The sequence below is a fragment of the Streptomyces sp. NPDC037288 genome, assembly GCF_055603265.1.
In genome coordinates this window covers 1-100,256 of sequence record NZ_JBVJVY010000016.1, presented here as the reverse complement: position 1 = coordinate 100,256, position 100,256 = coordinate 1, and the positions used below count along the sequence as shown (strand labels likewise).

The window sequence follows — 100,256 nt, the reverse complement described above, 5'->3', positions numbered from 1 at the left end:
ATCTGTGGGGGGGCTGGTGGGTGCTCGGGACGGGGTTGACCGCGACCACCTCCCCCCCCCCCCCCCCCCCCCCCCCCCCGGCCGGTGGGGTCAGCTCACGTTGACTGCGGACCAGGCTGCCTCGACCGTCTTGTACTCGGTGCTCGAGGCACCGTAGAGGTCGGATGCCGCCTTGAGGGTGCCGGCGCGGGCGCCCTTGTAGTCGGTCGTCGAGGTGAAGTACGTGGTCAGCGCCTTGTACCAGATCTGCAGCGCCTTGTCCCGGCCGATGCCGGTGACCGTGGAGCCGTTCTGTGTGGGCGAGTCGTAGCTCACGCCGTTGATCGTCTTCGCGCCGCTGCCCTCGGACAGCAGGTAGAAGAAGTGGTTGGCGACGCCGGACGAGTAGTGCACGTCCAGGCCGCCCACGCTGGAGGACCAGTAGTCGGCGGAGCCGCCGTCCTTGCTGGGCTTGTCCATGTAGCGCAGCGGCTTGCCGTCGCCGTTGATGTTGATCTTCTCGCCGATGAGGTAGTCGCCCGGGTCGGACGCGTTGCCGGCGTAGAACTCCACGCCGGTGCCCATGATGTCGCTGGTCGCCTCGTTCAGGCCGCCGGACTCACCCGTGTACTCCAGCCCCGCGGTGTTGGAGGTGACGCCGTGGCTCATCTCGTGCCCGGCGACGTCGAGCGCGGTCAGCGGGTCGTTGTTGCCCTCCCCGTCGCCGTAGGTCATGCAGAAGCAGCTGTCGTCCCAGAAGGCGTTGACGTACGAGTTGCCGTAGTGCACGCGGGAGTACGCGCCCACGCCGTCGTTCTTGATGCCGCTGCGACCGAAGGCCTTCTTGTAGAAGTCCCAGGTCTCCTGCGCCCCGTAGGCGGCGTCCGCGGCGGCGGTCGCCGCGTTCGACACCGCTCCGTCGCCCCAGGTGTCGCTGGACTGGGAGAACAGCGTCCCGGTGCCGGAGGTTCCGTGGTTGAGGTTGTACGTCTTGTGACCACCGCGCGAGGCGTCGGTGAGGGTGTAGGACGAGCCCGACTGCGCCGTCGACAGGTCCACCTTGCCGCTGTAGTGCGTGTTGCCGACGCCGGTCTCGATGCCCTGGTACTGGAAGAGCTTCTTGCCGGTGGCGGCGTCGGTGATGACGTGCAGCTGGTTCGGGGTGCCGTCGTCCTGCAGGCCGCCGACGACCGTCTCGTAGGCGAGGACGGGCTTGCCGCTCACCGCCCATATGACCTTGCGCGGGGCCTGGTCCGCGGCAGTCTTCGCCGACCCCGCCGCCTTGGCCAGGGCCAGAGCCTGCTTCTCGGCCTTGGCTGCGGCGATCTGCGGCTTGAGCGACGCGAGCGTCAGCTTCTCCGTCGTCGCTCTGGTCACGCCCTCGGTCCTGCCGGACTCGGCGGTGTGGACGACGAGGTCGCCGCCGAGCACCGGCAGGCCCGCGTAGGTGCGCTCGTAGCGGGTGTGGACGGTGCCGTCCACATCCTTCACCACGTCCTTGACGACCAGCTTCTCCTTGGCGCCGAGACCTATGTGCTGCGCGGTCTGGGCCGCGTCGGCCTGCGCCTTCTGTATCAGACCCGTACGCGCGGCCGCCGACAGCGTGACCGGAGCCGCGGCGATGCGGGCGGCGCCGGTGGTGGGCTGTGCGGTGGCAGTGCTGATGAGCGTGGTGCTCAGAAGTGCCGTGGTGGCGGCGACGGCTGTGGCCGCGGCCAGAACGGTACGCCGATGGCGTGTGTCGCGGGAGGTCACACAAGCTCCTTTTGTGGGGGGAACGTCCGGCCGGTGTGGGGCCGACCGGGACGGTTGTGGATGTCGTCGTGCTCGTGCGGCGGCTGGAGAGAGGGTGGCATAGATGACATGCACATGTCATCGCCCTGAAGATGATGTTGATGACAAAGCGCCAATCCGCGAACGAGGTCCGAGGCGGGGCTCACGGCATGCCGACTGCGGCCCTGGCGGACGCTGCATCCGCGCGGGCCGACTCCTCCTGGCCGGCGGCCGTCAGCTTGCAGACACACGTGACGAGCGCGTCACGTACGGCGAACGCGCACGGGAAGACATGGCCGCCGGGCCTCCCATCGGCCGACGCGTTCTCCGGCTTCGATAGGTCCGAGGACTCCGGCAAGCCGTCGGCACCGGACGCCAGGGGGCGCGGCGGGAGGCTCAGTCAGGGCCCGCGGCGGCACCTGTTGCGCTCAGGGTCAGGACAGAGGGGGGCAGGCCGAACACGGCGCGGTGCATGAAGTCTCCATAGAGCGTGGGGGGTTGGAGATACACACACGAGACAACCTCAGTCCCGGCAGAATCCGCTACGCGCGTGGACCAGATACGACAACTCCCCCACCCGGCCTTCACCAGCAGCGCACAGAGACAGACCACGCCGCCTCACACGCGGCGAGGAGGGGATCGGCACAGTATGGCTGGAACGGCCCGGTCCGCGTCATCACCGTGGACGGGGCCCGCTTCCCGGCCAGCGTCCGCGCGGGCACCGGCACCGGCACCGGCACCGGCACCGGCACCGGCAGGAAGCAGACCGGTCAGATGCCCTCCGGCACCAGCCGTTCAACTTCCCTGGCACGTGAGCATCGAACCGCGTCCACGGATCGGCTCAGCCCCGCGCGGTCGGCCGCCGACTTCGACGGGCCGGACCACTGAGGCCAGGCCGTCCCTTCGGATCACTGACCGGCCTCACAGCCAAGCGTGGAGGCGGGGTCGCGTCCCGGCACCCTCAGCGGTCACGCCAGTTCCAGGACGAGCTTGCCGACGTTCTGCCCGTGGAAGAGCATCTGCAACGTCTCGGGGAAGTCGTCCACGCTCCCCCGCACCACATGTTCCTTGACCTTGATGCGGCCGGCGCCGATCCAGGCGGAGATGTCCTGCGCCGCCTGCGCGTAGCGCTGGGCATAGTCGAAGACCACGAAGCCCTCCATGCGGGCGCGGCGCACCAGCAGCGAGAGGTAGTTGGAGGGGCCTTTGACCGGCGTGGCGTTGTTGTACTGGCTGATCGCACCGCAGACCACGACGCGCGCGTGCATCGCCAGCCGGGTCAGGGCGGCGTCGAGGATGTCTCCCCCCACGTTGTCGAAGTAGACGTCGATACCGTCAGGGGCCTGGTGGCGCAGCGCCTTCCTGACGTCTTCGGCGCGGTAGTCGATCGCCGCGTCGAATCCCAGTTCACCGGTGAGCAGCGCACACTTCTCCGGCCCTCCGGCGATACCCACCACCCGGCAGCCCTTGGCCTTCGCGATCTGACCCGCGATGGTGCCGACCGCACCGGCCGCCCCTGACACCACGACGGTCTCGCCGTCCTTCAGTGCCCCGACGTCCAGCAGACCGAAGTAGGCGGTCATGCCGGGCATGCCCAGCGCACCCAGATACGTGGAGGGCGGAGCGAGGGAGGTGTCGATCTTCATGGCGCCCCTGCCGTCGGAGACCACGTACTCCTGGACGCCGAACGTGCCGACCACGTGATCACCCGGCTGGAAGTCGGGGTGGCGGGATGCGGTGACCTCGATGACCGATCCCGCGCGCATCACCTCACCGATACCCACCGGCGGCAGGTAGGAGGGGCGGTCGTCCAGCCAGCCCCGCATGGCCGGGTCCAGGGAGATGACGCGCGTCTGGCCCGCGAACCGGCCGGGGCCCGGCTCGTCGACCGGCCCGGAGAAGTGCTCCCAGTCCTCGGGCTTCACCGCGCCCACGGGACGTGCTGCCAGACGGATCTGGCGGTTGGTCACGGACATCACGCCTCCTGTCGTTCAGGTTTCGCCGCAGGGTACCGACCAGTGGGTATGTGGAGGGTGTGACGCTTGACACACACCGCGGCCTGGTACTGCACAGATCAGTCGCGGGGGCCGGACCCGTCAGCGAGTCGAGGTCTGCCGCTCGCCCCGGCCCTTGCGGTTTCGCTCGTGGAGCAGTCGTGCGGTCTGTTCGGACACCGGCGCGGCCAGCAGCGCGGTGACCAGGTCGACCAGTCGGCTGGTGAACAACCGGTCGTCCCTGCGCGGGCGGCCGGCGGCCCGGGCGGCGAGTTCGGCATGGCAGAACCGCATGGCGGTGAAGCGGGTGTGGAACACCTCGGTCGACTCGGGAGCCAGCAGCGGTTCCACCAGGCGCCGCCAGGGATAGATGCTCGACCCCTTCGTCACGACGACCTCGACCAGGGGTTCGGGGCGGTTGAGCAGTTCGGCCACGATCTGCAGGAACTCGCGGCCCCCGTCGGGCTCGGCGAGTTTCGCGGCGGCCGGCAGCACCAGTGCGGCGGCCAGGGATCGAAGGTCGGCGGCGCCGACGTCCTCGTACTGCTGCAGCAGCACCTCCCGCCGGGCGTCCACCGCGGGCAGGTGCTTGTCGAGTACGGCCCGCAGCAGACCCGCCCGGTCGCCGAAGTGGTACTGCAGGGCCATGGCGTTGCGCTGGCCGGCGGCCCGCTTGATCTCGTTGAGCGACGCACCGTCGACGCCCTTCGCCGCGAACAACTGCTCGGCGGCCCGGATGAGTGTGGCGCGGGTGTCACCGGCCTTCCGGCTTCGAGGTGACGTGGCCCGCGTCTCATGTGCTGTCACGGATGCCCATGCTAGCGTCGCCCCGCCGAAGTAATACGCGTGCATTAATAACTGATAGAGGCGCCTTGGTGCGCCGCGGGAGTCAATCCAGTGAAGGCACTGACCTACCACGGCCCCTACGACATCCGCTACGAAGATGTCCCCGACCCGGCCGTCACCAGCCCCACCGACGCACTGGTCCAGGTCACCACGGCCGGCATCTGCGGAAGCGACCTGCACATCTACGGTGGCAACGGGTTCAGCCCGCAGACCGGTTACACCCCGGGACACGAGTGCGTCGGTGTGGTCGTCGACACCGGCGACCGGGTCACCCGCTTCAAGCCCGGCGACCGCGTCCTGGTTCCCGCATCGGTCGGCTGCACCTTGTGCGGGACCTGCGCGAAGGGACTCACCGCCAGGTGCGAACGAGCCCATGCCCCGACGGACCTCTGCTACGGAGTGAGCCCGCACCTTCCCGGCAGTCAGGCCCAGGCCCTGGCCGTGCCCCATGCCGATGCCAACCTGGTGCACCTGCCCGAAGGCATCTCCGACGAAGCCGCCATCGTCCTGACCGACAACGCGCCCACGGCCTGGTACGGCTGCCGCCGCGCCCGCATCCAGCCCGGCGAGACGGTTCTCGTCATCGGCCTGGGCCCGGTCGGCCTCATGGCCGCGCAATCCGCCTTCACGATGGGTGCCGCCCGCGTGCTGGGCGTGGATCTGGTCGCGGAGCGCCGGGCCTTCGCCGCCACCCTGGGCGTCGAACCGGTCGAGGGCGACGACGCGCGAACGGCCGTGCGGGAGATGACCGCAGGGCGCGGACCGGACGCCGTGGTGGAGGCGGTCGGCTCGGACGCCACCATCGGGCTGGCCCTCAAATCCGTCCGGCAGGCAGGACGGGTCAGCGTGATCGGCGTCAGCCAGAGCAAGGCCTTCCCCTTCCACATGGGGCTGGCCCAGATCAAGGAGCTGGAGTTCGCCATCGGACTGTGCTCGATCCACTACGAACTCCCCGCCCTGATCCCCCTCGCCCAGGCCGGCCGGATCACCCCGGAGGTCGTGGTCTCCCACCACTTCGCCCTCTCCGAAGGCCCCGCAGCGTACGAACTGTTCAGCAGCCGCGCCGCCGGTGTCCGAAAGATCCTCCTCGACCCCACCCGTTGATCCGCCGCCGGAGGCCGAGCTCCGCCGCAGGCCGTGACATCGACCCCGAAACGTAACCCACAGAGGACTTACATACATTCCAACCAGTCGGTATGGTCCGCCGCCTGAAGCATTTCCCACCCGTTCACCTCCACGGTTCGATGCGTAGTGGAAGGCCAGGCGATGACATACGCCGACGAGAACCAGTACCCGCCCCCCAGACCGACGGGGTGGCCGCCGCCCCGTACCGCGCCCCGGTCGTACGGACACGACACCCCCCGACACGACTGGTACGGGCAGGCGGCACCCTGGGACGAGCTGTATGCGCACCAGGCTCCCCAGCACCCGGCTCCCGCGCACCATGCCGACCTCGCCGCACTCCGGTCGGCCTACCGCCTCCTCCGCCGGGTCTCCACACTGACCGCGCTCGGCTCCTTCGTGGTGTACGTCGTGCTGTCCTGCTGTGCGCCGGGGCTGATGGGATCCAGGCTCACCGGGGAGCTGAGCCTGGGCATGGCCCTGGGGGTCCTCCAGCTCGTCGTCACCTTCGCAGCGGTCTTCTGGTACGGACGCAGCGCACAGCGCTCGGTGGATCCGCTGGCCCACGCCGTCAGGGAGCGGGCGGTCCCCACGGGCCGGGACGCGGGAGTGGCGAGATGAACGACTTCAGCACCGGGACGCAGGCCAGCGTCCTCGTTCTGTTCACCGCCCTGGTCACCGTCACCCTGCTGATGTGCGTGATGGCGGGGCCGGACCGCGACGACCTGACGAACTTCTACACCGGCTATCTCTCGCTCACCCCGTTCAAGAACGGCCTGGCCATCGCGGGTGACTACATCTCCGCGGCCACGGTGCTGAGCACCACCGGCATCGTCGCGCTCGCCGGATACGACGGCTATGTCCTTGCGGTCAGCACGGCCTTGTCCCTGGTGCTGCTGATGTTCCTGCTGGCCGAACCGCTGCGCAACGCCGGCAGGTTCACGATGGGCGACGTCCTGGCCCGCACCGTGCCCGGGCGGGCCGCGCGTGTCGCCGCGTGCCTGGTGACGCTCGCGGCGACCCTGCCCTTCCTCGTCGTCCAGCTCTCCGGAGCCGGGTCGCTGCTCACCTTCATCCTGAACCTGCCGCACGTGACCGGCGCCCGGACGGCGTGCATCGTCATCGTCGGCAGCCTGATGATCATTTACGCGGCGCTCGGTGGCATGAGGGGCACCGCACTCATTCAGATGATCAAGATCGTGATCCTGCTCGGCACCACTGCCGTCGTCGCGGCGCTGGTCCTGAACCGCTTCGACTGGAGCCCGGGCGAGCTGCTCCGAGCCGCCCAGCACGGCAGCGGTGCCGGCCCCGCCTTCCTCCAGCAGGGCCTTCAACTGGGCACCTCGGCCACTGAGCGGCTGGACTTCATCGGTCTGCAGATCACCGTGGTCCTCGGCGTGGCCTGCCTGCCCCACATCACGATGCGTCTGTACTCCGCACAGGACGTGCCGGCCGTGCGTCGCTCCATGTCGTGGGCGGTCGGCACGGTCACCACCTTCTGCCTGCTCGTGATCGTCATGGGTACGGGCGCGGCGGCGCTGGTCGGATCGCGGTACATCACCGCGGCCGACCCGCAGGGCCGGACGTCGGTGCTCATGCTGTCGCAGGTGCTCGGCGGGGCACCCGGCTCCGCGGGCACGACGATCCTCTACTCGGCGGTGGCGGGCATGGTCTTCATCACCTTGCTGTCGTCGGTCGCGGGGATGACCCTGGCCGCGGCCTCGTCGCTCGCCCACGACCTGTTCGCCCATGCGGTGCGGCGGGGACAGGCCGAAGCGCGTACGGAGATGACGGTGGCGGTGTGGACGAGCGTGGCCGTGGGAAGCATCGCCATCGGACTCGCCATCCTGGTCCAGAACTGGAACGTCGGCGTGCTGACCACGCTGGCCATCTGCATCGGGGCATCAGCGGTGGCACCCGCGCTGACCTACTCCCTGTTCTGGCGCGGATTCACGCGCACCGGCCTGCTCGCCGCCCTCTACGGCGGGGCGGCCTGCGCACTGCTGCTGATGGTCTTCTCCAAGGCCGTCTCGGGCACGCCGTCCGCCGTCTTCCCGAACGCCGACTTCGACCTGTTCCCCCTGCAGTCGACCGGACTGGTCTCCGTCCCGTTCGGCTATCTGGCGGGCTGGCTGGGCAGCCGTCTGGACCACCGACGCCGCGCCGCCGACAGCCGCGAGAACCGTCGGCTGTACGAGGAGAGCGAGGCGCGACTGCTCGCCGCAGCCGAATGACACGGCCTCGGGGCGGGCCGCGCAAGCGGTCTCGAGGACGGTCAGGCGAGCGTGCCGGCCAGTGGTTGTTCGGTCCACACGGTCTTGCCCTCGCGGGTGTAGCGGGTGCCCCAGCGTTCGGTCATCTGGGCCACCAGGAACAGACCGCGTCCGCCCTCGTCGGTGGTACGGGCGCGGCGCAGGTGGGGTGAGGTGTGGCTGGTGTCGCTGACCTCGCACACCAGACACCGTTCACGGATCAGCCGCAGGGTCGCGGGGCCACTGGCGTACCGGTAGACGTTGGTGACCAGTTCGCTGACGATCAACTCGGTCGTGAACGCCAGGTGCTCCAGACCCCATTCGCTCAGCTTGGCCGAGGTCAGGGCCCTGGCCCGGGCGGCGCTGGCAGGCTCTGGCGGCAGACGCCAGGAGGCGACGCTGTCGGGTGGCAGCATGCGGGTGCGGGCGATCAGCAACGCGACGTCGTCGGCGGGCCGCGCCGGCACGAGTGAGTCGACCACCGCTTGGCATGTCCGTTCCAGCGCCTCCGTGGGCCGGGTGAGCGCCGCGCACAGTTTGGTCAGGCCGAAGTCGGCATCGATGTGGCGTTCGCCGATGAGTCCGTTGGTGTACAGGCACAGCAGACTTCCCTCGGCCAGTTCGACGTCGCGGGCCTCGAACGGCAGCCCGCCCAGGCCGAGTGGCGGGCCGGCGGGCAGGTCGAGCAGAGCCGCCTCTCCGCCCGGAGCGGTCACCACCGGCGGCGGGTGGCCGGCCCGGGCTACGGAGCACCGCCCGGCGACCGGGTCGTACACCGCGTACATGCAGGTGGCACCGACGACCTGGTCCCCCACGGGCCGTTCGCCGGCCGCTTCCTGTTCGGCCGCCAGGAGGTTGACCAGGTCGTCGAGGCGGGAGAGGACCTCGTCCGGTTCAAGGTCGAGGCTGGCGAGCGTGTGCACGGCGGTACGCAGCCGGCCCATGGTGGCGGCGGCGTGGATGCCGCGGCCCACCACGTCACCGACGACGAGGGCGACCCGGGCCCCCGACAGGGGAATCACGTCGAACCAGTCGCCGCCCAGGCCCGGGGCCGCGCTGGCCGGCAGGTACCGCAGGGCCACCTCGACTGCCGACTGGTCCGGTACCGCCCGCAGCAGAAGGCTGCTCTGCAAGGTGAACGCGGCCTGTTGCTGCTGGGTGAAGCGCCGGGCGTTGTCGACGGCGACGGCGGCGCGGGAGGCGAGCTCCTGGGCGAGGGTGAGATCGTCGGCCTCGAAGGGATCGGGGCGACGCGAACGCCACAGGGTCATCACTCCCAGCACCAGGCCACGTGCGGCGAGAGGTACCACGATCAGGGAGTGGACGCCCAGGTCCGGAGTGTGGGCCCCCTGACGGCCTTCCGCCGAGAACCAGTCGGGCGCGAGAACCGGTTCCAGGACGGGCCGCCCTTCGGCCAGGCACCTGGCCTGGGGCGTGTCAGGCGCGAACTCCACCGGCTCGCCCTGGGGGTGGGGCGGGCCGGCCTGCTGGGCACCGACGCTGCAGGCTCCCAGGCGTACCATGGGCCCTGCCAGGGCCCGCGTCACTTCCTCACCGCGGGTCACCGGCTGAAGCAGGTCCACGGACGCGTGGTCGGCGAGGTGAGGGACCATCACCTCGGCGAGTTCCCGGGCGGTCTCTGCCACGTCAAGCGTGGTTCCGATACGGCTGCCGGCCTGGTCGAGGAGCGCGAGCCGACGCTGGGCCCGATGGCGTTCGGTGATGTCCTCGATCATCTCGGCCACACCCAGGATGCGGCCGGAGGCATCCTCCATCGGGAAGGACGAGACCATCGCGACCCGCTCTCGTCCCGGGTCCCACTCCAGGCGAACGAACTGCTCGGAGTAGACCATCGGCCTTCCGGTCTCCATCACCTGGCGCACCCGGTCCACGGCCCTGCGTGCGTCGTCGGGGACGAGGAAGCAGCCGGTGGGCAGCCCCCGGAACTCCGCTGCCGGAACGCCGGCGAAGCGCTCGATGGCTCGGTTGACCCGCAGGAGCTTCAGATCGGGGCCGTGGACGACCAGGCCGATCGGACAGCGGCGGTACAACCCGTGGAGCACGGCGCGGTCCCTTCGCCACTCCAGGACGTCAGCGGCAAGTGCCCCGGCGAGAAACCACTCACGGATCCGGTCATCGCGCGAGAGCGCGTGGGCCCTGAGCCCCATCTCCACGAGCCGCCCGTCCCGGTGCCGCACGTTGAGCATCCCCGACCAGCCGCCGGATCTCCTGCAGCTCGCCGCGGCCTCCATCGCAGCCGTCAGGTCCCGGGGATCGACGAGGACCTCGAATGCCGGACGACCGATCACGGCTGTGTCCGGATGGCCGAGCAGTTCCTGGGCCCGCCGGGACCATCCGACCACGACTCCCCGGTCGTCGAGCACCGCCAAGGCGGCGAGGTGCGGGGTGAACGGATCGTCGTGGCTTTCGCTGAGCTCCGTCATCCGCTTCTCCACTGCTGGACACCACCTTGTAGTCGGTCAGCGATGTTCTGCCGCGGCCGGTGACCGGCGTGACGGCGCCCCGCGATGTGACTCGGCCCTCCCCCATGCGCCCGGCCTGCCGATGCACTGCAAGCCCATTGAACCCGGTGCGGCAGCGGCGGCCTCGCCTGCCGCGTGGTACGGCGTGGCGGGGCACGAGGGCCGGTTCACCGAGCAGGTCCTGCCGGCCCTCGTGGAGCTGTCCCCAGCTGACGCGCCGCCAGGGCCCAGCTGAGCTCCACCGCGGTGTCCGGGGCGTCCAGGCTGGTTCCGGTCAGCTCCTCGAAACGACGCAGCCGGTAGCGGACGGTGTTGACATGGACGTGTGAACTGCGGGCGACTTCACGGATGCGGCGTCCCGTGTCGAGGTATTTCCGCACCGACTCCTCGATGAGCGCACCGAACTCCCCCTCCGCCTCCAGTGGGCGCAGATAGCGGTCGAGCAGCAACGCGCAGAGTTCCGGTTCGGCGACGACGGCCACCCGCCAGGACAGGTCGCTCAGGTCGTACACGCCGCGCAGACCGTATGCGCGGGCGGCTTCCAGCAGCCTGCCGGCGGCACGGAAGGAACGGTGCACCGCGGTCAGGTCCGTCGGCGGGCCGAGCCCCGCCGTCACCTCCGGGTCACCGGTCTGCGGCAGTTCCTCGACGACTCCTACGACAGCCTCGTCCAGCACGGTGAGCAGCGCGCCGCGGCCGTTCCTGCGGCCGTGGGACTCCAGGGAGCGTTCCAGCGAGTCCGGGCCGGCACTGCCGTACGGGACGGCTCTGACGGCCCGGTACGCACGCGCCGGGTCCAGTCCGTAGATCGCCGCACCGCTGTGGATCTCCACCGCGCTCAACGTCCCGTGCAGCAGTCCCCGCAGGAAGTCGGCGCGGCGGCGGGCGTCGAGCAGGGCGGAGGCGACCTCCGCCTGCCGGTGGACGGCGGCGATCCGCAGGCTGGCGACGTCCGCCAGTTCCCACAGGCACTTGGTGCGGTCGACGATGAGGCCGGGGTCGAGCCCGCGTTCGGTCGCCTCCGCGAGGAACAGATCCCGTATCGCGCTCAGCGCCCGGCGGAAGGCACGGAGTCCGTCGCCGAGCGGCACACCCCGGGCGACCCGGTCCCGGGCCACATCGGCTTCGTCGAAGTCCTCCGGCGTGGGCACCGTCCCCTCTCGCACCACCGAGAGGGCCCGCTGGAAGTGCCGATGCCAGATCTGGTCCAGGAGTTCCCGCGGGACCGCCCGGTAGGACGGGACGTGGTCCACCAGATCCGCGTGCAACCGTCCACCCACGTGCCGCTGCTGCGCGGCCATCGCGGCGACGACCCCTTCGAGAGGCGCCACCGCGCCCTGCTGTCCGGGCATGCACCTCACCTCCGCCCCTTGGGTACCGGCCGTTGTGCAACTGAACAATATGCCGACCTCCGCCCTTGGCCGGGCAACCGTCGACAACCCCCCGCTCCCCCCAGCACAGTGGCACGGCGGCGGAAGGCGTGGATCGGCGCAGCGGCAACGCGCCGCCGACCGACCGTGCTCAGACCCGCCCCGCTGGTACCGACGCTCCCTGACGAACCGTACGGAGACCGCCATGACCGACGAACACCGTCACCGACCCCACCGCCCCGCCGCCGACCCCGGCCCCGGCCCACGCCTCGCGCCCCTGCCCGAGGACGGCTGGGACCCGCGCACCCGGGAGCTGCTCGCCCCGATCCCCCGGGACGCCGACGGCCACCTCGCCAACGTCTTCACCACCTTGGTGCGGCACCCCGGCCTGTTCCGGCACTTCCTGCCGTTCGGCAGCCATCTCCTGCGCGACGGCCGTCTTCCGGACCGGACCCGGGAACTGCTGATCCTGCGCACCGCGTGCAACACCCGGGCCGGCTACGAATGGGGGCGGCATGTACCGCTGGCCAGGGCCGCTGGAATCACCGACGAGGAGATCCGGCGGGTCGGCGCGGGCCCGGACGCCGAAGGGTGGACGCCGGCCGACGCCCGTCTGCTGCGTGCCGCAGACGAACTGCACGGCAAGGCGCGCCTGTCCGCGGCCACCTGGTCCGCGCTCGCCGCCGACCACGACGAGGCACAGCTGATCGAAATCACCATGCTCGTCGGTCAGTACCACATGGTCGCGTTCTTCCTGAACTCCGCCGGTACCCGGCTCGAGCCCGGCTTCGAAACGGTAACCCTGCCCCCGTCCACCGGGGCCGGCGCGGACACGGCGGAAGGGGAACACGGCGATGCCTGAGCCCCGGCACCACGCAACCCACCCGGTCGGCCTCCTGACCGGCCGGAGCGTACTGGTCATCGGCGCGGGCACCCGCCCCAGCGACGATCCGACGGCCCCGGTGGGCAACGGGCGGGCGGTGGCCGTGCTCGCCGCCCGCGAGGGTGCGTCCGTGGCCTGCGCCGACGTCTCCCCCTCCGCCGCGGCGACCACCGCCGCGCTGGTCGGTGAGGAGGGCGTCCATGGCCTCCCCGTGGTCGGTGACGCCACCGATCCCGGCCAGTCCTCGGCCATGGTCACCGAGGCCCTCCGCGGACTCGGCGCACTCGACGCGATCGTGGTCAACGTCGGCATCGGTCTCGGCGCGGGCCTGGCGGACACCTCGCCGCAGCAGTGGGAACGCGTGCTCTCACTCAACCTGAGCGCCCCCTTCCTCGCCGCCAAGTACGGACTGCCCGCGATCGCCGACGGAGGTTCGGTCGTCTTCGTCGGTTCCGTTGCCGGGCTGCGCGCGGCCACCGACTCGCCCGCCTACGACAGTTCCAAGGCAGGCCTGCTCGGTCTCACCCGCCATGTCGCCAAGGAGGGCGCGCCGCGCGGGATCCGCGCCAACCTGGTCGTCCCGGGCCTGATCGACACCCCGATGGGCCGCCAGGCCTCGGCCCGGCGGGCGTCGCGTTCCGCCTCGTTCACCCGCATACCGCTCGGACGCCAGGGCACCGCCTGGGAGGTGGCCGAAGCCGTCACCTTCCTGCTGTCCGACCGCGCCTCGTACATCACCGGGCAGAGCCTGGTGGTGGATGGCGGGCTGACCGCCGTATGACATCCGGTCTCCGGTGACGGGGCCGGGGGCGGCCCTCCGGTGTCAGGACACCGACCGGGACCGCCCCCGCCGCTCACTTCCCCAGTGGGCCGAACTCCTTGCGGGTGTCCACCGGCTTGCCGAACAGCTGCCACCGCTCGCCCTTGAACCGCATCAGCTGCATCGTCTCGAGCGGGAAGGCGTCGCCGGGGCCCGTGGACATGGTGACCCCGGGCAGCAGGAGGCCCACCTTCACGTTCTTCAGGTTGCGGACCGCGTCCCGCAGCCCTTCCCGAGTCGGGCACTTCATCGCGTCCAGGGCCTTGTGCAGGCTGGCGGCGACGGCCCAGCCGTAGGCGTTGAACTGGTTGGCCGGGTCGGCATCAGGGGCGTACCTGTGCAGGGCGCTTGTGTACGTCTTGACCTCGGGGTCGTTCGCCCACTGCGGGTCGGCGGGGTCCTTGAAGTAGGTCGCCGAGACCACGCCCTGGACGTTCTTGAACCCGACCGGCTGGAGCACGGCGGCGGACGAGGCCACGTTGTTCACGATGTGCAGCGGGTTCCACCCGGGGTTCCTGGCGTCGGCGGCCAGCGCCTGGCTGGCGAACTTGGGGGTGGTGACGTCCAGCAGCACGTCCGCCCTGGAACGGGCGAGGCTCGCCATCTGTGCCGACACGGAAGGGTCGGTGACCTCGTAGCTCTCCTCGGCGACCACCTTGATGCCGCTGCCGGCGACGGCCTTCCTGAACCCGCCGAGCAGGTCCTTGCCGAAGTCGTCGTTCTGGTAGAGGACCGCGACCCTGGCCTTGGGCTTCGTGTCCTTGAGGTACTTGGCGTACACCCGCGCCTCGGCCACGTAGTTGGGCTGCCACCCGATGGTCCAGGGGTGCTTGTCGTCCGTGCCCCAGACGGAGGCACCCGTGGCGACGAAGGGCTGTGGCACCTTCTGCTTGTTGAGGTAGTCCCACACGGCGGCGGTGGACGGGGTGCCCAGGGTCTGGAACACGGCGAAGACCTTCTCCTGCTCGACCAGTCTGCGGGCCTCCTCGACCGCCTTGGGCGGCTGGTAGCCGTCGTCGCGGACGACGAACTGCACCTTGCGGCCGTCTATGCCGCCCTTGTCGTTGACGTACTTGAAGTAGGCGGCCACACCCTCGCTGATCGTGCCGTAGGCGGAGGCCGGTCCCGACAGCGGATAGATGCCGCCCAGTTTGATGGTCTTGTCCGTGATGCCGGTGGTCTGCTGACCCCTGCAGGCGCCGCCGGCGGCGGTGCCCTGGTCGTCCTGCCCTCGCTGGCTTCCGCAGGCGGTCGCGGTGAGCAGGGCGGCGGCAGCGGCAGCCGCCGCCCGCAGAGCGGTGGTCTTGCGCATGTGATTCATTCCTTTTCCGTGCGGGGCGGTGCGCCCACGGGTTCGGCGTCGGCAACGGCGGGGCCGAGGGGCGCGGAGGGTCCGGCTTCGGCCTGGGAATCCGCCCTGGCATCGGGCGCGGGTTCGGGCTCGTTCGTACGGTCGAAGGCGGCGGCCGTGCGGGGCAGGCGGCGGGCGACAGCGCCCCGGACACGGCCCGGCAGTCCGGCCAGTCCCGTCGGGGCCACGAACATCACCGCGATGACCAGCAGGCCGAACACCACTCCCGGTGCCGCCTCGCTGAGGTCCTGGGACACGCTCGGCACGTACATCACGAACGCCGCCCCCAGCAGGGGCCCGTACAGCGAGGCGAGCCCGCCGACCACCAGGCCGGCCAGCAGCGTGACGGACAGCACGAAGCTGAAGGAGTCGGGCGACACGAAGCCGATCACCCAGGTGTACAGGCATCCGCCCACGCCCGCGAACATCGCGCTCCATGCGAAGGCGAGGGTCTTGTGCAGCGACAGCCGTACGCCCATGACCTCGGCGGCGCTCTCGTTGTCCCGCACGGCGAGCAGTGCCCGGCCGATCCGGGACCGCAGCAGGTTGCGGGCGAGCAGCAGGGCCGCCGCCGTGACGGAGAGGACGACGAAGTACGTCCACTGGTCCTCGGCCAGCCCGCTCCATGCGGGCGGCTGCAGCTTGTCCACGGTCAGGCCCATGGAGCCGCCCGTCACCGGTTCGAGCCGCTTGAGCAAGGGCGGCAGGAACACGGCGAACGAGAGGGTGACCAGGGCCAGGTACAGTCCGCGGAGCCGCAGCGCCGGCACTCCGAACGCCAGGCCCAGCAGGAAGCATCCGGCGGCTGCGACCGGCAGCGTGGCCAGGTGGCCGGTGTGGTACCGGTCGAGCATGACCGCCGCCGTGTAGGCCCCCGCCGCGAAGAACGCGCCGTGCCCCAGCGAGATCTGCCCACCGAAGCCGACCAGCAGGTTCAGGCCGGCCAGCGCCACGGCATAAAGGAGCACCATGGTCAGCTGGAAGACCTGGAAGGGGGCGAAGTAGAACGGTGCGCCGACGGCGGCTGCCGCCGCGAGGAGCACGGTGAGCGCGGCCCGCAGGCGCCGGGCGCGGTCCGTGCCGGGTGTGGCGACGATCGTGCTCATGCGCGCACCACCGCCGCCCGTCCGAACAGGCCCTGGGGCCGCACCAGCAGGACTGCCGGGATGATCACCAGGGGGACGCCCACCTTCAGGTCGGCACCGATGACATCGACGTACGCTCCGGTCAGCGTCTCGGCGACGCCTACGAACAGGCCGCCGACGACCGCGCCGACCGGGCTGTCGAAGCCCCCGAGGGTGGCCGCGGCGAACGCGTAGATCAGCACTCCGCCCATCATGTTGGGCTCCAGGAACAGCAGCGGGGCGACGAGCACGCCCGACACCGCGCCGACCGTGGCGGCCAGTCCCCAGCCGAGCATCAGCACCCGGCCCACCCGGATACCCGAAAGCCGCGCGGAGGCGGGATTGCCGGCGACCGCCCGCATCACCAGGCCGATGGAGGTGTGCTGGAACAGCAGATACAGCAGCCCCATCACGACGGCCACCACCCCGATGATCCCGAGAGTCGACCAGTCCACGCGTACCCCGGCCAGGTCCAGCCCGCCGTCGGGGAACGGCTGCGGGAAGTCCTTCACGGTGAACGACCAGACCAGGCCGGCCACCGCGTTGACGAAGATGAACAGGCCGACCGTGACGATGACGACCGTCAGCTCGGGCGCACCCTGTACGGGGCGGATGACGATCCGCTCGACCAGCATGCCGCCGGCGAAGGACACCCCGAGGGTGACCGGCAGCGCCAGCCAGAACGGCATCCCGGACGCCGTCAGTTGCCAGGCGACGTACGTCGAGAGCATGGCCAGCTCGCCCTGCGCGAAGTTGACGATCCCCGTGAACCGGTGGATCAGCACCAGGGCCAGCGCCAGGCTGGCGTACACCGCGCCGGAGCCCAGCCCTTCCACCACTTGCTGGAGGAAATCGGTCACCGCACTCACCCGGCCTTCCCGGAGCCGAGGGAGACACCGAGGTACACCTCGGCGACCTGCCCGTCCTCGCGGATCTGTGCGGCCGGTCCGGACATGACCAGACGGCCGGCCTCCAGCACGTGCGCGCGATGCGCGATGTCCAGCGCGAGCTGGGCGTTCTGCTCGACGACGACCACGGTGGTGTGTTCCTCCTCGTTGACGGCTCGGACGATCTCGAACAGCTCGCGGGTGACGAGTGGCGCGAGCCCGAGCGACGGCTCGTCCAGGAGCAGCAGCGAGGGCCGCAGCATCAGCGCCCTGCCGATGGCGAGCATCTGCTGCTCCCCACCGCTGAGGCTGCCGGCGGCCTGACGCGACCGCTGGCGCAGTCTGGGGAAGTGGTCGTAGACGCGTTCCAGGTCGCCCGCCACGGCCGCGCGTGCGGCGCGGCCCCGCCGCCGGAGGCCGGTGCGCAGGTGGGCCCCGATGCGCAGGTTCTCCTCGACGGTCAGGTCGTTGAAGGTGCCCCGGCCCTCGGGCACATGCGCCACCCCGAGCCTGGCAGCCTGCTCGGGCGAGCGGCCCAGCACTTCCCTGCCGTCCAGAGTCACCGAACCGCGGCCGCGGACCATGCCGCTCAGCGCCCGCAGCGTCGTGGTCTTGCCCGCGCCGTTCGGTCCGAGGATCGCGCACACCTCGCCGCGGGCGACGGAGAAGTCGAGGCCCTGCAGCACGCGGGCCTGGCCGTATCCGGCGTGCAGGCCGCAGACACGCAGGAAGTTCGCGTCCGCCGTCGCCTCGATCCCGGCGCGCTCGCTCATGCGGCCACCCCCAGGTACGCCTCGACGACGGCAGGGTCGCGCTGGATGTGCTCCGGCGAGCCCTCGGCGATCTTGCGTCCGAAGTCGAGGCACACCACCTTGTCGCACAGGCCCATCACGAACCCCATGTGGTGTTCGACCACCACGAGGGTGAGGTCGAAGTCCTGGCGCACCGACCGGACCAGATCCGCGAATTGGCCGACCTCGCCGTGGCTGAGCCCGTTGACGGGTTCGTCGAGCAGCAGCAGCCGGGGCCGTACCGCGAGCGCCCGCGCGAGTTCGACGCGTTTGAGCGTGCCGAAAGGCAGCCCTGAGGCGGGGTGGCCGGCGACGTCCGCCAGGCCGAGCCGCCGTAGCAAGTCGTCCGCCTGGTCACGCAGCTCCTTCTCCTCCCGCCGGACGCGGGGCAGCCGGAGCGCCGCGGCGAGGTGTCGGGTGCGCCCCCGGCTGTGGGCGCCGACCATGACGTTCTCCCGGACCGTGAGCCGCGGGAACAGGCCCAGGTTCTGGAAGGTACGGGCGATGCCGCGCTCGGCCACGGCGTGCGGCGCAAGGGCGAGCAGGTCCTCGCCCTCGAACCGCACCGTTCCGGCATCGGGGGTGCAGCGCCTGGTGAGGCAGTTGAACAAGGTGGTCTTGCCGGCTCCGTTGGGTCCGATGAGCCCCACGGCGGTACCCGGCTCGACGGTGAACGTGACACCGTCCAGTGCCGTGATCCCGCCGAAGCGCACGGTGATACCGTCGACCGCGAGCATGAGTGACGCCCCTTCCGACGTGCTGGGGGGTGGGCGAGCGTCACAGTAGGTGGGGGCCTTCCGCGCGCACATTGGGTGTGAGCACCCAACTTCCCGGTCGCCGGACTGTGCGCCGCGCACAGGTGCCGGGAGATGTCTCACGCCGGGCCTGTTGACGGAACACGAGACGGACGGCGACGATCGGCGCCATGCCTCGCAGTCCTGCCCTGGACACCCACCGGCTCCCCGAACCGCTCCGGCAGGAGCGGTGGCGGATCCTGCACGCCGTCCAGGACCGGGTCGAGGAGGTGGCGGAGACCGCCGTCGAGGTGATGCGCACGCAGATCCCGTCGTACGCGCTGCAGGGCGAGCGTTTCTTCGACGAGGTACGGGAGCAGGTGCTCGAGCACTACCGGATGCAGTTGGCAGCACTCGCCGGCGACCGCGACATACGTCCTGAAGACCTCGTCTTCAGCCGCGCAGCGGCCATGCGCCGAGCACGCGCGGGGTTCGCCCTGGAGGACTGGATCAGTGCCTTCCGGGTCGGCCGCCAGGTGATGTGGGACGCGCTGCTGGACTGCGCGGGCACGTCCGCCGAGGCGCAGCAGGCCGCGCTGTCCCTCGTCACGCCGCTGATGCGGTACGTCGACTACGCCAGCACCCATGCCGCGCAGGCATACGTCGAGTACCAGCAGCACGTGGTGGCGGACGCGGACCGCGAACGCCGGGATCTCCTGGACCAGCTCCTGGCGGGCGTGGCGCCGGCACGCGGTCCGCTGTGCGCCGCGGCGCAGGCGTACGGCATCGGGCCGCGCTCGTCGATGATGGCGGTCGTGGCGGTGTGCGTCGGCGACACCCGCACCGGGGACGTCACCTCGGCCGAGCACGGGTATGCCACCAGCGCGTCGATCAGTGTCGCCGGTCCCTGGGCCGGCAGGACCCTGGTCGTGGTGCGCCACGGCGAGGTGGTGGCCGTGCCCGTGGTCCGGGCCGGCATGGACGCAGAGGACATATGTGCCCACTTCGAGGCCGTGCAGCGGCGCCTTGCCGGAGAGGGAACCCTGCTCTCCATGGGGATCAGCACGGTCGCACAGGGCGCGTCCGAGCTGCCGCGCGCCTACGAGGAGGCCCGGGCCGCCCTCGACCTGGTGCCGAGCGGGGGCGGAGTGGCGGCGCTGCCGCGGCTGTCCCCGTTCGACTACCTGGCGCTACGCGCCGACGACCTCGCCCGCCAGCTGGTCGATCCCCGCGTGCGTGTGCTTCTGGAGGAGGACCGCAGACGCGGCGACATGCTGGCCGCCACCATACGGGCCTTCGCCGAGGCGGACCTGAATCTGCGGCTGGCCGCCGACCGGCTGCGGGTGCACCACAACACGGCGCACTACCGCTTGCGCCGGATCGAGGAACGCACCGGCCGCAACCCACGCCGGATCGCCGACCTCCTGGAGCTGCTGGTCGCCCTCGCAATCCGCGACGGGGCCGGGGAAAGTGAGGGCTGCCCGTGAGCGGCACCGTGGAATCTGCCGGAACCGACGCGAGGCTGCAACTGCCGGGCGGTCAGGGGGACATGGGTCTTCCGGAGGGGCCCGCCGGACAGGACCGAACGGTCCGGCGCGCGCTGCTGGACGCCGCGCTGGAGGTGTTCACCGAGCGCGGTTACACCGACGCCGGCCTCACCGAGATCGCTGCGCGTTCCGGCGTCCCGGCAGGCACCCTCTTCCAGCACTACGGTGGCAAGCGGGGCCTTTACCTGGCCCTGTGGGAGGAGTTCCGGGAGGAGCAGGAGCACCGGACCGCGGCCACGCTGACCGCCGAGCGCAACCGTGGCGTGGACGACCCCAGAGCCCTCTTCGTGGCGGGGGCCAGGGCGTACCTGGAGGGCGCCTGGGACAACCGGCGGCTCGCCAGGCTCCTCGCAGAGGACGACGGCCCGGCGGGCTTCGACGCGCTGCGCCGCCAGTGGGACCGCGCGTGGGTACGGCGCAACGCCCGGCTCCTGGAGGTGGACGAGCGTCGGCGTGCCGGCCGGGTCCGGGTGAGCGTGCTGACCACCGTCATCGGAGGGGCGGCGCGAGAGCTGGGCGACTGCGGGGACGAGACGGAGGCCCGGGAGATCGTGGGCGAGGTCTGCGGGATCCTGATCCATCTGTCGGCACCGCCCGGCTGAAACGCCTGGCGCACGCCTGTGGGGCGGGGCGCCGCACGGGCCGGCGGCAGCCTCGCCGCCGGCGGCGTGCGCAGGGGCGGCACCCGATGTCGTCCCACCGCGCTGCCGCACCCTCGACGGCGGGATCAGCGACTCCGCGATCTCCGACCACCCGTCGGGAACAGTCCAAGGCCATGTACCCGCCCTGTACCGAGGCCGACGGCGCCGCAGGGCCCGGTCTAAGACTCCGGGGCGGCCGTCATCAGTGTGTCGAGCACCGAGTCCAGGTAGCGCCTGCCGTCCTCGCCGGCCGGCAGCGTCTCCGGCACCGCGTGCGTCAGCTGTGTGTGCCCGAGGTAGCCGGTGTACGCCAGCAGTGCGCGGCGGCGTGCCTCGTCCGGGGGGAAGCCCAGTTCGACGAAGAGCTGCGCCAGGTATCCGACTCGACGCTCCGTCACCCGGCGCAGTACGGCGGCGACCCGCGGGTGACTGACCGAGGCCGGCAGGGAAACCTCCAGCGGGTCGTGGGCGGCGAGTTCGGACGCCTCGGCGAAGAGCCTGCGCAGCCGCATCGCCGGATCCGGCTCGGACGCCAGCCCGTCGATGATCGCCTCGGTGGACTTCTCTTCCCAGCGGTCGAGCGCGGCCTCGATCAGCGACTCACGGTTGGCGAAATGCCAGTAGAAGCTGCCTTTGGTGGTGCCCAGGCGAGCGGCGAGCGGCTCGATGGCGACCGCGGTGAGGCCGCCTTCGCCCATGGCCGACAGGGCCGCGTCCGCCCAGTCCCGCGCCGTCAGCCGCTTCCGGCCACCCTCGTCAGCGACCTCGTCACGCCGTTGCACCATGGCCATACGCTACCGTATGGTCCGCAACATACGGCAGCGTATGGAGGAGCGCTATGCGCAGGTTCAGCATGATCCGCAATGTCCACCAGCGCACCATCGAGGCACCCGCCCAAGCCGTCGGGGCCTTGCTCGACCGCCTGTCCTCGGCCGACGACCCGATGTGGCCCACCCCGGCCTGGCCCCCGATGCGCTTCGACCGGCCCCTGGGGGTCGGCGCGGACGGCGGCCACGGCTTCGTCCGCTACCGCGTCGCCTCGTACGAGCCCGGCCGCCGCGTCCGCTTCGACTTCAATCCACCCATGAACGGGCACCATGAGTTCGTCATCGAACCGCTGGGGCGAGAGCGCTGCCGCCTGCGGCACACCCTGGAGCTGAAACGCCGCGGTCCGATGGCGCTGGGCTGGGCTCTGGCGGTGCGCTGGATGCACGACACGGTCGTCGAGGAGGTCTTCGACAACGCCGAACGGGCCGCCACCGGGACGGCGAGCGCCCCCGTTCGCTGGTCGCCCTGGGTCCGGCTGCTCCACTGGCTCATGTGGGAGAGAGCCGCCGCCGGCGACCTCCCGACGGGAGCGCGCCTGGCCCGTGCCGCCTTCGAGCGGATCGACTACAGCGACGCATGGCGGATGACGATGCGTCCCGGGATGCCCCGGGACCCCGAGTCCTGGCGTGGTGTCCTGCGCGGGGCCTCCTTCCCGGTCGTGGGCCGCGAGGGCGGCGAGGTACTGCTGGGCGAGGACGCCGGCCACCTCGACGTCCGCGCCTCGATCCTCGTCGACGACTGTCAGGTCACGCTCGGTACGGTCGTACGCATCCACAACTGGCGCGGCCGGTTGTACTGGGCCGGGGTCAAGCGCGTCCACCCCTTCATGGCCCGCGTCATGCTCCGCCGCATCCACCGGCGACTCGCCCTGACAGCTCCCAGCGCCGCCGAGCGCGCACAGTCGGCACTCGTTCCTGCCGCGCCGGAAGGAAGTTGAACGGGATCGACACAGAACCGCCGCATGGACTCGCGCCCGCGGACGTGCCGATGCATGCTTCAGCTCGGCAACCGCTTCACCACGGCGTCACCACACTCCGCCGTCTGTGCGTAGAACGCCCTCAGGCCGTTGTGGGTGGCGGCGAAGGCGGCCCGTGTCTCGGGCTCCGTAGTCGCGCCGCCGTAGCGCGGCAGCAGTGCCCCGCGGGCGAAGACCCACAGCGTGTCGAAGTCGGCGGTGCTCAGGAACCCGGCCACCCGGCGGGCCTGGGCAGCCGTCAGCACCAGGAGCTGCGGCTCGTGCCGGCCGGGACGGAACACCGGCCGGCCGCCGAGCACCACCTGGGCTTGGGGCCGGTCCTCGGCGCGATGCGGGAGAGCGCCGGCGTAGATGCGCTCCTGGTCCAGACGGCACTCGTCCAGCAGTTCCCCACGGTGCCGGTCGCCCGGGTGCCAGGCGGCCTCCAAGTCCTCTTCGAACTGTCGATCCAGCCAGGTTGCGCTGTTGCGTAGCGCCGGGGGCGGCACCGCTCGCAGACGGAGGTACGCACTCATGCCTGAAGGAGCGCACGGCGGCGCCGAAGCATCACGCGGCTGCGGGATCCTCCTCGACAAGGCCGCTCACCGCTGCCCCCGGGACGGTGCGGCGACCTGGACGTCCGCTGCCCCGGCCCGGGGCCCCGACGACCCGGTGGCGACCTTCGCCCAGCCCCGGGTGACCGTCTTCCTCGCCTTCTCCAGTTGCGCGTCCGTCGGGAACTGCGGCGTTCCCTCAACCGTCGGCAGCCGTGCGGCGGCGGCCTTGTCGAGGGTGCCGTCCTGCTTCATGACGTCCATGAGCACCGGGCGGGCGTAGCCGCGCAGCCGGAGGTTCTGGCCCTGGGGACTGAAGAGGTACTCCTGCCACAGGCGGGCAGCCGCCGGGTGCGGGGCGCTCTTGTTGATCGCCAGGGCGAAGTACTGGGCGAAGCTGCCGTCGAAGGGGATCGCCACCTGCCAGTTCACGCCGTGGCGGCGGAGCTGGTCGGCGTAGTGCAGGTTGATGTAGTCCCAGTTGATGCTGATGGGTGTCCGGCCGTCCTCGACCGTCGCCAGGTTGGACCTGAGCGGGTTGAGGTTGCCGTTCTCGTGGAGCTTGGCGAAGAAGTCGAGACCGGGCTGGACGTCGGCGAACGACCCGTTGTTCGCCAGGGCGGCCGCGTAGACGCTGGCGAAGGCGGTAGCAGACCGGGGCGGGTCGCCTTCGAGTGCGACCTTGCCTTTGTAGACGGGCTTCAGCAGGTCGGCGAAGGTCTCCGGACAGGGCTTGACCCGGCTGGCGTCGCAGCCGATGGAGATGTAGCCCCCGTAGTTGTTGGCCCAGCGGGCCTTGGGGTCCTTCTGATTGACGGGGATCGAGTCGTAGGCGGCGACCTTGTACGGCGCGAGCAGATTCCGCGCCGCCGCGCTCCGCGCGAACGTGTCGCCCACGTCGATCACGTCGGGGGCCGTCGGCCGGTTCCCCCTCTTGCGAAGGGTGTCGATCTCGTCCTCGCTGTGGCCCAGCGGATTCTCGACCGTGACCTTGATGCCGTACTTCTTCTGGAAGCCGTCGATCAGGCCGCCGTAGTTGGCCCAGTCGCGCGGCAGCGCGATCGCTCTGAGCGTGCCCTCCTGTCTGGCCGCGGCGATCAGCGCGCGCATGCCGCCCACGCTCTCGGCGGAGGTGGCTGCCGACGGCTTCACGAGCCTGGCGGCCGGTGTCTTCTCGCAAGCGCTCACTCCCAGTGCCACGAGAGCGAAGCAGCCGAGGACGGCCGCTGCTCGGGCACGGGGTGTGGTCACGACTGCTCCAGGCGTGGTGATGAGGTTGTCACCGGGGGACGTGTACTGGTCACAGGGCACGTCGGCCACCGGAGGAACGCCCGATGCCGCCGTGGCCGGTCTGCAGTTCCGGTCGCTCTCGCAGGCGGAGGGTCCGCACGTCGGCGAAATCGTCGTCGACGCCAGGGTACCCGTCCGCCTCGACGGCCGGATCCCGCCCGGGAAGCCCGCGACCACGGCCTTTCCCCGCGGAATGCGAACCCCCTGAGCCTTGGGCCCCGGTCAGGCCATGCCGGCACACGGCGTGTACGGCCGTGGCGGAAGGCGACGTACACGTGTCCCTCACAGGGCCGTGTCGTCCCATTGGCCGAGCAGGATCCCGCCGACTCCTTCCGCCTCCGGCGCGGCACCGTGGTGGAGGGACTGTTCCGCCCAGATGACCTTGCCGGCGGGGGTGTAGCGGGTCCCCCAGCGTTCCGCCAACCGGGCGACCAGGAAGAGTCCGCGGCCACCCTCGTCGGTGACCTTCGCCCGGCGCAGGCGGGGCGAGGTGCTGCTGCCGTCGGAGACCTCGAAGATCAGGCTGCCTGCCGCAGGGCCGCTGATCGGCACCGTGCGGAGCAGCCGGACGGCGATGGGTTCGGCGCCGTAGCGGATGGCGTTGGTGATCAGTTCGCTGAGGATGAGTTCGGCGGTGAAGGCCGCCTGCTCCAGGCCCCACTCCGTCAGCCGGCGGGCACAGGCGGTGCGCACCGGGGCCACCGCCGCCGGGTCACGGGGCACGTCCCACTCGGCCATCTGCGCCGGTCCGAGTCGGCACGTTCGGGCCACCAGCAGCGCGATGTCATCCCTGGGCCGGTCGGACAGCATGGCCTCCATCACCGCCGCACAGATGGCTTCCGGCGTTCGCGCGGGTCCTGTCAGAGCCTCACGCAGGGCCTCCAGACCGGCGTCCAGGTCTCGGGTGCGGTCCTCGATCAGCCCGTCGGTGTAGAGCACCAGCCGGGAATCCGCGGGCACGGTGAGCTCGGCGGTCTCGACCGGCAGGCCGGCGCCGAGCCCCAGTGGCGGGGACACCGGCAGCTGAGGGAAGTCGACGGTCCCGTCGGGCCGGACCACCGCCGGTCCCGGATGACCGGCGGTGGCGAGAGCCAGCTGTCCGGAGGTGGGGTCGTAGACGGCGTACTGACAGGTCGCCCCGGTGATCATGCCCTGCCCGTCCTCCGCGACGGCAGCCTCCTCGGCGTCGATCTGGGCCACCAGCTCGTCCAGCCGGCTCAGCAGTTCCTCCACGGGCATGTCCAGGCTGGCGAAGTTGTGTACGGCGGTGCGCAGCCGGCCCATGGTCGCCGCGGCGTGCAGACCGTGGCCGACGACGTCGCCCACCACCAGCGCCACCCGGGTGCCGGACAGCGGGATCACGTCGAACCAGTCCCCACCCACCCCCGCCTGGGCCGGCAGGTAGCGGTAGGCCACCTCGAGGGCGTGCTGCTCGGGTAGCGCGCGCGGCAGCAGACTGTGCTGCAGCGTGACGGCCATGGCGTGCTCGCGCGTGTAGCGGCGGGCGTTGTCGACGCACACCGCTGCCCGGGCGGCCAGCTCCTCGGCGAAGGACGCATCCTCTTCCTCGAACGGCGGGGACCCCTGTGCACGCCAGAAGTCCACCACTCCCAGCACCACGCCGCGGGCTCGCAACGGAACCACGAGCAGGGAGTGGATACCGTGAGAGAGGATCCATCCCGTGTGTTCGGGGTGCTGGGCCCGCCAGTCGTCAGAGGCGTTCAGGTCCCCGATCAGGACCGGCCGGCCCTCGGCCATCGCCACGGCAACGGGGTCGGCCGGGCCGAACCGGATCAGCTCGCCGACGGGATGGGGAAGGTCGTCCGCGTCCAGGCCGGCGACGGCGCTGCGGCGCAACTCGGTGATCACGGCGGCCGCAGCCGGGGCCTCCTCGCCGCGCAGGACCGGCTCCGGCAGCTCGACGGTGACGATGTCGGCGAACCGGGGCACCGCCACCTCGGCCAGTTCCTCGGCTGTGCGCTTCACATCCAGCGTGGTGCCGATCCGCAGTCCGGCGTCGTAGAGCAGCTTCAACCGCTCACGCGCCACCTCGGCCCGGCCGGAGAGGGCCCGGAGCTCGGTGGTGTCCCGGAGCGTCACCACGCTGCCGACCGGCCCGTGAGGTGCGGTGAGCCGCTTGTTGACCGCGAGCAGCCGGTCGCCCGCCAGGTACACCTCGTCGGTGGCCGGGCGGTCGGATGCCAGCAGCCCGGCGAGGTCCTCCTCCAGCCCCAGCTCGGTGATATGCCGCCGATCCGCGTCCGCCGGCAGGTCCAGCAGCCGCCGTGCCTCGTCGTTGGCCAGCAGCAGCCGACCGTCACCGCCGACGATCAGCACTCCTTCCCGCACCGCGTGCAGCACCGCGTCGTGGTGTTCGTACATACGGGTCATCTCGGTCGCCCCCAGGCCATGGGTCTGGCGGCGCAACCGCCGGCTGACCATCCCCGACCCGCCTGCCGCGACGACCAGGGCCGCGGCGGCGCCGCCGAAGAGGACCGGCAGTTGCCGGTTCACCCTGTTCTGCACCGTCTCGACCGTGACGGGCACGGAGACGATGGCGATGACCGAGCCGTCAGGAGCCCTGACGGGAACCGCCGAGATCACGGAGAGCCCCAGGGACCCCTTGAAGGTACTCGTGAACGGCTTGCCGGTCGCCGCCTTCGCGTAGGGCCCGATGACGTGTTTGCCGATCTGGTGCGGGTCGCTGTGGGTGAGGGTGATCCCGTTCAGTCCGTACACGATGATGGCGTCGACGCCCGCGGCCTTCCGGGCCGCCTCGGCGTGCGGCTGCAGCACCGCGGTCGGGTTCGCGCTCTTCAGCGCCGCCACGGTCCCCGGGGAGTTCGCGAACGTCTGGGCCGTGGTGAGCGTCCGCTGCCGGGCGTCCGCCATGACATCGCTTCGCGCCTGCGCGACGAGCGCCACCAGGGTGGCCGCGACGAGCAGCATCACGACCGCCAGCTGCAGAAGGAAGACCTGGCCGGCGAGGCTGTGCACGCTCAGCAGCGAACCCGGCCGCCGCTCCTCTCCTCCCTGACGGGGCCGACCGGGCCGATGAGTCCTCCTGGACGCATGAGGCACATCGCGTCCGACTTGACCCGAAACTCCGCGCATACTCCTTTTTATCGTTTGTGGGCGGCCGACCACTATCTGACCGGCACCGGCCGGTCCGCACAGCTGTCCGTCACGCAGCGCGTAGGAGTGGCCGTGGGCACCCCTGCCCGCCGCCTACACTCGTCAGCTGCGATGCGGAGTGACATCACCGATGGAAAGGTCCCGTGCCACGTGTTCCAAGACGCCCCGATCTACCACAAGCTCGTCGCCGAGCGTGGTGACGTGCCCGCGCGAGTTCGTGACGCCGCCGAGGGCATACGCCGCCAACTCGAAGGGGTGATGCGGACAGGGCAGCCCCTCGGGACCTACCGGCCTGACGCGTCCTCCGCGGGAATGCCGACGCGGCACACGGCGCCTCCGGCCGACTCGCAAACGCTATGACGCCGCGGGCGATGGCACCCGGACAAGACCGATCAGGGTGCCCGACGGCCGACACCCAGGATGGTGGTGGACACTCACCGTAGTGTGCATCTGCGGTACCGGGGCGTGGCCGGTGGGTCGGCACCGATCCACCGGACGCGCCAGCCGGAAGCTCGACCTCCGGGACTGCCGGCGGCGGACCTCCAACCCGCCACCGGAACGCAGACCTGTGGGTCGGCGGGCGGGAGTTCTCGATGGTCGCCTACCGCGACCTGCTGAGCCGCACCGCACCCGGTCGCCCTGCCGTCGAGCCGTCAGCTGAGTGTCCTTCATGTCGGGCTCTGTTCCGGTCTCCGCGGCGTTCTCCACCCGGCACGCCGGTGGCCGCCGCCCCGTTGGTCCGTCGTCGGCTCCGCGATCGCCGGGTCGACTGGCTGCTGTACCTCACCCTCCAGTCCCAGGACGACAGCCTTCACACCGCCGTGCCCCGGTATTCCGTGCAGGCGTCGAGCAGCCAGGTGGCCAGGTAGGACGCGAACGATGCGCGGACCAGCAGCCACACACCGGATGCTCCCTCCCCTCGCACCACGAGGGTGACCGGGGCCTGCGCCAGCAGCGTGGTCGGGCAGGAGCCGACGGGTGTCACCCGCGGATCGAGATCGATGGCACACCCTTGGGCCAGTACCTTGCGGACGAGGTGCCCGGACAGGGCCAGCGTGGTGCGCTGCGCGGAGACGTCGGTGACGGTGGCGAAGTCGTCGTCACCGATGGCCGACCGCAGCTGCGCGAGCAGGTCCTGCTGCCGGCCGTCGGGAGCCACCAGCAGCCATTCGTCCGGGCCCATCCACAGCGCCTTGACGTCGCCCGACATCTCGGCGCGCACGGGGCCCGGCAGCGTGATGTCCAGGCAGGCTTCGACGGCCTGTGCCGCAGCACTTCCGGGCTCCACCCGCAGGCTGAGCTGCGTCAGGAAGGGCAGTTCCCGCACCTGCAGTCCGGTGGGCAGCTGCGCGAAGCCGTCCTGCCACTCGGACAGGGCGCTGAAGCGAGTGGGGGTCTCAACCGTCACGGCGGGTTCCCTCCTTGTCGAAGAGCACAGGGTCGGTCACGGTCACCGGGACGGTCCGTCCGTCCAGCGGGACGTAGAGGGTGTCGCCGATGCGCTGGGTCCCCGAGCGCACCAGAGCCAGGGCGAACGTCCGCTGCAGGGCGTCGCTGCGGTAGCTGGAGGTGACGTGGCCCAGCATGGGTACCGGTGGCTCCGGGATGCTGCTGGTGGCGATGATCTGGGCGCCTTCGGGCAGCAGGACCCGCTCGTCGGCCGGCAGCAGGCCCACCAGCTGCTTGCGGTCGCTGCGCCGGTTCTCCGCACGGGTGAAGGACCGCTTGCCGATGAAGTCCGGCTTCTTCCTGGACACGACCCACGACATGCCCAGGTCCTGCGGGGTGACGGTGCCGTCGGTGTCCTGCCCGATGACGGGGTAGGCCTTTTCGGCGCGCAGTACGTGCATCGTCTCGGTGCCGTACGGGGTGATGCCGAACGCGCTGCCGGCCGCGAGGAGGGACTTCCACACCGTGATGCCGTACCAGGCGGGCACGTTGATCTCGTAGGCGAGTTCACCGGAGAAGCTGATACGGCACACACGCGCCGGTACGCCGGCGACCGTGGTGTCCTGCCAGGACATGAAGGGGAAGGCGTCGTTGCCGACGTCCAGACCCGGAGCCACCAGGGCCAGTACGTCGCGGGAGCGGGGACCGACCAGGGGGATCGTCGCCCAGTGTTCGGTGACGGAGGTGAGGTGCACGCGCAGGGCGGGCCACTCCGTCTGCAGCCACTCCTCCATCCATTCCAGGACCCTGGCGGCGTTGCCGGTGGTCGTGGTCAGCAGGAACTCCTGCTCGGCCACGCGGATGACGGTGCCGTCGTCGATGGCCATGCCGTCGACGCCGCACATCACGCCGTAGCGGATCCGGCCCACCTTGAGGGTGCTCATCATGTTCGTGTAGAGCCGGTCCAGCAGTACGCCGGCGTCCGGGCCCTGCACATTGATCTTGCCGAGCGTGGAGCCGTCCATCATGGCGACGCCGGTGCGGGCGGCCCGGCACTCGCGCAGTACGGCGTCCTCGATGGTCTCGCCCGGCTGGGGGTAGTACCAGGGACGCTTCCACTGGCCGACGTTCTCGAACAGGGCGCCGTGCTCGACGTGCCAGGGGTGCAGTGCGGTCACCCGGACCGGATCGAACAGTTCCCCGCGGTTGCGGCCCGCGAGGGCGGCGAAGGCCACCGGCACGGCGGGCGGACGCAGGCGCATGGTGCCGAGGTCGGCGACGTCCACCCCGAGCGCCTCGGCGACGATGCCCGAGGTCATCACGCCCGATGTGCGGCCCTGGTCGTGGGCGGTGCCGATCGTGGTGTAGCGCTTGACGTGCTCCACCGACCGCAGGCCCGCCCCGGTCGCCCGCAGCACGTCGCAGACGAGGGCGTCGCGCTGCAGGTCGACGAACTGCTTCGAACCGTCCTGACTGTCCTGCGGGCTCGGGACCCTCCAGAGCACCCGGGTGGGCGCTCCGTCCGGGAGCGGGGCGGTGGTCGGCAGGGTGATCGTCAGGCCGGTCCTGCCGATGGCCGACAGGGCCTGGTGGGCGGCGTCCACGCCGTCGGCCAGGCAGCCGGACAGGGTGAGATTCCCGCCGGCTGATCCCGCGGTACGGACACCCTCCGGCGCGTGCGCGGGCACGAAGGCCCCGATCCCGCCGTCGTAGCGCAGGGTGCCCCGGGCCTGGCTGAACAGGGCCACCGCGGGGTTCCAGCCGCCGGAGACCAGCAGCAGATCGCAGTCGATGCCCTGCCTCTCGCCGAGGCGTCCCTGACCGAAGGCGGCGACGTGGGCACGGGAGACGTGCTCGGTGCCACTGGTACCGGTGACGACGTGACCCGCGCGTACCTCGATACCGTGTTCGTCGCAGGCGGTGCGCCAGTGCGCCGGCACCTCCTCGCGGGCGTCGACCACCGCTGCGATCCGCACGCCTGCGGCGGCCAGTTCGAGTGCTGCCGGATAGGCGCTGTCGTTGGTGGTGAACACGACGGCCCGCCGCCCGGGAAGGACACCGAAGCGGTTGAGGTAGGTACGCGCCGAGCCGGCCAGCATGATGCCGGGGCGGTCGTTGTCGTCGAAGGCGACCGGGCGCTCGTAGGCGCCGGTGGCGTACACGACCTGCCGGGCGCGGATGCGCCAGATCCGCTGCCGCGAGAGGTGGGCGGGGGCGGCGGCGCCGAGGTGGTCCGTGCGCTTCTCCAGGGCCAGGACGAGTCCGTCGTCGTAGTGGCCGAAGGCGGTGGTGCGCCGCAGGACCTGCACGTCGGCGCAGGCGTCGAGTTCCGCGATGACATCGCTGATCCACGCGGTCGCCGGTGCGCCGTCGAGCAGTTCCCGGGTGCCGAGGAGTGATCCGCCGGGCCGCGGGAGTTCGTCGACGAGGATCACGCGGGCTCCGGCGCGGGCAGCGGCCAGTGTGGCGGCCAGTCCCGCCGGGCCCGCCCCGACGACCAGGAGGTCGCAGTGGGCGTGCATGGTGTCGTAGCGGGCGGGGTCCGGTTGGCTGCTCAGTCGGCCCTGGCCGGACAGACCCCGTGCGACGAGGCCCTCGTACAGCTCGACGGTGGTGGCGGTGAGCATGGGCTCGGGGAAGGGGGCTTCGATCTGCACGAGGGCGTTGGGCTCTTCGGATCCGGCGGCCAGGACCCCGCGCGGCCGTCCGTACTTGATGCTGTCGGCCACGTGGTGCACGCCGTTGGCGAGCAGGGCCGAGGCGAGGGTGTCGCCGGAGTGCCCGGTGTAGGTGTGGCCGTCGAAGATGAAGGAGAGGGTGGTGTCGCGGTTGATGTGGCCGTGGCCGGGGGCACGGAACGGGTTGTTCATCAGCCGGTCTCCTGGCCTGTGCGGTGCTCGGCACCGGGTTGGGTGCTCGGGGGGAGGGGGCGCTGGGCGCGGGTGTCGCAGACCGCGAGGAACTCGTGGGTGACGGTGTCGCGCAGGGTGTTGAACCAGCGCCGGCAGCCGGCCGCGTGCACCCACCGTTCGGCGAACGGGCCCTCGGGGTTGTCGCGGAAGAAGACGTACTGGGCCCACTGCTCGTCGTCGAGCGCGTACGGGTCGTCGGGGTAGGCGACGTGCGCCTGCCCGCCGTAGTGGAATTCGGTCTCTTCGCGCTCACCGCACCAGGGGCAGGCTATGAGCTGCATGGGAATCTCCTTGGCTGGCGCGGGCGTCAGTGGGCGACGGCGGCCGCGCCGTGCTCGTCGACCAGGGCGCCGGTGGTGAACCGGGCGAGGGTGAAGGGCGCGTTGTACGGGTGCGGTTGACCGGTGGCGATGGTGTGCGCGTAGCACCAGCCGACGCCCGGTGTGGCTTTGAAACCGCCGGTGCCCCAGCCGCAGTTGAGGTACAGGTTCTCGACGGGTGTGAGTCCGACGATGGGTGAGGCGTCGGGGGTGACGTCGACGATGCCGGCCCAGGTGCGCAGCATGTGGGCGCGGGCGAAGACGGGGAACAGCTCCAGTGCGGCGGCCATCTGGCGTTCCAGGATGTGGAAGGAGCCGCGCTGTCCGTAGCCGTTGTAGCTGTCGATGCCAGCGCCCATGACGAGTTCGCCCTTGTGGGCCTGGGAGACGTACACGTGCACGGCGTTCGACATCACGACGGTCGGGTGCACCGGTTCGAGGAGCTCCGAGACCAGGGCCTGCAGCGGGTGGCTCTGCAGTGGCAGCCGCAGACCGGCCATGGAGGCCAGCACGGAGGAGTGCCCGGCGGCAGCAAGCGCGACCTTCCCGGCGGCGATGGGGCCACGCGTGGTCTGCACTCCGTGCACGCGGCCGGCCCGGATGTCGAGCCCGGTGACCTCGCAGTCCTGGATCAGGTCGATGCCGTGGTCGTCGGCCCTGCGGGCGAAGCCCCAGGCGACGTAGTCGTGCTTGGCGATGCCCGCGCGGGGCTGGTAGGTGGCGCCGAGCACCGGATAGCGCACATCCGGCGAGATGTTGACGATGGGACAGACCTTGGCGACCTCGTCCGGCTCCAGCCACTGGGCGTCGATGCCGTTGAGCTGGTTGGCGTAGACACGGCGCTTGCTGTCGCGGATGTCCTGCAGGCTGTGGGCGAGGTTGAGGACGCCGCGCTGGCTGAACAGGATGGGGCAGCCGAGGTCTTCCTCGAGGGTCTCCCACAGCTTCAGCGAGTGCTCGTAGATGCCGGAGCTCTCGTCCCACAGGTAGTTGGAGCGGATGATGGTGGTGTTGCGGGCCATGTTGCCGCCCGCCAGCCACCCCTTCTCCAGGACGGCGACATTGGTGATGCCGTGGTTCTTGGCCAGGTAGTAGGCGGTGGCCAGGCCGTGCCCTCCGCCGCCGACGATGACGACGTCGTAGGACGGCTTGGGGTTCGGGTTGCGCCACAGGAAGTCGGGGTGGTCCGGCAGGACGTCTCCGGGCCCGGCAGAGGGGCGCGAAGCTCGATTGAGAGTGGCGGTGGGAGACGGGCGGGCGGGAGCGTTGTCGCGCGGGTGCATCACTGAGCAGCCTCCTGGGCCGCGAGCTGCGGATCGACGGAGTACAGCGGGAAGCGGTCTGTCAGGACCTGGACGCGTCGGCGCAGCGCGGTGGCGACCTGGTCGTCGAAGCCGGGCAGAAAAGCCGTGGCGATGATGTCGGCTACCTCTGTGAACTCCTCAGCGGCGAAGCCGCGGGCAGCCAGGGCCGGGGTGCCGACGCGGACACCGGAGCTGACCATCGGCGGGCGCGGGCGATCATCTCCAGCGTGCCGCGCTGCCGAGCCAGCTCCGCCTCGATCGCCATGGCGATCTCCGGGGCGACGTCGTGGAGCCGGTCGCTGAGCACCGCGGACCGGTCCGCTCGCTGGCCGGGGGTGTGGGCAGGCATGAGACCTCCCTGCGGAGCAACTGAAAGACGACTGATATATCAATCTGCTGTTGCGCTACGCTAAGAGCACGGATCGGGTCGCGTCAAGGGAGGGTTTCAGGTGACTACCGCCGCTGGTCAGGGCGGTGGAACGCTGGCCGACCAGGCCTATCGCTCCATCTCGGACCGTCTGGTGACGCTCCGGATCCGCCCCGGAGACCCCGTCAACGACGAGCGGATCGCGGCCGACCTCGGCTTCGGACGGACCCCCGTCCGGGAGGCCCTGAAGCGCCTGGAGCACGAGCGCCTCGTCGTCGCCTACCCCCGGCGCGGGACCTTCGCCACCGAGGTGCAGATCGCCGATCTCGGACACATCTCAGAGGTCCGCAGGCAGCTGGAGCCTCTCGCCGCGAGCATGGCGGCCCGGCGCGCCGGCGACGGTGACCGAGCAGACCTCGACCGGTTGCTGGTACGGCTGGCGGACGCGTCCGGCGGGGGCACGGACCTGATCCGGCTCGACATGGCCGTGCACCGCGCCATCTATGCCGCGACCCGCAATCCCTACCTTGAGGACACCCTGATCAGGTACGACAACCTGGCGACGCGGATCTGGTGCCTGTTCCTCGACCGGCTGCCGGGCCTGGCGGGCCACGTCCATGAGCACGGACCCCTGCTGCGCGCCGTCATCGACGGCGATGCGGAGAAGGCAGCAGACCTCGCCGCGGACCACGTGGCAGGGTTCGAGGCGGCGATCCGCGGCGTCATCTGACCTCGGCCGGCAGGAGACGCCGTCGCTCGACCGCGCTGCGCACATGGCGGGCGGTCACCCGTCCTCGAAGCTCGCGCCTCGGTCGTGAAACCGCCGGAACCCGTCCGGCGAGGGGTACCGGTACGGTCTGCAGCCGACCCGTCCGAAGACGAGTCGCTCTCGATTGCCCCGGACAGACCGCTGCGACGCGTTCAGGACCCTCCAACGGCCCGTCCACCGGCAGGCACAGGCATGTGAAGGCTCGCAGTGAGACGTCGATGTGCGTGCCGCGTTCCTCGACGGGGCCGTCGGTGTACAGCAGCAACACGGTGCCGGGCGCGACCTGCACGGTCGTCGACTCGCAGGTGCCCAGTTCCGTGCGCGCCCCCTGCCAGGGGCCTCGGCTCGCCCCGGAGGTCGAGGCCCGACTCCTGCCGACCGTCACCGACGACCTCACGCAATTTGATCACGGGGCAGGCCGACCGCCGCCCGGCTCGGTTCCCGCTTCCGTGTCATCCGCAAATGTGCCGTCGCGCCAGAACATTTAGGTAAGTGCCCGAATAGGCGGCCATATTTTGGTTGTCGTTGAGCGAGGTGTAACGCGCCCACCCCTGCAAGACGCAGAACCGGGAAGGGTGAGGCAACACCCCCAGACGAAAATTAAGCGCCTGGGGCAACCTCACTGTCCCCACAACTCGTCAGATCGGAGTTCCTTGTGAGCAACACGGACCCTGTTTCCGGATACCAGACGTACAACCAGCCCACGGGCCCCGGCCGCTCGGCGCGCCACCATGCAGCCGGGCGGCGCACGGCTCTGGCGGTGTGCACGGTCGCCGACATCGCGGCGGCCCTGCTGGGTCTGTGGATCTTGTTGTTTCTGCTCGACGCGAATCAGGCGAATGTCTTCGTGAAATTCGTGCACGGAACGGCGGACTGGCTGGCCTGGTGGTCGCAGGACATTTTCACAATGGACACACAAGGGCTACGCGTCATCCTTGATTATGGCCTCCCGGCCGTCATGTATTTGCTGATCGGTCACGGGATCGCCGCCAGAATCAACCGGGCCTGACGGCACTACGGGCCCTTACCGAATACGCCACCCACTGCACCCGGGAACAGGACGAGCCGCAAGCTGCGGATCCACGAGGACCTCGCTCAGCCGGCGTCGGAACACACGCAGCACCGGGCGGCGGAACCTGGCCGGGGTTGCCGTGGTGCGCAGCAGGCTCACGCTCCCGAGAGAACCTGGGAGGCCATGAGGCAGACGACTTCCGTCTGGTGCTGGGCCAGGAAGAAGTGGCCGCCGGGGAAGACCTTCAGCGTGAAGGGGCCGTCGGTGTGCTGGGACCAGGCGGCGGCCTCCTCCACGGTGACCTTCGGGTCGTCGTCGCCGACCAGGCAGGTCACGGGGCAGCGCAGGGGCGGACCGGGTTCCCAGGTGTAGGTCTCGGCTGCGCGGTAGTCCGCCCGGATGGCCGGGAGGATCATGCGCAGGACTTCCTCGTCGCCCAGCAGCTGGGGGTTGGTGCCGCTGAGGCCGCGCATCTCGGCGACGAGGCCGTCGTCGTCTCGCAGGTGGACGGTCTCGTCGCGGTGCGTGGACGGGGCACGGCGGCCGGAGGCGATGAGGGCGGTGGGCAGGATGTCCCGCTCCTGCTCCAGCCGTCGGGCGATCTCGTAGGCGAGGGAGGCGCCCATGCTGTGGCCGAACAGGGCGATGGGCCGGTCGGTCCAGGGCAGGAGGGCCTCGTAGACCTTGTCGGCGAGCGCCGGTACGGAGTCCAGGAGCGGTTCGCTGCGGCGGTCCTGGCGGCCGGGGTACTGGACGCACAGTACGTCGACGCTGTCGGGCATGGAGCGGGACACGGGGAAGTAGAAGCTGGCGGAGCCGCCCGCGTGGGGCAGGCAGACCAACCGGGCGCGGCTGTCGGGACGCGGGTGGAACCGGCGGATCCAGAGGCCGTTGTCCTCGGTGAGCGGGGAGTTCATGGAATCGTTCCTTTTCCGTCTGGGTTCGACCGCCCACCGTGGCGGGGCGTTCGCCGGGTGGAGAGGGGCGGCGCGCGGACAGGCTCCGCCCACCGCTCGTCAGGAACCCGCGACGTCCTCCTTGATGATGCGCTCGACGTTCCGCTCCGCCAGCGCGGTGATGGTCACGAACGGGTTGACGCCGATGCTGCCGGGGATGAGCGAGCCGTCGGTCACGTAGAGGTTCTTGTATCCGGCGACGCGGCCGTAGTTGTCGGTGGCCTTGCCGAGGACGCAGCCGCCGAGCGGGTGGTAGCAGAAGTCGTCGGCGAAGGCCTTGATCTGCTTGCCGAAGAGGTCGTACCGGTAGATGGTGGCGTTGGCCTTGTTGATGCGGTCGAACAGCGACTTCGCCGCCGCGACCGCGGGCGCGTTCTGGTCCCGGGTCCAGTGCAGGTCCGCCCGGTCCTTGGCGGCGTCGTAGACGAAGGTGCCGCGCTCCGGGTTCTTGGTGATGGCCAGGTAGAGGCTGACCCAGGTCTCGACACCCGCCGGCATGGGGGCGATCTCGGCGAAGACGGGGGTGTTCGGGTTGTCCCAGTCGTCGATGCCGAGGGCGGGGATCGACGACTGCTTGGTGCCGGTGGGGTTCCACACGTGGTTGGCGCGGGCGGTCATGATGTTTCCGTTGGGGCCCCAGCCTCCGCCGACCTCGGAGCTGAGGTTCGGAAGAGTACCGGTCTCCCGGGCGCGCAGCAGCAGTTCGGTCGAGCCGAGACTGCCCGCGCCGAGGAAGAGGTGGCGGCAGGAGACCTCCTTGGTCGCGAGCAGCTTTCCCTCGGCGTCCCTCTGCTCGACGGTCAGCAGGTACGTGCCGTCGTTCTGCTGACGGATCGTCCTGACCTGGTGCAGGGTCTCGATGGTGACCTTGCCGGTGCCCAGGGCGGCCGCCAGGTAGCTCTTGTCCAGTGAGACCTTGCCGTGGTTGTTGCCGTAGATGACCTCGGCGGCCAGCGCGGACTTGGGCGCCGCGCCGTCCGCCTCACGGCGCATGTAGTCCCAGTCGTAGACGTTGGGCACGAAGGTGGTGCTCAGGCCCGCGTTCGAGGCCTGCTGGCGCGAGACACGCGCGAACGTGTACCACTCGGTCTGCTCGAACCAGCTCTTGTCGATGTTGTTGACCCGGAGGGTGGAGTTCGCGCGCGGGAAGTACTTGGTGTACATCTCCCCGGCGTCGACCTGGGGCAGCACCTCCTCGAAGTACGAGCGCCGGGGCGTGACCGCCATGCCACCGTTGACGAGCGAGCCGCCGCCGACACCGCGTCCCACGTACACGGACATCTGGTCGAAGTTGACCCGGTCCAGTACACCCGCGTAGGGCTCGATGTCCCGGTTGGCGAGGTCGAGCCACAGGAAGGAGCCGAGCGGGGCCTCGGTGCGGGTCTTGAACCAGCTGGAGCGCTTGTCGGGCTTGAGCATCCCGCAGAACACGTTGCCGTCCGGACCGGGCTGGTTCCACAGCTGGCCCATCTCCAGCATCAGGGTGGGGACCCCTGCCTCGCCGAGACGCAGGGCGGAGACGGCCGCGCCGTAACCGGTGCCGACCACGACGGCGGGGACGAACGTGCCGCCGGAACCACTGGTGGTGGCAGCGGACGCCCGGGGGGCGGCGGTGATCGTGGTCTGCCCCGCGAGTGCGGCGGCGCCCAGGGCCGCCAGGCCGAGCATGCGGCGGCGCGACAGAGGCTGATGTGCAATCACGTTGTTTCTCCTGAGCGTCGAGCGTCGAGCGTGGAGGGAAGAGGGAAGATGAGTCGGAAGGCCGGCCGGAGTGGCGCGGCCTGGGGCGGAACGCGCCATGTGGGGTCCGTGCAAAAGGGCCGGCGAGGAGATCCGGACCCGGCGGGATGACCTCGGGGAGGCGGGGCCCGGAGGTCCGGTCACCCGGGGCACGGAGGAGGGCGTTGCGGTACGGCCCGCTCCCGGCGCGGGCAGCGCTCACGCGTGCCTTCAGGCGTCCGCCGAGCCGCGCGACAATGGGGATCACGCGGTCCGTTCGGACTGTCCGGCGACCCGGAGCTTGCGGTAGGCGCTGGTGAGGTGCTCCTCCGCGGCGCGCGCATTCACTCGGGCCGTTCTGCCATGTTCTTGCCGGGCACTCGGGGAGTGGCGAGTCGCGTGGCGCCGCGTTCGGCGCGGGTGAACGCTGTCACAGCCGCCGGCGCGTGCGGGCGCCCGGCGCGGGCCCTGCGGCCGCTCACTTCACGAAGTCGTCCACGACCTCGGGCGGCCAGGTGCCGACCTTGAGCACGCCCATGGAGTAGGCGCGGGAGACCAGCGCGGCACGGTTGGGCACCTTCAGCTTCCGCAGCAGGCAGGTCACGTGGTACTCGACGCCCTGCCGGCTGAGGTAGAGGCTTGCCGCCAAGGGGACGGTGGAGACACCGGCGGCGATGCCTTCGAGGATACGCGCGTCCATCGCGGAGAGGATCTTCTTGCGTTTGGTCACCACTCGGGTCCCCTCGGCGTCCCCGGCCGTGGGCATCATGACCAGGATCGCGGTCGTGTCGGGCAGGCCACCGCGCACCGCGACCGCGGTGAGGGGAACGGTGAAGGCGGACTCCTCGCCAGGCCCCACGGCAATGACGGGCGTGACGAATCGCTGATGCTTCCCTTCCAGCAAATTGGAGAATTTACGCACCAGCGGCTGCTGCACGCTCGGGTGCACCACGTCACGGAAATTGCGGCCGCATATGTCCTCGGACGAGCCGTTGAACTGCCGGAAGAACTCCTGGTTCGCCTGCTGGATGGTCAGGGTTTTATCGAGGCTCGCCATGCACAGGCCCGGAGCTGCAGATGCTGGACTCAGCAAGAGAGGGCTCCCTGTTAGAAAACTTGAGCGCGAAATCAATCCGGAGGCTGGTGAGCGGTCGTGAAGGCCGTCAGCAGGGGCGTCATCGACCCTGGGACCAGCGGTTCTCCCAGATGCGGACATCGTGCGCCACCACCCTTGCGGGGTCCTGGTCGAGCCACTGGCGGCCCCTTGCCGTCGCCTGCCGTCGTTTTCAGGTCCACTTGTCGGAATCCTTGCCGAAAACCCGCAGCTTTCTTGCCAATCGACGGATCTCCGGCTTGGAAGGCGCTTTCCCTATGCCAAGATCCACAGGAGACGGTGTGGGACCGGCCAGCTCGAAACCGTCCGTCAGGCAGCCGTATCCGCGAGAACGATGGGGACCAGTCATGCCCACACCTCCGACCGCAAACGTGTTACCCACGGGAACTGCCCAGGCTGAGCTCCTATTGAGTGTTCTGGGGCCCATGTCGGCGCGACACAACGGGCAGGATCTGCCGCTCGGCCCACCACGCCGGCGAACAGTTCTCGCCCTGTTGCTCATCCGCCTCGGCCGCGTGGTGCCCACCGAACTGCTCGTCGAGGAACTGTGGGGTGACGGAGCGCCCCGTCACGCGGTCGCCACACTCCAAAGCCATGTCTCCCATCTGCGCCGGGCCCTGCATCCAGTGGCGGGAACGGGCCACCTTTCGGTGCTGCGTCATCGGACACCCGGTTACGTCCTCGATCTCGATCCCGAACACGTCGATGTCTGCCGCTTCGAGCGTCTGGTCACCGACGGACGGCGGCTGCTGGAGCAGCACGATCCGCGCACCGCGCATGCCCGGCTCACCGAGGCCTTGGGGTTGTGGCGCGGCTCGCCGTACGCGGAGTTCGACAGCCATCCGGCACTCAGCGACGAGTGCGCCCGGCTCGAGCAGATCCGGCTGACCGCCGTGGAGTCCTGCGCGGAGGCGCGGCTGGCCCTCGGCGCGGCCGAAGAGGTCGCCGCCGATCTGGACCGGGAGGCGCGCCGTCATCCCACACGGGAGCGGCTGGTCGGCCACCTCATGACGGCGCTGTCCCAGCTCGGGCGGCAGGCCGAGGCCCTTGAGGTGTATGAGCGGACGCGTAGTCATCTGGTCGAGGAGTTCGGCGTGGACACGGCAGCCGAACTACGGCGGGTCAGAAACGCGATCCTGCGCCAGGAGCCGGGAGCGAGCGCCCCCTCGAAGAAGCCGTCACCCGCACCACTCGAGTCGACCGGAGCGTCGCACGTCCCGCTCGTGAGGAACGAGATCGGTGACGACGCGGTACCGGACTCGTCGGGCTTCGAGGGCTCGAAGGACGGTGGCACGGCCGTCATACCCCGGGGGCACAGCCGGGCGGTGGCCACCGACGACGCCGACGGTGCGGACGACTCCGGTGCGGCCGTCCGGCACGACGGGATCGCGGGGACCGACGAGCGCCCGGAGGCGCGAACCGATGTGCCGCCGGGCGCGCGGGCGGACGCCGCCGGCCCGCAGGCCGGGACAGACCCGTGGCGGCCCGTGTCGGAGCCGGACCACGAGCCGCCGGCTGCCCCGGGGCCCGGCGGATCCCCGGGGTTCGATTCGGGGTGGTCGGCTGTCCCCTCGCCGTTCACCGGCCGCAGCCAGGAGCTCGACCGCCTGACGACCGCCGCCGCGAGCGTGGTCGTGGGCCACGGCCATGTGGCCGGCGTCCTCGGCCCCCCGGGAGTCGGGAAGACCCGGCTGCTGCTTGAACTCGCGGCACGTCTGGAGAGCATGGGCGCGCAGGAGGAGCGCTCCAGGCTGGAGGTGGTCTGGAGCCACTGCTTCCCCGGCGAGGGCGTCCCCGCCTACTGGCTGTGGACCCAGATCCTGCGGCGGCTGTCCGCCACCCGGCCGGATGCCTTTCGCGAGGCGACGGAACCGTACGGCGCTTTGCTCGCCCCACTGATGCCCGAGCGGTCGGCGGCCCGGACCGGAAGCCCGAAATGGGCCTCCGACTGGTGCCAGGCCCGCTTCCTCGCCCACGACGCGGTCTGCGAGGTGTTACTCACCCTCGCCGGGCAACACCCGCTCGTGCTGCTCCTCGAGGATCTGCAATGGGCGGACACCGCCTCCCTCGACCTGCTCAGGCTGCTGAGCACCCGCTGCCAGGGCCATCCGCTCGGCATCGTGTTCACGGCCCGCAAGTTCGAGGCCGAATCGGACGCGACGCTGCGCCGGATGGTCTCCGACGTACTGCGCGGCCCCAGGACCGAGACGCTGCGGCTCTGCGGGCTCTCCCTGCGGGCCGTCGGCGCCCTCGTCGAGGCACATGCGGGGTCGGGTGTGGACCCGAAGGTGGTCGAGGTGCTGCACCGGCGCAGCGAAGGCAACCCGTACTTCGTGATGCAGCTCCTCTCCCTCGTGGGCGACGCGCGTAAACTACGCCGCCCGGATGCGGTCGACGCGCTCCTGGCTCACATTCCCACCGGCGTACGCGAGGCGCTGCACCAGCGGTTCGCCGCGTTACCCGAGCCGGTCCTGCGAGTGCTTCGACTGTGCGCCGTCATCGGCGCCGAGGTGGACACCGACCTGTTGCACCGGACCGCCACGCACGACGAACCGGTCATCGAGGGTCTTGAATCGGCCATCCGTGCCGGCCTGCTCGAGGAGGACCCACACCATCCGGGGCGGCTGCACTTCGCTCACGCCCTGGTCCAGGAGACGCTCGTCGACGAGCTGCCCCGTGAGGACCGCCACCGCCTGCACGCCAGGGTCGCCGACGCACTGTACGCACGCAGGCGCGGGCAGGTGGGGGACGAGGAGATAGAGCGGGTGGCGCACCACAGCTGGCACGCCAAGAGCGCACTGCCCGCCGCCGAGGTGCTGCCCCGGCTGCTGCTCGCCGCGGAACACGCCGAGCAGTCCATGGCGTACGAGCAGGTGGAGATCTGGCTGCGCCGCGCAGTGCACCTGGTCGGCTTCCTGCCGCCGGACGACTCCGCCACGGTCAGGCTGGAACAGAAGCTGCACATCCAACTCGGCCAGGTACTCGCCACCACGCGCGGCTACGGCCACCCCGAGGCCGAGACGGCACTGACGCGCGGTCGCGCCCTCAGCGCGGCCACTCACGCCCCCGAGGACTCGTCGGTGCTCTGGGCGCTGTGCGCGGCACACCTGGTCACCGGCCGCTACGACGCCTCACGGCAGCTGTCCGGTCTGCTGCGCGACATCTCGCGGCAGAGCCCGGAGCCCGTGGCGGCGCTCGGTGCGGCCTACGGCGAAGGCATCGTGCTCCATGTGCGCGGAATGCTCCCGCAGGCACTCGCCGAACTGGAGCGCGGCGTCGTCATGGCAGATCGTTTCGCCAACGAGGGTCATGCGCTGGCGCGTACCTTCCAGCACGACCCACGCGTCTCCTGCCGCTCCTACGACACCTTCACCCACTGGCTGCTCGGACACCGGCAGACCGCCGACGCGCGCCGACGTGAGCTGCTGAGCCTCACCGAGTACGAAAGCCGGCCGTCCGACCGCTCCTTCGCGCTGTACGTGGACGGGGTCGTGGCCGCTTGGGAAGGCGACACCCGTACCGCACTCGCCTCGAGCGACGAGGGCGTCCGCGTTGCGGGCGAACACGGACTTCTCTACTGGAAGGCCATGCTGGGCGTCGTGAAGGGGTGGGGCCTGGTGCACGCGGGAGATCACGACGACGGCCTCGCCCTCATACACACCTCGCTGGCCGAACTAGGCCAGTCCCGGACGTACATACGCCACCCGCTGCACCTGGGCCTGTTGGGCCAGGCGCAATGTCACGGCGGGCGGATCGAGGAGGCGAGGACCACCTTCCGGATGCTGCTGGCCGCCGTCGAACAACGCCGCGAGCGCGTGTACCTCCACGCGGCACTGCCCGCGACCCCCCTGCTCCACGAACTGCTGGGCCATGGTGCCGACGAGGCGCTCACGGGCCTGTCCCCGTGATGCGCCGCTGCGGGATTCCAGCAGGCGGTGGCCCTGGCCGCCCGGCTCCCGGAGAGCCACCGCTCGCCCGGAGCCCACGCCCCACGGCCGGTGCCGCTCAGTCCTCGAAGATCGCGACCGCCTGTACCGGACAGGCCGTGGGGACGTCGTGCACCCGCGGGTCCCCCGCCCCGTCCTCATGTCCCGGGACCAGGGCGACCAGCGCGTCGTCGTCCTGTGTGAAGACGCCGGGTGCGGTCATGACGCACTGACCGGAGCCGATGCACCGGTCGCGGTCGATGGTGATGCGCATGGCGTGGCCCGCCTCCCTTGATTCCGTTCCCTCCACCGGGATCCTCACCAGGTGACGGGGAGCTCGATCGGGCCCTGGGCGTCGTGGCCGGCCTTGATGGGCACCTCGTCCAGGGGTACGGCCAGCCGCAGGCCCGGGATGCGGGCGAAGAGCGCGCCGAGGGCGATCTCGAGCTCGGCGCGGGCGAGGTTCTGCCCCAGGCACTGGTGGATGCCGTGGCCGAAGCCGACGTGGTGACGTGCGTTGCGCCGGGCGTCGAAGACGTCGGGGTTCTCGTACGCCTTGGCGTCGCGGTTCATCAGCGTGATGGAGACGAGCACCGCGTCCCCGGCCTTGATGGTCTCGCCGCCGACCTCGATGTCCTCCTTGGCCATCCGGACCATGTAGTCGGAGACGGAGGTGAACCGCAGCAGCTCCTCGACCACTCCCGACACCGCAGCGGGGTCACGCAGCAGCACCTCGACCTGCTCGGGGTGCTGGATGAGCGTGAGGGCTCCGAGGGCGATGGCGTTGACGGTGGTCTCGTGGCCGGCCACCAGCAGGACCAGCGCGATCATGACCACCTCGTTGTAGTCCAGCTCGCCCTCCTCCAACTGGCGTGCGATCAGCTCGTCCAGCAGGCCGTCCCCGGGCTCGGCCTGCTTCTTCACGACCAGGCCGTGCAGGTACCTGTACAGCTCGCCGAAGGCCGCGTCGGCCTCCGCCGACGTCGCGGCGCCCACGAAGTTGCGGGAGCACTCCTCGAAGAAGTCGTGGTCGCCGTAGGGGACGCCGAGGAGCTCGCAGATCGCCATGGAGGGCACGGGCAGGGCGAAGGCCGACACCAGGTCCGCGACCGGCCCCTTCGCCAGCATGTCGTCCAGGAGCCGGTCGACCAGGCTCTGGAGCCTGGGACGGATGGCGTTCATGCGCTTGACGCCGAAGCTGGGGATCAGCATGCGCCGCTGCCGGGCGTGCAGGGGGTCGTCGACACCGATCAGCGGGAACGCGAGCCCGCCGCGGCCCTCGGTGCGCTGGACGACGACGGGGAAGAGCGGGTGGCCCCAGTCGGAAGACAGCCGGGGGTCGACGAGCAGCGCCCGTCCCTCGGCATGCCCGGTGACCAGCCACGCGGGTCGGCCGTCGAACAGCGTGACCTGCGTCAGCGGGTTCTCGCCCCGCCATTGCGCGTAGGCCTTCGGCGGCTGGTACGGGCAGGTCCGGTCCTGGGGGAAGGCCGGGGCCGGCGACCCGGTGGGGCGGATTTCGGTCTCGGTCATGTCGTGCCTTTCGAACTATCGGCGGTGCGGTCGTTCATCGATGCGTGAGGGGCTACGGGAAGCAGGTCTCAGAGCGTCAGCGGAGCCGTGCGCGCGGTGCGGTCGGCGTCCGGCCGTCCGGCCCAGGGCCCCCGGTCACGGACCGGAGGCCGACTGTGGCGGAACACTGATCACCTGTGGGAGTGGGCGCGTGGTGCGGAGGTCACCAGGTGACGGGCAGCTCGTGCACGCCGTAGAAGACCATGTCGTCGCGGAAGCGGAGCTCCTCGACGGGCTTGGCCAGACGCAGGGTCGGGAAGCGGCGGAACAGGGTCTCGAAGACGATCTGCAGCTCGATCCGGGCGAGTTGCTGGCCTATGCACTGGTGTGCTCCGAAGCCGAAGGCCAGATGCGGGGCGGGGCGGCGGGTGATGTCGAAGCGCTCCGGCTCCTGGACGAAGGCGGGGTCGAAGTCGGCGGCGAGGACGTGCGCGACGACCTGTTCGCCCTCGGCGATGCGCACGCCGCCGAGCTCCACGTCCCGGGTGGCGACGCGCTCGCCGCCGAACTGGCCGATGGTGAGGTAGCGCAGCAGTTCCTCGACCGCGTTGCCGATCAGCGACGGGTCCTCGCGCAGCAGGGCCAGCTGGTCGGGGCGGTCGAGGAGCAGCGCCGCACCGAGGCCGATCATGCAGGCGGTGGTGTCGTGGGCCGCTATCAGCAGGGTGCCGGCCGCGTTCATGAGGAACATGTCGTCGACGACGCCGTCGGGGTCCTCGGTGGTGATCAGCGCCGAGATCAGGTCGTCACCGGGGTTGGCCCGGCGCTCCTGGACGAGCTGGTAGAGCAGCCCGCCCAGGCGCATGCCGGCGGCCTCGGTGGCGGCGGCGTCCTGGTCGACCCGCATCATCGCCTCGGCGATGTCCTGGAACTCCGCCCGGCGCTCGGCCGGGACACCGAACAGGTCGGAGATCACCATGGAGGGCACCGGGTTGGCGAAGGTCTTCACCAGGTCGACCGGGCCGCCCCGCGCCTCGATGGCATCGAGGTGCTCGTCGACGATGCGCTGGATGTTCGGCCGGAGCGCCTGCATGCGCCGGACGGTGAACTCCTTGGCGAGCAGCTTGCGGTCCGCGGTGTGCTCCGGCTCGTCCTGCCACAGCAGGCTGCCGCGGCCGGGCTTCTGGGTGACGACGCCGTCCTGGGTGTGCAGCGCGTGGGGCACCTGGACGCTGAACGAGGGGTCGCGCAGCAGGGCGCGCACCTCTTCGTAGCCGGTCACGAGCCACGCCTCGTGGCCGCTGGTGAAGGTGGCCCGGGTCACCGGGGCGGCCGCCCGGATGCCGGCGATGCCGTCCGGCGGCAGGAACGGGCAGCTGCGGGCCTTGGGGACGGCGGGTGCGTCGGCGGTGGGCTCGGGCATGACTCTCCTAGGGCTGGTGGGAGGGGGTTCGTACGAGGGACGGTCAGGCGGCGGCGAGTTCGAGTGTGGTCTCGCCGCGCCGAGGCGCGTTCACGAGGACGGCCATGTTCCCGGAGGGGTGCACGTTGTCGTGCATCATCTGGTGCATGCGCCCGATGTCCTGGAAGCCGTCGCAGGCGGACAGGCAGGGGTCGAGCATGCCGGCGCCGACGAGGTTGATGACCTCGCGGCACTGGCGGGTGTCGGCGTAGTGCGAGCCCTGGAGGCGCTTGGAGCGCATCCACAGGTGGCGCAGGTCGACGTCTCCGTTGTAGCCGGAGGTGCCGCCGCAGATCACCACCATGCCCGCGTTGTCGCAGAGGTACATCGAGGTCGGCAGGGTGTCCTGGCCGCTGTGCTCGAGCACGATCCGCGGGGACTTGCGCTCACCGAGGATCTCCCAGATCTTCTTGCCGACCCCGCGGGCGCCGCGCAGGAACCGCGCCGACGCCTCGGCCTCCCCGACATCGGGCAGCCGGCCCCAGTGGTCGAAGTCGCGGCGGTTGATGGTGCCTTCGGCCCCGAGGCGGCGGCAGTACTCGGAGCGGTCCTCACTGGAGACCACGGCGATCGGAATGCCGCCGGCCAGCCTGACGAGCTGGATGGCCATCGAGCCGAGGCCGCCCGCACCGCCCCAGATCAGGACCGGGTCGCCGGGGCGGACCGTGTTGCCCTGCCAGCCGAACAGCTGCCGGTAGGCGGTGGGTCCGGTGAGCAGGAAGGCCGCCGACTCCTCCCACGACAGATGGGCGGGCTTGGGGTGGCACTGGTACTCGTCGACCCGGCAGAACTGGGCGAAGGAGCCGTAGTTGGTCTCGTACCCCCAGGCCTTGATGCTCTCCGAGACCAGAGGGTCGGTACCCATCCGGATGTCCTCGGCGGTCTCGTCCCACTGGCCGCTGGTGAGCAGCACGTGGTCGCCCACCTTGACGTTGCGGACGCCTTCGCCGACGGCCCACACCACACCGGAGGCTTCCGAGCCTCCGATGTGGAAGTCCTCGGGTTGTCCCTGGCGCTGCCGCATCCCGATGACGTCGACCGGCTCGCCCAGCGAGGACCACACGTTGTTGTAGTTGATGCCGGCGGCCATCACGTAGACCAGCACCTGGCCCCGGCCCACCTCGGGGGTGTCGACGACCTCGGTGCGGAACGCCTGCTTCGGCTCTCCGAAGCGGTTCTGGCGGATCACCGAGGCGTACATCTGCCGCGGGACCTCACCGAGCGGCGGGGTCTCGCCGATCTCGTAGAGAGCCTTCGTCATGGTTTCTCTCCCACATCTGCTCTGTCCGGATCTGCTCTGTCCGGTCTGGGGTGCTCGCGGTGGTCGCGGGCCGGTCATGCGGTCGTTGCGTCCGGAGGTGCGGCGGGGCCGGACGCGTCGGTGACGACGTCCGCCAGCCAGGCATCCACCGTCGCCGCGGTGGTGCCGGCGTGGTCCTCCAGCATCGAGTAGTGGTTTCCGGTCACTTCGACGATCGTGTCCACGTGCTCGGGCGGTGCCGCGCGCCCGTCGCCGTCCGCGGTGCCGGACAGCATGGGATCGCTCGCCCGTACGAGCAGGGTCGGCGCGGCGATCCGTGGCGCGGCCCAGTCGTCGAACAGGCGCATGTAGCGGCCCATGGCGGTGAGTTGTTCGCCGCCGGACCTCATGAAGTCCAGGCGTTGCGACTGCGCCTGGGCCATCGCGTTGAGCACCTGGTGGTCGAAGGGGACCTCTCGGCTGAAGCTGTCGACCATCACCACGGCCGCCGGCTGCTCGCCCATGGCCTCCAGGTGGGCCGCCACACCGTGGGCGATCCAGCCGCCCGAGGAGTAGCCGAGCAGCACGACCGGCTTTCCGCCGGCGCACTCGCGTACGGTCTGCGCGTGCAGCCGGAGCACGACGTCCAGGTCGGACGGGACCGGCTCGCCCTTCTCGTAGCCGGGGTGGACCAGGGCCCACACGTCCAGCCGGTCGCGGAAGGGGGTGGCGAACCGCGCGTACTGGTGCGCCCCGGCCGGGACGACGTACGGCGAGAAGCACATCAGCGCGAGGGGACGGTCGCCCTGCGACAACCGTACCGGGGCGGGACGCTGGGCCAGTTCCTCGGGCCGCTCGAACGAGGGCCGGAAGCGGGCCGCCTCCATCAGCATCCCCATGGCCTCGGCGGCCGTCCCGTTCTCGCTCGCGTGCCGGTAGAGCTGGACCAGCATGTCGGCGGGCTGCTCCTGCGCCGCGCCGCGGCCGACGCCCTGGAGCCGTGTCAACAGGTGCTTGGCGAGCCTGGTGGGCGTGGGATGGTCGAAGGCCAGTCCGGCGGGCAGGTGGAGACCGGTCGCCGCAGCCAGGCGCCGGCGCAGGTCGATCGCGGTGAGCGAGTCGAAGCCGAGCTCCAGGAAGTGTGCGGTGGGCAGCACGTCCTCGATCGACGCGTGACCGAGGACCACGGCGCTCTGGGCGCGAATGTGCTCCAGCAGCCGCTCCTCCTGCTCGGCCGGGGCGAGTCCGGCGAGCTCGGTCGCCAGCGCCGCTCCGGCGCCGGTCTCCTCGCCTGCTGCGGCCTGCTCGGCCTCCAACAGCCGCTGTACGTCGGGCAGGTCGGCCAGCAGCGGGCTGGGCCGTCCCACGGTGAAGGCGGGCAGGAACTTCTCCCAGTCGATCGGGGCGACGGTGAGGGCCGCCTCGTCGTGCTCGACGGCCTGGCGCAGGGCGGAGATCGCGAGATCGGGGGCCATGACGCCCAGGCCCCGCCGTTCGCCGCGCTCCTGGACCGCGTCGTCGACCATGCCGCCGCCCGCCCAGCCGCCCCAGGCGACCGAGGTCGCGGTCAGGCCGCGTGCCCGCCGCCGCAGTGCCAGAGCGTCGAGGAAGGCGTTGGCCGAGGCGTAGGAGGCCTGCCCACCGCTGCCCCAGACGCCGGCACCGGAGGCGAACAGCACGAACGCGTCCAGCTCACGGCCGTCGAGCAACTCGTCGAGGTGGAGGGCGCCGGTGACCTTGGCGGCCGCGGCTTCGGCGAACTCGTCGAGACCGGCGTCGGCCAGCATGGACGACCGTGCCGTGCCGGCGGCGTGCAGCACCGCGGTGAGGGGGTGCCGGGACTCGATGCCGGCGAGCAGCCGCGCGACCGCGTCGCGGTCGGCGATGTCGCAGGCGGCGATGGTCACTTCGGCGCCCAGAGCGGTCAGCTCCGCCTGCAGTTCCCGCGCGCCGGGAGCGTCGGGCCCGCTCCTGCTGGTGAGCACCAGGTGCTGCGCGCCCGCGCCGGCCAGCCAACGGGCGAGGTGCCGGCCCACGCCGCCGGTTCCGCCGGTGACCAGGACGGTGCCGCGGGGCTGCCACGGTGTCGCGGGCTCCTCGTCGGCGGGCCGCGCCCGGACCAGGCGCCGGCCGTACACGCCGTCGGCACGTACGGCGAGCTGGTCCTCGTCGTGCTGGGCCAGCGCTCCGGCCAGGCGGCGCAGCGCGTGCGCGTCCAGCTTCTCGGGAAGGTCGACGAGGCCACCCCAGCGCCGGGGCAGTTCCAGTGCGGCGGTGATGCCCAGGCCCCACAGCTGGGCCTGGACGGCGTCGTACAGCGGGTCGGTGGCTCCGGTGGACACGGCTCCGCGGGTCGCGCACCACAGCGGTGCCTGGACGCCGATGTCGCCCAGCGCCTGCATCAGGGTGACGGTCGTGGCGAGGCTTGCGGACAACGTCGGGTGGGCCGGGTGGCAGCCGGGGGCGAGGCCGAGCATCGAGAGGACACCGGCGGGCTGTTCGCCGCCGAGTTCCTCGGCGAGCCGGTTCGCGGCCTGCGCGCGGTCGCAGTCGACGGGGAGTTCGACGACCCGCACCTTGGCGCCGTGGGCGCCGAGCACGCCGACGACGCAGGGCGCCCACTGCTCGTCCGCCAGTCCGGCGGGGAGGACGGCGAGCCACAGGCCGTCCAAACTGGGAGCCGGGTCGTCGGTGAGCTGCCGGAAGGAGACGCGGTAGCGCCAGCCGTCCACCGTGGACTTCGCGCGGCTGCGCCGACGCCACGCGGACAGCACCGGCAGCGCCGGGCCGATGAGGGCGGCGTCGTCCGCCCCGAGTTGATCGGCGAGCCCGGGCAGGTCCGTGTTCTCCACCAGCTCCCAGAACCCGGCCTCGGTGGGATCGGCGCCCGCAGGCACCGGGTCGGCGCTCTGCAGCCAGTACCGCTGGCGCTGGAACGCGTACGTCGGCAGGTCCACGCGCCGTACCGGCCGCCCGGCGAAGGGGACCGTCAAGTCCACGTGTACGCCGCTGACGTGCAGTTCGGACACGGAGCGCAGGAAGTGGTCCATGCCGCCCTGGCCTCTGCGCAGCGAGGCGCCGGTCACGGCGTCGGCACCGGCCTCCTCCGCGATCTCCTGCACCGCGCCGGACAGCAGCGGGTGCGGGCTGCACTCGACGAACACCCCGTGCCCGTCGTCCAGGAGCGTCCGTACGGTCCGCTCGAACTCAACTGTGCGGCGGGCGTTGCGGTACCAGTACTCGGCGTCCAGGGCGATGGTGTCCAGCACCGTGCCGGTCACCGTGGAGTAGAAGGGGACGTCGGCCGCGCGCGGCGCGACCGGGGCCAGCAGCTCCAGGAGTTCGGGGCGCAGCCTGTCGACCTGGGCGGAGTGCCCGGCGCCGGTGGCGCCGCGGACCTTGCGCACGCGCACGCCCTCGTGTTCGAGTTCCGCCAGGAGTTCGTCGACCGCATCGGGCTCTCCGGAGACGGTCAGGGCGGCGGGCCCGTTCACGGCGGCAACCGACAGCCGGTCCCCGTACTTCTCCAGCCTCGCGCGGGCCCGGTCGGCCGGCATGGCGACCGCCAGCATCGCCCCCTTGCCCATGAGCTTGGTCAGCGAGCGGCTGCGCAGGGCCACGATCCGGGCCGCGTCGTCCAGCGTCAGCGCGCCCGCGACGTACGCGGCGGCGACCTCGCCCTGCGAGTGGCCGACGACGGCGGCAGGCGTCACACCGTAGGAGCGCCACAGGGCGGCCAGCGACACCATCACCGTGAACAGCGCGGGTTGGGCGACCTCCACCTCGGCCATGCCCGGTGCGCCCGGCTCGGCGCGCAGGACGTCGAGCAGCGGCCAGCCGACGTAGGGGGCGAACGCCTCGGCGCAGGCCTTCGCCTGCTCGGCGAAGACCGTGGAGGTCTCCAGCAGTTCGCGGGCCATCTCCGTCCACTGCGAGCCGTGCCCGGGGAAGACGAAGGTGACCTTGCCGGAGGCCGTGGCGGTGCCCTGGACCACGGTGTCCGCCGGTGTGCCGTCGGCGAGCGCCGTGAGCCCGGCCCGCAGCTCGTGCGGGTCACGGCCGACGACCACGGCCCGCTGTTCCAGTTGCGTCCGCGTGGTGACGAGGGCGCGGCCGACGTCGGGCGGACAGAACCCTTCGGCGCGGTCGAGGTGGTTCAGCAGCCGGCGGGCCTGCGCGCGCAGGGACCGGGCGGTCTTCGCGGACAGCGCCCACGGGAACACGACCAGGGGCGGGGCGGCGGTCGCGTCCCGCGCTGCGGGGGGCTGCTCGCTCTCGGCGGCGGGCGCGGTGTTCGGGGCCTGCTCGATGATGGTGTGGACGTTGGTGCCGCTCATCCCGAAGGAGGAGACGGCCGCGCGCCGTGGCCTGTCCCGGTCGGGCCAGGCGGTCTGCTCGGTGAGCAGGCGCACGTTCCCGCCGGCCCAGTCGACGTCCGGGGTCGGCTCGTCGACGTGCAGCGTCTGCGGCAGGACGCCGTTGCGGAGGGCCATCACCATCTTGATGACGCCGCCGACGCCCGCGGCCGCCTGCGCGTGGCCGATGTTGGACTTCAGCGAGCCCAGCCACAGCGGTCGGTCCGCGGAGCGCTCCTTGCCGTAGGTGGCCAGCAGCGCCTGTGCCTCGATCGGGTCGCCGAGCCGGGTTCCGGTGCCGTGGGCCTCCACGGCGTCCACGTCGTCCGGGGCGAGCCGGGCGTTGGCGAGTGCCTGCCGGATGACCTGCTGCTGGGCCTTGCCGCTGGGCGCGGTCAGGCCGTTGGAGGCGCCGTCCTGGTTGACCGCGCTGCCCCGTACGACGGCGAGGACCTCGTGCCCGTTGCGCCGGGCGTCGGACAGCCGCTCCACCAGGACCAGGCCCACGCCCTCGGCGAAGCCGGTGCCGTCGGCGGACGAGGAGAACGCCTTGCAGCGGCCGTCGGCGGACAGCGCACGCTGCCGGCTCGACATCGTGAACGCGGACGGTCCGGCCATCACCATCACGCCGCCGGCCAGTGCCATGGAGCACTCGCCGTTGCGCAGCGCCTGAACGGCGAGGTGGAGGGCGGTCAGTGAGGAAGAGCACGCGGTGTCGACGGTGACCGACGGCCCCTGCAGGCCGAAGGTGTAGGAGAGCCGGCCGGAGATCACGCTGGCCGCGTTGCCGCTGGGAATGTAGCCCTCGACTCCGTCGGGCACCTTGAGCGGGCGGCCGGTGTAGTCCTGGTAGCCGGAGCCGACGAAGACGCCCGTGGCGGTGGAGCGCATGGTGTCGGGGGCGATCCCGGCGCGCTCGAAGGCCTCCCAGGTGGTCTCCAGCAGCAGGCGCTGCTGCGGGTCCATGGCGACGGCTTCGCGCGGGCTGATTCCGAAGACCGCGGGGTCGAACTCGTCCGCGTCGTGCAGGAAACCGCCCTGTGTGGTGTACGTGGTGCCGGGGTGGTCGGGGTCCGGGTGGTAGAGCGCCTCGACGTCCCAGCCGCGGTTGCCGGGGAAGCGGGAGATCGCGTCGCGGCCGGAGGCGACCAGCTCCCACAGGTCCTCGGGCGAGCGCACGTCGCCGGGGTAGCGGCAGGCCATCGAGATGATGGCGATCGGCTCGTCGAGCACCACGGCGGCCGCCGCGGGCGTGGCCTTCGTCTCCTGGCCGCCGGTGAGTTCGGCGAGCAGGTGGGCGGCGAGGTCCGCGGCCGTGGGGTGGTCGAAGACCAGCGTCGTGGGCAGGGCGAGACCGGTGGCCTCGTTGATCCGGTTGCGGAGTTCCACCGCGGTCAGGGAGTCGAAGCCGAGGTCCCGGAAGGGCCGGTCGGCCTCGACGGCGCCCGCTCCGCGGTGGCCGAGGACGGCGGCGGCGTGCGTGCGCACGAGGTCCACGAGGGCGCGTGCGCGGTCTTCGTGCGACAGCCCGGCCAGGCTCTCGGCGAGCGCCCCGAAACCGTGGCCCGTCTCGGGGGTCGCCTCCGCGAGCGTCGCGCGCACCTCGGGGAGGTCGCCGAGCAGTGGGCTGGGCCGGCCGAGGGTGAACGGCACGATGAAACGCGACCAGTCCACGTCGGCGACGGTCAGCTGGGTCTCGTCGCGGTCGAGCGCGCGCTGCAGGGCGGTGATCGCCGTGGCGGGGGTCATCGCCCGCAGGCCGCGGCGGCGCAGCCGCTCCTCGTCGTCGCCGTCCTCGACCATGCCGCCGTCGGCCCAGGGCCCCCAGGAGACGGCGGTCGCGGTGAGGCCGCGGTCGCGGCGCTGCCGGGCGAGACCGTCGAGAAAGGCGTTGCCGGCGGCGTAGGCGGCCTGGCCGCCGCTGCCCCAGACGCCGGAGATGGAGGAGAAGAGGACGAAGGCGTCGAGCTCCTGGTCACCCAGCAGCTCGTCCAGGTGCGCCGCGCCGCCGGCCTTGGCGGCGAGCGCGGCGGCGAAGGCTGCCGGGGTGGTGGCGTCCACCATGCCGGGGTCGGCGACCCCAGCGGCGTGCACGACGGCGGTGAAGGTGTGCTCGGCGAGCAGGGCCGTCACGGCGTCGCGGTCGGCCACGTCGCAGGCGGCGAGCGTGACGCGGGCACCGAGGGCCTCCAGCTCGTCCCGCAGGGCGGCGGCGCCCGGGGCGTCCGCGCCCCGGCGGCTGGTGAGGACGAGGTGTTCGGCGCCGCCGCGCGCCAGCCAGCGGGCGACGTGGCCGCCCAGGGCACCCGTACCACCGGTGACGAGGGCGGTGCCGCGGGGCTGCCAGCGGCGGCGGGCCGCCCGGGCCGGTGCGTGGGCGAGCCGCCGGGCGAAGACGCCGGAGGCGCGGACGGCGAGCTGGTCCTCCTCCCACCGGCCCGTCAGTACCTGCCCCAGCACGTCGGCCAGGTCTGCGGCGGCCCGGTCGTCGACGGACTCCGGCAGGTCGATCAGGCCGCCCCAGCGCCGGGGCAGCTCCAGGGCGACGGTGCGGCCCAGGCCCCAGACCTGGGTGTGCCGGGCGTCGCGTACGGCGTCGGACCCGCTCACGGCCACCGCGCCCGAGGTGAGGCACCACAGCGGGGCGTCGACGCCCGCGTCGCCCAGGGCCTGGACGAGCAGCAGGGTGGGCAGTACGGGGTCGCCGGTGAGGAGCAGGGACAGCACGCCGTCGACCGGCCCGGTCCCGGCCAGCTCCGCGGCCAGTCCGGCGCGGTCGCTCGCCGCGCCGACGACGAGGGTCCTCAGGGTGGCGCCGCGAGCGGTGAGCGCGGTGCGGACCGCTGCGGTCCGCTCGTTCTCCTCCTCCGGCACGGCCAACAGCCAGGTGCCGCCGGGGCCGGCCGGTGCGAGCTCGCCCAGGCGCTTCCAGGACTCGTGATAGCGCCACTCGTCGACGGCGGACTGCTCCTTGCGCTGCCGCCGCCACGACGACAGCCTCGGCAGCACGTCGCTGAACGCGTCCCCTGGCCCGATGTCCAGGGTCTCGGCGAAGGCCTGCAGGTCCTCGCGCTCCACGGTCTCCCAGAACTCCGCGTCCACCGGGTCCACCACCGCGGCGGGCTCCGGGGTCTGCACCCAGTACCGCTCGTGCTGGAAGGCGTACGTCGGCAGGTCGGTCTTCCGCGCACCGGCGAAGAAGACGCTCCAGTCCACCGTGACGCCGTGGTTGTGCAGGTGCGCGAGGGCCGTGACGAGCGCCTGCCGTTCGGGGCGGTCGGCTCGCAGCGCCGGCACCGTGACGGCGCCGTCCAGGCAGTCCTGCGCCATGCCGCTGAGGACACCGCCGGGGCCGATCTCGACGAAGGTCTTCACGCCCAGTTCGTGCAGGGTCCGGACGCCGTCGGCGAAGCGGACGGCCTCGCGGACGTGCCGGACCCAGTACTCGGGGGTGTAGGTCTCGACGAGCGCACCCGTGAGGTTGGAGACGACGGGTAACCGCGGCCGCTCGAAGGCCAGGCCACGGACGACCGCGGCGAACTCCTCCAGCATCGGGTCCATCAGCGGCGAGTGGAAGGCGTGGCTGACCTTCAGCCGGGACGTCTTGCGGCCCTGCTCGGCGAAGGCCGAGGCAATCGCCAGGGCCGCCTTCTCGTCACCGGAAACCACCAGCGACGAGGGGCCGTTGACCGCGGCGATGCTCACCCCGTCGGTGAGGTGGGGCAGGACTTCCTCTTCGGTGGCCTGCACGGCGACCATCGCGCCGCCCGCGGGCAGGGCCTGCATCAGCGCGGCACGGGCGGACACCAGCTTCGCCGCGTCGTCGAGGGACAGCGCACCGGCCACGTGCGCGGCGGCGATCTCGCCCACGGAGTGGCCCAGGACGAAGTCGGGCCGGACGCCCAAGGATTCGAGGAGGCGGAACAGGGCCACCTCGACCGCGAAGAGCGCGGGCTGGGTGCACCCGGTCCGGTGGAGCGTCTCGGCGTCGACGTCGACCGGGGCGTCCAGACGCGCGCACACCTCGTCGTAGGCCGTGGCGAAGGCGGGGAACGCCGCGTACAGCTCCCGCCCCATGCCGAGGCGCTGCGAGCCCTGCCCTGAGAAGAGGAAGCCGGTCTTGCCGCCGGCCGGGCGCCCCAGCAACACACGGGACGAAGGGGTCCCGGCGGCCAGGTCCTCAAGCCCGAGGAGCAGTTCCTCACGGGTCTCCCCCACGACCGCGGCCCGGTGACGCATGGCCGCGCGGCTCGTGGCCAGCGACAGGCCCACGTCCTCCGGCCGGGCCCCGCCCCGCACGCACGGCAGCAGCCGGGCCGCCTGGGCCTGCAGCGCCGCGTCGCTCCTGGCGGAGAGCACCCACGCCAGGGGGCCGTCGGCGGGAACCCGTGCGGGCTCCTCGTCCTGCGCCGGTGCCTGCTCGATGATCGTGTGGGCGTTGGTGCCGCTGACGCCGAAGGACGACACGGCGGCGCGGCGCGGGTGATCGGTCTTCGGCCACTCCACCGCCTCGGTCAGCAGCCGGACGTCACCGGCCGACCAGTCCACGTGCGGCGTCGGCTCGTCCACGTGCAGGGTCCGTGGGAGAACCCCGTGGCGCATGGCCATGACCATCTTGATGATGCCGCCGACCCCCGCGGCGGCCTGCGAGTGACCGATGTTGGACTTCAGCGAGCCCAGCCACAGCGGCTGCCCCTCCGGCCGCTCCCGGCCGTACGTGGCGAGCAGTGCCTGCGCCTCGATCGGGTCACCCAGCCTCGTCCCCGTACCGTGCGCCTCCACGACGTCGATCTGGGCGGGAGACAGTCCGGCCGACGCCAGGGCCTGGCGGACGACCCGCTGCTGCGCCGGACCGTTCGGCGCGGTCAGGCCGTTGGACGCGCCGTCCTGGTTGACGGCACTGCCCCGCACCACGGCCAGCACCTGGTGCCCGTTGCGCACGGCGTCGGACAGCCGCTCCACCAGGAGCATGCCGACGCCCTCGGACCAGCCGGTCCCGTCTGCCCCGGCGGCGAACGGCTTGCACCGTCCGTCCGGGGCCAGCCCGCGCTGACGGCTGAACTCCACGAACGCGGTCGGCGTGGTCATCACCTGCACGCCGCCGGCCAGCGCCATCGAGCACTCGCCGCCCCGCAGCGCCTGGATCGCCCAGTGCAGCGCCACCAGCGACGACGAACACGCCGTGTCGACGGTGACCGCCGGACCCTCCAGGCCGAAGGTGTAGGCGATACGGCCGGACATCACGCTGGCGGAGTTCCCGGTCCCGAGATGGCCGTCGGACTCGCCGCCCACCCCGACCAGGAGGTTGACGTAGTCCTGGTAGCCGGAGCCGACGAAGACTCCGGTACGGCTGCCGCGCACCGACTCCGCGTCGATACCCGCCCGCTCGAACGTCTCCCACGTGGTCTCCAGCAGCAGACGCTGCTGCGGATCCATCGCCACGGCCTCACGCGGACTGATCCCGAAGAACCCGGCGTCGAACTCCCCCGCCTCGTACAGGAATCCACCACGACGCGTGTACGTCTTCCCCGGCGCCTCGGGGTCCGGGTCGTAGATGTCCTCCACGTCCCAGCCGCGGTCCGCCGGGAACTCGCCGACCGCGTCACCACCGGAGGCCACCAGCCGCCACAGGTCCTCCGGCGAACGCACACCGCCCGGATACCGGCACGCCATACCGACGATCGCGATGGGTTCCTGGCCCTTCTCCTCGACCTCGCGAAGGCGCTCCCGGACCTGACGAAGGTCTCCGGTGACGCGCTTGAGATATTCGAGAAGCCTGTCTTCGTTGCTGCTCATCCGCCTCATCCGTCCTCGGCTGTCGTTAAAGGTAGAGCGCCAAGAACTAGGAATTTTCTAGATCTTGATCGATCAGATCGAAGATGTCGTCGACCGTCGCGTCCTGCAGCTGCCGCTGCGCGTCGGCGGATTCCGCACCTTGCTCTGCGGTGGAGTTGACCAGGGACAGCAGTTCCTGCAGCCGCCTGCGCACCCCTGACCGGACCGTCTCCTCGGCGGAGGCGGCCGTCGAGATCACCGACTCCAGACGGTCGAGCTCGCTGAAGACCGACACCTCGTCCGGACCCGTCTCGCCGGCGAGTTCGCTCCACAGGTGGCGGGCGATCGCCTCGGGCGTCGGGTGGTCGAAGACCAGTGTCGCGGGCAGGGTCAGGCCGGTGTCGGCCGTGAGCAGGTTGCGCAGTTCCACCGCGGTCAGGGAGTCGAAGCCGAGGTCCCGGAACGCCAGGTCCGGTTCGACCGCCGCGGAGCCGCTGTGGCCGAGTACGGCCGCCGCGTGCGCGCACACCGTGTCCACGAGCAGGCGTTGCTGTTCGCCTTCGGCCAGCCCGGACAGCTTCTCCTTCAGCGCGGACGGCTCCGCGGCCCGCTCGGCGGGCTCCGCCGCGAGCGCGTCCCTGACCTCGGGCAGGTCGCTCAGCAGCGCGCTCGGCCTGCTGACGGTGAACGGGACGGCGAACCGCTCCCAGTCCACGTCCGCCACGGTGAGCGTGCCGTCCCCGCCGCTCAGCGCACCGTGCAGCGCGGAGATCGCCCGGTCCGGCCGCAGCACGGTCAGGCCGCGCTGCCGCAGCCGCTCCTCGTCCCCGGCGTCGGCGACCATGCCGCCCTCGCCCCAGGGGCCCCAGGCGATCGCGGTCGCGGCGAGGCCCCGGGCCCGCCGGTGCTGCGCCAGGCCGTCGAGGAAGGCGTTCGCGGCCGAGTACGCGGCCTGACCGCCGCCTCCCCAGACGCCGGAGACGGAGGAGAAGAGGACGAAGGCGTCCAGCTCCTGGTCGCCGAGCAGTTCGTGGAGGTGTACGGCCCCGAGGGCCTTCGCGGCGACCGTCGCCGCGAAGTCGCCGAGGCTCGTCTCGGCGAGCATGCCCGCTTCGGCGGTGCCGGCCGTGTGGACGACGGCGCTCACCGGGTGCTCTGCGAGCAGCGCGGCCAGCGCCTCGCGGTCCGCCACGTCACAGGCGGCGACGGTCACGCGCACGCCCGCCTCCTCCAGCTCGGTCTTGAGTCGGGCGGCGCCGGGGGCGTCGGGGCCCCGGCGGCTGGTGAGCAGCAGGTGTTCGGCTCCGGCACCGGCGAGCCAGCGGGCGACGTGCCCGCCCAGCGCACCCGTACCACCGGTGATCAGGACGGTGCCGCGCGGCGACCACCGCTGCCCGGCCCGCGTGTTCCGGCGGGCGGCGGTGTGGGAGAGCCTGCGGCCGAACACTCCGCGGTCGCGGATCGCGACCTGGTCCTCGGCCGACTGGCCGAGCACCGCGGCGAGGCGGCCGGCGACCCGGTCGTCGACCGTGTCCGGGAGGTCGATCAGACCGCCCCAGCGCGGCGCGTGCTCCAGCGCCGCCACCCGGCCCAGGCCCCAGACCTGGGACTGGTACGGGTCCGCCACCCTGTCGGCGGGGCTCACGCCCACCGCGTTCCGGGTCGCGCACCACAGCGGGGCGCCGATGCCCGCGTCGCCCAGGGCCTGGACGAGCAGCACGGACAGCGCGACGCCGGCGGTCAGTGCGGCGGTCGCCTGGGCGGCCTCGCCTTCGAGGGCTAGCAGCGACAGGACGCCCGCCACGGTCTCGTCACCGGCCGCTCGGGCGAGCTGCGCGGTCAGGTCCGCACGGCCGGTGGCCGGCTCGACCGGAACCGGCAGCGGGGCCAGGCCCCGTCCGGTCAGCCCGCGGAGGCAGGCGGTGACCCAGTCGTCGCCGAGTTGCGCGGCGCTGACCGGAACCAGCCATATGCCGTTGCGGGCAGGGCCGTCCGGGGCGGGGTCGGGTATCCCCTTCCAGGTGACGCCGTAGCGCCAGCCGTCCACGGTGGACTGCTCCTTGCGCTGCCGCCGCCACGACGACAGCCTCGGCAGCACGTCGCTGAAGGCGTCCCCTGCCCCGATGTGCAGGGTCTCGGCGAGGGCCTGCAGGTCCTCACGCTCCACGGTCGCCCAGAACTCCGCGTCCACGGGGTCCGCCGCCGTGGCGGCAGCGGTTTCCGGGGCGTCGAGCCAGTAGCGCTCGCGCTGGAAGGCGTAGGTCGGCAGGGTGACGCGCCGGGCGCCCGGGAAGAAGGCGTGCCAGTCCACTTCGGCGCCGCTGACGTGCAGTTGGGCGTACGCGGTGGTGAGCGCCTGGGGTTCCGGGCGGTCGGCCCGGAGTACGGGGACGGTGACGATGTCGTCCACGCAGGCCTGCGCCATTCCGCTGAGGACACCGCCGGGACCGATCTCCACGAACGAAGTCACCCCCAGCTCGTGCAGGGTCCGCACGCCGTCGGCGAAACGGACCGCCTCACGGACGTGCCGGACCCAGTACTCAGGCGTGTACGGCTCGGCCAGGCGGCCAGTGAGGTTCGAAACGACGGGAATCCGCGGCTCGTTGAACACCAGACCGCTGACGACCTCGGCGAACTCCTCCAGCATCGGATCCATCAACGGCGAGTGGAACGCGTGGCTGACCCTCAACCGCGAGACCTTACGGCCCTGTTGCGTGAAGGCCTCGGCGATCTCCAGCACGGCATCCTCGGCACCGGAGACCACGACGGACCGAGGCCCGTTGACCGCCGCGATACCGACCTCTTCAGTCAGGTGCGGCAGCACCTCGTCTTCCGTGGCCTGGACCGCCACCATCGCCCCGCCCGCGGGCAACGCCTGCATCAACGCGGCACGCGCCGACACCAGCTTCGCCGCATCATCCAGTGACAACACACCCGCCACGTGCGCGGCAGCGATCTCACCCACCGAGTGACCGGCCACATAGTCCGGCCGCACCCCCCAGGATTCGAGGAGGCGGAACAGCGCCACCTCGACCGCGAAGAGCGCGGGCTGGGTGCAACCGGTCTGGTTCAAGTCCTCCGAGTCGACATCGACGGGCGCCTCCAGGCGCGCACACACCTCGTCGTACGCATCGGCGAAGACCGGGAACGCCTCGTACAACTCACGCCCCATACCGATCCGCTGCGAACCCTGACCCGAGAACAGGAAGCCGACCTTGCCTCCCGTCCGGCCCTGGACGACTCCGGGGGACGGCGTTCCGGCGGCCAGGCAGCCCAGTTCGCGGCGGAAGTCGTCACTGCTCTCGCCGATGACGGCCGCCCTGTGGCGCATCGCGCTCCGGGTGGTGGCCAGCGAGAAGCCGACATCGGCCGGTGACGTGCCGTCCTGCACGAAGGCCAGCAGCCGTCGTGCCTGGTCGCGCAGCGCAGCGCTGCTCTTGGCGGAGAGCACCCACGGCAGGAGGGCCGGGGCCGGGGCGTGGGTGGCCTCTTCGGCCGGGGCGGGCGGGGCCTGTTCGATGATCGTGTGGGCGTTGGTGCCGCTGACGCCGAAGGACGACACGGCGGCCCGGCGCGGGCGGTCCGTCTCCGGCCAGTCGACGGCCTCGGTCAGCAGCCGGACGTCGCCCGCCGACCAGTCCACGTGCGGCGTCGGCTCATCGGCGTGCAGGGTCCGCGGCAGGACCCCGTGGCGCATGGCCATCACCATCTTGATGATGCCGCCGACACCCGCGGCGGCTTGGGCGTGGCCGATGTTGGACTTCAGCGAGCCCAGCCACAGCGGCTGTCCTTCGGGACGCTCCCGGCCATACGTGGCGAGAAGGGCCTGTGCCTCGATCGGGTCACCCAGCCTCGTCCCCGTACCGTGCGCCTCCACCGCGTCGACATCGGCGGCGGTGAGGCCCGCGGAAGTGAGGGCCTGGCGGATCACCCGCTGCTGTGCGGGGCCGTTCGGCGCGGTCAGGCCGTTGGACGCGCCGTCCTGGTTGACGGCGCTGCCGCGGACGACGGCCAGCACCTGGTGCCCGTTGCGCACGGCGTCGGACAGCCGCTCCACCAGGAGCATGCCGACGCCCTCGGACCAGCCGGTCCCGTCCGCGCCGGCGCCGAACGCCTTGCAGCGGCCGTCGGCGGACAGCCCGCGCTGCCGGCTGAACTCCACGAACGCCCGCGGGGTGGACATGACCATCACGCCGCCGGCCAGCGCCATGGAGCACTCGCCGTTGCGGAGGGCCTGGACCGCCCAGTGCAGGGCCACGAGCGACGACGAGCACGCGGTGTCGACGGTGACCGCCGGTCCTTCCAGACCGAGGGTGTAGGCGATGCGGCCGGACATGATGCTCGCGGAGTTGCCCGTGCCGAAGAAGCCCTCGGAGTCGTCGATCGCGTGGAAGGCCTGGGCGGCGTAGTCCTGGTAGCCGGAGCCGACGAAGACTCCGGTACGGCTGCCGCGCACCGACTCCGCGTCGATACCCGCCCGCTCGAACGTCTCCCACGTGGTCTCCAGCAGCAGACGCTGCTGCGGATCCATCGCCACGGCCTCACGCGGACTGATCCCGAAGAACCCGGCGTCGAACTCCCCCGCCTCGTACAGGAATCCACCACGACGCGTGTACGTCTTCCCCGGCGCCTCGGGGTCCGGGTCATAGATGTCCTCCACGTCCCAGCCGCGGTCCGCCGGGAACTCGCCGACCGCGTCACCACCGGAGGCCACCAGCCGCCACAGGTCCTCCGGCGAACGCACACCCCCCGGATACCGGCACGCCATACCGACGATCGCGATGGGGTCGTCGTCCTCGGCGGGTGCGGCGGCCGTCTCCGGTGCTGCCGTAGCGGTGCGGCCGGTGAGTTCGGTGCGCAGCTGCCGGGCGAGTTCCCGGGCGTTGGGGTGGTCGAAGACCAGGGTGGGGGGCAGTGCGAGGCCGGTCTCGGCGTTGAGCCTGTTGCGCAGTTCGACGGCGGTCAGGGAGTCGAAGCCGAGGTCCTTGAAGGCCCGGTCGGCCTCGACCTCGCCGGCGGCGCTGTGGCCGAGGACGGCCGCCGCGTGCGTGCGGACGAGGTCGACCAGCAGCGTGTGCTGCTCGGTCTCGGGCATCCCGGTGAGGCGGCCGGTCAGGGGCGAGGCGGCGGCCGTGCCGGGCCGGCCGGCGGTGCTGCCCGCGAGGAGGATCCGCTCGGCCTCCGGGAGGGCGCCGAGCAGGGCGCTCGGGCGGCCCACGGTGAACGGGGGCAGGAACCGCTCCCAGTCGACGTCGGCCACCGTGGTGGTCGCCTCGCCGGAGTCCAGCGCCTGCCGGAGGCCGGCCACGGCGAGCGCGGCGGGCATCGGGATCAGGCCGCGGCGGCGCAGTCGTTCGTCCGCGCCGTCGCCCTCGGCCATGCCGCCGCCCGCCCACGGGCCCCAGGCCACGGCGGTCGCGGGCAGGCCCTGGGCCCGGCGGCGTTCGGCGAGCCCGTCGAGCAGGGCGTTGGCCGCCGCGTAGGCGGCCTGGTGGCCGCTGCCCCACACACCGGCGATGGACGAGAAGAGGACGAAGGCGTCGAGTTCCCGGCCGGTGAGGAGCGCGTCGAGGTGCAGGGCGCCGGCTGCCTTGGCGGACAGCACGTCGGCGAAGGCGCCCGGCGTCATGGCCTCCAGTGGGTCCAGGTGGTCCACGCCCGCCGTGTGGACGACGGCGTTCACCGGGTGCTCGGCGAGCAGCGCGGCGAGCGCCTCACGGTCGGCGACGTCGCACGCGGCGACGGTGACATGGACACCCGTCGCCTCCAGCTCCGCGACGAGACCCGCCGCACCCGGCGCGTCGAGGCCTCGGCGGCTGGTGAGCAGCAGGTGTTCGGCTCCGGCACCGGCGAGCCAGCGGGCGACGTGCCCGCCCAGCGCACCCGTACCACCGGTGATCAGGACGGTGCCGCGCGGCGACCACCGCTGCCCGGCCCGCGTGTTCCGGCGGGCGGCGGTGTGGGAGAGCCTGCGGCCGAACACTCCGCGGTCGCGGATCGCGACCTGGTCCTCGGCCGACTGGCCGAGCACCGCGGCGAGGCGGCCGGCGACCCGGTCGTCGACCGTGTCCGGGAGGTCGATCAGACCGCCCCAGCGCGGCGCGTGCTCCAGCGCCGCCACCCGGCCCAGGCCCCAGACGGCGTTCTGGGCGGCGTTCGGCACCGCGTCCGCGCGGCCGGTGGACATGGCGGACCTGGTCAGCGCCCACAGCGGGGCGTCGACGCCCGCGTCGCCCAGGGCCTGGACGAGCGCGAGGGACAGCGCGGTGCCGACGGAGAGGGCCGGGTGTACGGGGTGGGGCCGCTCGTCGGTGCCGAGCAGGGAGATCACGCCGTCGACCGGGCTCTCACGGACGGCGTCGCCGAGCTGCCGCAGCAGTGCGCCGCGGTCGGCGGCCGGGTCGACCGCCACCCGGACCAGCCGGGCCCCGCGGGCGGCGAGCCCGTCGGCGACGGCGGCGGTCCACTGGACGGCCTCGGTGTCCTCGGTGGCCAGGAACAGCCAGTCGCCGGGCAGTTCGTGGGCCCGGAGGCCGCTGAGGGGCTTCCAGCCCGTGCGGTAGGACCAGCCTTCCACGACGGACTCCCGGCGCTGCTGCCGGCGCCACGCGGACAGCCGGGGCAGCACCGCGTCCAGCTGCTCGGCGGGCAGGTCGAGGGTGGCGGCGAGGGAGTGGGCGTCCTCGCGCTCCACCGTCTCCCAGAACCCGGCCTCCACGGTGTCGGTCCCCACGACGGCGGCGGCCGTGGGCGCGGTGGCCTGAAGCCAGTACCGCTGGTGCTGGAAGGCGTAGGTGGGCAGGTCGGTGCGCCGGGCGCCGCGGCCGGCGAAGAACGCCTGCCAGTCGACGGGGACGCCGTGCACGTGGAGTTGCGCGACGGCGCCGGTGATCGCCTCGGGCTCGGGGCTGCCGGACCGTGTGGAGGGGACGGTGACCGCGCCGTCCAGGCAGCCCTGAGCCATGGCGCTCAGCACCGCGCCGGGGCCGGTCTCCACGAACGTGGTCACGCCCAGCCCGCCCAGGGTCCGGATGCCGTCGGCGAAGCGCACGGCCTCGCGGACGTGCCGGACCCAGTAGTCCGCCGTGTAGGCGTCGATGAGCTCACCGGTGAGGTTCGAGACGACCGGGATCCGGGGCGTCTCGAAGCGCAGACCGCCGACGACGCGGGCGAAGTCCTCCAGCACGGGGTCCATCAGCGGCGAGTGGAACGCGTGGCTCACGGTGAGCCGGGAGGTCTTGCGGCCCTGTCGGGCGAAGACGTCCGCGACGGCCGCTACGGCGTCCTCGGCTCCGGAGACCACGACGGACCGCGGGCCGTTGACCGCCGCGATGCCGGCGTCGTCGGTGAGGTGTGGCAGCACCTCGTCCTCGGTGGCCTGGACGGCGATCATCGCCCCACCGGCGGGCAGGGCCTGCATCAGTGCGGCACGAGCCGTCACGAGTGCGGCCGCGTCCTCCAGCGACAGGGCCCCGGCCATGTGCGCGGCCGCGATCTCGCCCACGGAGTGCCCGGCCAGGTAGTCCGGCCGCACACCCCACGACTCCAGCAGCCGGTGGACGGCGACCTCGTGCGCGAACAGCGCGGGCTGGGTGAAGGCGGTGCGGTTCAGCTCCTCGCCGTCCTCGTGACCGTTCTCACCGAAGGCCACGTCCCGAAGCGGCCGGGCGAGGTGCCGGGCGAGGTGGGCGCACACCTCGTCGTACGCCTCCGCGAAGACCGGGAACGCCTCGTACAGTTCCCGCCCCATGCCGATGCGCTGCGAGCCCTGCCCGGAGAACAGGAACCCGACCTGGCCGGCGTCGGCGCGGCCGAGGACGACGCCGGGAGCGGTCGTCCCGGAGGCGAGGGCCCGCAGGCCCTCGGCGATCCGGCCGCGGTCGGCACCGACCACGGCGGCGCGGTGCTCCAGGGCGGCGCGGGTGGTGGCCTGCGAGAAGCCGACGTCGGTGACGGACGGTTCGGTGTCGTCGGCGGTGAGGGACAGCAGGCGCTCGGCCTGGGCGCGCAGCGCGGCCTCGGACGTGCCGGACAGCACCCACGGCACGGTCGCCGAGGCGACCTCGACCGGTGCGACGGCGGCCCGTTCGGCCGGCGGGGCCTGTTCGATGACCGTGTGGGCGTTGGTGCCGCTGACGCCGAAGGACGACACGGCGGCCCGGCGCGGGCGGTCCGTCTCCGGCCAGTCGACGGCCTCGGTCAGCAGCCGCACCGCGCCCGCCGACCAGTCCACGTGCGGCGTCGGCTCATCGGCGTGCAGGGTCCGCGGCAGGACCCCGTGGCGCATCGCCATCACCATCTTGATCACACCGGCGACGCCGGACGCCGCCTGGGCGTGTCCGATGTTGGACTTCAGCGAGCCCAGCCACAGCGGCCGGTACTCCGGCCGCTGCTGACCGTACGTGGCGATCAGTGCCTGGGCCTCGATCGGGTCGCCCAGAGCGGTGCCCGTGCCGTGGGCCTCCACCGCGTCGACATCGGCGGCGGTGAGCCCGGCGGAGGCCAGGGCCTGCCGGATGACCCGCTGCTGTGCGGGGCCGTTCGGCGCGGTCAGGCCGTTGGACGCGCCGTCCTGGTTGACCGCGCTGCCCCGTACGACCGCGAGGACCTCGTGGCCGTTGCGCACGGCGTCGCTGAGGCGCTCCACGAGCACGACGCCCACGCCCTCCGCCCAGCCGGTGCCGTCCGCGCCGGCGCCGAACGCCTTGCAGCGGCCGTCGGCGGACAACCCGCGCTGCCGGCTGAACTCCACGAACGCGGCCGGTACGGCCATGACGTTCACACCGCCCGCGACGGCCATCGTGCTCTCGCCGCTGCGCAGCGACTGGATGGCCAGGTGCAGGGCGACCAGCGACGACGAGCACGCCGTGTCGACGGTGACGGCGGGGCCCTCCAGGCCGAACGAGTAGGCCACGCGCCCGGAGACGACGCTCGCGGCGCTGCCGGTGAGCAGGTGGCCCTCGACGCCCTCGGGGACCTGCGGGAGGCCTGCGCCGTAGCCCTGGTAGGACATGCCGACGAACACGCCCGTGCGGCTGCCCTTGAGGGAGGCCGGGTCGATGCCGGCCCGCTCGAACACCTCCCACGAGGCCTCCAGCAGCAGGCGCTGCTGGGGGTCCATCGCCAGCGCCTCGCGCGGCGAGATCCCGAACAGGGCGGCGTCGAAGTCGCCCGCGTCGTAGAGGAAGCCGCCGTCGCGCGCGTACGTCTTGCCCGGGGTGCCCGGGTCGGGGTCGTAGAGGTCCTCGACGTCCCAGCCGCGGTCCTCGGGGAAGCCGGCGATCGCGTCGCCGCCGGACGTCACGAGCTGCCACAGGTCCTCGGGCGAGCCGACGCCGCCGGGGAGGCGGCAGCTCATGGCCACGATGGCGATGGGCTCGTCGCCGGCGGCGGCCGTGTGCTGCTCCTGCCGCGCGGCGGCCTGCGAACCGAGCAGTTCGGCGCGCAGGAACCGGGCCAGGGCCGTGGCGTTCGGGTAGTCGAAGACCAGCGTGGTGGGCAGCTTCAGGCCGGTGTCGGCCGTGAGCCTGTTGCGCAGTTCGACGGCGGTGAGCGAGTCGAAGCCGAGGTCGTTGAACGCCCGGCCGGGCTCCACCGCCGCGGCGCCGTCGTGGCCGAGCACCGCGGCGGCGTGCGTGCGGACGAGGTCCACCAGCGTGCGGTCCTGCTCGCCCGCCGGCAGCCCGGTCAGCTTCGCGGCGAGCGCGTTGCCGGCTTCGGCGCCGCCGGAGGCCGGGGCCTCCAGGGCGCGGCGCGCCTCGGGCACGTCGGAGAGCAGGGCGCTGGGGCGGCTGACGGTGAACGGGCCGATGAACCGCTCCCAGTCGAAGTCCGCGACGGTGAGGGCGGTCTCACCGTCGGCCAGCGCCTGCTGGAGCGCGGAGACCGCGAGAGCGGGCCGCATCGGCGGCAGGCCACGGCGGCGCAGCATCTCCTCTCCGTCGCCGACGCCGGCCATGCCGCCCTCGGCCCAGCCGCCCCAGGAGACGGCGAGCGCGGTGCGCCCGCGGGCCCGCCGGTACTCGGCGAGGGCGTCCAGGTAGGCGTTGGCCGCCGCGTAGGCACCTTGGCTCGCGCCGCCCCAGATGCCGGCGCCCGAGGAGAACATGACGAACGCGTCGAGCTCCTGACCGGCCAGCAGTTCGTCCAGGTGCGTGGCACCCGCGGCCTTGGCCGCCACCGTGCCGGCGAACCCGGCCGGGTCGGAGTCCTCGATCATGACGTGGTCGCCGACGCCCGCGGCGTGGACGACGGCGTTGACGGGGTGTTCGGCCAGCAGGGCCCGCAGGGCGTCCCGGTCGGCCGCGTCACAGGCCACGACGGTCGCGGCAGCGCCGAGCCCTTCCAGCTCCGCGACGAGCTCCGCGGCACCGGGCGCCGCGGGGCCGCGGCGGCTGGTGAGCACCAGGTGCTCCGCACCCGCGCCGGCGAGCCAGCGGGCGACGTGCCCGCCCAGCGCACCCGTACCACCGGTGATCAGCACCGTGCCGCGCGGCGACCACCCCTGGGCGGGGCCGGTGGCGCGGGCGGCGCGGACGAGCCGGCGCCCGAAGACGCCCGAGGCGCGGACCGCCACCTGGTCCTCGGCCGTCTGGGCGAGGACGGCGGCCACCCGGGCCGCGGTCCGGGCGTCCAGCAGATCAGGGAGGTCGAGCAGTCCGCCCCAGCGCTGCGGATACTCCAGCGCCGCCGCCCGGCCGAAGCCCCACACCTGCGCCTGCAGCGGGCGGTCCACGCGGTCGGAGCGGCCGGTGGCCACCGCGCCGCGCGTGGCGCACCACAGCGGCGCGTCGACACCCGCGTCGCCGAGCGCCTGCACCAGGCAGAGGGTCGCGGCGAGGCCGTGCGACAGGCCGGGGTGGCCGACCGAGACACTTTCGTCCTCGGCGAGCAGGGACAGCACGCCGGTCACCGGGCCGACGCCGGCCAGCTCGCGAGCCAGTGTCCCGCGGTCGGTGCCGGGCCCTGCGACGAGCGTCACCGGTTCCAGACCGCGCCCGCCGAGCGCGGTGCGGACCGAGGTGGTCCACTCGCTCTCCCCGGCCACGACGAGCAGCCAGGTCCCGGACGCGCCGGGCTGCGGGAGCGCGCCGAGCGGCTTCCACGTGACGCGGTAGCGCCAGCCGTCGACCACGGACTGCTCGCGGCGCTGACGGCGCCACGCGGACAGCCGGGGCAGGAGCGCGCTCAGCGAGGCGTCCGTGCCGACGCCCAGGGTCGCGGCGAGGGACTCCGCGTCCTCGCGCTCGACGCTGTCCCAGAAGCCGGAGTCCGCCGCGTCGGCCGGGGTGCCGGCGGTGGCCGGGTCCTCGTCACCTACCAGCCAGAAGCGCTCGCGCTGGAAGGCGTAGGTGGGCAGGGTGACGCGGTGAGCGCCGGGGAAGAGCGCCTGCCAGTCCGGGGAGACGCCGTGCACGTGCAGTTCGGCGAGCGCGGTGAGGAGGGCCTGCTGCTCGGGGCGGTCGGCTCGGAGTACCGGGACGGTGACGATGTCGTCCGCGCAGGCCTGCGCCAGGGCGCTGAGGACACCGCCGGGACCGATCTCCACGAACGAGGTCACGCCCAGGTCGCCGAGGGTCCCGATGCCGTCGGCGAAGCGAACCGCTTCGCGCACGTGCCGGACCCAGTACTCGGGCGTGTACGGCTCGGCCAGGCGGCCGGTCAGGTTCGAAACGACGGGAATCCGCGGCTCGTTGAAGACCAGACCACTGACGACCCCGGCGAACTCCTCCAGCATCGGATCCATCAACGGCGAATGGAACGCGTGACTGACCCTCAGCCGGGACGCCTTACGACCCTGCTCCCGGAAGACCTCACCGATGGCGACGACCACGTCCTCCGCACCGGAGACCACGACCGACTGGGGGCCGTTGACCGCCGCGATACCGACGCCCTCGGTGAGATGCGGCAGCACCTCGTCCTCGGTCGCCTGGACCGCCACCATCGCGCCGCCCGCGGGCAACGCCTGCATCAGCGCGGCACGCGCCGACACCAGCTTCGCCGCATCATCCAGTGACAACACACCCGCCACGTGCGCGGCAGCGATCTCACCCACCGAGTGACCGGCCACATAGTCCGGCCGCACGCCCCAGGATTCGAGGAGGCGGAACAGCGCCACCTCGACCGCGAAGAGCGCGGGCTGGGTGCAACCGGTCTGGTTCAAGTCCTCCGAGTCGACATCGACGGGCGCCTCCAGGCGCGCACACACCTCGTCGTACGCATCGGCGAAGGCGGGGAACGCCTCGTACAACTCACGCCCCATACCGATCCGCTGCGAACCCTGACCCGAGAACAGGAAGCCGACCTTGCCCTCGGAGCGGGCACGTCCCAGCGTCACGTTCGCCGCCGGTTCGCCGGCGGCGAGGGCGGTGAGGGCTTGCCGGAGCTGGTCCGGGCCCTGGGCCAGGAGCACCGCGCGGTCCTCGAACGTCTCGCGGGAGGCCAGGGAGAGGCCGACGTCGGAAGCAGTCCAGCCGTCGTTCGCGTCGAGGTGGCCGGCCAGCCGGGCCGCCTGTGCGCGCAGCGCCGGCTCGCCCCTGCCCGACAGCACCCACGGCACGAGCGCGCCGGAGTCGGGTGTGGAGGGCGGCTCCGGCGTGGCAGGGGCCTGCTCGATGATGGTGTGGGCGTTGGTGCCGCTGACCCCGAAGGACGAGACCGCGGCGCGGCGTGGGCGGTCCGACTCGGGCCATGCGACGGCCTCGGTCAGGAGCCGGACCTCACCGGCCGACCAGTCCACGTGCGGCGTCGGCTCACCCGCGTGCAGGGTCCGCGGCAGGATCCCGTGGCGCATCGCCATGACCATCTTGATCACACCGGCGACGCCTGCCGCGGCCTGGGTGTGGCCGATGTTGGACTTCAGCGAGCCCAGCCACAGCGGCCGGTCCTCCGGCCGCTCCTGCCCGTACGTGGCGATCAGTGCCTGCGCCTCGATCGGGTCGCCCAGCGTCGTACCCGTGCCGTGCGCCTCTACGGCGTCCACGTCGCCCGGGGCGAGCCCGGCCGAGGCCAGCGCCTGGCGGATCACCCGCTGCTGTGCGGGGCCGTTCGGCGCGGTCAGGCCGTTGGACGCGCCGTCCTGGTTGACCGCGCTGCCCCGCACCACGGCCAGGACCTCGTGGCCGTTGCGCACGGCGTCGGACAGCCGCTCCACGAGCACGACGCCCACGCCCTCCGCCCAGCCGGTGCCGTCCGCGTCCGCGCCGAACGCCCTGCAGCGGCCGTCGGGCGACAGGCCGCGCTGGCGGCTGAACTCCACGAAGACGTTCGGGCTGGCCATGACGGTGACGCCGCCGGCCAGGGCCATCGTGCACTCGCCGCTCCGCAGCGACTGCATGGCCAGGTGCAGGGCGACCAGGGACGACGAGCAGGCCGTGTCGATCGTGACGGCGGGACCTTCGAGGCCGAAGGTGTAGGCCACCCGGCCGGAGACGACACTGGACGCTCCGCCGACGAGCCGGTGCCCTTCGACGCCTTCCGGCGTGCGACGCACATCGGCTCCGTAGCCCTGGTAGGCCATGCCGACGAACACGCCGGTCCGGCTGCCGCGCAGCTGCGCGGGGGCGATCCCGGCCCGCTCGAAGGCCTCCCACGAGGTCTCCAGCAGGAGGCGCTGCTGCGGGTCCATCGCCAGGGCCTCGCGCGGCGAGATCCCGAAGAAGCCGGCGTCGAAGTCGGTGGCACCGTGGAGGAATCCGCCGTCGCGGGCGTACGTCGTGCCGGGTCGGTCGGGGTCGGGGTCGTACAGGGCCCCGACGTCCCAGCCGCGGTTCGACGGGAACTCGGAGATGGCGTCGCCGCCGGACGTCACCAGGTCCCAGAGGGCCTCGGGCGAGTCGACGCCGCCGGGCAGGTGGCAGCTCATCGCCACGATGGCGATGGGCTCGTCGTCGACGGCGGCCGCGTGCTGCTCCTGCGGCGCGGCGGTCAGCGATCCGAACAGTTCGCCCTGCACGAAGCGGGCGAGCGCCGTGGCGTTCGGGTAGTCGAAGACCAGCGTGGGCGGCAGCGCGAGGCCGGTCGCCGAGTTGACCTTGTTGCGCAGTTCGACGGCGGTCAGGGAGTCGAAGCCGAGGTCCTTGAAAGCCCGGTCGGGCTCGACCTCCGCCGCCGAGGAGTGGCCCAGGACGGCCGCGACGTGCGCGCGGACCAGGTCGATCAGGGTCTGCGTGCGCTCGGCCTGGGGCAGTCCGGCGAGCCGGGCCGCCAGGGGCGCGGCGCCGGTGGCGGCGTCGGCCGGTGCGCCGGTGCCGGCGCCGAGCACCTCGGGCAGCTCGGACAGCAGGGCGCTCGGGCGGCCCAGGGTGAAGGGTCCGATGAACCGTTCCCAGTCGATGTCGGCCACGACGACCGCGGTGTCGTCGCAGTCCAGGGCGCGCTGGACCGCGGTCACGGCGAGTGCGGCGGGCAGGGTGACGACGCCGCGGCGGCGCAGGTGCTCCTCGTCGGCGTCGGTGACCATACCGCCGTCGGCCCAGGGGCCCCAGGCGATCGCGGTGGCGGTCAGGCCCCGGGCCCTCCGCCCGGCGGCGAGCCCGTCGAGAAAGGCGTTGCCGGCCGCGTAGGCGGTCTGCAGTCCGCTGCCCCACACCCCGGCGATCGAGGAGAAGAGGACGAAGGCGTCCAGCTCGCGGTCGCCGAGCAGTTCGTCCAGATGCGCGGCTCCGCGGGTCTTCGCCGCCACCGTGCGGGCGAAGTCCGTCGGCGTCAACTCGTCGAAGGGCGCGAACTGTTCCACGCCCGCGGCGTGGAAGACGGAGGTGAAGGTGTGCTCGGCGAGCAGCGCCGCCACCGCGTCGCGGTCGGCGACGTCGCACACGGCGAGGGTGACGTGCGCTCCCAGCTCCTCCAGTTCGGCCTTGAGCGCGGTCGCGCCGGGCGCGTCGGCACCGCGTCGGCCGGCGAGCACCAGGTGTTCGGCACCGGCGCCGGCGAGCCAGCGGGCGACGTGCCCGCCCAGCGCACCCGTACCACCGGTGATCAGCACCGTGCCGCGCGGCGACCACGGCCGGCCGGCACCGCTTCGGGTGTGGGCGAGCCGGGCGGTGAACACGCCGGAGGCGCGGACGGCGACCTGGTCCTCGGCCATGTCGGTGCTCTGGCACAGGACGGCGGCGATACGGCCGGCGGCGCGGTCGTCGACGGCCGTGGGCAGGTCGATCAGGCCGCCCCAGCGCCTGGGATGCTCCAGGGCCAGGGCGCGGCCGAGGCCCCACACCTGGTTCTGCACCGCGCTGAGCGGTGCGTCGTCGGCGCGGCCGGTGGCGGCCGCGCCACGGGTGGCGCACCACAGCGGCGCGTCGACGCCCGCGTCGCCCAGTGCCTGGGCCAGGGCCACGGTCTGGGCGAGGCCCTGGGAGAGCGCGGGGTGCCCGGGCGAGGCGGTCTCGTCGGTCGCGAGCAGGGACAGGACGCCGTCGGGCGATCCGGCTTCGGCCGCGGCCCGGGTCAGCTCGCCGGCCAGGGACGCGCGGTCGGCGTCGGCGCCGACCGTCAGCGGGATCAGGTGCGCGCCGCGTCCGGCGAGGGCCGCGCGGACCGTCGCGGCCCACTCGTCGCCCTCGGGCGCGGCGAACAGCCAGGTGCTGCCGGAGAGCTCGCCGGCGGACACACCGTTCAGCGGCTGCCAGGCCAGCTGGTAGCGCCAGCCGTCCACGACGGACTGCTCGCGCCGCCGACGCCGCCAGGCGGACAACTTCGGTACCACGACGGCCAGTTCGTCGGGGCTCAGCTCCAGCGTGGCGGCGAGGGACTCGGCGTCCTCGCGCTCCACGCTGGCCCAGAAGTCGGCGTCGGCCGCGTCCACGGCGGCCGTCTCGGCCTCGGGGGCCTCCAGCCAGTAGCGCTGCTGCTGGAAGGCGTAGGTGGGCAGGTCGACTCGGCGGGCGCCGGGGAAGAGGGCCTGCCAGTCCGGGGAGACGCCGTGCACGTGCAGTTCGGCGAGCGCGGTGACGACGGCCTGCGGTTCCGGGCGGTCGGCCCGGAGTACGGGGATGGTGCCGATGTCGTCCACACAGCCCTGCGCCATGCCGCTGAGGACACCGCCGGGACCGATCTCCACGAACGAGGTCACCCCCAGCTCGTGCAGGGTCCGCACGCCGTCGGCGAAACGGACCGCCTCACGGACATGCCGCACCCAGTACTCGGGTGTGTACGACTCGACCAGGCGGCCGGTGAGGTTGGAGACCACCGGGATCCGCGGCTCGTTGAAGACCAGACCGCTGACGACCTCGGCGAACTCCTCCAGCATCGGGTCCATCAACGGCGAATGGAACGCGTGACTGACCTTCAGACGGGACGTCTTACGACCCTGACCGGCGAAGACATCGGCAATCGCCGTGACCGCGTCTTCGGCGCCGGAGACGACAACGGACCGCGGGCCGTTGATCGCCGCGATGCCGACGCCGTCGCCCAGGTGCGGCAAGATCTCGTCCTCGGTGGCCTGGACCGCCACCATCGCCCCGCCGGCGGGCAGCGCCTGCATCAGCGCGGCACGCGCCGACACCAGCTTCGCCGCGTCCTCGAGGGACAGCACACCCGCCACATGAGCAGCCGCGATCTCGCCGACCGAGTGACCGGCCACATAGTCCGGCCGCACCCCCCAGGACTCCAGCAACCGGAACAACGCCACCTCGACGGCGAACAACGCCGGCTGGGTGCAACCCGTCTGGTTGAGCCGCTCCGAGTCGACATCGACCGGCGCGTCCAAAAGCGCACACACCTCGTCGTACGCCGCCGCGAACACCGGGAAGACGTCGTAGAGTTCGCGCCCCATCCCCAGCCGCTGCGACCCCTGGCCGGAGAACAGGAACCCGGTCCTGTCGCCGAGGCGGGCCGCGTTCTGGACGACGGCCGCTGACGGGGTGCCGGACGCCAGGGCCCGTACGCCTTCGGTGAGTTCCTCCAGGTTCTCGCCGACGACGGCCGCCCGGCGGTCCCAGGCGGTGCGCGTCGTGGCGAGGGAGAAGCCGATGTCGGCCGACGAGCGGCCGGGGCCGCTCCCGTCGCTCCGGGCGTCCTCCAGGAAGGAGAGCAGGCGTTCCGCCTGGGCGCGCAGCGCCGCGTCGCTCTTCGCCGAGAGCACCCACGGGACCGGTCCCTGGGCGGCCGTCCCGGGGGCGGGCTCCTCGTCGAGGGCCGGGGCCTGTTCGATGATCGTGTGCGCGTTCGTGCCGCTGACGCCGAAGGACGAGACGGCGGCGCGGCGGGGGTGGTCCGACTCGGGCCACTGGACCGCCTCGGTCAGCAGCCTGACGCCGCCCGCCGACCAGTCGACCTGCGGGGTCGGCTCGTCCACGTGCAGTGTCTGCGGCAGGACGCCGTTGCGGATGGCCATCACCATCTTGATCACACCGGCGACGCCGGAAGCCGCCTGCGTGTGACCGATGTTGGACTTGATGGATCCCAGCCACAGCGGCCGGTCCCCCGAGTGTTCCTGGCCGTACGTGGCGAGGAGCGCCTCCGCCTCGATCGGGTCGCCGAGGGTGGTGGCCGTGCCGTGCGCCTCGACCGCGTCGATCTGGGAGGCGGTCAGGCGCGCGTTCTCCAGCGCCTGCCGGATCACGCGCTCCTGCGACGGGCCGTTCGGGGCCGTGAGGCCGTTGGAGGCGCCGTCCTGGTTGACGGCGCTGCCGCGGATGACGGCGAGCACATGGTGGCCGAGGCGGCGGGCGTCGGACAGTCTCTCCAGCAGGAGCACGCCGACGCCTTCGGACATGCCCGTGCCGTCGGCGGTCGAGGAGAACGCGCGGCAGCGGCCGTCGGGCGACAGGCCGCGCTGCGCGCTGAACGCGAGGAAGGTGTGCGGCGTGGCCATCACGGTCACGCCGCCGGCCAGAGCGAGCGAGCACTCGCCGCGGCGCAGCGCCTGGGCGGCCAGGTGGAGCGCCACCAGCGAGGACGAGCAGGCCGTGTCGACGGTGACCGCAGGGCCTTCGAGGCCGAGGGCGTAGGAGATGCGGCCGGAGACCACGGCGGCGGTGTTCGCGGTGACGAGGTGGGCCTCGACGTCGCTGTCGCCCTGCCGCTGGAGGTAGGCGTGGTCCTGGCCGTTGGTGCCGACGAACACGCCGGCCCGGGTGCCGCGTGCGGTGGCGGGGTCGATGCCCGCGCGTTCGAAGGCCTCCCAGGAGGTCTGCAGGAGCAGCCGCTGCTGCGGGTCCATGACCAGGGCCTCGCGGGGGGAGATCCCGAAGAACGCGGGGTCGAACTCGCCGGCGTCGTGGAGGAAGCCGCCCTCGCGCACGTATGTGTGGCCCGTCCGCCCGGGCTCGGGGTCGTACAGCGTGTCCACGTCCCAGCCGCGGTCGGCGGGGAACTCGGACACGCCGTCGCCGCCCGAGGAGACCAGCCGCCACAGGTCTTCGGGCGAGGCAACGCCGCCCGGGTAGCGGCAGGCCATCCCGACGATGGCGATGGGCTCGGTGTCCTTCGCCTCCAGCTCACCCAGCTGCCTGCGGGTCTGGCGCAGGTCCACCATCACGCGCTTGAGGTAGTCCCTGAGCTTGTCGTCGTTCGACATGTTTTACGTCCTCGGTAGCAGTGCGTGAGAAGAGTCAGCGAGACCCGAGCTCTTGGTCGATGAGGTCGAACATCTCGTCGTCGGTGGCGCCGTCGATCCGGTCGAGGTCGAAGTCGCGGTCGGTGCCGGGGCCGGCGTCGGTGGCGTTCGCCGGGGCGTCCTGATGGGTGTCGGTCCACTTCCAGAGCAGCGCCTTGAGCCGGGCGGTGACCTTGTCCCGCAACGCGTCCTGCGGGGCGAGCGCGGCGAGTTGCGCTTCCAGCCGGTCGAGTTCGTCGAGCACGGGCGGGGCCTCGGCGGCGAGGTCGAGGACCAGGTCCTTGTGCAGGAGCCGGGCGATCGCGACGGGGTTGGGATGGTCGAAGACGAGGGTGGGCTTGAGCCGGAGCCCGGTCGCGGCCCTGAGCCGGTTGCGGAGTTCCACGGCGGTCAGGGAGTCGAAGCCGATGTCCCGGAAGGCCGTGGTGGGCTCGATGCGGGCGGCGGTGGCGTGGCCGAGGGCGGCGGCAGCCTGGTTGCGCACCAGGTCCAGCAGGGCCTTCTCCTGGTCGGCCTCCGGCATCCCGGCGAGGCGGCGGGCCAGGGCGGGGGGCGCCGCGGCCGTGGCCTCGCCGGCCGCGGGGCCGGCGCTGCCCACGAGGTCGCGGAAGACGGCGGGCAGCATGCCTGCGCGGGCCATGGCGCGCAGTCCTGGAACGTCCAGCCGGACCGGCACGATCCCCGGCCGGTCCACGGTGAGGGCGGCGTCGAACAGGGCCAGCCCCTCCGCCGGGGTGAACGGCACGACTCCGGCCCGCCCCATCCGGCTCCGGTCGGCGTCGGTGATCCGGTCGCCCATCCCGCCGTTGTCCGTCCACAGGCCCCACGCCAGCGAGGTGCCGGGCAGGCCCGCGGCCCGGCGCTGCCGCGCCAGCCCGTCCAGGAAGGCGTTCGCAGCGGCGTAGCTCGCCGCGCCGGCGCTGCCCAGGACTCCGGCCAGGGAGGAGAAGAGCACGAACGCCGAGAGGTCCAAGTCCCGGGTCAGCTCGTGCAGGTGCAGCGCCCCGTCGGCCTTCGGCCGCAGGACGGTGTCCAGGCGCTCCGGGGTCAGGGCGGTGACCACGCCGTCGTCCAGGGCCGCCGCCGCGTGCACCACGGCCACGAGCGGGTGTTCGGCCGGGACCGAGGCCAGCAGTTCCGCCAGGGCGTCCCGGTCCGCGATGTCACAGGCGGCCACGTCGACGTGCGCGCCCAGCTCGGAGAGGGCGGCGACGAGTTCGCCGACGCCTTCGGCCGCGGGGCCGCGGCGACTGGCCAGCAGCAGCCTGCGTGCGCCGCGTTCGGCGACGAGGTGCCGCGCGAGCGACCGTCCGAGGCCACCGGTCGCGCCGGTGAGCAGCACGGTCCCCTCCGGGGCCCACGCGTGATGGGTGGGCTCCTCGGGCTGGGTGATCCGGGCGAGGCGCGGCACATACAGCTTGCCGTCGCGCACCGCGGCCTGCGGCTCGTCCAGAGCGGCGAGCGCAGCGGCGAGCGCCGGGGCGATGCCGCCGTTCGTGACCGAGTCGTCCGCGTCGACGAGCAGAAGCCGGTCCGGGTGCTCGGTCTGGGCCGACTTCACCAGACCGGAGACCGCGGCATGCGCGAGGTCCACGGCCGCGCCGTCCAGCGATGCGGCTCCGCGCGTCATCACCACGAGCCGCGTGTCGGAGAACCGCTCGTCGGTGACCCACTCCTGGACGGCCGACAGCACACCGGCCAGCAGTGCGCGCGTCGCCGCGGCGGCATCGCCCTGGCTCGGGGCGCAGGGCAGGAGGACGTGGGCAGGGGTGGCCGCACCGTCGTCGACTGCCCTGCGGAGCGCGTCGATGTCGGCATGGGAACCCTCGTTGCCGAGGACCGCCCACTCGGCTTCGGGGGCGGGAGCGGAAGCCGCGGTGTGTTCGACCCAGTCGACGTCGAACATCCAGTCCTGGCGCGCCATGTGCGAGGCCAGCACCTGCTGCGGGGACATCGTCCGCGTCCGGACGGACGCGACCGAGGCGACGGGAGAGCCGTCGGTATCGGACAGTTCGATCGCCACCGCGTCGTCGCCGGCGGGCCGGATGCGTATGCGTACGGCCGCGGACCCCGGAGTGTGCACGGACACGCCGCTCCAGGCACAGGGCATGAGCACCTCGCCGGGGTCTGTGGCGCGGACCGACGCCGGCATGCCGAGGGCAGTGTCCAGCAGGACGGGGTGCAGGGCGTAGCGGTCCGCCCGGTTCCGCTCCGTGACAGGCAGTGCGGCCTCGGCGTACAGCTCTTCCCCGGCGCGCCAGGCGGCGCGCAGGCCCGGACGGTCCTCGACGTCCACGGGTTCGGCACCCGTCGGCGGCCAGATCATCATGTCGAACTCCGGCGCCGGAGCGTTCCGGGTGAGCTCTCCGGTGGCGTGACACACCCACGGCTCGCGGGCGCCGCCTGCGGCGGGCCGGCTGAAGACGCGCACCCGGCGCCGGTCGGGGTCGTCGCCCGCACCGACCTGCACCTGGATGCGGACGGCGCCCTGTTCGACCAGAAGCAGCGGGGCGTCCACGTCCAGCTGTTCCAGGTGCGGGAACCCGGCCTGCCGTCCCGCGGACAGGGCGAGTTCCACGAACGCGGCGACCGGGAGCACCGGCACGCCGCCGACCGTGTGTTCCGCGGTCCACGGCAGGTCGGCCGGGGACAGCCGGCCGGTGAACAGCGCGTCCTGCGCCCCGGCGGTCTCCACCACCGCGCCGAGCAGGGCGTGGCCGAAGGAGTCCAGGCCCGCCGAGGAGACGTCGAGCGCGGCCGTGCCTTCGAGCCAGTAGCGTTCGCGCTGGAAGGCGTACGTGGGCAGGTCGACACGCTGGGCGCCCGGGAACAGCACCTGCCAGTCCGGGGAGACACCGTGCGCGTGCAACTGCCCGACGGCGAGAGTGAGCGCCTGGGGTTCGGGGCGTTCGGTGCGCAGAGCGGGCACGGTGACGATGTCCGCGTCGTCGATGCAGCCCTGGGCGAGGGCGCTCAGCACGCCGCCGGGGCCGATCTCCACGAACGTGGTCACGCCCAGCTCGTGCAGGGTCCGCACGCCGTCGGCGAAACGGACCGCCTCACGGACGTGCCGGACCCAGTACTCGGGCGTGTACGGCTCGGCCAGGCGGCCGGTGAGGTTCGAAACGACGGGAATCCGCGGCTCGTTGAAGACCAGCCCGCGGACGACCTCGGCGAACTCCTCCAGCATCGGTTCCATCAACGGCGAGTGGAACGCGTGGCTGACCTTCAACCGGGAGGTTTTGCGGCCCTGTTGAGCGAAGACTCCGGCGATCTCCAACACGGCATCCTCGGCGCCGGAAACCACAACCGACTCAGGGCCGTTGATCGCCGCGATACCGACGCCCTCGGTGAGGTACGGCAGCACCTCGTCCTCGGTCGCCTGGACCGCCACCATCGCCCCGCCCGCGGGCAACGCCTGCATCAACGCGGCACGCGCCGACACCAGCTTCGCCGCATCCTCCAGCGACAACACACCCGCCACATGAGCAGCAGCGATCTCACCGACCGAGTGACCGGCCACACAGTCCGGCCGCACACCCCACGACTCCAGCAACCGGAACAACGCCACCTCGACGGCGAACAACGCCGGCTGCGTCGAACCCGTCTGATGAAGCGATTCCGCATCGACGTCGACCGGGACGTCCAAAAGCGCACACACCTCGTCGTACGCCGCCGCGAACACCGGGAAGGCGTCGTAGAGTTCGCGCCCCATCCCCAGCCGCTGCGACCCCTGACCCGAGAACAGGAACCCGACCCTGCCCCGGTCGGCCGTGGCGCGCCCCGTCACGACCTGCGCCGCGGGCTCGCCCGCTGCGAGCGCGGTCAGGCCCGCGCGCAGCTCTTCTGAGTCGGCGCCGACGACCGCCGCCCGGTGCTCCAGCGCCGAACGGGTGGCCGCCAGCGAGAACCCCACGTCGGCCGGTGACACGGCCGCGAGGTCCGCGGACGACAGCAGTCGTTGTGCCTGTTCTCGCAGCGCTTCCCCGGTCTTCGCGGAGAGCACCCACGGCACCACCGTGGTCCGGGCCCACAACAGTTCCCCGGCGGGGCCCTCGCCTTCCGTCGTGTCGTCGTCCGGGTCCACCGCCTCCGGTTCGGGCGCCTCCTCGAGGATGACGTGCGCGTTGGTGCCGCTGATCCCGAACGACGAGATCCCGGCCCGGCGAGGGTGGTCCGTCTCCGGCCAGGCGATCGCCTCGGTCAGCAGCTCGACCGAGCCGGCCGACCAGTCGACCTGCGGGGTCGGCCGGTCCACGTGAAGCGTCTTCGGCAGCACCCCGTGCCGCATCGCCAGCACCATCTTCATCACCCCGGCGACGCCCGCCGCGGCCTGCGTGTGGCCGAGGTTGGACTTCAGCGAGCCGAGCAGGAGCGGCCGTTCGCGCTCCTGTCCATAGGTCGCCAGCAGCGCCTGCGCCTCGATCGGGTCGCCGAGGTTGGTGCCCGTGCCGTGTGCTTCGACGGCGTCGACCTCCTCGGCGGAGAGCCGGGCGCCGGCCAGCGCTTCGAGGATGACGCGCTGCTGTGAGGGGCCGTTGGGCGCGGTCAGGCCGTTGGACGCGCCGTCCTGGTTGACGGCGCTGCTGCGGACGACCGCGAGCACCTTGTGGCCGAGCCGGCGGGCGTCCCGCAGCCGCTCCACGAGCAGCAGGCCGGCGCCCTCGGACCAGGACGCGCCGTCCGCCGCCGCCGCGAAGGACTTGCAGCGGCCGTCGGGGGCGAGTCCGCGCTGGCGGCTGAACTCGACGAAGGCGCTCGGGCCCGCCATGACCGTCACGCCGCCGGCGAGCGCCATGGAGCACTCGCCGCCCCGCAGTGCCTGCACGGCGAGGTGCAGGGCGACGAGCGAGGACGAGCAGGCGGTGTCGACGGTGACCGCGGGGCCCTCGAAGCCGAAGGTGTAGGCGATGCGCCCGGAGGCGACGCTGCCGGAGTTGCCGGTGCTCATCAGCCCCTCGACGCCTTCGGGGAGGACGCCGGGTGTGAAGCCGTAGTCGTGGTACATCAGGCCGGCGAAGACGCCGGTGCGGCTGCCCTTGAGGGTGGCGGGGTCGATGCCCGCATGTTCGAAGGCCTCCCAGGCGGTCTCCAGCAGCAGCCGCTGCTGCGGGTCCATGGCCAGCGCCTCGCGCGGCGAGATCCCGAAGAAGTCCGCGTCGAAGTCCGTCGCGTCGCGGAGGAAGCCGCCCTGCCGGGTGTAGACCTTGCCGGGCCGCTCGGGGTCGGGGTCGTAGAGCGCGTCGACGTCCCAGCCGCGGTCCTCGGGGAACTGCGAGATGGCGTCGGTGCCCTCGGCCAGCAGCCGCCACAGCTCCTCGGGGGATCCGACGCCGCCGGGGAACCGGCAGCTCATGCCCACGATGGCGATCGGCTCCTGGTCGCGGGCCTCCAGCTCGCGTACGCGCCGCCGGGCCTGGCGCAGGTCGGTGGTGGCCCGCTTGAGGTACTCCCGGAGCTTGTCTTCGTTCATCATCGGTGTTGCCCGCCCCTTTTGGCCTGCGCAGTTCAGGAGATGCCGAGTTCGTCGTCGAGGAGCTCGTACAGCTCCTCGTCGCTCGCCGAGCTGAGGTCGTCTTCGTCCTCGGCTCCGCCGGCGCCTCCCGGATCGGCCGGCTCGTTCCCGTTCCACCGGGCGAGCAGCGCGTGGAGACGCATGTTGATCCTGGTTCGGGTGACGTTGTCGACGCCGTCCGCGCCGTCGAGGGCGGCGGCGAGGCGGTCGAGCTCGTCGAAGACCGGCGCCGACGGGGCCGTGCCACCGGGGAGGTCCTTCAGCACCCGCTGCGCGAGCACCGCGGGCGTCGGGTGGTCGAAGACCAGCGTCGCGGGCAGCCGCAGGCCGGTGGCCCTGTTCATCCGGTTGCGGAGCTCCACCGCGGTCAGCGAGTCGAAGCCCAGGTCGCCGAAGGCCTGGTCGGGCTGGACGGCCTTGGCCGAGCGGTGTCCGAGGACGGCGGCGACCTCGGACCGGACGAGGTCCAGCACGGCCTCTTCGCGCTCGGCCTCGGGCAGGCCCGCGATCCGCTGCACCAGCGGTACGGATGCGGCCCGGTCCGTACGCCGCGGCCGGCCGCCGACGAGCGCCCTGAGCAGCGGTGGCACCGGGGCGGTCGCGTTCCGCAGAGCGGCGAGGTCCAGCCGTGCCGCCACCACCAGGGGCTCCTGCAACGCGAGCGCGGCGTCGAGGAGTTCCAGGCCGTCGTCGTCGCTCAGGGGCAGCACGCCGCCGCGGGCGAGCCGGGTCCGGTCGGCGCCGCCGAGGTCCTCGGTCATGGTGCCGGCGCGCTGCCACAGGCCCCACGGCAGCGACACCGCGGGCAGGCCCTGGGCCCGGCGGCGCCCGGCGAAGGCGTCGAGGAAGGCGTTGGCAGCGGCGTAGTTGGCCTGGCCGGGGGTGCCGAGCGTACCCGCGAGCGAGGAGAAGACCACGAACGCCGACACGTCGCCCGCCAGCTCGTGCAGGTTCAGCACCGCGTCGGCCTTGGGGCGCAGCACCGTCTCCAGGCGCTCCGGTGTGAGCGAACCGATCACGCCGTCGTCGAGGACGCCGGCCGTGTGCACCACGGCCGTCACCGGCGTGCCGGCCAGTACCTCGGCGAGGGCGTCCCGGTCGGCCACGTCGCAGGCGGCCCAGAGGACTTCGGCACCCGCGGCGGTCAGTTCCGCCCCGAGCTCCGCCGCGCCCTCGGCGTCCGCGCCGCGCCGGCTCATCAGCAGCAGGCTGCGCACGCCGTGCTCGGTGACCAGGTGCCGGGCGACGAGCCCGCCCAGGGCGCCGGACGCGCCGGTCAGGAGCACCGTGCCGGTCCCGAAGTCCGGGGTGGCCCGCGGGGCGTCGGCGGCGGCCCTGGCGAGCCGGGGCAGCAGGAGCGCGTCGCCGCGCAGCGCGGCCTGCGGCTCCTCCGAGGCGACGAGCCGGGGGACGGCCGTCGCTGCGATCCGCTCCCAGTCGGCGTTCTCTTCGGTGTCGAGGAGGACGATGCGGTCCGGGTTCTCCGACTGTGCCGACCGGACCAGGCCCCACACGGCCGCCTGTACCGGGTCGCCCGCTGCCGGGTCGTCCCCGGCGGCGACCGCTCCCCGGGTCACCAGCACCAGGCGGGCGGCCCGGTCCTCGGCCAGCCACCACTGGACCAGCCGGAGCACTTCGGCGACGACGTCCCGGACCCGTTCGGCGTCGCTGCCCGACCCGGCCGGGCAGGGGACGACGACGGCGTGCGCGTCCGTCTGCGCCCCGGTGTCCGCCGCGGGGGCGGCGAGGAGGGCGGTGATGTCGTCGTAGGCGCGTACGGCCGGGGCGTTCGCGTCGGCCGGGGCGGCGAGCGGTACCCAGTCCACGGTGAACAGGGAGTCCCGGGAGCTCGTGCGCAGTTGCTCGGCCGACACCGGGCGCAGCGTCAGCGACTCCACCGACAGGACGGGACGGCCCGTGCCGTCGGCGGCCTCCAGCCGTACGGTGTCCCCGCCGGCCTGGGAGAGCCGTACCCGCAGGCCGGCTGCTCCGGTTCCGTGCAGCGTGACGCGGGACCACGCGAAGGGCAGCAGGGGCCCGTCGGCGGCCGGTACGAGGCCGCCCGCGCCCAGCGCGTGCAGCGCGGAGTCGAGCAGGGCCGGATGCACGCCGAACGTGTCCGCGTCGCCCTGCGCCTCGTCGGGGAGGGCGAGTTCGGCGTAGACCGCGTCGTGGCCGCGCCAGGCGGCACGCAGCCCCTGGAAGAGCGGGCCGTAGCTCAGTCCGAGGTCCGCCAGGCGGTCGTAGAAGCCGTCCAGGTCCACCGGCTGGGCGTCGACCGGGGGCCAGCTGCTCAGGTCGGTGCCGGAGGGGGCCGCGCCGGTGGCGAGGGTTCCGGTGGCGTTGCGGATCCAGGGGCCGTCCCCGGCTCGAGAGTGCACGCTCAGCGGGCGGCGGCCGGAGTCGTCCTCGGCGCCCACGACGACCTGGAGCGCGACGCCGCCGTGCTCGGGCAGCACCAGCGGTGCCTGCAGGGTGAGCTCCTCGACCAGGTCGCAGCCGGTCTCGGCCGCGGCGTGGGCGGCCAGTTCCACGAAGGCCGTGCCCGGCAGCAGCACCGTGCCCAGCACCGCGTGGTCGGCCAGCCAGGGCTGGGTCTGCAGGGACAGCAGCCCGGTCAGCAGGTGGCCACCGGCGTCCGGCAGCTCCGACGCCGCACCCAGGAACGGGTGGTCGGCGGCGTCCAGCCCGGCCGCCCGCACGTCACCGGCCGGAGCGCCCGCCGCCAGCCAGTACCGCTCGTGCTGGAACGCGTAGGTCGGGAGGTCGACGCGGCGCGCTCCCGGCAGGACGGCGTCCCAGTCGACGCCGACGCCGTGCACGTGGGCCTGGGCCAGGGACAGCATCAGCCGGTGTCGTCCGCCGTCACGGCGGCGCAGCGTAGGTACGACCGCGGCTTCCGCCTCGGCGGCCTCGATGGCGTCCTGGATGCCCGCCAGTTGCACGGGGTGCGGGCTGACTTCGACGAACACGTCGTGCCCGTCGGCCAGAGCGGCCCGGATCGCGTCGTGGAACCGCACCGTCTGCCGCATGTTGCGGTACCAGTAGCCGGTGCCGAGCTCGTCCGCGTCCAGCGTCCCGCCCGTCACCGTGGAGTAGAAGGTCACGGATCCGGGCAGCGGGCTGATGCCGGCGAACCCCTCACGCGCCTGCGCTTCGACGCGTTGGATCTGCGGCGAGTGCGCGGCGTAGTCGACGGCGACCCTGCGGGCCTGGATGCCCTCGCGTTTGCAGTGCGCGAGGAGTTCGTCCAGGGCGTCGGTGTCCCCGGAGACCACGACGGTCCCGGGCCCGTTCACGGCGCCGATGCCCAGGCGGCCGGCCCACCGGCCGATCAGTTCCCGCGCCTCCTCGTCCGGGAGCGTCACCGAGACCATACCGCCGCGGCCCTGGAGTTCGCGCACCGCGAGGCTGCGCCGCGCCACGATGCGCGCCCCGTCCTCCAGGGAGACCGCCCCGGCGATCACCGCCGCGGCGACCTCGCCCTGGGAGTGCCCGACGACCGCGTCGGGGGTAACGCCGAAGGAACGCCACACCTCGGCGAGGGCGACCGTCATCGCCCACAGCACGGGCTGCAGCACGTCGACCCGGTCCTGCTCGGCATCGGACGTGCCGCTCAGCACCGCGGTCAGCGACCAGTCCACGTGCGGCGCGAGGGCCCGTTCGCAGGCGTCGATCCGGTCGCGGAAGACCGGGGAGGTCTCCAGCAGTTCGGCGGCCATGCCCACCCACTGCGAACCCTGCCCGGGGAAGACGAAGACCGTCTTGCCGCCGGTACGTGCGGTGCCGGTCACCACGCCGGGCGGCGTGGCGCCGCCGGCGACACCGGCCAGTTCCCGCCGGAGCTCGGCGGGGGTCTGTGCGACCACCACGGCGCGGTGTTCGAAGGCCGCCCTGGTGGTGGCCAGCGAGTACGCCACGTCGGCCGGCACGACGGTCTCACCGGTGTCCTCCAGGAAGGACGCGAGGCGGGCGGCCTGCGCCCGCAGCGCTGCCTCGGTCCTGCCGGAGAGCACCCACGGCACGGCCGCGCCGGAGTCGGACGCCGGTGCCGGTTCCTCGGTCGCGGGGGCCTGCTCGATGATGGTGTGGGCGTTGGTGCCGCTGACGCCGAAGGACGACACGGCGGCCCGGCGCGGGCGGTCCGACTCGGGCCAGTCGACGGCCTCGGTCAGCAGCCGGACGTCGCCGGCCGACCAGTCCACGTGCGGTGTGGGTTCGTCGACGTGCAGGGTCCGCGGGAGGACGCCGTGGCGCATGGCCATGACCATCTTGATCACACCGGCGACGCCCGCGGCGGCCTGCGTGTGGCCGATGTTGGACTTCAGCGAGCCCAGCCACAGCGGCTGTCCTTCGGGCCGCTCCTGCCCGTATGTGGCAAGCAGCGCCTGCGCCTCGATCGGGTCGCCGAGCCTGGTGCCCGTACCGTGCGCCTCGACGGCGTCCACGTCGGCCGGTGTCAGCCCGGCGGACGCCAACGCCTGCCGGATCACCCGCTGCTGCGAGGGGCCGTTGGGCGCGGTCAGACCGTTGGACGCGCCGTCCTGGTTCACCGCACTGCCCCGCACGACGGCCAGCACCCGGTGGCCGTTGCGCTCGGCGTCGCTGAGCCGCTCCACCAGGAGCATGCCGACGCCCTCGCCCCAGCCCGTGCCGTCGGCACCGGCCGCGAACGCCTTGCACCGGCCGTCGGGCGACAGCCCGCGCTGCCGGCTGAACTCGACGAAGACCGTCGGGGTCGCCATGACGGCGACGCCCCCGGCCAGCGCCATCGTGCACTCGCCGCCGCGCAGGGCCTGGACGGCCAGGTGCAGGGCGACGAGCGACGAGGAGCAGGCCGTGTCGACCGTGACGGCGGGGCCCTCCAGGCCGAAGGTGTAGGACACGCGCCCGGAGGCGACGCTGCCGGAGCCTCCGGTGGTGAGCAGGCCCTCGACGCCCTCGGGCAGTTCGCGCGGGCCCTGGCCGTAGTCGTGGTACATCAGGCCGGTGAAGACGCCGGTACGGCTGCCCCGGATCGTCGCCGGGTCGATCCCGGCGTGTTCGAACGCCTCCCAGGACGCCTCCAGCAGCAGCCGCTGCTGCGGGTCCATCGCCAGGGCCTCGCGGGGGCTGATGCCGAAGAAGCCGGCGTCGAAGTCGGCCGCCTCGTGCAGGAAGCCGCCGTCGCGCGCGTAGGTCTTGCCGAGGCGGTCGGGGTCGGGGTCGTAGAGCCCGTCGACGTCCCAGCCGCGGTCGTCCGGGAACCGGGAGATGCCGTCCCGGCCGGAGGCCACCAGCCGCCACAGGTCCTCCGGCGAGCGCACCCCGCCCGGGAGGCGGCAGCTCATGCCGACGATGGCGATCGGCTCGTCGGCGTCGGCCGCGGTCTGCCGGGCCGCGGCCCCGGCCGTGACGGCCGGGGTCGCGCCGAGGAGTTCGGTGCCGATGTGCCGGGCGAGGGCGGCGGGGGTGGGATGGTCGAAGACCAGGGTGGCGGGCAGGCGCAGGCCGGTGGCGGTGGACAGCCGGTTGCGCAGTTCCACGGCCGTCAGCGAGTCGAAGCCCAGGTCCTGGAAGGCGTGCGCGGGCTGGACGGCCCGGGGCGAGGAGTGCCCGAGCACGGCGGCGACCTCGGCCCGGACCAGTTCCAGGAGGGCCTCGTCGCGTTCGTCGCCGGCCAGCCCGGCGAGGCGTTCGGCCAGGGATCCGGTGGCGGCGCTGCGGGCGGTTGCGCGCTTGGGGACGCGGACGAGTCCGCGCAGCAGGGCCGGTACGGTTCCTGCCGCCCGGTTCCGCAGCGCGGCGGTGTCGAGGCGGACGGGTACGAGCACGGGCTCGTCCGCGGCGAGCGCCGCGTCGAACAGCCGTAGGCCGTCCTCGGTGGACAGCGGCAGGACACCGGAGCGCGCCATCCGTGACCTGCCCGCCTCGTCCAGGGCGTCGGCCATGGCGCCCTCCTGCTCCCACAGGCCCCACGCCAGCGAGACGGTGGGCCGCCCCTGGGCTCGGCGGTGCCGGGCGAAGGCGTCGAGGAAGGCGTTGGCCGCGGCGTAGTTGCCCTGGCCGGGGTTGCCGAAGACGCCCGCGGCGGAGGAGAACAGCACGAACGTCGTGCTCTGGCCGGTGAGTTCGTCCAGGTTGAGTACGGCGTCGGCCTTGGGCGCGAGGACGGCGCCCACCCGGTCCGCGGTCAGTGCGGCGATCACGCCGTCGTCCAGCACGCCGGCGGTGTGCACCACGGAGTCGACCGGGGTGGCGGCCAGCACCCGGGCGAGGGCGTCACGGTCGGCGAGGTCGCAGGCGGCCCACGTCACTTCGGCGCCGAGCGCAGCGAGTTCGGCCTCCAGGTCCGCGGCGCCCGGGGCGTTCGCTCCGCGGCGGCTGACGAGCAGCAGCCGGCGCACGCCGTGTCCCGTCACCAGGTGACGGGCGAGGGTTGTGCCCAGCGCGCCGGAGGCGCCGGTGAGCAGCACGGTGCCGAGGCGGGGGGCCGCGCCGCCGGTGAGGGCGGGGGTCGTGCCCTCGGCAAGGGCGGAGGCGGCTTCGTCCGCGGGGCCGGTGGCCGCGTCCTCCGTTGCCGGGGAGGCGGCGCGGGCCAGGCGTGGTACGCCGGCCTTCCCTTCGCGGACGACGACGTGGGGCTCGCCGGACAGCACGACGCCGGGTACGAGCACGGCCGCCTCGTCCGGGCGGTCGGTTTCGAGCAGCACGATCCGGCCGGGGTTCTCCGCCTGGGCCGAGCGCACCAGGCCACCCGCCGCGGCGTGCGCGAGGTCGTCACAGCGCGCCACCAGCACGAGACGCGACGTCCGGTCCTCGGCGAACCAGCGCTGAACCAGGCGCAGCACCTCGGTGGTGACCGCACGGACCCGCTCGGCCTCGGTCGCCCCTTCCGGGCCGTCGGGGTACGGGACCACGACCACGTCCGGCTGCGACGACCCGTCGGGCTCAGCCAGTGCGGCGATGTCCGGGACGAACGCGACCGCTGTCCCGTCCACGTCGTCGCAGGGCAGGTTCAGCGGCGCCCGCTCGACGGTGAACATCGCGTCACCGGAGCGCCTGCGGAGCTGCTCGGCCGGCACCGCGCGCAGGGTCAGTGACTCGACGGACGCCACCGGCTCGCCGGCGCCGTCGGCCACCAGCAGGGACACCGCGTCCGTACCGGCCGGCGCCAGCCTGACCCGTACGGTGGACACGCCCGTGGCGCGCACGGACACCCCGGACCAGGCGAACGGCAGGAGCGGCCCGTCCGCCTCGGCCACGGGAAAGCCGTCCGCACCGCCCGCGCCGATCGCGTGCAGGGCCGCGTCCAGCAGCGCCGGGTGCAGGAGGAAGGAACCGGTCTCGGTGCCCTCGGGGAGGGCGACCTCCGCGAAGACTTCCCCGCCCGCGCGCCAGGCGCTCCGCAGTCCGCGGAACGCCGGTCCGTAGGCCAGGCCGAGGGCGGCCAGCCGGTCGTAGAAGCCGTCGAGGCCGACCGGCTCGGAGCCTGCCGGCGGCCACGCCGTGAGCGCACGGCCGGCGTCCGCGGCGCCCGTCTCTTCGGTCCCTTCGGTGACGAAGCCGGTGGCGTGGCGGACCCACGGCAGGTCGGCGTCGTCCTCGGGGCGCGCGTGCACGGTCAGCGGCCTGCGGCCGGTGCCGTCGGCCGCGCCGACCCACACCTGAACCGCGACGCCGCCCCGCTCGGGCACCACCAGGGGCGCTTCGAGGGTGAGGTCCTCCAGCAGTCCGCAGCCGGCTTCGTCGGCGGCACGCACGGCCAGTTCGACGAAGGCGGTGCCCGGCAGCAGCACGGTCCCGAGCACGGCGTGGTCGCTCAGCCACGGATGCGTGCGCAGGGACAGCCGGCCGGTCAGCAGCAGCTCGTCGCCGCCGGCCAGGGAGACGGCGGCGCCCAGCAGCGGGTGGTCGGCCGAGCCCAGGCCGGCGGAGCGGATGTCACCGGGGGCGGCCGTCAAGGAGTCGAGCCAGTAGCGCTCGTACTGGAAGGCGTAGGTGGGCAGGTCGACGCGGCGGGCGCCGGGGAAGAAGGCGTGCCAGTCCGGGGAGACGCCGTGTGCGTGCAGTTCGGAGACGGCGGCGACGAGTGCGGCCCGCTCGGGACGGTCGGCGCGCAGGGCGGGCACGGTGATCACGTCGTCGTCCAGACAGCCCTGGGCGAGGGCGCTCAGCACGCCGCCCGGGCCGATCTCGACGAACGTGGTCACGCCCAGGTCGTGGAGAGTCCGAACGCCGTCGGCGAAGCGGACTGCTTCGCGGACGTGCCGGACCCAGTACGCGGAGGTGTACGGCTCGGCCGGGCGGCCGGTGAGGTTGGAGACCACCGGAATCTGTGGCTTCTCGAAGGTCAGCCCGCGGACGACCTGCGCGAACTCCTCCAGCATGGGGTCCATCAGCGGCGAGTGGAACGCGTGGCTGACCTTCAACCGGGAGGTTTTACGGCCCTGTTGGGAGAAGACACCGGCGATCTCCAGCACGGCGTCCTCGGCTCCGGAGACCACGACGGACCGCGGACCGTTGATGGCCGCGACGCCGACAGCGTCGGTGAGGTGCGCGAGGATTTCGTCCTCGGTGGCCTGCACGGCGATCATCGCCCCGCCGGCGGGCAGCGCCTGCATGAGGCGGGCGCGGGCGGACACCAGCTGCGCGGCGTCCGCGAGCGACAGCACCCCGGCCACGTGCGCGGCCGCGATCTCGCCGACGGAGTGACCGGCCACGTAGTCCGGTCGGAGGCCCCACGATTCGAGGAGGCGGAACAGGGCGACCTCGACCGCGAAGAGTGCGGGCTGTGCGGCGCCCGTGCGGTGCAGTTCCTCCGAGTCGACGTCGACCGCTACGTCGAGATGCGCGCAGACCTCGTCGTACGCGGCGGCGAACGCCGGGTAGGACGCGTACAGTTCGCGCCCCATGCCCAGGCGTTGCGATCCCTGGCCGGAGAAGAGGAACCCGACGCGCCCGCCGGTGCCGGAGAGGCCGCGCGCGACACCGGGGGCCGGGGAGCCGGAGGCCACGGCCCGCAGCCCCTCGGCGAGTTCCGCCGGTGTCTCGCCCTGGACCACCGCGCGGTGTTCCAGGGCCGTGCGCGTCGTGGCGAGCGAGAACGCCACGTCGAGCGGGGCGACTTCGGCGCCCGTGCGGGACAACAGGCGTTCGGCCTGTGCGCGCAGGGCCTCCTCGGTCTTGCCGGAGATCACCCACGGCACCGGTCCGCCGTCGGCCGGGCGCGCGGCCTGTGGGGCTACGGCCTCGGCGCTCTGCGCGCCTTCGTCCGACGCTTGAGGGGTCTCGGCGTCCTGTGTGCCTGACTCCGACGCTTGAGGGGCCTCGGCGTCCTGGGCGAACGCTTCGGCCGACGGGGCTTCCTCGATGATCGTGTGCGCGTTGGTGCCGCTGATCCCGAAGGAGGAGATACCGGCCCGGCGCGGCTGGTCCGACGCCGGCCAGGGCGTGCGGTCGGTGAGCAGCCGTACGGCGCCCGCCGACCAGTCGACGTGCGGGGACGGCGCGTCGACGTGCAGCGTGCGCGGCAGTTCGCCGTGGCGCATGGCCATGACCATCTTGATGATGCCCGCCACGCCGGCCGCTGCCTGGGTGTGGCCGATGTTGGACTTGATCGAGCCCAGCCACAGCGGCTTGTCGTCGGGACGGCCCTGCCCGTACGTCGCCAGGAGCGCCTGTGCCTCGATCGGGTCGCCGAGCCGGGTGCCCGTGCCGTGCGCCTCCACCGCGTCGACCTGTGCGGTGGTCAGCCGGGCGGCGGCCAGGGCCTGGCGGATCACCCGCTGCTGGGAGGGGCCGTTGGGGGCGGTCAGGCCGTTGGACGCGCCGTCCTGGTTGACGGCGGAGCCCCGGATGACCGCGAGGACCTCGTGTCCGTTGCGGCGGGCGTCCGAGAGCCGTTCCACGAGCAGCAGGCCGGCGCCCTCGCCCCAGCCGGTGCCGTCGGCACCGGCCGCGAACGCCTTGCAGCGGCCGTCGGGCGCCAGTCCGCGCTGGCGGCTGAACCCGACGAAGGTGGCGGGGCCGACCATCGCGGTGACACCGCCCGCCACGGCCAGCGAGCACTCGCCGTTGCGCAGGGACTGGACGGCCAGGTGCAGGGCCACCAGGGACGACGAGCAGGCCGTGTCGACCGTGACGGCCGGGCCTTCGAGGCCGAAGGTGTAGGCCACCCGGCCGGAGGCGACACTGCCCGAGGTACCCGTCCCGAGGTAACCCTCCAGGTCCTCCGGGGAGTTCTGGAGGGCGGCGAGGAACTCGTGGTTCATCACGCCGGCGAACACCCCGGTCCTGCTCCCCACCAGCGAGGCGGCATCGATGCCGGCCCGCTCGAAGAGCTCCCATGACGTCTCCAGCAGCAGCCGCTGCTGGGGATCCATGGCGAGCGCCTCGCGGGGCGAGATGCCGAAGAGGCCGGCGTCGAACCGCGCCAGGTCGCGCAGGAACGCGCCCTCGCGGGCGTAGCTGGTCCCGCGGGACTCCGGGTCCGGGTCGTAGAGCGCGTCCAGGTCCCAGCCACGGTCGGCGGGGAACTCCGAGACGGCGTCGCGGCCGTCGGCGACCAACTCCCACAGGTCCTCGGGCGAGTCGACCCCTCCCGGGTAGCGGCAGCTCATACCGATGATGGCCACCGGCTCCCCGGCGGCGTCCTCGTGGTCACGAAGGCGCCGCCGGGTCTCCTGGAGATCTGCGGTGACTCGCTTCAGGAAATAGCGGAGCTTGTCCTCGTTCGCCACCGAAATCGTCCCTCACCCCTGCGAAGACTTACGGGAATTCGGCAAGGGCTCACCGGGACGCGCCGGAGCGGTCAGGAAATCCCGAATTCCTTGCCGAGCAGATCGAATACTTCGTCGTCCGTGGCCGATTCCAGATCGCTGCCGCCCATTCCAGGGCTTTCCGGTGCCCGGGCCTTGCCGGATTCACCGGCAATCGCCAACAGGGCCTGGAGCTTCGACAGGATCCGGTCGCGAGCTTCACTCTCCGACAACTTCGTGACCAATTCTTGTTCGACCCTGTCCAGATCGGCAAGTAGGGAATCCACTAGGGCCGGTTCGGCCACCCCCGCCGTCTCCGTGAGCACGTGACGGGCCAGGAGAGCGGGAGTCGGGTGGTCGAAGACCAGCGTCGCGGGGAGCCGCAGCCCGGTGGCCTTGTTCAGCCGGTTGCGCAGTTCGACGGCCGTGAGGGAGTCGAAACCCAGGTCCTGGAAGGCGTGTTCCGGCCGGACCGTACGGTCCGACGCGTGTGCCAGAACCGCGGCCGCCTCGGCCCGGACCAGGTCCAGCACGGTCCGCTCCCGCTCGGCCTCCGACACCCCCTCCAGGCGCTCGGCCAGCGAGGACGCGGAGGGAGCGGTGGCGGCCTGCGCGGTCCTGCGGACGGCCGCGGCCGGCACGAGGGCGCGCAGCACCGGCGGTGCCTCACCGGCGCGCAGCGCGCCGGTGTCGATGCGGACCGGGGCGAGTACCGCCTCGTCCGCAGCCAGTGCCGCGTCGAACAGCCGCAGCCCCTCCTCCGGCGGCAGCGGCAGCACGCCGCTGCGCGCCATCCGCGCCCGGTCGGCCTCGGCGAGACCGTCCGTCATCGCGCCGGGCTGCTCCCACACCCCCCATGCCAGCGATGTGGCGGGCAGCCCCGCACGGCGCCGGTGCGCCGCGAAGGAGTCGAGGAAGGAATTCGCCGCCGCGTAGCTCGCCTGACCGGCGCTGCCGACCATGCCGGCGACGGACGAGAACACCACGAAGGCGGCCAGACCCCTTTCCCGGGTGCACTCGTGCAGGTTCAGCACGGCGTCCACCTTGGGGCGGAAGACCTCCCTCATCCTCTCCGGTGTGACCGAGGCGACGACCCCGTCGTCGAGAACACCCGCCGTGTGCACGACGCCCGTCAGCGCATGCTCGCCGAGCCCGTCCAACATGCCGGAGACGGCCTCCCTGTCCGCGACGTCGCAGGCCGCCCAGGTGACGTCGGCACCCCATGCGGTCAGTTCGGCCTCCAGCTCGGCCGCACCAGGTGCGTCCGCGCCCCGGCGGCTCGCCAGCAGGAGCCGGCGCACCTTGTGCTCGGACACCAGGTGCCGTGCCACGAGCGCGCCGAGCGACCCGGAGGCACCGGTCACGAGGACGGTGCCGTCGGCGAGGCCCGGCAGGTCGGCGGCGGCGTCGGTGTCGGTGTCGGTCCTGGTGGCCCTCACCAGGCGCGGTACGAACACCTCCCCGTCGCGGACCGCGAACTGCGGCTCACCGGAAGCGAGCGCGGCGGGCAGCACACGGACCGCCTCGTCGGTGTCCTCGGCCTCCACCAGCACGATCCGGTCCGGATTCTCCGACTGCGCAGACCGTACGAGCCCCCACACCGCGGCATGAGCCAGATCACCCGGACACGTCACCAACGCCAGACGCCCCGCACGCTCCTGCGCCAACCACCACTGCACCAACGCCAGAACCTCACTGGCGATGCCGTGTACACGCCCGGCGGTCTCCGTACCGGACCCCGCCGGGCACGGAACGACCGTGACCACCGCGACATCGGGGAGGGCCGGCTCGGCGGACAGGGCGGCCAGGTCCGCGTAGGCCCGTACGTCGAGCCCGGCCGCAGCGTCGGCCTCCGTGAGGGTCGCGGGCTGCCATGCGAGGCCCAGCAGCGAGTCGTCGGCACGCCTGCCGGAGCCGCCCGCCGCGAGCAGTTGCTCGCGCGACACCGGCCGCAGCGACAGCGAGCCGGCCGTGGCCACCAGGCCACCCGAGGCGTCGGCCACGGTCAGCGACACCGCCTCTGCACCCGTGCGAGAGACCTTGACCCGCAGCGCCGTCGCCCCCACGGCACGTACACCCACTGCGGACCAGGCGAAGGGCAGCAGCGGCCCGTCGACGACGGGGACGAGCCCGCCCGCGCCGATCGCGTGGAGCGCCGCGTCCAGCAGCGCCGGATGAACGGCGAACGCGCCCGCCTCCGTGCCCTCGGGAAGGGCGACCTCGGCGAGGACGTCGTCCCCATTGCGCCACACCGACCGCAGGCCGCGGAAGACCGGGCCGTAGCGCAGGCCGAGTCCGTCCAGGCCCTCGTAGAACCCGGTCAGGTCGACGGCCTCCGCACCCGCCGGCGGCCACGCGCCCAGGTCCGCGCCGTGCGGCGGCTCGGGCAGCGCGTCCGTCAGGAAGCCGACCGCGTGCCGCACCCACGGCGCGTCGCCCGGGGCATCCTCCCGCCGCGAGTGCACGCTCAGCGCACGCCTGCCCGGCTCCTCCTCGGTCCCGACCCACACCTGCACGGCCACACCGCCGCGGTCCGGGACGATCAGCGGCGCTTCCAGCGTCAGGTCCTCGACCTGTGCACAACCGGCCTCGTCGCCCGCACGCACCGCCAGTTCCACGAGCGCGGTACCCGGCAGCAGCACGCTGTCCATGACCGTGTGGTCGGCGAGCCAGGGGTGTGTCCTGAGCGAGAGCCGCCCGGTGACCAGGTACCCGCCGGCGCCGGGCAGCGCGACCGCCGCACCGGCCAACGGGTGCTCCGCCGCCCCCAGTCCGAGTCCGGTGGCAGCCGCACTGCCGGTGAACTCCTCGGGCGCTTCCAGCCAGAAGCGCTCGTACTGGAAGGCGTAGGTCGGCAGGTCGACGCGCCGGCCGCCCGGGAAGAGCGCCTGCCAGTCCGGGGAGACGCCATGGGCGTGCAGTTCGGCGAGCGCGGTGACGACGGCGTGCGGCTCGGGGCGGTCGGTCCGTACGACGGGGACGGCGACGATGTCGCCGTCGATACAGCCCTGCGCGAGGGCGCTGAGGACGCCGCCGGGGCCGATCTCCACGAAGGTCGTCACGCCCAGCTCGTGCAGGGTCTGGACGCCGTCGGCGAAACGGACCGCTTCACGGACGTGCCGGACCCAGTACTCGGGTGTGTACGGCTCGGCCAGGCGGCCGGTGAGGTTCGAAACGACGGGGATCCGCGGCTCGTTGAAGACCAGCCCGCGGACGACCTCGGCGAACTCCTCCAGCATCGGGTCCATCAGCGGCGAATGGAACGCGTGACTGACCCTCAGCCGGGACGTCTTACGACCCTGCTCCCGGAAGGCCTCGCCGATGGCGACGACCACGTCCTCCGCACCGGAGACCACGACGGACTGTGGGCCGTTGATCGCCGCGATGCCGACGCCCTCGGCGAGATGCGGCAGCACCTCGTCCTCGGTCGCCTGGACCGCCACCATCGCCCCGCCCGCGGGCAACGCCTGCATCAACGCGGCACGCGCCGACACCAGCTTCGCCGCATCCTCCAGCGACAACACACCCGCCACATGAGCAGCAGCGATCTCGCCGACCGAGTGACCAGCCACATAATCCGGCCGCACACCCCACGATTCGAGCAGCCGGAACAGGGCGACCTCGACAGCGAAGAGCGCGGGCTGCGTCGAACCCGTCTGGTGGAGCTCCTCCGAGTCGACCTCGACCGGCGCGTCCAGAAGCGCGCACACCTCGTCGTACACCGCCGCGAACACCGGGTACGCCTCGTACAGTTCGCGGCCCATGCTGATCCGCTGCGAGCCCTGCCCCGAGAACAAGAAGCCGGTCTTGCCGCCCGTGCCCGGTTCACCCAGGACGACCCGGGTGGACGGGGACCCTGCGGCCAGCGCGCGGAGCCCTTCGAGGAGTTCGTCCCGGTTCTCCCCCACCACGGCGGCCCGGTGTTCCATGGCCGAGCGTGTGGTGGCGAGCGAGAAGCCGATGTCGGCCGGCAGCAGGTCCGTGTCCGGGGCCAGGGACAGCAGGCGTTCCGCCTGTGCCCGCACCGCCGCCTCCGTCCTGCCCGACAGCACCCACGGCACAACCGCCCCTGCGTCGGGCACGGGCGGCAACTCGACTGAAGCGGGAGCCTGTTCAACGATCACGTGGGCGTTGGTGCCGCTGATACCGAAGGACGACACGGCGGCACGGCGCGGCGCGTCGGTCACCGGCCAGTCCACGGCCTCGGTCAGCAGCTGCACCGCGCCCGCCGACCAGTCCACGTGTGGCGTCGGCTCGTCCACGTGCAGGGTCCGCGGCAGCACGCCGTGCCGCATCGCCATGACCATCTTGATCACACCACCGACACCGGCCGCGGCCTGGGCATGGCCGATGTTCGACTTCAGCGAACCCAGCCACAACGGCCGGTCCTCCGGCCGCTCCTGACCATAGGTGGCGAGCAGCGCCTGCGCCTCGATCGGGTCACCCAGCTTCGTACCCGTACCGTGCGCCTCCACCGCATCAACCTGATCCGAGGACAGGCCCGCGTTGGCCAGCGCCTGCCGGATCACCCGCTGCTGCGAGGGCCCGTTCGGGGCCGTCAGACCGTTCGACGCACCGTCCTGGTTCACCGCGCTGCCCCGTACGACGGCCAGTACCGGGTGGCCGTTGCGCCGGGCGTCGCTGAGTCGCTCCACCAGCAGCATGCCCGCGCCTTCGGCCCAGCCCGTACCGTCCGCAGCGGCGGCGAACGCCTTGCACCGGCCGTCCGCCGACAGACCGCGCTGACGGCTGAACTCCACGAACGTCGAGGGAGTCGCCATGACGGTGACGCCGCCGACCAGGGCCATCGAGCACTCGCCGCTGCGCAGTGCCTGGGTCGCCAGGTGCAGCGCCACCAGCGAGGACGAGCACGCCGTGTCGACCGTGACCGCCGGGCCCTCAAGCCCGAACGTGTACGAGACCCGGCCGGAGGCGATGCTGCCCGCGCTGCCGCTGCCCAGGTAGGCGTCCATGCCCTCCGGCGCCGTCGTCACGCGCCCGCCGTAGTCGTGGTACATCACGCCGGCGAAGACCCCGGTCCTGCTGCCCCGCACCGTCGCCGGGTCGATCCCGGCCCGCTCGAACGCCTCCCACGACGTCTCCAGCAGCAACCGCTGCTGCGGGTCCATCGCCAGCGCCTCACGCGGCGAGATCCCGAAGAAGGCCGGGTCGAACTCGGCAGCCTCGTGGAGGAAGCCGCCGTGGCGCACGTAGGACTTGCCGGAGCGGTCGGGGTCGGGGTCGTAGAGGTTCTCGACGTTCCAGCCGCGGTCCTCGGGGAATCCCGAGATCGCGTCGCCGCCGGAGGCGACGAGGCGCCACAGGTCTTCGGGCGACCGCACGTCACCCGGGAACCGGCAGGCCATGCCCACGATCGCGATCGACTCGTCCGTCCCGGTCACCGCGGCGACCGCGGCCCCGGGCTGCTTCTGCACGCCGAGCGTCTCGGCCAGCAGGAAGCGGGAGAGCGCGACGGGCGTGGGGTGGTCGAAGACCAGGGTCGCGGGGAGCCGCAGCCCGGTCGCCGCGTTCAGCCGGTTGCGGAGTTCCACCGAGGTGAGCGAGTCGAATCCGGCGTCCTGGAAGGCGTGTTCCGGCTGGACGGCCCGGGCCGAGGCGTGGCCCAGCACGGCGGCGACCTCGGTACGCACCAGGTCCAGCACCACCTGCTCGCGCTCGGCCTCCGCCAGCCCGGCCAGCCGCTGACCCAGCGATCCCTTCGGCGCGGCCTGCGCCGCGCGCCGCGCGGTGCCCCGTACGGGGCCGCGCAGCCCTCGCAGGACCGGCGGCACGGTGCCCTGCAGCCCGCCCAGGTCCAGCCGCAGGGGGGCGACGGCGGCCCGGTCCAGGGCCAGCGCCGCGTCGAACAGCCGCAGTCCCTCGTCGACGGCGATCGGGGCCAGGCCCACCCGCTGGAGCCGGGTGAGGTCCGCCCGGTCGAGCCGGTCGGCCATGCCGCTGCCCTGCTCCCACAGCCCCCACGCCAGTGACGTGGCCGTGAGGCCCTGGGCGCGGCGGGCTTCGGCGAAGACGTCGAGGAAGGTGTTCGCCGCCGCGTAGTTGCCCTGGCCCGGGCTGCCCAGGATGCCGGACACCGAGGAGAAGACGACGAACGCCGACAGGTCGCTCGTCAGCTCATGGAGGTTGAGCACGGCGTCGACCTTCGGACGCAGCACCTTCTCCATGCGCTCCGGGGTCAGCGAGGCGATCACGCCGTCGTCGAGGACGCCGGCCGTGTGCACCACGGCCGTCACCGGCCTGCCGGCCAGCGCCTCGGCGAGGGCGTCCCGGTCGGCCGCGTCACAAGCCGCCCAGTGCACCTCGGCGCCCCGCCCGGTCAGTTCGGCCTCCAACTCGACCGCGCCGGGGGCCTCCGCGCCGCGCCGGCTGAGCAGCAGCAGGCTGCGTACGCCGTGCTCGGCGACCAGGTGCCGGGCGACGAGCCCGCCCAGCGCACCGGACGCACCGGTCAGCAGGACGGGGCCGGCCCCGAGGTCCGGCGTGCCGGTGGCGGTGCCGGTGGCCTTCACCAGGCGCGGTACGAACACCTCCCCGTCGCGGACCGCGAACTGCGGCTCACCGGAAGCGAGCGCGGCGGGCAGCACACGGACCGCCTCGTCGGTGTCCTCGGCCTCCACCAGCACGATCCGGTCCGGATTCTCCGACTGCGCAGACCGTACGAGCCCCCACACCGCGGCATGAGCCAGATCACCCGGACACGTCACCAACGCCAGACGCCCCGCACGCTCCTGCGCCAACCACCACTGCACCAACGCCAGAACCTCACTGGCGATGCCGTGTACACGCCCGGCGGTCTCCGTACCGGACCCCGCCGGGCACGGAACGACGACGACGTCCGGTGTCTCTTCCGACTCCCGCACTGCGTCGAAGTCCGCGACGGTCTCGATCAACAGCGCGTCGGTGGCGGAGGGAAGAGTGAACGGCGTCCACTCCAGCCCGAACAGTTGACCGCCGCCACCGGCACCACGCAGTTGCTCCGCCGGGACGGCCCGCAACGACAGCGACTCGACCGAGGCCACCGGGTCACCGGCGCCATCGGCCACGACCAGTGTGACCGAACCGGTGGCCGTCCGCGACAGCTTCACCCGCACCATCGCCGCTCCGGCTGCCTGCACGACGACGCCGGACCACGCGAACGGCAGGGCCGGGCCGTCGTCCAGCGACACCATCCCACCGGCGGCCAGCGCGTGCAGGGCGGCGTCCAGCAGCGCCGGGTGCAGGGCGAACGCCGCCGCCTCGGCAGCCCACTCCTCCGGCAGCTCGACCTCGGCGAAGACGTCCTCCCCGCCGCGCCACACCGAGCGCAGGCCCTGGAAGACCGGACCGTAGTCCAATCCCGCGGCCGCCATGTCGTCGTAGAACGCCGTCAGGTCGACGGCCTCAGCACCCGCCGGCGGCCAGGCACCGAGCTCCGCAGCGGGCGGTGCCTCTGCCGAGGACAGCACGCCCGTCGCGTGCCGCAGCCACGAACCGTCGTCGACGCGCGAGTGCACACTCAGCTGACGTCGGCCTGACTCGCCCTCCGGGCCGACAGCCACCTGGAGGGTGACGCCACCGCGCTCGGGCACGACCAGGGGAAGCTCAAGGGCGAGGTCCTCGATCCATCCGCACCCCGTCTCGTCGCCCGCCCGGATCGCCAACTCGACGAACGCGGTGCCGGGCAGCAGTACGGTCCCGTTCACGGCGTGGTCGGCGAGCCACGGGTGGGTGTCGAGGGAGAGCAGCCCGGTGAGCAGGACACCGTCGCTGTCGGCGGTCGCGATCGCGGCACCCAGCAGCGGGTGGTCCGCCGCCCCCAGGCCGGCGGCCCGGACGTCACCGGAGGCCCGGGGAACGTCGAGCCAGTAGCGCTCGCGCTGGAAGGCGTAGGTGGGCAGGTCGACGCGGCGGGCGCCCGGGAAGAGCGCCTGCCAGTCGGGCGAGGTGCCGTG

42 protein-coding genes and 1 pseudogene are annotated in these 100,256 nt (G+C 72.5%); 12 read left to right on the top strand and 31 right to left on the bottom strand.

Annotated features, from left to right (window positions below; all coding sequences use genetic code 11):
• Window positions 1-90: 90 nt before the first annotated feature.
• A complete protein-coding gene (locus ACZ7GZ_RS19960) occupies window positions 91-1,734 on the bottom strand; it encodes a M4 family metallopeptidase (protein ID WP_471025802.1) in 1,644 nt (547 codons plus the stop codon).
• Window positions 1,735-2,433: 699 nt separating this feature from the next.
• Here ACZ7GZ_RS19960 and ACZ7GZ_RS19955 point away from each other — a divergent pair.
• The gene (locus ACZ7GZ_RS19955; RefSeq protein ID WP_471025800.1) at window positions 2,434-2,640 is read left to right on the top strand and encodes a hypothetical protein; all 207 of its coding nucleotides are present in this window, start codon (window positions 2,434-2,436) and stop codon (window positions 2,638-2,640) included.
• 80 nt (window positions 2,641-2,720) lie between these two features.
• Here the strand turns inward: ACZ7GZ_RS19955 and ACZ7GZ_RS19950 are convergent, their stop codons facing one another.
• Together ACZ7GZ_RS19950 and ACZ7GZ_RS19945 are read right to left on the bottom strand one after the other, a co-directional pair.
• Window positions 2,721-3,728, bottom strand: coding sequence for an NADP-dependent oxidoreductase (locus ACZ7GZ_RS19950; RefSeq protein WP_471025798.1), 1,008 nt, complete (start codon window positions 3,726-3,728; stop codon window positions 2,721-2,723).
• Between the two features lie 120 nt (window positions 3,729-3,848).
• Complete coding sequence (locus ACZ7GZ_RS19945) at window positions 3,849-4,553, bottom strand: TetR/AcrR family transcriptional regulator (protein ID WP_471025795.1); 705 nt, start codon at window positions 4,551-4,553, stop codon at window positions 3,849-3,851.
• Between the two features lie 90 nt (window positions 4,554-4,643).
• Between ACZ7GZ_RS19945 and ACZ7GZ_RS19940 the strand changes: the two genes are divergently transcribed.
• The 3 genes from ACZ7GZ_RS19940 (at window position 4,644) to ACZ7GZ_RS19930 (ending at window position 7,948) form a co-directional block, all read left to right on the top strand.
• The gene (locus tag ACZ7GZ_RS19940; protein WP_471025792.1) at window positions 4,644-5,696 is read left to right on the top strand and encodes an alcohol dehydrogenase catalytic domain-containing protein; all 1,053 of its coding nucleotides are present in this window, start codon (window positions 4,644-4,646) and stop codon (window positions 5,694-5,696) included.
• Between the two features lie 162 nt (window positions 5,697-5,858).
• Window positions 5,859-6,335: a DUF485 domain-containing protein gene (locus ACZ7GZ_RS19935; RefSeq protein ID WP_471025790.1), complete on the top strand. Its 477-nt coding sequence runs from the start codon at window positions 5,859-5,861 to the stop codon at window positions 6,333-6,335.
• A complete protein-coding gene (locus tag ACZ7GZ_RS19930; protein WP_471025787.1) occupies window positions 6,332-7,948 on the top strand; it encodes a sodium/solute symporter in 1,617 nt (538 codons plus the stop codon). The genes ACZ7GZ_RS19935 and ACZ7GZ_RS19930 overlap by 4 nt, the downstream gene beginning before the upstream one ends.
• Window positions 7,949-7,989: 41 nt before the next feature.
• Here ACZ7GZ_RS19930 and ACZ7GZ_RS19925 read toward each other — a convergent pair whose 3' ends face one another.
• Window positions 7,990-10,410, bottom strand: a complete 2,421-nt coding sequence (locus ACZ7GZ_RS19925) for a SpoIIE family protein phosphatase (protein WP_471025786.1) — start codon at window positions 10,408-10,410, stop codon at window positions 7,990-7,992.
• A gap of 206 nt (window positions 10,411-10,616) precedes the next feature.
• Window positions 10,617-11,801, bottom strand: coding sequence for a PucR family transcriptional regulator (locus ACZ7GZ_RS19920; RefSeq protein WP_471025783.1), 1,185 nt, complete (start codon window positions 11,799-11,801; stop codon window positions 10,617-10,619).
• Between the two features lie 223 nt (window positions 11,802-12,024).
• On the opposite strand from ACZ7GZ_RS19920, the gene ACZ7GZ_RS19915 reads away from it, so the two are divergent.
• Together ACZ7GZ_RS19915 and ACZ7GZ_RS19910 are read left to right on the top strand one after the other, a co-directional pair.
• On the top strand, window positions 12,025-12,681 hold the full coding sequence (locus tag ACZ7GZ_RS19915) for a carboxymuconolactone decarboxylase family protein (protein WP_471025782.1): 657 nt from the start codon (window positions 12,025-12,027) through the stop codon (window positions 12,679-12,681).
• The gene (locus ACZ7GZ_RS19910; RefSeq protein WP_471025780.1) at window positions 12,674-13,483 is read left to right on the top strand and encodes an SDR family NAD(P)-dependent oxidoreductase; all 810 of its coding nucleotides are present in this window, start codon (window positions 12,674-12,676) and stop codon (window positions 13,481-13,483) included. Before ACZ7GZ_RS19915 ends, ACZ7GZ_RS19910 begins: the two co-directional genes overlap by 8 nt.
• Before the next feature lie 73 nt (window positions 13,484-13,556).
• Here the strand turns inward: ACZ7GZ_RS19910 and ACZ7GZ_RS19905 are convergent, their stop codons facing one another.
• Genes ACZ7GZ_RS19905 through ACZ7GZ_RS19885 form a run of 5 tightly spaced genes read right to left on the bottom strand, consistent with a single transcriptional unit; the run spans window position 13,557 to window position 18,412 of the window.
• Window positions 13,557-14,834 (bottom strand): ABC transporter substrate-binding protein, encoded by a 1,278-nt coding sequence (locus ACZ7GZ_RS19905; protein ID WP_471025777.1) that lies wholly within the window; start codon window positions 14,832-14,834, stop codon window positions 13,557-13,559.
• A gap of 5 nt (window positions 14,835-14,839) precedes the next feature.
• Window positions 14,840-15,979, bottom strand: coding sequence for a branched-chain amino acid ABC transporter permease (locus tag ACZ7GZ_RS19900; RefSeq protein WP_471025775.1), 1,140 nt, complete (start codon window positions 15,977-15,979; stop codon window positions 14,840-14,842).
• The gene (locus tag ACZ7GZ_RS19895) at window positions 15,976-16,857 is read right to left on the bottom strand and encodes a branched-chain amino acid ABC transporter permease (RefSeq protein WP_471025772.1); all 882 of its coding nucleotides are present in this window, start codon (window positions 16,855-16,857) and stop codon (window positions 15,976-15,978) included. Before ACZ7GZ_RS19895 ends, ACZ7GZ_RS19900 begins: the two co-directional genes overlap by 4 nt.
• A gap of 5 nt (window positions 16,858-16,862) precedes the next feature.
• The gene (locus ACZ7GZ_RS19890) at window positions 16,863-17,657 is read right to left on the bottom strand and encodes an ABC transporter ATP-binding protein (RefSeq protein WP_471025771.1); all 795 of its coding nucleotides are present in this window, start codon (window positions 17,655-17,657) and stop codon (window positions 16,863-16,865) included.
• Window positions 17,654-18,412, bottom strand: coding sequence for an ABC transporter ATP-binding protein (locus ACZ7GZ_RS19885; RefSeq protein WP_471025769.1), 759 nt, complete (start codon window positions 18,410-18,412; stop codon window positions 17,654-17,656). Before ACZ7GZ_RS19885 ends, ACZ7GZ_RS19890 begins: the two co-directional genes overlap by 4 nt.
• Before the next feature lie 188 nt (window positions 18,413-18,600).
• Here ACZ7GZ_RS19885 and ACZ7GZ_RS19880 point away from each other — a divergent pair, with 188 nt between their 5' ends.
• Complete coding sequence (locus ACZ7GZ_RS19880) at window positions 18,601-19,896, top strand: PucR family transcriptional regulator (protein WP_471025766.1); 1,296 nt, start codon at window positions 18,601-18,603, stop codon at window positions 19,894-19,896.
• The gene (locus ACZ7GZ_RS19875; protein ID WP_471025764.1) at window positions 19,893-20,558 is read left to right on the top strand and encodes a TetR/AcrR family transcriptional regulator; all 666 of its coding nucleotides are present in this window, start codon (window positions 19,893-19,895) and stop codon (window positions 20,556-20,558) included. The genes ACZ7GZ_RS19880 and ACZ7GZ_RS19875 overlap by 4 nt, the downstream gene beginning before the upstream one ends.
• A 218-nt stretch (window positions 20,559-20,776) precedes the next feature.
• Here the strand turns inward: ACZ7GZ_RS19875 and ACZ7GZ_RS19870 are convergent, their stop codons facing one another.
• Entirely contained in the window at window positions 20,777-21,382 is a 606-nt protein-coding gene (locus tag ACZ7GZ_RS19870) for a TetR/AcrR family transcriptional regulator (protein ID WP_471025762.1), read from the bottom strand.
• 53 nt (window positions 21,383-21,435) lie between these two features.
• Between ACZ7GZ_RS19870 and ACZ7GZ_RS19865 the strand changes: the two genes are divergently transcribed.
• Complete coding sequence (locus ACZ7GZ_RS19865; protein WP_471025759.1) at window positions 21,436-22,362, top strand: DUF2867 domain-containing protein; 927 nt, start codon at window positions 21,436-21,438, stop codon at window positions 22,360-22,362.
• Window positions 22,363-22,421: 59 nt separating this feature from the next.
• Here ACZ7GZ_RS19865 and ACZ7GZ_RS19860 read toward each other — a convergent pair whose 3' ends face one another.
• The 8 genes and pseudogenes from ACZ7GZ_RS19860 to ACZ7GZ_RS19825 form a co-directional block, all read right to left on the bottom strand.
• A complete protein-coding gene (locus ACZ7GZ_RS19860; RefSeq protein WP_471025757.1) occupies window positions 22,422-22,916 on the bottom strand; it encodes a DUF1877 domain-containing protein in 495 nt (164 codons plus the stop codon).
• 66 nt (window positions 22,917-22,982) lie between these two features.
• Window positions 22,983-24,185, bottom strand: a complete 1,203-nt coding sequence (locus tag ACZ7GZ_RS19855; protein WP_471025754.1) for an ABC transporter substrate-binding protein — start codon at window positions 24,183-24,185, stop codon at window positions 22,983-22,985.
• Window positions 24,186-24,506: 321 nt separating this feature from the next.
• Window positions 24,507-27,338: a SpoIIE family protein phosphatase gene (locus tag ACZ7GZ_RS19850; protein WP_471025752.1), complete on the bottom strand. Its 2,832-nt coding sequence runs from the start codon at window positions 27,336-27,338 to the stop codon at window positions 24,507-24,509.
• A gap of 832 nt (window positions 27,339-28,170) precedes the next feature.
• Window positions 28,171-28,767, bottom strand: coding sequence for a sarcosine oxidase subunit gamma (locus ACZ7GZ_RS19845; protein ID WP_471025751.1), 597 nt, complete (start codon window positions 28,765-28,767; stop codon window positions 28,171-28,173).
• Window positions 28,757-31,618: a 2Fe-2S iron-sulfur cluster-binding protein gene (locus tag ACZ7GZ_RS19840; protein ID WP_471025749.1), complete on the bottom strand. Its 2,862-nt coding sequence runs from the start codon at window positions 31,616-31,618 to the stop codon at window positions 28,757-28,759. Before ACZ7GZ_RS19840 ends, ACZ7GZ_RS19845 begins: the two co-directional genes overlap by 11 nt.
• Window positions 31,618-31,941, bottom strand: a complete 324-nt coding sequence (locus ACZ7GZ_RS19835) for a sarcosine oxidase subunit delta (RefSeq protein ID WP_471025747.1) — start codon at window positions 31,939-31,941, stop codon at window positions 31,618-31,620. Before ACZ7GZ_RS19835 ends, ACZ7GZ_RS19840 begins: the two co-directional genes overlap by 1 nt.
• Window positions 31,942-31,967: 26 nt before the next feature.
• Window positions 31,968-33,263: a sarcosine oxidase subunit beta family protein gene (locus ACZ7GZ_RS19830; RefSeq protein WP_471025744.1), complete on the bottom strand. Its 1,296-nt coding sequence runs from the start codon at window positions 33,261-33,263 to the stop codon at window positions 31,968-31,970.
• Window positions 33,263-33,517 (bottom strand): annotated as a pseudogene (locus tag ACZ7GZ_RS19825) (hypothetical protein); the annotation flags it as partial. The pseudogene ACZ7GZ_RS19825 and the gene ACZ7GZ_RS19830, both read right to left, overlap by 1 nt.
• Window positions 33,518-33,733: 216 nt before the next feature.
• Here ACZ7GZ_RS19825 and ACZ7GZ_RS19820 point away from each other — a divergent pair.
• Window positions 33,734-34,381, top strand: coding sequence for a GntR family transcriptional regulator (locus ACZ7GZ_RS19820; protein ID WP_471025742.1), 648 nt, complete (start codon window positions 33,734-33,736; stop codon window positions 34,379-34,381).
• A gap of 694 nt (window positions 34,382-35,075) precedes the next feature.
• Window positions 35,076-35,429, top strand: a complete 354-nt coding sequence (locus ACZ7GZ_RS19815) for a hypothetical protein (RefSeq protein WP_471025740.1) — start codon at window positions 35,076-35,078, stop codon at window positions 35,427-35,429.
• Between the two features lie 158 nt (window positions 35,430-35,587).
• Here the strand turns inward: ACZ7GZ_RS19815 and ACZ7GZ_RS19810 are convergent, their stop codons facing one another.
• The 3 genes from ACZ7GZ_RS19810 to ACZ7GZ_RS19800 form a co-directional block, all read right to left on the bottom strand.
• Window positions 35,588-36,349, bottom strand: a complete 762-nt coding sequence (locus ACZ7GZ_RS19810) for a thioesterase II family protein (protein WP_471025739.1) — start codon at window positions 36,347-36,349, stop codon at window positions 35,588-35,590.
• A gap of 99 nt (window positions 36,350-36,448) precedes the next feature.
• Window positions 36,449-38,056 (bottom strand): GMC oxidoreductase, encoded by a 1,608-nt coding sequence (locus tag ACZ7GZ_RS19805; RefSeq protein ID WP_471025921.1) that lies wholly within the window; start codon window positions 38,054-38,056, stop codon window positions 36,449-36,451.
• Between the two features lie 529 nt (window positions 38,057-38,585).
• On the bottom strand, window positions 38,586-39,164 hold the full coding sequence (locus ACZ7GZ_RS19800; RefSeq protein WP_471025737.1) for a LuxR C-terminal-related transcriptional regulator: 579 nt from the start codon (window positions 39,162-39,164) through the stop codon (window positions 38,586-38,588).
• A gap of 482 nt (window positions 39,165-39,646) precedes the next feature.
• Between ACZ7GZ_RS19800 and ACZ7GZ_RS19795 the strand changes: the two genes are divergently transcribed.
• A complete protein-coding gene (locus ACZ7GZ_RS19795; protein WP_471025735.1) occupies window positions 39,647-43,129 on the top strand; it encodes a BTAD domain-containing putative transcriptional regulator in 3,483 nt (1,160 codons plus the stop codon).
• A 97-nt stretch (window positions 43,130-43,226) separates the two neighbouring features.
• Here the strand turns inward: ACZ7GZ_RS19795 and ACZ7GZ_RS19790 are convergent, their stop codons facing one another.
• The 9 genes from ACZ7GZ_RS19790 to ACZ7GZ_RS19750 form a co-directional block, all read right to left on the bottom strand.
• A complete protein-coding gene (locus ACZ7GZ_RS19790; protein ID WP_471025734.1) occupies window positions 43,227-43,421 on the bottom strand; it encodes a ferredoxin in 195 nt (64 codons plus the stop codon).
• A 44-nt stretch (window positions 43,422-43,465) separates the two neighbouring features.
• Window positions 43,466-44,680, bottom strand: a complete 1,215-nt coding sequence (locus tag ACZ7GZ_RS19785; protein WP_471025732.1) for a cytochrome P450 — start codon at window positions 44,678-44,680, stop codon at window positions 43,466-43,468.
• A 202-nt stretch (window positions 44,681-44,882) separates the two neighbouring features.
• Window positions 44,883-46,082: a cytochrome P450 gene (locus ACZ7GZ_RS19780; RefSeq protein WP_471025730.1), complete on the bottom strand. Its 1,200-nt coding sequence runs from the start codon at window positions 46,080-46,082 to the stop codon at window positions 44,883-44,885.
• A 43-nt stretch (window positions 46,083-46,125) separates the two neighbouring features.
• Entirely contained in the window at window positions 46,126-47,382 is a 1,257-nt protein-coding gene (ccrA, locus tag ACZ7GZ_RS19775; RefSeq protein WP_471025727.1) for a crotonyl-CoA carboxylase/reductase, read from the bottom strand.
• 74 nt (window positions 47,383-47,456) lie between these two features.
• Window positions 47,457-57,512, bottom strand: a complete 10,056-nt coding sequence (locus ACZ7GZ_RS19770; protein WP_471025725.1) for a type I polyketide synthase — start codon at window positions 57,510-57,512, stop codon at window positions 47,457-47,459.
• 46 nt (window positions 57,513-57,558) lie between these two features.
• The gene (locus ACZ7GZ_RS19765; protein WP_471025724.1) at window positions 57,559-76,011 is read right to left on the bottom strand and encodes a type I polyketide synthase; all 18,453 of its coding nucleotides are present in this window, start codon (window positions 76,009-76,011) and stop codon (window positions 57,559-57,561) included.
• 34 nt (window positions 76,012-76,045) lie between these two features.
• The gene (locus tag ACZ7GZ_RS19760; protein ID WP_471025722.1) at window positions 76,046-81,526 is read right to left on the bottom strand and encodes an SDR family NAD(P)-dependent oxidoreductase; all 5,481 of its coding nucleotides are present in this window, start codon (window positions 81,524-81,526) and stop codon (window positions 76,046-76,048) included.
• A gap of 32 nt (window positions 81,527-81,558) precedes the next feature.
• The gene (locus ACZ7GZ_RS19755; RefSeq protein ID WP_471025720.1) at window positions 81,559-92,286 is read right to left on the bottom strand and encodes a type I polyketide synthase; all 10,728 of its coding nucleotides are present in this window, start codon (window positions 92,284-92,286) and stop codon (window positions 81,559-81,561) included.
• A 71-nt stretch (window positions 92,287-92,357) separates the two neighbouring features.
• Window positions 92,358-100,256, bottom strand: a 7,899-nt coding sequence (locus ACZ7GZ_RS19750) for a type I polyketide synthase (RefSeq protein WP_471025718.1), incomplete at its 5' end; no start/stop codon positions are given.

Excerpts from the sequence above, each read along its gene's own strand:
- ACZ7GZ_RS19885 (WP_471025769.1), bottom strand. The coding sequence starts at position 18,412 with ATGCTCGCGGTCGACGGTATCACCGTGCGCTTCGGCGGGATCACGGCA.
- ACZ7GZ_RS19790 (WP_471025734.1), bottom strand. The coding sequence starts at position 43,421 with ATGCGCATCACCATCGACCGCGACCGGTGCATCGGCTCCGGTCAGTGC.
- ACZ7GZ_RS19860 (WP_471025757.1), bottom strand. The coding sequence starts at position 22,916 with ATGAGTGCGTACCTCCGTCTGCGAGCGGTGCCGCCCCCGGCGCTACGC.
- ACZ7GZ_RS19780 (WP_471025730.1), bottom strand. The coding sequence starts at position 46,082 with ATGCCCGAGCCCACCGCCGACGCACCCGCCGTCCCCAAGGCCCGCAGC.
- ACZ7GZ_RS19770 (WP_471025725.1), bottom strand. The coding sequence starts at position 57,512 with ATGAGCAGCAACGAAGACAGGCTTCTCGAATATCTCAAGCGCGTCACC.
- ACZ7GZ_RS19925 (WP_471025786.1), bottom strand. The coding sequence starts at position 10,410 with ATGACGGAGCTCAGCGAAAGCCACGACGATCCGTTCACCCCGCACCTC.
- ACZ7GZ_RS19890 (WP_471025771.1), bottom strand. The coding sequence starts at position 17,657 with ATGAGCGAGCGCGCCGGGATCGAGGCGACGGCGGACGCGAACTTCCTG.
- ACZ7GZ_RS19835 (WP_471025747.1), bottom strand. The coding sequence starts at position 31,941 with ATGCAGCTCATAGCCTGCCCCTGGTGCGGTGAGCGCGAAGAGACCGAA.
- ACZ7GZ_RS19865 (WP_471025759.1), top strand. The coding sequence starts at position 21,436 with ATGCGCAGGTTCAGCATGATCCGCAATGTCCACCAGCGCACCATCGAG.
- ACZ7GZ_RS19840 (WP_471025749.1), bottom strand. The coding sequence starts at position 31,618 with ATGAACAACCCGTTCCGTGCCCCCGGCCACGGCCACATCAACCGCGAC.
- ACZ7GZ_RS19870 (WP_471025762.1), bottom strand. The coding sequence starts at position 21,382 with ATGGTGCAACGGCGTGACGAGGTCGCTGACGAGGGTGGCCGGAAGCGG.
- ACZ7GZ_RS19795 (WP_471025735.1), top strand. The coding sequence starts at position 39,647 with ATGTCGGCGCGACACAACGGGCAGGATCTGCCGCTCGGCCCACCACGC.
- ACZ7GZ_RS19900 (WP_471025775.1), bottom strand. The coding sequence starts at position 15,979 with ATGAGCACGATCGTCGCCACACCCGGCACGGACCGCGCCCGGCGCCTG.
- ACZ7GZ_RS19765 (WP_471025724.1), bottom strand. The coding sequence starts at position 76,011 with ATGTCGAACGACGACAAGCTCAGGGACTACCTCAAGCGCGTGATGGTG.
- ACZ7GZ_RS19880 (WP_471025766.1), top strand. The coding sequence starts at position 18,601 with ATGCCTCGCAGTCCTGCCCTGGACACCCACCGGCTCCCCGAACCGCTC.
- ACZ7GZ_RS19950 (WP_471025798.1), bottom strand. The coding sequence starts at position 3,728 with ATGTCCGTGACCAACCGCCAGATCCGTCTGGCAGCACGTCCCGTGGGC.
- ACZ7GZ_RS19905 (WP_471025777.1), bottom strand. The coding sequence starts at position 14,834 with ATGCGCAAGACCACCGCTCTGCGGGCGGCGGCTGCCGCTGCCGCCGCC.
- ACZ7GZ_RS19920 (WP_471025783.1), bottom strand. The coding sequence starts at position 11,801 with ATGCCCGGACAGCAGGGCGCGGTGGCGCCTCTCGAAGGGGTCGTCGCC.
- ACZ7GZ_RS19805 (WP_471025921.1), bottom strand. The coding sequence starts at position 38,056 with ATGCTCGGCCTGGCGGCCCTGGGCGCCGCCGCACTCGCGGGGCAGACC.
- ACZ7GZ_RS19930 (WP_471025787.1), top strand. The coding sequence starts at position 6,332 with ATGAACGACTTCAGCACCGGGACGCAGGCCAGCGTCCTCGTTCTGTTC.
- ACZ7GZ_RS19785 (WP_471025732.1), bottom strand. The coding sequence starts at position 44,680 with ATGACCGAGACCGAAATCCGCCCCACCGGGTCGCCGGCCCCGGCCTTC.
- ACZ7GZ_RS19915 (WP_471025782.1), top strand. The coding sequence starts at position 12,025 with ATGACCGACGAACACCGTCACCGACCCCACCGCCCCGCCGCCGACCCC.
- ACZ7GZ_RS19830 (WP_471025744.1), bottom strand. The coding sequence starts at position 33,263 with ATGCACCCGCGCGACAACGCTCCCGCCCGCCCGTCTCCCACCGCCACT.
- ccrA (WP_471025727.1), bottom strand. The coding sequence starts at position 47,382 with ATGACGAAGGCTCTCTACGAGATCGGCGAGACCCCGCCGCTCGGTGAG.
- ACZ7GZ_RS19810 (WP_471025739.1), bottom strand. The coding sequence starts at position 36,349 with ATGAACTCCCCGCTCACCGAGGACAACGGCCTCTGGATCCGCCGGTTC.
- ACZ7GZ_RS19910 (WP_471025780.1), top strand. The coding sequence starts at position 12,674 with ATGCCTGAGCCCCGGCACCACGCAACCCACCCGGTCGGCCTCCTGACC.
- ACZ7GZ_RS19850 (WP_471025752.1), bottom strand. The coding sequence starts at position 27,338 with ATGCGCGGAGTTTCGGGTCAAGTCGGACGCGATGTGCCTCATGCGTCC.
- ACZ7GZ_RS19800 (WP_471025737.1), bottom strand. The coding sequence starts at position 39,164 with ATGGCGAGCCTCGATAAAACCCTGACCATCCAGCAGGCGAACCAGGAG.
- ACZ7GZ_RS19935 (WP_471025790.1), top strand. The coding sequence starts at position 5,859 with ATGACATACGCCGACGAGAACCAGTACCCGCCCCCCAGACCGACGGGG.
- ACZ7GZ_RS19760 (WP_471025722.1), bottom strand. The coding sequence starts at position 81,526 with ATGATGAACGAAGACAAGCTCCGGGAGTACCTCAAGCGGGCCACCACC.